A 112303-nucleotide genomic window follows, 5' to 3' on the forward strand; every position below is an offset into this window, starting at 1 on the left:
AAGATGAGATTTCCCAGTATGTAAGACCCCTTGTAGACGACGAGGTAGATAGGTTGGAGGTGGAAGTGCAGCAATGCATGGAGCTGACCAATACTAATCGGTCGAGGGCTTATCCAAAATGACCCACCAAAGTGAAGAACAGCGCTGAAGCTGATTCCGAGTACTTTGGCGGGGACCCGATAATTCTTAGAGCGCAGATTCGTTTCGTATCTAGTTTTCAGGTGATCAAAACACTTGAATTAAATATTGTTCCCTGATAGCTCAGTTGGTAGAGCACTCGACTGTTAATCGAGTTGTCACAGGTTCGAGTCCTGTTCGGGGAGCCATTATGGAGAGGTGTCCGAGTTGGCCGAAGGAGCACGATTGGAAATCGTGTAGGCGCCAAAAGCGTCTCGAGGGTTCGAATCCCTCTCTCTCCGCCATTATAGTTTGGCCCGTTGGTCAAGGGGTTAAGACACCTCCCTTTCACGGAGGTAACATGGGTTCGAATCCCATACGGGTCACTTTCTTATCATTTAAGAAATAGTGCTTGATTTTTAAGTGGTTTTTCTGCTAAGATATTGAAAGTGTTTCTTATGGAGGCTTAGCTCAGCTGGGAGAGCATCTGCCTTACAAGCAGAGGGTCGGGGGTTCGATCCCCTCAGCCTCCACCATGATTTTCAAAAGAAAATAAATGATTTTTTAATGACGCGGGGTGGAGCAGTCCGGTAGCTCGTCGGGCTCATAACCCGAAGGTCGCAGGTTCAAATCCTGCCCCCGCAATTTATCTCCTTTCATACGGAGATACATAATTGGCCGTGGAACCGTGGTGTAGAGGCCTAACATGCCTGCCTGTCACGCAGGAGATCGCGGGTTCGAATCCCGTCGGTTCCGCCATTTATTTTCTTGAGAGATCGCAGCTTATTGCAATGATACTCTTAGTAGAAACAAAATTAGGCTCGGTAGCTCAGTCGGTAGAGCAGAGGACTGAAAATCCTCGTGTCGGCGGTTCGATTCCGTCCCGAGCCACCATGAATTATAACAAAGTCATAAAAGCCGGTGTAGCTCAATTGGTAGAGCAACTGACTTGTAATCAGTAGGTTGGGGGTTCAAGTCCTCTCGCCGGCACCATATGGAGGCTTAGCGAAGTGGCCAAACGCAGCAGACTGTAAATCTGTTCTCGTACGAGTTCGGTGGTTCGAATCCATCAGCCTCCACCAGTTTTATTATAGGGGCATAGTTTAAAGGTAGAACAGCGGTCTCCAAAACCGTTAGTGTGGGTTCAATTCCTGCTGCCCCTGCCAATCGAAGTACAGTTTCATATGAAGGCTTTGAATTATGGCGGTCGTGGCGAAGGGGTTAACGCACCGGATTGTGGCTCCGGCATTCGTGGGTTCAAGTCCCATCGATCGCCCCATAATTACAATGACAATCTTGTTGGGGATTAGCCAAGCGGTAAGGCAACGGACTTTGACTCCGTCATGCATAGGTTCGAATCCTATATCCCCAGCCAGTTTAAGCGGACGTGGCTCAGCGGTAGAGCATCGCCTTGCCAAGGCGAGGGTCGCGGGTTCGATTCCCGTCGTCCGCTCCATTTTATTTCGGCGCCATAGCCAAGTGGTAAGGCACAGCTCTGCAAAAGCTTTATCCCCAGTTCGAATCTGGGTGGCGCCTCCATCAACTTCATATGCGCCCTTAGCTCAGCTGGATAGAGCGTTTGACTACGAATCAAAAGGTCAGGAGTTCGAATCTCTTAGGGCGCGCCATTTTTTTAAAAAAACTGAATATGCCGGTGTGGCGGAATTGGCAGACGCGCGCGACTCAAAATCGTGAGGGAAACCGTGGGGGTTCGAGTCCCTTCACCGGCATCAGAGGAAAAAGCCTTGGAATGATATCCAAGGCTTTTTCTTGTATAAGATTAGATTGTAGCCCAACCAGTTGTTAACCCCGTTATCCACTATAATGCGCTTTTCCATCCAATCAGCCCTTTCCACTAGTAAGCCGTTCCATTAGCTTAATATTCTCTCCGCATGGTGGTACACAACGGCGTTGCAGAAGATCTTCTGATCGGTACTCCGTCTTTTTCTTCTATTACTCCATTTAAGGCTTCATTTAAATATTTTCCATCCCTTATTTTAAAGACACAATGTGATCCAGGGAGGCAGGATCGCTGTAAAGTACATATACAGATGACGTTTTTACCAGCTCCCGCCTTGGGCCCTCAAATGATTCCTAGCCCACAGAAATGCTTGGGAGAGCAAGCTTCTTATCTCAGTTTCCGTATCGTGTCGTCCTTGTGCTTTAAGCACGCTATTTAAGCTGCTTGTGAAAGAAGCACCTGTCGCGGCACATGCGGGAAGAAGCCTGATTCGTCTAAGGTCCGAGCCCTCCCCCGACTTAGGTCTAGGATCAAAAACCGTCTTCGGTCCGTTTTGGAAAACCCGGATTGAACCTAAAATAGAGTCATAAGGTTGATACAAACGAAAGGCGGTGACAATGCATGAGAACAAATAAAACTTCTGGTTGGGCGATCGTATTGATCGCAATCGGAGCTTTGATGCTCCTGGGCGTATTCGCTCCATTATTCGGCAAGCTGATCGGATTGATCTTCCCGATCCTGATGATCGTGCTCGGCTATTATGGAATTCGCAGAGGTAAGGTGGTCATCGGTACGATTATTCTCGCGTTCGGTGTCATGGGGCTTCTGGCGAAGCTGTCCTGGATCATCGGGCCGCTGCTGGGAATTGCCCTGGTAGTGTTCGGGATTATGCTGCTGAAAGGTAAGAATAAGACGTCGAAATGGATGTAAAGGTGACAAGGATTTACCTTCATTAAATACAGTCAAAACGAATAGGCGATCACAGCTAATAAGGAGGGAGCAAAACAGATGAGCGTATTTCGCAGGGTACGGGATATCACCGTAGCGACATTAAACGAACGTTTGGAACAAAGTCAGGACCCGGTACGGTTGATCGATCAGTTTTTGGCATCAACGCGTGACGATATTATGGAAGCCGAGAAGCTCGTTCAGCAGTATTCCGCTCACACGAGACAGCTGAAACAGCAAGTAGATCAGGCATCCAATATGAAAGAAAAGCGTGAGGAGCAGGCGCTGCTAGCTCTCAAGGCCGGCGAGGATCATCTAGCCAAGCTCGCGCTTCAGGAAAAAATCATTTATGAAGAAAAGCTCGAGCAATACGGCGGTCTGCTGGATACAACTCGCCAGTCGCTCACCGAGCTCGAAAATCAGCTGAACGATCTGAAATTGGAGTACCAAACCGTGTACAGCAAACGTCAATACTACGCGGCACGGATGGAAACCCTCAGACTTCAGCAGCGCATGAACCAGCGTATGGAAGGTTTTGGCGGCCAGGATGTTCCCAAGATGTTCAACCGTCTGGAAGACCGCATTTCGGACTGGGAGTTTGAAGCACGCAGCCTGCGCGACCTGCGCCGCGGCGGCCAGGAACTGTTTGAGCAGGCCAGCGGGACCGTATCGAGCGTGCTGGAAAGGGAGCTGGCCCGCCTGAAGGAAAAGCTGAACAACAGCGGAAAGGAGTAACGTCATGAGCAAGCTATACCGATCAACTCGCGATAAGATGGTTACCGGTTTATGCGGCGGTCTGTCCGATACACTGGGCATTGATTCCACGCTGCTGCGGATCCTGTTTTTGATCAGTATCCCGTTTACCGGCGGAACGACATTGTTCATCTACTTTATCGCGGCATTGGTCATCCCTAAAGAACCAACGACACCTTTTAATCCATATGGACCGGGTCCGGGGGTAGCTGGGGGCGGATACTACGGCAATAGTATGGGGTCCGGCAGCTACTACGGCAACGGTCAGCAAGGCAACGGTGCTTATGGTGCCCAATCCTTTGATCCAAGAGCCAAATACAACGGTGGTGGAGGCAGACCGGGCGGATACAGCTCGTCCGCATCCGACCTGGACGCCATGATGGAAGATATCGAGAAGAAAGCCATGAAGAAAGAGCTTGAAGAATTGAAAAAAAAATTATCTAAGTACGAGAAGGGAGAAGTGTAAAACATGGGAGTATTTAAAAGAATTAAGGATATGACAAAGGCGTCGGTGAACGAGGTATTGGATAAAGTTGAAGATCCGGTTGTGATGCTGAATCAGTATCTGCGCGATATGGAGGCAGAAATCCATGACGCGGAAGTCACGGTAGCCAAACAAATGGCCAACGAACGCCGCATGAAGCAGCGTGTGGAAGAAGCGGTGAAGATGGCCGGCCAACGCGAGGCTCAAGCCGAGCTGGCTCTCCGTAACGGTCAAGAGGAAGTAGCGCGCAAGCTGCTCGAGGAAAAGATTTATTTTGACCAAAAACTGACCGAGTACCAAGAACTGCACGCTCAATCCGAAGCGCAAGCCAAAGAACTGGTGCAGCAGCTCCATGACATGAAAGACGAGTTCTACAAAATGCGCAACAAGCGTAATGAACTCGTAGCCCGTGCACAAATGGCGAAGGCCAAAAAGCAAATGTCTCAAATCAGCAGCCTGCATACGATCGAAAGCGGCAGCGCATCCCTCGGATTCCACCGCATGGAAGAGAAAATCATGCAACTGGAAGCTGAAGCTGATGTGATGCGTGCCCCTTACCGTCCCGAAGCAGCCGCTTTCACCAGCCCGGTCGATGCGGAGAAGCAGCTGAAGGTGGAAGAACAGCTCAGTGCGCTGAAAAGCAAATTGAACCCGCCGGCTGCCGCTCCTACCAAATCGAATAAAGAATAAGTATTCAATTCTTCGGACAATATGATATGCTAGGAAGAATGGAATAAGGGCGCGAGACCTCATTCACATCTTCCTGGAACCCGGTGAAGCCATAAGGAGTGTGCCCGTCACAACCCTATGGCTTTTCCGATCTTACTTTTCCGATAAATCTAGACATCATAAGGAGGTGCGGCATGGAAAAAAGAAATCGCATCATTGCGCTGATTCTCATCGGAATCGGTCTCCTCATGCTCTTCGGCAGGTGGGTCGGCTTTTTCACCATCGTCGCCCTCTTATTCATTTTTATGGGAATTTATACGATTCGCGGCGGAAAAGTGAAGAGAGGATACCGGCTCGTAGCGGTGGGCGCCATCCTGCTGTTGATCGATCATTTGCTGATCGTGCTGGGCATTGCGCTGATCTCCCTGGGATGGTTTTTTGTGAAAGCAAGAAAGGTACAGAACAGGGACGGATACTTGCAGAAGCAGGGATTTTCAGGCCATTACAATTGGGACCAGGCCCCCTGGGTCATGAGAAGCCAAAGCGTCTGGCATGTCATCAATGAAGCCGATCTGGATTTGTCGCTCGCAATCCCCGAAGAACACCGTACGGTCATGATGTTTCAAGGGATCATGGGGGATACGGACATCAAAATTCCGGAGTACTACGGGGTGGAGCTTGAAGTTTTCGTCCTGTTCGGATCGATCGATTTCAGAGGGCACCGGGATAACGGCTTGATGAACCGCCTAAACTGGAAGTCACCCAATTATGAGACCAGCGAGTACAAAGTTAAATTCCATATTTCTTACCTGGTAGGAGATGTTGATATTGATCTGTCATAGGAGGAGGGTTCCCTGATGAAAACCAGAAAACCGGCTAATATGGTCTCCCGGAGCATGGGCGAGGGGGCCCTTCTTTCTTTTATTATGCTTCTGATCATTTTTTACGTGTTGTATACATATGGTTATTTGGCCCCTTTTGATTCGTGGCAAAAAACGCTGCAGGCCGGTGCCACGCTTATCCTCGTGCCGATCGGTCTGGGAGCTATCTTTGGGTTCTATCAAAGCTACCGGGTTAAAATGAAGCTGGAGAGGCTCCGGGAAACGCTTCTCTCCTGGGAAAAGGGGAACGTCGCCCGCTCCGTGCCGGAGCTTGGGAGCGACGAGGTGGGGCGTCTTGGCGAGCAGCTTGGGCGTATCAGCAAAAAGTGGGAGGAGCAGGTGAACTCCCTTCAGCGCTTGTCCACGAACAACGCCCAGCTGGCCGAGCAGGCGCGGATCTCGGCGATCGTGGAGGAGCGGCAGCGGCTGGCGCGAGAGCTGCATGATGCGGTATCTCAGCAGCTGTTTGCGATATCGATGACAGCCACGGCCGTAGGGAGGACGCTCGAAAAGGATTTTGACAAGGCCCAGCGCCAGGTGGCGCTCATCGAAGAAATGGCCGCCGTGGCCCAGTCGGAAATGAGAGCGCTGCTGCTGCATCTCCGGCCGGTCTATTTGGAAGGCAAGCCGCTGGAGCAAGGCCTCGGCGAGCTGGTCAAAGAGCTTAAAGTGAAGGTCCCCATGGAAATCGTGTTTGAAATGGACAAAGGCATCCACCTCGTGAAAGGAATCGAAAATCATCTGTTCCGCATTATCCAAGAAGCGATGTCCAACACGCTCCGGCATGCCAAGGCGGATAAGATGGAAATCCGGATTCACCAAAAGAAAGACATGGTGTGGGTTATGCTGCGTGACGACGGCCAAGGATTTGAATTAAACGAGACAAAACAGGCCTCTTACGGCCTTTCCAATATGCAGGAACGCGTCAACGAAATCGGTGGATCGATCCAGTTTATTACGGCGCCCGGCAAAGGAACGCGAATCGAAATCACGGTGCCGATTGTATCCGAAGACAAAGCAGGGAGTGAGGATCTTGGAAATGGAAACACCCATGATTAAAGTGCTGCTCGTCGATGACCACGAGATGGTACGGATCGGCCTGGCGGCCGTGCTGGGGACCGAGGACGGCATAGAAGTCGTCGGCGAGGCAGGCAGCGGGGAGGAAGGTATCCGGCTTGCCCGGGAATACAAACCCGACGTCGTCCTGATGGACCTGGTGATGGAAGGCATGGACGGGATCGAGGCGACGCGGGAGCTGCTGAAGCTGTACCCGGACTGCAAGGTGATCGTGCTGACGAGCTATTTGGACGACGAGAAAATGTACCCGGTCATAGAGGCCGGTGCGTTCAGCTATCTGCTGAAGACGTCGCGCGCTAGCGAGATTGCCGACGCCATCCGCGCCGCGGCGCGCGGCCAGTCGGTGCTGGAATCGCAGGTCGCCTCCAAGATGATGAACCGGTTCCGCCATCCGGAGGTGGATGCCCCGGCGCACAAGGAGCTAACCGACCGCGAAATGGATGTACTCCGCCTATTGGCGCAGGGCAAGTCCAACCAGGAAATCGCCGATGACCTCATCATCGGAATCAAGACGGTCAAGTTCCATGTGACGAACATCCTGGCGAAGCTGGGCGTAGACGACCGCACGCAAGCGGCGATCTACGCCTATAAGAACGGTCTGGCGGAATAGTCAACATTATAGAGAAGCCCCTTAGGAAGCCATTGGCGAACAAGGGGCTTCTTTTTTTGTAAAGAGCGTAGCGGGTTATTTTGCACTCTAAGAGCCATATCGACTTCAGGCCGTTCTATGAGGAACCTCTGCTAGATCAAAAACAGCAGTCCCAGGGTAGCCAAACCCAGCGCCAAGCCGGCGCCGTAACCGAAGCCATATCCGTAAGGATAGAAGGCGCGGATACTGGCTTTTTGCGGGGCTTTGGCCACCGGACCCTTTACGCGATTTTTATGGCGACCCTTTACTTTGGCGCCGTGCAGTGTGGTGTTTTCAGGCCCGTTCAGAATAATATGGCCGTCTTTGCACTCGGTCAGCTTGCCGGTAAATACTCTGCCGTCATACATGCAGGCGGCGACCATTTTGCCGCAGTGCTGCCGAATATTTTCCTCCGTTAATGGGTAAATAGGGATCATGGAAGTGTGCGAACCTCCCTTGTCATTTTTATTAACCAGTGTATTCACGGCCTATGGACGCGGCTATGGTCATTCACCCAATTTCACCTATTCTCTTTTAAGAACGGGGTATAAATGCCACTGAAACGGACATCCTTTTAGTAGATTGATAGATTTCCTGGTGAAGGGATGTATGAGGGATGATGGCAGTCCGGAGATGGGCAGGTTTGGGTTTGGCGGTATGCATAGCGGCTTTGGTATGGATGGGGTATTTGTGGTACAGCGCGAATCTGACGTCGGCGCCGTCCCATCAGAATCCGGAAGAACTGCGCACCCTCTTGCAGCTGGGAAATGAAGTGGTGGACGTCCCGCAGCGTCTGGTTGTGAAGTGGCAGGGTGCCTGGGAAACCAAGGGCAATCAGGATCCTTATGAGGCGGCCGAGGAGCTGTCCCAATCACTGAATCTTCCGGGAGTGCAGCGGCTGACCGAAGGCGGCCACCTGACGTACCGGGTCGTGGATACGAAAAATGGCGTTAATGTGCGGTTCAACTGGCAGGAAATATCGGAGGACCGCAGTTATATTATTATTCAGCTAGAGGCGGCTGGTGACGAGCAGCTGAATGCTTTGAGCGAACTCCAGTCGGAATACGGGCAGGCGATGCGCAAAAACGGGATTGATGCTGAATGGAATGCGTCTTTGCAGGGAACGGTTAAAGGGGAGCAAAATGCCGGATCGACCATGAAAGCGGTAGAGGGTGGCATTTTCAGAAATCTGGACGCGACGAAGGCGGAATCCTATGAGGATGCGACCACGGTCAGCAACGCTTATGAGGTGCCGTCATTGCGATCCGGTATCCAAAGCGGCGGGAAGATTCTGAACATGCAGGTGGCAGTCCATGAGGATCAATCGACCGGCAGCAGCCGGGTGACGATCGGGCTTCCGGTCATTACAATTGAGTATTAAACCGGCCCAGAGCATCGACAAAAATTTTTGATTTGCCACAAAGTTAAACGGATAGCATCATGCTGATGAATATGCTAAAATGACATCAATCATTTTATGCCACATAGATTGAACTAAAGTTTTGCATTGAACTTCCTGTTATAACGGCCCAATAGTGGCCGCCTATAACATCATTTCTTTAGTTCATTCTATACAGCCAAATTATGGTGTAAAATCGGGATTTTGTAGAGACCAAAATACGACATAGAAAGAATGAGGAGCCATGACTGAAAATCAAAATCTTGAAGCACTCAAAACACCTGGTGCTGTATTTTTTATTTTCGGGGCAACCGGGGATTTGGCCAAACGCAAACTGTTTCCTGCCATTTATAGTTTGTATCGTGAAGGTAAATTAGCCGAGGATTTTGCGGTCATCGGCGTCGCGCGGCGTCCGCGTACCCAAGAGGAGTTCCGTGAGGACATATTCCAGTCGATTCAGGAATTTTGCCGTTACAAGACGGAGGACAACGATAATTGGAAGACGTTTGCGCAGCATTTTGAATATAAATCCCTCGATATCAACAACGTCGACGGATTCCGTGAATTAAACGAACAGACGGTGAAGCTTGAGAAGCAGTTCGGCATTCCGGGCAACCGCCTGTTCTACCTTGCTTTGGCACCCGAGCTGTTCGGGAGTGTATCGTTCAACCTGCAAAAGGGCGGCATGCTGGACGCCGAAGGCTGGAACCGCCTTGTCATTGAGAAGCCGTTCGGTTACGATCTGAAATCAGCCGAAGAACTGAACGAGCAAATTCGCCAGGTCTTTAAGGAAGAAGAAGTTTTCCGGATCGACCACTACCTGGGTAAGGAAATGGTGCAGAATATCGAAGTGATCCGCTTCGCCAACGCATTTTTCGAGCCGCTGTGGAACAACAAGCATATCTCCAATGTGCAGATTACGCTGAGCGAAACCGTCGGCGTTGAAGAGCGGGGGGGCTACTACGACCATGCCGGTGCGCTGCGCGATATGGGACAAAACCATATGCTGCAGATGCTGACGATGATCGCGATGGAGCCGCCAAGCCGCCTGCTGCCGGAGGACATCCGCGACGAGAAGGTAAAGGTGCTACGTTCGCTCCGCCCGTACGAATCAGTGGAAGAAGTGAAAAAGAACGTGATCCGCGGCCAATACATCAAGGGCTCTGCCCGCGGCAAAGACCTGCCGGCCTACCGGGAGGAGGACAAGGTCGATCCGAATTCCAATACGGAAACGTACTTTGCGGCGCGGCTGTTCGTGGATAACTTCCGTTGGGCGGGCGTACCGTTCTATATCCGGACCGGCAAACGCCTTCCGGTCAAAACGACGGAAATCGTCGTGGAATTCAAGAGCATGCCGAACAACGTTTATTTGGGCAAAAAATACAAGCTCGAACCGAACCTGCTGGTCATCCGGGTTAACCCGATGGAAGGCATCTATGTGAAGATCAATGCGAAAAAGCCGGGCTCCGAATCGGAGATCGAGCCGCTCGCCATGGACTTCTGCCAGAGCTGCATGGTCGGCATCAACTCGCCTGAAGCGTATGAGCGCCTGCTGCATGATGCAGCCCGCGGCGAATCGACGTACTTCACCCGCTGGGATGAAGTGGCTTCGGCCTGGTCCTTCGTCGATAAAATCGCCGAGGCCTGGGCGGAAAATCAGGGCGACATCGCCTATTATCCTGCCGGGTCTTGGGGGCCGAAGGAAACGGACGAACTGTTGGAAGCGGACGGCTTCCACTGGTGGCCGGTGAACGGTCAGGAAGAGGACAACGTCGTGTGGCAGATTGGCAAATAAAACCGATGGACCGGCACTTGGCCGTATGTTTCACTAAAGACATAGCCTGAAATGAATTCATCCTCATGCAGCCTCTGCATGGGGGTGATTTGCGTAGAGAATGTGATACAATAATAGACATGACTTTAGTGATGAAGGGAATAGTGAAATGAGCAAAGCGATAGATGATACGCTGCAGCAGGAAGTGGATAAGCGCCGGACGTTTGCGATTATCTCCCACCCGGACGCAGGGAAAACGACATTAACGGAGAAGCTGCTCCTGTTTGGCGGCGCGATCCGGCTCGCCGGTACGGTCAAAGCGCGCAAAGCAAGCAAGCACGCGACCAGTGACTGGATGGAAATCGAGAAGCAGCGGGGGATCTCGGTTACTTCGTCGGTGATGCAGTTCGATTATAACGGGCATCGGATCAACATTTTGGACACCCCAGGTCACCAGGACTTCAGTGAAGATACGTACCGTACGCTGACTGCCGCTGATGCCGCGGTCATGCTGATCGACGTGGCCAAAGGGGTCGAGGCCCAAACGATCAAGCTGTTCCAGGTGTGCGCGAAGCGGGGCATTCCGATATTTACGTTTATCAACAAGCTCGACCGGGAAGGCCGGAGCCCGTTCGACCTGATGGAGGAGCTGGAGCAGGTGCTGGGCATCCGCTCCGTGCCGATGAACTGGCCGATCGGGACCGGGCGCGAACTGTGCGGCGTCTACGACCGCATGAAGAACCAGGTCGAGCTGTTCCAGGGGAACGACCACTCGACGATCCAGGTACAGAAGGTGGAGGACTATAACGACCCGATGATCCGCGAGATGGCGGGGGATTACCTGCACGATCAGCTGTGCCAGGACCTGGAGCTGCTGGACGTTGCGGGCGACCCTTTTGACTTGGAAAAGGTACAGAAGGGCGAACTGACGCCGCTGTTCTTCGGCAGTGCGATCAACAACTTCGGGGTGCAAACGTTCCTGGAGAACTTCCTGCAGCTTGCTCCGAAGCCGGAGCCGCGCCGCAGCACGGCCGGACTGATCGAGCCGACGAACGAGAAGTTCTCGGGTTACATTTTCAAAATCCAGGCGAACATGAACCCGGCGCACCGGGACCGCATCGCCTTCATGCGGATCGTGTCCGGCAAGTTTCAGCGCGGTATGAGCGTTAAGCATGTGCGGGCAGGCAAGGAAATTAAGCTGTCGCAGCCGCAGCAGTTCCTGGCGCAGGACCGCGACATCGTCGATGAGGCGTATCCGGGCGATATTATCGGGCTGTTTGATCCGGGGATTTTCCGGATCGGCGACTCCCTGAGCCAGGGCAGCGAAATCGTCTTTGACGAGCTGCCGACGTTCTCGCCGGAGATTTTCGCCAAGGTGACGGTCAAGAACGCCCTGAAACACAAGCAGTACCAGAAAGGTATCGACCAACTGACGGAGGAAGGGACCATTCAGGTGTTCCATACGGTCAGCTTCGACGATACGATTCTGGGCGTTGTCGGCCAGCTGCAGTTCGAAGTATTCGAATACCGGATGAAAGGCGAGTACGGCGTGGATGTGCAGCTGCAACGGATGCCGTACCAGTTCGCCCGCTGGATCGTGGACGATCAGATCGATCCGAGCAAATTCCGCATCAACTCGACGCTGGTGAAGGATAAGAAGGGCAACTACGTCGTGCTGTTCGAGAACGAATACGCGATGCGTACCGCGATGGAAAAAAATCCGACCGCGAAGTTTTTGGAGACCGCTCCGTAAGTCTGCTGAAGCTTCTGTAATATAGAAAATACCCCTCAGCTAATCAGCAGAGGGGTATTTTCATTGCCGTAAATGCACCGGTGCCTTTTTTCTAAGTCAGTGGACCCGGAGTAATTGTCTTCAAGTGCTCATGGGCGACATGGACGAGCTCATTCTGCTGCTTCGTGTCGATATTTTTCCACATCATTTCGAAGATCGCTCCCAAGCCGGGAAGCGCCTGCTCCGGGCCGTCGACGGAACCTTCGATCATTTCACGAAGCTCGGATTCATTGCTGTCATGGACCTTATGGACAATGGCTTGGCGCAGATCGAGAAGAACTGACATTATCTTTTTCCCTCCAGGTAAACAGATTGAACCCTCACATCGAGCCGGTCCGCTTCCGCATGCCAATGTGCAAGACGTTCCGCTCTCTGGGCTCAGTCTGATTGTAATGATATTCATTAATAATGTGCCCCGGGGCAGGGGGCAAAATTCAAGTTTTTCACCCGCTGTGATATAATAATCAGGATAGACTTCTTACAGTCCGGGAGGTTAACAAATGGCGAAAAAGCAGTATGCCGTCATCGGTATGGGACGCTTTGGCTCCAGTGTCGCGAACACGCTGAGCGAAATGGGATTTGATGTGCTTGCCATCGATTCGGATGAACAGCGCACCCAGGCAGTATCGAATATCGTAACGCATGCCGTATCAGCGGATTCAACGGATGAAGAGGCGCTCCGTGCCCTGGGCATCCGAAACTTTGACGTGGTGGTTGTCGCCATCGGAGAAGACATCCAATCCAGCATTTTGACGACGCTCATTCTGAAAGACCTGGGCGTGGGGACGATCATCGTCAAGGCGCAAAATGAACTGCACGGCAAGGTTTTGGAAAAAATCGGCGCAGATAAAGTGATTTTTCCGGAGCGGGATATGGGCATGCGGGTCGCCCACCATCTCACCTCCCCGAATATATTGGATTACATCGAGATTTCCGAAGATTACAGCATTTTGGAATTAAAGGCTTCGCAGGACATGGTCGGCAAAAACTTGAGGGAGCTCGACATTCGCGCCCGTTTTGGCTGCAACGTCATGGCGATCAAGCACGGCACGAAGATGGATATTTCGCCGTATGCCGATGCTCCGCTGAGTGAAGACGATGTGCTTGTTATCGTCGGCGAGAAAAGCGATTTGACCAAGCTGGAGCTCGCTTATCCGAAGTGATCCGAGCTGGAGCGGAGAGAATTTCTATAGCTGAGGCATTTGAATAATAAGAAGGACGGTTAAGGATGGACATCATTTCACCGCAAAATTCCCGGGTCAAGGAATGGGCGCAGCTGCTCGAGAAGAAACACCGGGACAAGCAGCAAAAATATATCGTCGAGGGTATACACCTCGTACAGGAGGCGCTTACGGCCGAGGCAGACCTGGAATGCCTCGCTTTCGACCTGGAGCAGGGGATTCCGCCCGAGCTTGCTCACCTGGCCGGCGGGGAATCCGCGGAGTGGATCGGCGTATCGCCTGCGGTGATCGCGAAGTGTACGGATACCAAAACCCCGCAGCCGGTTTTTGCCGTTGCCCGGAAGGCCAAGACCGCGGCAGGGCTTGACGCCCTGATGAGCCGGGAGGGCAGCCTGGTCATCGTGCTGGACGGCGTGCAGGACCCCGGCAATGTCGGAACGATCATCCGTAGTGCCGATGCAGCCGGGGCGGACGGGGTCATTCTGGGGCGCGGGTCGGCCGACCTGTACAACCCGAAGACGATCCGCTCGACCATGGGGTCGCTGTTTCATTTGCCCGTGGTGGAGGGGGATTTGATGGAAATTCTGCCGGAGGCAAAGCAGCGCGGCGCGCGGGTGATCAGCACCAGCCTGCAGGCGCAGAACACGTGCTACAGCTACGATTTCCGGCAGGGCTCCTGCTGGCTGCTCGTCGGCAACGAAGCTAAAGGGGTGTCGGAGCAGGCGCAGCAGCTGGTCGATGATGCGCTCATCATTCCGATGCAGGGGCAGGCTGAGTCGCTGAACGTGGCGATGGCTTCGACGCTGATGCTGTTCGAGGCGATGCGGCAGCGGCATTTTGCTTGAACCTGCCAGTGGATCCATAATAAAAGGCAATTCCGATCGGTGTGCGATGCGGAACTGCCTTTTTTGCGTTTTGCCGGGCGGAGTGCTTCACGAGAGATGCCGCCCTGCCCTTGGAAAAAGCATTATACGTTTGTTATACGCCCGAATAGGCCATAAATCCGCCATCAACAGGCACCACCGTGCCGGTAATAAAGCCCGAGGTGGTGTCGTCCACCAGCCAGAGCAGGGTACCCAGCAGGTCCTCGGGAACGCCGAACCGGCGCATTGGCGTGTGGCTGATAATTTTATGGGAACGTTCGGTCAGGGAGCCGTCCTCGTTCGTCAGCAGATTCCGGTTCTGTTCCGTCAGGAAAAAGCCGGGAGCGATGGCGTTGACGCGAATGCCCGATTCGGCCAGGTGGACCGCCAGCCACTGGGTAAAGTTATTAATCGCCGCTTTGGCCGCGCTGTACGCGGGCACCTTCGTCATTGGGCTGGGGGCGCTCATGGAAGAGATGTTCAGCACGACCGCGCCTGGGCGTCCGATCATTTGCTCGGCAAAGACCTGGGTTGGAATGAGGGTGCCGATCATATTGAGGCCGAGAACGTTCTGGAAGCCCTGAATGCTCAGATCAAAAAACGTCGTGAAGCCCGGTTGTCCAAGATGCTCCGGCTTATAGATTTCTTCCGTCGTGTTGGCGCTGGGATGGTTTCCGCCCGCGCCGTTAAGCAGAATGTCGCACGGGCCGAAGGCATCGCGTACCTGGCGCTCCGCCGCCTGGACGCTGCTTGGATCCATCACGTCGCAGGACACGGCAAGCGCTTGGCCGCCGGCCTCGCGAATTTGGCGGGCAACGGCTTCGCCTTTCTCCACCGTCCGGTTCAAAACCGCGACCTTCACCCCTTGGCGTCCGAGCTCCAGCGCCATTGCGCTGCAGAGGACCCCGGAGCCGCCGGTAACAACCGCTGTTTTTCCCTGCAGGGCAGGATGGTTAGGCAATGCTTTCATGCGTATCCCTCTTTTCTGCGGTAGGTTGAAGCTTCTGATAGGCGTCCCACAGTCCCCAGAGGTACATAATGCCCATGGCACGGTCGTATAGGCCATATCCCGGTCGGCACTGCTCGCCCCATAGATGTCTGCCGTGGTCCGGGCGGGCGTAACCGGTAAATCCGGTGTCATGATAGGCCTTGACGATGCCCGCGATATCAACGGTGCCGTCCTGCGTCCGGTGCGAAGTCTCGATAAAGTCGCCGTTCTCATACACGCGCACATTGCGGATATGGGCAAAAGGAATCCGGTCTGCAAACTCATGGATCATGGCGATAATGTCGTTGTCCGGATTGGCTCCCAGGGAGCCGCTGCACAGCGTAATGCCGTTAGACGGACTATCTACCAGGGAGAGCAGCCGCCGCAAGCTGTCCTGGCCGGTCATGATGCGCGGCAGCCCGAAAATCGGCCATGGCGGATCGTCCGGGTGAATGGCCATCGTAATTCCGCAGCGTTCCGCTGTCGGAATAATCGCCTCCAGGAAATAGGCGAGATGAGCCCATAAATCCTCAGACGTCACATTCCGATAAGCCTCAAACAGGGAGGTCAGATGCGCAAGACGTTCGGGTTCCCAGCCCGGCATCGTCAGGGAACTGTTCTGGTTGATCGTCTGCACAAGGTCAAACGGGTCAATGCCGTGTATTTTGGATTTTTCAAAAAAGAGTGCCGTCGAGCCGTCCTCCAGCTGTTTGTAGAGTTCCGTCCGCGCCCAGTCGAACACCGGCATAAAATTGTAGCAAATGACTTTAACGCCGACCTTCGCCAGCTTTTCGATCGTTTTGACGTAATTGTCGATATACTTGTCACGGGTCGGCAGCCCGAGCTTAATATCCTCGTGGACGTTAACGCTTTCCACCACTTCAAGATGAAGGCCGTGTGCTGCAGCCTGATCCCGGACAGCGATCATTTTCTCCATCGGCCATTCGTCTCCGGCCGGGACGTCATGAAGCGCCCACACGATACCTTCGACACCGGGAATTTGTTTGATATGATCCAGCGATACCGTATCATTGCCTTCGCCGAACCAACGGAATACCATACGCAATCCCATACACCGCCTTGTCATTGTGTTGTTTTGCAAAAAGAAGCTGCTGCCATCTTAACGGCACCATTGTCCGGTTCCGTTGTGGCGTACTTTGGCGGCCTTTAGAGGCCAACATGACTTACTTGAAATATTCCGGGTAGCGCTGCTTCAGGACCGGGAGGTTCGAAATGCTGAGGGTTAAATGCTCCTTCATGATCCGCTCGGCCAGTACCGCATTCCGGCTGCGGATGGCTTGGATCATTTCCCGGTGCTGCTCAAACAGATGCCCCCAGTGAGGATCCAACGACAGCCATAACACGCGGGTGCGGTTCAGATGCGCGTTCATCTGCTGGATGACGTTCCATGTGCCCATTTTCCGGACCCCTTCGAACAGGATCCGATGAAAATCCTCGTCGAGCTCAAACATGCGCTTGCCGTCATGCCGCTCTATGCTCGCCTGCTGCAGCACGAGATTGTTCTCCATTTCCTGCAGCTTGTCTGCGGGAAAGGACTCGCAGGCGAGACGGATGACGGCCTTCTCCAGCTGCTCACGCATAAACCGCGCTTCTTCCACCATGTCCAGATCGATCAGCGAGACACGGGTCCCCCTTTGCGGCAGCACCAGCAGCAGGCCCTCCTGGGCCAGGCGTACGAAGCTCTCCCGAACCGGCGTCCGACTGACGTGGAAGGTCAGGGACATTTCTTTCTCGGACAGGGCCGTCCCCGGCGGAAGCTCCAGGCTGACAATTTGCTGCTTGAGCTGTTGGTACACGATATTTCCGGCTGAACCGGTTTGGAGCATCGTTTCATCCATATCATGGATACCTCCTGACACTTCCATACTACCATACAAGTATGGTAGACGGAACGAAAATTTGCAGCGACTCGGACTAAAATATCCAAAATTAAGGAGGCAAGAAATTTACAAGCTCCAGAATCTCTAACTCTCTGTAAAGGAAAAGGGGATGGCAGGTGATCTGACAACCTTGTCACGAATAGCAAAAAAGCCGGCGGACTAAGTCCGTCGGCTTTTTTGGCATGATCAAGTTTACGCTCAAGCATCCAACTTCATGATGCATCGCGATATTTTATACCGGCTGCGTTATGATCCGGTCCACGATGCCGTATTCCAGCGCCTCTTCGGCAGACAGGAAGAAGTCGCGGTTCGTGTCCTTCTCAATGCGCTCGAGCGGCTGCCCGGTTTTCTCCGCGATAAAATCGTTGATCTTGCTTCTCAGCTTCAAAATCCGCCGCGCCGAAATATCGATGTCGGCGGCGGGGCCTTGGGCTCCGCCGAGCGGCTGATGCAGCATAAACTCGCTATTCGGGAGGGCATAACGCATGCCCTTTTCACCGGCAAGGAAGAGCACCGCACCCATGGAGGCGGCAAAGCCCATGCAGATTGTGCTGACCTTCGGCTTGATGTAGTCCATCGTGTCCAGAATGGCATAACCTGCCGAGGTCGAGCCCCCCGGGCTGTTGATATACAGGGATATATCCTTCTCCGGATCGTCGGCGGCCAGGAACAGCAGCTGTGCGATAATGCTGTTGGCCACCACGTCATTCACTTCGGAACCGAGAAAAATAATCCGGTCCTTCAAAAGACGTGAATAAATATCATAGGAACGCTCGCCGAGCCGGCTTTGTTCCACTACGTAAGGAATCGTGTTCATCGTTCATGGCCTCCTTTATATGGGAAGGCACAAGGCTACGCCGCACAGCGCAGGGACATACCCGCTCCGGAGGACATCCGCGGCCGGGCGAAACCGACCACAGGGGCTTGCTCCATCGCTGGCTGCAGGGCTTTCATTAGCCGCTGGAGCATTTCAGGCTTCTCCTGCCGGATGGCGGTCAGCAGGGTATGGCGAAACGCTTCCTGCTCCACGTCTTTCCAGTACGGATCGGGTGCAGCCGCTTCGCCGATGTCTCCGCTGAGGTTGCGGCGCGCCCTGTGCAGCAGCGATTTGACCGTCGTTTCATTCAGTTCCAGCATGCTCGCAATATCCGATACCCGGCTCTCAAACACATCCTTTAGCACGAACACGAGCAGCTGCTTCGGCGTCAGCTTCTCCATCAAGGTGTCCAGCCCGGAAAGGAGCATATCGATTGGGTGATCCTGGGATTGCGATTCAACCATCGGTTCGGCCGACTCGCGCGACCTTTTGCGGATGAGATCGATCCAATGGTTGCGGGCAATCGTCATCATGAGCGGCAGGCTGGGCTGCCGCTGCTCTGACGGGTCTTTCAGGCAGAAACGCAGCGTTTTATCGATCGTGTCATGTGCCAGATCTTCGGCATCCCAGTGGTTGCGGGTGACGCTCAGGCAGTATTTTTTCAGACTCGGGTACAGCTCCGAAATATCCTCGCGATGATATTCGGTTTCATGGAATTGACGGATTAACATGTTAATCACACTCCTATAGAGGCCTCTATACAAATAACGTTTGAACAGGGGGAAAAGGATACGGGATGCTCATTTTTTTAGAAATGTGACGATGTAAAGGAGATAACGAGTTATTTCAATGATGATACCAGTATAGCAAAACACGGAAGAGGCTGCTTCCCGGCAGGGGGCTTGCTCTTCTTTTTTGCCAAGCCCGGGCATATGCTGTTAAGGTAACCTACGGCTTCGAAGGAGGGGTTCCGGCATGAAAAGAAGGGCCAGATGGCGCAGCAGAGGGGCGAGCAGGCCCCGGAGCCGGCGGAAGGTATGGCTGATCGGTGCATTGGTTTTACTCATTCTTATGCTCCAGTCCTTTGCCTATGTCGAAAATCATCTGAAGCCGCCCATCATGTACCTGGCCAAAATCCGTATGAAGCAGATTGCGACCGACGCCATAAACGAAGCGGTGGCCGCGCAGGTGGCGGAAGGTGAAAACGCGGATGATCTGATCGATTGGAAAATGGATACGGCCGGCAAGGTGTCCGGCTTTATGCTGAATTACGCGGAGCATATGAAAATTACCTCGAGCACCTTCAAGGTGGTTCAGTCCACGCTGGAGGACAAACATAAGCTGGCCGAGAGAATTCCGCTGGGTCAGGCGCTCGGCAGTCCGATTATTGCTTCCTTCGGCCCCAATATCCCGATTCGCGTGGAACCTCAAGGTGCGGTCAAGGTGGACTTGAAAACGAGGGAAAAAGATGCGGGGATCAATATGGTGCTCGTGGAGATCTACATTCATGTGACGGTCGAGGTTGGAGTCGTCGTGCCGTTCGATATGGAGCCGGAAATCATCGATACGGAAATTCCAGTCTCTTACCTGATGGTCGTTGGCAACGTGCCGATGTATTATTACGACAGCAAGGGCTCGCCGGTAGGGGACAACGGAGCCGCGGCTCCAAGCATTGCACTGCCCGGAGCTGGTGCGCAAAGCGAACCAAACGGAAGCCAGGCGGGAGGAGCTCCGTCCAGCTCCAAACCTGGAGGAGGAAGCCCCGAAACGGATTCGAAAGACGGGGTGATGGGGGAAGCCGGGAAGCACTGAACGATTCCGGTCCATCCATAATAAAAGGGACCTCCCGAACACGCGGTTCAGGAGGATCCCTTTTTCTTTTTCAGCTCTTTGCGCTCTTCCGTTTCCCAATGCCGGAGGGACGGATAAGGGTCGAACGACCATTCGACCAAGCCGCTGTCGCGGTAGATGCCGTAGTGCAGGTGCGGAGGAAACTTGCCTTGCGTGCCCGGTTTGCCGTAACCCGAGCTGCCGACCCAGCCGATGGTTTGGCCTGGCGTGACGATGTCCCCCTGTTTAACGGACTTTTCAAACCCTTGAAGATGGGCGTAGTAATGGTAGTGGTTGTCCAGATCGCGAATGCCGATGCGCCAGCCTCCAAACGGGTTCCACCCTTTAAGTTCCACAACCCCGTAGCAGGTGCTCCGAACCGGAATGCCGTAGTTCGCGAAGATGTCCGTGCCCTCATGAATCCGGTAACCACCCCAGCTCCGTCCGCTTCCCCAGGTGCTCCGGTACGAGTAGCTGTTGCTGATGGGAAGCGGGAAGGCATGCCCTGACAAATCCAGGGTACCGAATTTTTCGTACAGTTTGGCGAACTGCTCGATCCGCTGAACCGAGCGGCTGTTATGGTAATATTCCCACATCGCGATATTGAAATCTTCCTGCGACTTGCCGTGCCGCTGCAAATAATCCGCCATGCTGTACAGCACATCGAGATCGTTGTTGGGATCCGCCCGGCCGTCGCCGGAGCCGTCCCGGCCGTACCCGTCGAAGATGGAAATGGACCGCGGGTTCAGATCGTTCGTTTCCGGATTGAACACCCCCGACCAGGCCGGTTCCGTGATGAGGATGCCGGTAAGCCGCTCGGGGTGCTTACGGTCCTTCGGGTGGGCTTTGGTCAGAGTCCGTTCGTACTGGTCGATTGCGGCAATCCGGTACCAAGGAATGTTCGTGGCTTTGCTAATTTTTGCATAGAGCGTCTTTCTGGACTCCAGAATTTCGGTCCGGCTCAGCTGGTCCAGCGATTTCGCGGTTTGATCAGGCTCCGGAGCCGCCGGCTCCGCGTCCGCCTTACCGGGAAGGTGGAAGCAGCCCAGCAGCAGCGCCGATGCGACAAAACCTGTCAGCGAACGTTTAAGCCACCGTGTTCGCGGAACAATATATTTCATCTGTTCTCTACCTCCTGCCAGTTTGATGCAGTCCTCGCTCAATATTCGGACTGGACCGACATAGCCTTAGAGTGAATCAAGAACCTCGAATTTATCCGTGCTTGAAATGGAAGTATTTTGGCTGATTTCATGATATAATATGGAACATGCAGCAGCTAACCATGATAGCGAAAGAAGGTCAGAACATTGCCTACGAATACCATCAAGGAGCCAAAGCCGGATTGGATTCGCATCAAACTGACAACCGGTGACAATTACCAGGAAATCAAGAGCATGATGCGCTCAAAGACACTTCACACGGTATGTGAAGAAGCACGTTGTCCTAACATATATGAGTGCTGGGCTAATCGTACCGCCACATTTATGATCCTCGGCGATATTTGTACGCGGGCCTGCCGTTTTTGTGCAGTAAATACGGGAAAACCGACGGAGCTGGACCTCCAGGAGCCCGAACGTGTCGCTGAGGCGGCGGAGAACATGGGTCTGCGCCACTGCGTCATCACGAGTGTGGCTCGGGACGATCTGTCCGACGGAGGGGCGTCCATTTTTGCCGAGTCGATTAAGGCTGTCCGCAAGCGTCTGCCGCTGTGCAGCGTGGAGGTGCTGATTCCGGACTTTATGGGCAATTGGGATGCTCTGAAGATCGTAATGGACGCCAAGCCGGATATTTTGAACCATAACATTGAAACGGTGGAGCGCATGTCGAACCGGGTGCGTGCAAAAGCGAAGTATGACCGCTCCCTGGAGTTGCTGCGCAGAGCGAAGGAAATGCAGCCGAACATTCCGACGAAATCCAGCATCATGCTGGGTGTCGGCGAAGAGTGGGATGAAATTTTGCAGGCGATGGACGACCTGCGCGCCGTGAATTGCAACATTATGACGATCGGTCAATATTTACAGCCTTCTCCACAGCATTTAAATGTGGTTAAATATTATCATCCGGATGAGTTTGCCGCTTTGAAGGAAGAAGGCATGAAACGGGGATTCAGCCACGTGGAATCCGGACCGCTTGTGCGGAGTTCTTACCATGCCCATGAGCAGGTACAATCTGCTGCGCAGCATAACTAGGCGCCATTATACGATAACCTCAGGCAGAAAGGCAGGGCGAGTTCATTGATTCTGATCGGCGGAAAAAATTATGAGGTGCTTAAAGATCATAAAGACGGTTGGAACCTTGAAGCCTTTCGTGAACGATACAGTGAAGTGCTGGACCGCTACGACTATATTGTCGGCGATTGGGGCTACAGTCAGCTCCGGCTTAAAGGGTTTTACCGGGATAAGCATCCCAAAGCAACCAAAGACACTGCCATTTCCGGCATGCTGGATTACATTAACGAATACTGCAACTTCGGCTGCGCGTACTTTGTACTGCAGAAGAGCCGGGAGTCGCAGCCCAAAGAGAAAGCAAAAAGCGGTTCCGTATAGGAACCGCTTTTTTATGTCTTTTTTTCTATCCCAGAAAGGCTTCCCGCACCCGGTTCCAGAAAGGGAACGGGCGGTATCTTGCAAAACTGACCTTCTCCTTGGCGACCTGGCAGCGAACCGAGATGAGGTCGTCCACCTGCAGATTGACATGATCGATGTAGAGCAGGAGCCGCTGCTCCTTGCGGGAGAAAATGTCACAGTGATGATGTTTGGGCAGCAGAAGGGGCGAGCCCATCGTCCGAAAGACGCGGTTGTTGATCGACGCGATCTCCGCGATCTGCAGCGCTTCGATGGTCGGGTGCACCATGGCGCCTCCAAGACTCTTGTTATATGCCGTGCTTCCGGATGGCGTGGAAACGCAGATTCCGTCGCCGCGGAACATTTCAAAGGTTTGGTCGTTGATGTCTACCTGAGCCACAACCGTCCCGTCGACACCCTTCAGGGTAAACTCGTTCAGGGCGATATAAGACGCATTGCCTGATTTTCTATGAATTTCAAGTTCCAGCAGCGGATATTTGACGATTCGCGGGCGAATGGAGCCGGAATTGGCCGCAGAGCTCATCAGTTCGATCAGCTGAGGCAGCTCGTCCGCTTTCCAGTCTGCGTAGAATCCCAAATGTCCGGTATGAACCCCTACGAAGGCGATGTCAGGAATATGGTCGATAAACGTATGAAAGGCATGAAGCATGGTGCCGTCCCCGCCGATGGAAATGACAATTTCCGGTGATTCGGCATCCAATTGAAATCCCCGTTGCGCCGCAAGCTTATGGAACTGCTCGCTTAAATCCACGGATAACTGATCCCCGCGATCCAGAACATAGTATCTCAAGGGTGTAAGCTCCTTTGTAATGGGTTTATAAGAATCATAAACAATATCGGAGGATAACACAACGTCCATTTCAGGTTCATTTCCAGGAGGTCCTGCGAACTCCGCGCCAGAGGGATTGAATCCAACTGATGAGCAGGGAGAGAACGGTCATCCCGGCCAGCAGAATGCACAGGAGAACGAGGCAGTCCCGGATGCCTTGGGCAGAGGTCAGGAAGCTGAAGTTTTGGCCGGCGAAGGCAGGCGCATCCGTATAACGGCCCATCACCGGTTCCCACAAAAACAAGACAAGGAAAGCAGCCACAAAGCCATGGATCAGGCGGGCCATCATGAACGGCAAATAGCGCAGATTGGTGGCGTGCAGAATGCTCGCGATCTGGGCGTGCACGGAGAGCCCACCCCAGGACAGGATGAAGGCTGCGGCAGCCGCCTTGAAGGGCAGCGGAACGGAGGAGGCGGCTTCTCCCGCCGAACGGGCGCCCAAGGTAACCTCAAACAAGCCCCCAACCAGCGCTTCCGAAAGGGATGGAGGGAACTGAAGGGCTGTCAGGCCGTTTTCCAGCAGACGATAAAAAAACGCCATCACTCCTGCTTCGGTAAGTATCTCTAAAAATACGGAGAAGAATACAACCAGGCCACCCACGACAATAATAAGCTTCAGCGAAGATTCGACCGCCTGCCGGAGCAGCTCGCCTACGCTTCGGCCGTCGTCCATTCTGGCTTCGTGCATGGCGCTGAACGCCCGCCGCAGCCGACTGCCGCGAGCCGGGGCTCCGGAAGCGGGAATCTCGGTCACCGAGCTCCGTTTGCCATGGAAGCGCATGAGGAGGCCGATTAGAAATCCGCCGCCGTAATGGGAAAGCGCCAGAATAGTCGCGATTTTGGGATAATGGAAAAAACCGACCGACACGGCGCCGATCAGAAAAATCGGGTCCGACGAGGTGGTGAAGGCCACCAGCCGCTCGCCTTCCTCCCGGTTGAGCATTTTCTGCTCCCACAGCTTGGCCGTCAGCTTGGCCCCGATGGGATAACCCGATACATACCCCATCGCCGCTACGAATCCACCGCTTCCCGGAATGCGGAACAGCGGCTTCATCAGCGGATCAAGCAGGGTCCCGAACAAGTGAACGATGCCGAACCCGAGCATCATTTCAGAAATGATAAAGAAGGGAAATAAAGACGGGAACAGGACGTCCCACCAAATGGCCAAGCCGCGCAGGGCGGATTCCAGATAAGGGCCGGGGTAACAGAGCATCAGCAGAAGCAATCCGGCCATAGACGCAATCATGAGCGGTAATCCCAGCCTTTTTACGGACAAATTCGCAGCCTCCCTCCCAAATATGGGACATGAGAATCATACCTATTTTCCTAGATTTTATGAATGTCATCGGACAAACAGTACAAAAAAGTTGGGAAAGCGTTTACAATAAATGCTGTATTTTTGGCCGACATATGGTAAAATATACAGTACAACAACTAACTTCATTTCAACTTTAAAATATATGGATGGAGTGATGGGAACATGAGTATTGTCGCCGGTCTACTTGTCTGCGCCTTCGTGTATGTCATTCGCGCCTCACTGGTCCATCCCGGCGAAGAGGATTGGAGCAGTTACTGAATATGTCTAAGGTGCTAAACTCACATTTAGCGCCTTTTTTTGTTGTTAAGGGCTTGTCCTTTACGCAGCCCCTGCTGAGGTTCTGATACGTTAACGAGGCGAGAGCCCCACTTTGTGGGGTTATTTTGTTTTTGTTTTTTGATATAATGGAAATAATATGTACTTTGCATTTTAATGATTCATCAGAGCAAGCAGCGGCTGAAGGCCCGGAAGAGACAAACATCTATGAGGATACAGGGCATGAAAGGAATGTATGGATGTGGCATTGGAACCTCTTTACTCCATCAAAGTAGTATGCTGTAATTGCGAGCATCAATTCTCCACTTCGCGGGTGCGTCCGAGCTTTAAGAAAGCCGTACGTTCGGATGCGGATTTTTGTGCTTATTATAACAACGAAAATCCCGACTATTATGTGGTCAGAGTGTGCCCCAAGTGCGGTTTTGCGTCTACGGAGCATTCAACGGAACGGCTGAGCGACATACAGATGAAGCAGTTTGCTGAAAAAATCGGCAAACGCTGGATCGAGCGAGATTATAGCGGACACCGGGATTGGGAGAACGCGCTTGAGACTTACAAGCTCGCCTTGCTGTGCGCCCAAACGATCGGGGAGAAGGAGCGGATTATTGCAAGCCTTCTGCACCATATTGCCTGGCTCTACCGGTATAAGGGGGACGAGGAGCAGGAGCAGCGTTTTCTGAAATACTGCCTGGACTCCTATATCCGGGTGTACGAGCTGGAAGGCGTGGGGGCGAACAACGCCCGCTTGCTCTATTTGATCGGGGAACTGAACCGCCGAACAGGCGATTTTCATCAGGCGGTAATGTGGTTCTCCAGAGTCATCAACGATAAACATATCGTGGATTCCGCCATGATCCACGCTTCACGCGAGCAGTGGGGCGTGCTGCGGCAGCAAATGCTGGATCATCGCATGGAGCTGCCGGGCGAGATGAATCCCGCCTGAACGTAAAAACACGCCAAGGAGACCGTGTCCATCACGGCATTCCTTCGCGTGTTTTCTTTCCGGAGCTGATCAGCCCGGCTTCCGTCAGCGGACATCCTGGTCGAACAGCAAATAATCGTTGTCCGTGTCAATGATGTGGAGCCGGTTGTTGCAGCAAGGAAAGACGAGCAGCTTTTTCTTTCCTTCATGAATGCTCCGAAGCTCAGCCGGCTTCAGGGGCAGTCGCACATTGTTCGCTCCGCAGAACGGACATTCATGTACATAGATGTCGCCCATCACTTTGTCATAAGGCCAGGTTCTGGAGAACGGAATCATGACTTGGTTCCTTCGTCACTGTCGGGTTTGCCGGCTTCTTCTTTAGCGAGCTCCGCCAGCTTCTGCAGCAGGATATGCTGTGGCATGTGCATCAAGTGTTCCAGGGGAACCCCCAGCTTCTCGGATAGTTTCACGGCGGTCTCCGGTGAAATTTGCAATGGTCTCATGGTGAGTATCCCTCCTCTGTATAAATAAGCCCGGTTTGCCCGAGCAGAAACATGATGGTTTCGTCTTTATAGTTATACACCTTACCATGAGGCCAATCAAATAAAATAAAATTTATAATGAGAAAGGTGATTCGAACATGAACAAAGACCTGAAATTAACTTGGAATCTTGAATCCGTATTTCCGGGCGGCTCCGCTTCCGCTGAGTTCGATACCTTCCTTCAATCCCTGGAAAAAGATCTGAATAGCCTTCAGGGAGAAATCAAGGCTGCCAAAGCCCCGGCGAGCCTCAAAGAGACCGAGTCGTTTGACGGGTTTATTGAAGCGTTGCAGGGTGCCATTGCCCGCATCTCCGAATCCAGCGCATTTGTCAGCTGTCTGCAGGCCCAAAACCAGCAGGATAAGAAGGCCCTTCAGCTGGGCGGCCGCCTGGCTAACCTTCGGGCGCTCATCAATGGAATCATGACCGACTTTGACCATATTCTCCGCTCGACCGATGATGAGACATTTGCGCAGTGGATCAGCCGGGATCAGGTGCGGCAGCTGGCCTTCGTCCTCAGCGAAAGCCGCGACCAAGCCCGCGAAATGCTTAGTCCGGAAATGGAGAGCCTCGCGCTCGATTTGGCCATCGACGGTTATCATGGCTGGAGCAGCATGTACGATACGATCGTCAGCCACATCCAAATTCCGTTTGAAGAAAACGGCGAAACGGTGTCGCTGTCGGCCGGGCAGGCGGCCAACAAACTGGACAGTCCGGACAAGGAGACCCGCGAGTCGATGTTCGTGAAGTGGGAACAGGCTTGGTCGGACAAAGCCGACTTCTGCGGGGATACGCTGAATCACCTTGGGGGATTCCGCCTGAAGCTGTACGGCCGCCGCGGCTGGGACGAAGTGCTGAAGGAGCCGCTCGAAATCAACCGGATGTCGCGTGAAACGCTGGACGCCATGTGGAACGTCATTCAGGACAATAAGCAGATGCTGCTGCAGTATATGGAGCGCAAAGCCAAACTGCTCGGCCAGGATCGTCTGAGCTGGGTGGATGTGGAAGCGCCGATCAGCAAGTCCTCGGGCACGATTTCTTACCAGGAAGCGGCTGAAACGATCGTGGAGCAGTTCCGCAAGTTCAGCCCGCGCATGGCCAACTTTGCCGAAATGGCCTTCGACAAGTCCTGGATCGAAGCAGAAGACCGTCCAGGCAAGCGTCCGGGCGGATTCTGCACCTCGCTGAAACTCAGCAAGGAGACGCGGATCTTCATGACGTTCAGCGGTACGGCTTCGAACGTGTCGACGCTGGCGCATGAGCTCGGTCACGGCTACCACCAGCATCTGATGAACGATCTGCCGATCTTGAATCAGCGGTACGCGATGAACGTAGCGGAGACGGCTTCTACCTTCGCGGAGATGATCGTATCGGACGCCATGGTGAAATCGGCTGCCGATGAGCAGGAGCAGCTGGCGTTACTGGAAGACAAAATCCAGCGGAGCGTTGCATTCTACATGAATATTCATGCCCGCTTCCTGTTCGAAACCCGTTTCTATGAGAAACGGAAGAGCAGTCTGGTCAGCGTGCAGGAGCTGAACGCGCTGATGGAAGAAGCGCAGAAGGAAGCGTATTGCGAGGCCCTGTCATCTTACCATCCGCATTTCTGGGCGTCGAAGCTGCATTTTTACATTACGGGCGTGCCGTTCTACAACTTCCCGTATACCTTCGGCTATATGTTCAGCACCGGCATCTATGCGCGCGCGCTGCAGGAAGGCGCGGACTTTGCCGATAAATACGATGCCCTGCTGCGCGATACCGGCGTCATGACTGTGGAGGAGCTGGCGAAGAAGCACCTGAACGCCGATCTGACCGGGCGTGATTTCTGGCAGAGCGCGGCGGATCTGACTGCAGAGGATGTAAAGCAGTTCCTGGCTATGACCGACCATTTGGTGTAAATCCAGCCGGACGGTTCGGAAGAGAGCAAGAGATCAAATAACACAAGAAGAAGCAGTTCCTTGAGGATCCAAACTCCCCAAGGGACTGTTTTTTTTGATGATATAAGAAAGTATCAGCTCCGGAGACCCGGCTCCCTTATGGCGCTCTACGGAAGCTATATGATGGAGCTGATGCACCGCGAGCTGGCCGAGGAAACGCAGAAGCCGGTCGGAACCGTTTCAAGGAGATGAGAGCGATTCTGAAGGCTGTGCCGAGCTGCCGGAGGATAAGCTGGTCGATTACGCGATGATTCGGTTATGGATCATCAAAAATGGTTTTGCGGGAGCGTCAGCAGGCGCTAATTCGAGGTTTTCCGCAACGATTCTAGGAATGACAGAAGAGAGATCAGATTTTGTCAAAATAAACAGAAATATAGCGATTTGTTGCTGGAAATTAAATTGATTTAACGAAAATAATAGGAATAATTACCCAATTATGTTTGATGTTGTTGTATGATACTACATGCTGTCTTATAATGAGTCATAAGCCCTATGAGTTTTGGCGAATTTTGGAGAGGGGGAAAAAGATGATCAAAACCGAGCAGTTATCTTTGGCAAGGCAATTGGATTTGGTATTTAAAGAACTGGAAGAAGAGCTGTCAGGACTATCATCCGGCACTGTGTTTGTGCAAATACGAAATAATGTCATTGGTAAATTTGGTATCCGGCATCATCCGCTGGAAGGACGGAACGGGGAAATTCATTCCCAGGATTCCGGACTGACTCCAGTACAGTACTCGTCTTTTCGTCTCATGGCTTTGGAAAGTCTGAAATACAAGCGCCACTGGACTCATGGCGAAATCAGCTACGAATTTACGGTCCGGCAGGGGCTCATTGCGGTGGATGCCACCCTGGAATCCAACTATAACATGGCCAACCTGATGATCCGGTATCCGAGACATACATACCCTGAAACAGTAACGGAATTGTTGTAGTTTGTAGAATGACCTTATTGATGAATATCCGAATAGTTTGATTAGACAGATCTAAAGAAAAACGTCTATCGACGAACATTCACAGACAACAGACCGCGCTTAGCGGAAGTTTTTCTTGCGATTATCGAATGGTTCAGCTCCGCTGAAAATATATACATTCTATAATCATAAAAAGGCAGCCTTTGGATTATCCAGAGGCTGCCTTTTGTAGGCGGGGGACGGCTCGCGCCGGGCCCGGTTCATCATGATATCAACGTATACAAATGCAGATTATTGGCCGGAACGACCCGATAATTGCTGCTCTGCCAGTTGTACCAGACGTTTCGTGATGTAACCTCCCAAAGAACCAGTCTCACGGGAAGTGTAGTTGCCCATGTATCCGTCTTGTGGCATTTGAACGCCAAGCTCTTGAGCAGCTTCCATCTTCAGTTGTTGGAGAGCAGCGTTAGCTTGTGGAACCACCAGATTGTTAGAACGGCTTCCGCGTCCTTGGTTTTGGCCTTGACCTTGACTCATACCCATGTTTGTCACCTCCTTTGAACTTTATGGTGTTATTATGTTGCGAAAGATTTGAAAACATGCAGCAAGAAGGGGAATATAAATTGGTAAATAGAGGATATCGCAAAAAGGGCCGCACGCTTCAATAAGCGTGCAGCCCTGTTATTTTGTAAATTTGAAAATCCGTGTTTCTTATGCCTTGAGGAATCGGCCTAATTTTCTTCGGTAGGATAGATCATGTCCAGCGTCAGGTCCATCTCGATCGATGCCTTCGGTTCGATCCGGATCAGTCCCGTAAGGTCCGGTCCGGCGGCAAGGTTGGGCGCATCCGGCAGCCAGGTATAGGGCTCGATGCACAAAAACTCTTCCGCTTCGCCTTTCGTATAGAGAACCCAATGCTTGTAGTATTTCGGATCCGCCGAGTACTTCAGTCCGTATCCGTCACTGCGCATCAGCAGGGCTTCCGCAGGTTGTCCTTCCCCGATCCGGAGCGGAGTGTCGAAGTTGGTCCCGGCCAGATTGAGTCCGCGATTGAGCTGATCGAGCGGTCCAAGCGGAAGGAGCTCGCCAGTCGTAATTAAATCCTTATCGAGTGCGTATTCCGCGCTTACAGGCAGGGTGAGCGTCCATTCTCCCGGCTGCCCGTCAAGCAAAAACCATGTATGAAAACCGATTCCAAAAGGTATCGGATGGTCCCCCAGGTGGGTAACCTTTAAGTGTTGGGTCAGTTTGGACCCCTGAAGGCGAAGCGTCATTTCCAGCTTTAGCGGTGCGGGAAACTGCTCCATCCAGTGTGGATCGTCCGAGGTCAGGAACTCCGAGGTCACTGCACAGCCTTCTTCGTCTTCTTCAATATCGCTGACTCTCCAGGACTGCGTACGATGGAGCCCGTGGATATGGTTGTCTCCGGCGGTATTTCGGTCGAATTGATACGATCTGCCCTCGAAATCAAAGTGGCCACCGCGGATCCGTCCCGGCGGTATCAGCATCGGCATGCCAAAATGATAAGGTTTTTGCAGGTAGAATGCCAGATCGTTGTCATCAGGTCTCCGAACGACCTGCCGATTCTGAGTATGGTCCAAAATGGAGATTACATTGTTTCCAAGCGATGGCAGCAGTGTGACTTCAAGCTCACGGCTATGCAGGATATATGTATCGTATCCGTTCCATTGCCCTTTGGTCACTTGTTTCATATCGTTGCTCCTTTTTCCTCTATATTCATTTAGCCTTCAAATATCTAACCCATATCATAACAGATTTGATGGCGTTTCGTAAAAAAGGGGTTTGACAATTCGACGAGCTGAGCTTTATCATAGGCATTGCAAAAGGCTTTCAATGATTATGTGAACACGATGACAGGGACAAGTAAGCAAAGACGGCGTAACCTTCAGAAAGCCGGTGGTTGATGCGAACCGGTGGAGCCGATTTTGCCGAATGGACCCTTGAGTGCCGCGTTGAACGGAAGGAGTCATGACTTCCTGCGTAGACCGGCCGGCGATTCCACGTTACGGATGCAGAAAGGCTGACAGCATCGTTCGATTTTGAACGGCTTGCAGCAAATAAGGGTGGCACCACGGTCTCACGTCCCTTGCGGGCGTGGGGCCTTTTTGTTTTTTTACCATATTTAAAGTTGGAGGGATTCTTGATGAAAACCGTACTGTCCGGCATTCAACCCAGCGGCAAGCTGACGCTCGGCAACTATATCGGAGCCATGAAAAATTTTGTGAAGCTGCAGAACGACTATCAGTGCAACTTTATGGTCGTCGATCTGCATGCGATTACGGTTCCCCAGGAGCCCGAGGCGCTCCGCGAGCAGTCCGAGGCGGTAGCTGCCTTATTTATCGCGGCAGGCATTGATCCGAATAAGGCGAATGTGTATATGCAATCGCATGTTCCGCCGCATGCCGAGCTGGGATGGCTGCTGACGACGCTCACATCGATGGGCGAGCTCGAGCGTATGACCCAGTTCAAAGACAAATCGGCCGGCAAGGACTCCGTGGGCGCCGGGTTGTTTGTCTACCCCGCCCTGATGGCCGCGGATATTCTGGTGTACAATGCGGACTTGGTTCCTGTAGGCGAAGACCAGAAGCAGCACTTAGAGCTCGCTCGCGACTTGGCAGGACGCTTTAATCACCGCTTCGGCGACTATTTTACCGTTCCGGACCCGTACATCCCTGAAGTGGGTGCGCGAATTATGTCGCTGGATGACGCTTCGAAAAAAATGAGTAAAAGCAATCCGAACCCTGGAAGCTATATCGCCCTTCTGGATCCGCCGGATGTCATCCGCAAAAAGATCAGCAGGGCCACTACCGATTCGGGCAGAGAAATCCGCTACATCCCGGATGAAAAACCGGAAATCAGCAATTTGATGAGCATATACTCCCAGTGCTCCGGCCTGTCGCTGCAGGAGATTCAAGATAAATACGAAGGACAAATGTACGGCGGATTTAAAAAGGACCTGGGAGAAGTCATCGTGGCGACTCTAGAGCCGTTGCAACAAAGATATGACGATATCCGCAAGTCCGGTCAAATTCATGATATATTGGCGCAGGGTGCAGAGAAAGCCATGGAGAAGGCATCCCGCACCGTTGCCGAGGTCAAAGAAAGAATGGGATTCCTTCCGGCCAAAAAATAATCTGCCCGGGCGCAGCCATGTCCCGTTGTTCTACTGGTGATCGGGCTGCTGAAGCCGGTTCTTGCGGGCTTTGACAATGAAGCCCCATCCGATATTCAGAATCGCGAGAATGCCGAGCAGCACGGCAGCCCAACCGTTATAGCTGATGGAGACGGCGCATGCCATCAGAATCAGGATCGACGAGGTAGCGAACCATAAAGACAAGCCTTTACTCATTGGCAAAAACCTCCAATTAATATATAGAAACTTTCTTGTATAACTGTGTCGCCGCGAGCCATACTAAGCTTGCAAGCTTGCATTTCAATAAGACGCAGAATTGAAGGGAGACTCATATTATGGCTAGATCTCGTTCCAACAATCTGGTGGTACCTCAAGCAAATGCTGCTCTGCAGCAATTGAAAATGGAAGCAGCTCAGGAACTGGGCGTTCAAATGCCGCAAGACGGATACATGGGCAACTACACTTCCCGTGAAACCGGTTCTCTCGGGGGATACATTACGAAACGTCTGGTCCAATTGGCTGAGCAGCAACTTTCCGGCCAAGGAAAATAGTTCCATTCAGGAAAGTATTTTAGGTCCGGAGCGCCATAGGTGCTTCGGATTTTGTCATGCAACTACCGTGATTCTCTCTTATCCAGCAGCATCCGTCAAGAGGCAGGTCGTTTCCACACGGCTGGGCAGCTGAAAAAACTTGCGGTAAAAGGATAAATGGCGTCACGGTAAAAAAAGGGGAGCTGCGGAATCGTTCTGCAGCTCCCCTTTTCATGTCTTGTCTCTCACGGCGCTCAGCCTGAATTGATGGAGAGCCGTTTATTCATTTTTTTGGAGCTCAGCCAGCCAACGTAGGTATTGATCGGCTGATAGTTTTTATCCATGACGAGTACGGCGACAAACGGATATTGCCTGCGATGCCTGTAGCGCACATCCGCCCAGCGGACGACGTAGCCCCAGGGCAGGGGTTCGACTTCGGCTACCGCGAAGGAGGAGAAGTACAGGAAGGCTTCCACGTCGGGATGCTTCCTCGAATGCTCGACGGCCGGATGGGAATCGGTGACGGCATGCTTTCTCCATTCGAGGGTATGCCCGTTCAGTACGCCGATTTGATAGCTGCCGTCAGGATGGGACTTGACGACATGCCATTTATTATAGGAAATGGTCGGAATGACGAAGTAACGCTCTTCCGGCTTCCGGCTGTCATCCATCCGCATCACTTCCCGGGTGCGCATCGAATGAACGCCGGTCCGCCATATATAATAAAACGCGGTCAAAATATATACGACAGTGAATAGCGGCGCCGGATGCACCGCTCCCGTACTCCAGAGCAGAACAGCCAGGGCATGCAACGCAAAAATAAACGGGTCGAAAATATGAATAATGTTCCACGAAATCCACTTTTCCGTCACGGGCCTGAACGCCTGGGTTCCATACGTGTTGAACAGATCACTGAACACGTGCAGACAGACAGCGATGCCGGTCCAGAGCACGATATGTCCGGATGGCACACCGCTGAACAGAAGGGACAGGACTCCGCTGATCAGAGCGGTCCAGATGACGAGAAACGGCAGGGAATGGGTGATTCCCCGGTGATTTTTAACATAGAGGGCATTGCTCTTGAACCGCAGCAGGCCGTCGAAATCCGGTGCCTGCGAACCGATGACGGTGCCCAGGAGCACCGCGGCGGCAAGCGTGGGGCTCGCGGCAACCGCCGGATCGACGTAGGCGAGACCGGCCAGGCTGAGTCCAATCACAAAATGTGTGGCAGTATCCATTACCATGTCTCCTTCTTGTTGTTCTTTATTATTATTGTAACAAACCCGGAAGCTGATTTCCTTTCCGGCAGATTTCATCAATATAGTTACTACCCAATATTGGATGAACTTATTAGTGTTTGACCATAATAATACGTGTCACTAAATTGTCAAAATGGTGAATGATTTTGGAGAGGATTGTCAAACACTTTTACCTTTTGATATGATAAACTTTATAGCGGAGGGCAAGTTCCTCCATAATGACAGAACTAAGGAGGATCTTAAGGCGTGGATAATCACTTGACTTACCAAGCTCCTTCGGATTCCGCAGCGCTTTCCATCAATCAAACGCCACCCAATCCATCGGCAACTTGGAAAGATTTTATCACATTAACAAAACCCGGTATTCTCCGGTCTAACTTAATTGCTGCTTTTGCAGGTTTCTGGGTCGCATCCCAATGGGATATTCATATAGGAAAGATGATTCTGACTCTACTGGGAACCATGCTGGTCATGGCTTCCGCCTGTGTCTATAACAATTATTATGATCGTGAACTGGATATGAAGATGGAACGGACCCGTAAACGTACGCTTCCGGCCGGCCGCATAAAGCCAGCAGTTGTACTCTGGTATGCCTTTATACTAGGCGTGCTGGGACTAGCTGACCTTTTTATTTTTTCGGGGGTAATGGCCGGGATATTCGGGGTTATCGGCATGTTCGTTTATGGGATCGTTTATACGATGTGGCTGAAACGGACGTCCACCTGGAGTACTTCCGTCGGCGCGATCTCCGGGGCGATGCCGCCGGTTATCGGTTATGTCGCCGTAACCGGCAAGGTCGATATGGGAGCGGTTCTGCTGTTTGCGATGCTGTTCTTGTGGCAGCCGCCTCACTTCTGGGCTCTTGCCATCCGCCGTGTCGAAGAATACAGAGCGGCGGGATTCCCGCTGCTGCCGGTCGTTAAAGGCGTGATGCGGACCAAGATTCAGTGCATTCCTTATCTGGTACTGCTGGTTCCGGTTCCGGTATTAATGTATGCATACGGCTATGTGGGCATTTACTTCATGATCATTTCGCTTCTGCTGTCCCTGATCTGGCTGTATTACGGCATGAAGGGATTTACCGCCAAAGACGATGAAGCATGGGCTAAGAAAACGTTCTTCTTCTCGATAAACTACTTGACCTTGAGCTTGATCGCAATGATTTTGAACACTACACACTAAGTTTTTTACCCAGAATCCCATGGAATCATGGGATTCTTTTAAAAAGAAAATGAAAGCCTGTTCATCGGGCACAAGCGGGGCATCCGGCCGAAAGGCGGTTGGTTCCGCATCCGTTTTACATAATAAACTACTGCCTGTAGTCCTGGGGAGGCGGGGCGGCATAGGGATGTTCGCTCGGCGTTAGGGATGGCAGGAATCGTTATTAGGGAGAGGGGAACAAATTCGATGTTGAAGCGCTACAAATGGACTTGGATTTTGCTGGTGGTGATCGTGATCGGAGCAGGGTACCTGGTATATAACGCCATGGGATTCGGCAAAGAGAAGCTGCCGGTCATCAGCCAGGTCGGAAATTTCTCGTTTGAAAATGTGGATGGCAAAACGGTGAGCCTAGACGATACCAAAGGCAAGGTTAGATTGTTCTACTTCTTCTACACCAGCTGCCCGGACGTATGTCCAGTAACGACCTTCATGCTGTCGCAGACGCAAAAGCAGCTCGTCAAGGACGGCACCTTCGGCAAGGATGCCGAATTCGTTTCGATTTCCTTTGATCCGAAGGTAGATACCCGGGAGAAGATCAAAGAGTTCGGGGACAAGTTCAATGTCGATTATAATGGATGGTATTTCCTGAGAGGCGAGGATCAGCAGATCCGTGATCTGGCCGAAAAATCGTTCAAAATCGCCATCATGGGAGACAATAAGGACAACTTCTCCCATGCCAACATTATCGCTCTTGTCGACCGGAACAACCAGGTCCGCAAGCTGTATAACGCAAACAATACGGATGAAGTTACGGCTGAATCCCTTGCCAAAGACGTTGAGAATTTGGCCAAGGAATAATCAAACAGGAAGGCGCCACGATCCCCGGCATGCTCCGGAAGGGTAGGGCGCCTTTTTTTATGGATTATAGAATTTGTAAGTTTTCAGCGGAGCTGAACCATTCTATAACCGCAAGAAAAATTACCGCTTGATTTGGTCCGTCTTCAGTAATGTATATCGATAGATGTTTTTCTTGGTGCCTTAATCTTTGGACCACACGGTGTAGGTATCGGGATAAATGATAAATTCTTCGAGCCCCGCCTTTTCCAGCTGGGAAATGATGTATTCATCCGGCGTGCCCTCGACACCCCGGTATCCCCGCCTGGTATAGATATGTCCGGCATCGGGGAAGGCGTCTCGGAGAACGCCGCGAATCCTTTTACCGGAACTATCGTTGTCCATGAACAGATAGACCTCGCTGTCCTTGATCTCTTTGCGCAGAGATTCGAGCTTCGTCGTGTTTAACGTCCCAAACGTGCATACAATTTCAATGTCGGGGTTCAGCAGGCGGCGGACCTTGCTGCGGTCGTTTTTTCCCTCGACAATAATATAAATCGGCATGATGGCTCACCTCGGACTAAAGAGAAGGATGTTTATCTCGAAATTCCCCGGGAAATGTTGAAGCTTAGGTCCGGGTAGTTATAGTGTAGCTTGTTTTCGGCGAGCCATGCAAAAAAAAGTAAAACGATCTGTCCAGCAGGGTAGACAGACCGTTTAATATGGGAAGATCGCCGTTCTAGCACCAGAATGCACGCAAAATGATGACAAGCAGAATAAACAGTACCAGTACGATACCTACATTACTGTAAGGCACACACGGAGCTGCTGCCACGGGAGCTACCTTGGTCGCAGGTGCAGCCACCGGAGCTGCTACTGGACCACAGCCGCAGTGAGAATACAGACCCATCGAGATCACCCCTCTTTCTTGCCTGGTCGGTTAACACAATCCATCTTATGTGGGTGAGTGCTGGAATTATTGTGCAGGGGCCTATCTCTCCATTTTTAGGCTTTTGTCTACACTGGATTTTCGTTTATATGGGGATGAAGCGCAGATCCCTTGCGATAGATTGGAATAATCATAAGTCCCGCCATCAGGAGGACAAAAGCAATATAGTATGGAGACACGGCTCCTCTAAGCTGGCCGGCCGCAATCGGACCGATGAAGGAGCCGATGGACATGGCGATGGATTGGAGCGAAAAGATTCTCCCAAGCTTGCTGCCGCCGCTGAGCTGGATGAACATGGAGGCAAGTCCAGGAAAGATAATGCCTTTCGCTGAGCCGAGAATAAAAAGAATGACGACCAGCGGTATCTGGGGCAGCGCGGCCATGCCAAAGAAGCAAATAGCCATCAACAGAACGCCCGCGATGACCCTTTTATAGGGAGAATAACGGTTGATAAACAGCATGCTCAGCGTCACCAGGGCGCCGATGCTCAGTATGGAAAACAGGATGCCGGTCGATTTAATGCCTTCAACCCCGGTATCTCGCAGCGGCAGCTCAAAGAACAGAATCCCTTGGGAACAGGAAACGACAAGGGGGAGGATAAAATAACGCCACGAAACGCTGGGAGCAGGCGCCGTCTGTGCGGCTTCGTCGCTTCCGCCGGGGGCATTCGTCAGTGCCTTGACCGGTTTCGGGACGCTGAAGACCGCCATCACACCGGTCGCGATCAGCAGCCACCCGAGTCCCTGGAACGTCGTCGAATAACCGGCATGGGCCACAATAAAGGCTCCCGCAGCGGGCGATACGACCGAGGCCAGGGTATGCACAACGCCATGACCGGACATATATTTGCCCTGGGTCACCTCATTTTTGGACAGGGAAGCAAGCAATGCAAGGCAGGCCGGGGACAAGAAGGCCAGCACAAAGCCGCTGATCGACCGTAGGACCAGCAGCTGCCAGGGGTACTGCACATGCGCCTGCAGCAGGAGGACGATGCCGGCCGATACGAGGCTGAAAATAATATAGCGCCGGCTCCCGTGCTTGTCGATGACCGTGCCTGCAATCAAATTGCCGGGCAAATGGGTGAGCGCGTAAATGCCCATCATCCAACCGATAAAGACCGGCGCTGCTCCCAAGGAGACCGCGAACGGAGTGAGTATAGGGTACTGGGCGTGAAGGTCGAAGAAGGCGAGAAACAAAAACATGTACAGCCAAATGGCAGTTTTCACGTGAGCAGCTCCTTTCGGCAGATTCATCATCTGTACGTTCGGTGTGGAACGGGTTGACCAGCGGATAAGACAACCATTCGTTCATCAATCTACTTGTACGTTTCTACTTGGCGGCTTATACCCTCTTTTTTGGGACGGGCAAATCGATAGCTTTGCGGGTTGCGCAGGACGGGCTGCCGCTTGCCCTGGCAAGTACCGGATTTCTTGATATTGGAGGCGCCTACGCCCCGGGAACGACAGAAAGCCCCGTCTAAGGGCTGGCTGACAGCCGATGTCCGGATCATGTATAATCGAATGGAAGTTTCTAAATCACTTGATAGGGCGGCTTAAGCCCTTCAGGTCGATGGGAGTGTGTTTTTGAAATGGATATGCAGGTATGGTCCGATTTTCTGCAGCAAAACTGGCTGGTGATCGTGATCGCTCTTGTCGTGCTGTTTATCGTCCTGAATCTGGTCAAAACGATGGTCAAATGGGCGCTCGTGATCATCATTGTGCTGGCGCTTGTCGTATACAGCGGCATTTCGCTGGAGCAGATCAACCAGGTCGTAACGACCGTGAAGGACGAGACCGTAGATACGCTGAAGAGCGAAGCCATGAACGTCATGATGAAAGAAGCCAAGGATGCGAAGTATGCAGACCACGGGGACGGAACGTTTACGATCACGACGCCGAACCTGGAAATGAAGGGAACCTCGGGAAGCGACAAAGTGGATGTCACGTTCCGCGGCGTATCTCTCGGGCAATGGAAGATCAACGATACGGTCAAATCGTTTATCTCCGAATCCCAAAGCCAGGCGGGCGGTTCAAATGGAAAATAAAGGGCTTAATCCATGCACCTACGTGGAGGGGGTCATCTTATGCTGCAATCATGGATAGAAAGTCTTAAGGAATTTAACATCATCAGCATTCTGCTGCTGATAATCCTGCTGGTGTCCCTGCTTCAGGGATGGGGCCGGGGTGCATCCCGCTCTGCGGGAAGGCTGCTGTCCCTGCTGAGGGAAAGCGTCTTTATTTTGCTGGGGCTGGTGCTCGCGGTACCGTTTACCTTGTGGGTATCGCCCAGAGTTCAGGAATGGCTCGCCAATTATGCCAGCCAGCTCCCGAACCGGGATTTGAAAATGTGGGAGCAGATTTACTATACGTTCATTACGTCAATGGCCGATTTCCCGCTGATGCGGTTCGCCGTCATTTTTATCGTGAGCTACAGTATGATCCGCTTGCTGATCCGCTGGTTGACGGTGCTGATCTTCGGCGGGAGCAGCGCGCTCTTTAACCCGGGCGGGAAGTCTTCCGCTTCGCTGCTGAGCCGTCTTGCCGGTGCGTGCATCGGCCTCTTGATCGGGGCGGGGCGGTGTATCGTCGTCGTCGCGCTGCTGTTCGTTTACGTATCGCTGTATCCGCACACCTCGTTTACCCAATACGTGGAGGCATCGCCGATCTATAAAGAAGGGGCGCAGCGGGTCATCGAGCCGTTGTCCGGCCATTTGGTGAAAGAGAAGCTTCCGGTATTTACGAAAGCTGTCGAAAAAGAGCTGAACGGCATCATGCAGCGTAAATACGAGGTGATTGACCACGCGATTCCTTCGGATATCGAGGCGGCCGCCGCCGAGATCGTCAAAGGCGCGGAAACCGACGAGGAAAAGGCGCGGAAATTGTACGACTGGGTCGGCACCCGGGTGCAGTACGATTACGGCAAGGTCGATGATTACGAGCAGCGGGGAGTCTGGCATGAACAGACGCCGCAGGATACGTTCAACACGAAGAAGGGCGTCTGCATCGATTATGCCAGACTGTATGCGGTGATGGCCCGGTCTCAGGGTCTGCAGGTGAAGGTGGTTACCGGCCAAGGCTATGATGGCCAAGGCGGATATGGACCGCATGCCTGGAACGAAGTGTATTTGTCTCAAAAGAACAAGTGGGTGCCGCTGGATCCGACATGGGCGCAGAGCGGCGACTGGTTCAATCCTCCAAAATTTGCGGAGACGCATATTAAGGAGCAGATGCTGTAATACAAAGCTGGTAGGTTTTTTTGGAATGGGACCATTGAAAAATCCCCTTGCCCGTTATAGGCAAGGGGATTTTATGTTGTTTAAACGGACGTTTTTCTTAACAAGGGCAGGATAGGGCCCTGCATAACTTCGATCCCCGTTTGGCTTAGATGTGATAGCTGCTGACCGGATTATGCGGGCAGCTTGATCTGCTGACCGGGATAAATCCGGTTGGCGTTCTTGATATGATTCAGGTCGCGCAGCGTCTGCCAGGTCGTATGGTATTTCAGCGAGATGCTGTACAGCGTATCGCCTTTCTTCACGACATACACCTCTGCAGCCGATGGAGCAGGGACCGGTTTGACCTCAGGCTGCGGCTTAGCCGGAGCTGGATTTGATGGTGTCGTCGGTTCCGGTGCTGGTTTCGCCGGCGTTGGCGCAGGCGCGGTAGTTTCCGCAGGGGCAGGGCCTTCGGTGATGCGTCCGGCCGGTCCTTCCGGAATCGGCTTGCCCTGCTGGATATAGTTGATCAGAGCCTCATCCAGGGCACCGTACATACCGGCTTGCGGGTATTTGGTGAACATGGTATATTCGTCGCCGCCTACGGCCATAAAATCATTGGTCGCGAGCGTATACGTAGCGTCCGGATCAAGCGCTTTATCGCCGATTTTCACGGAGTGAACGCGGCTTCCTTTGGGCTTCGTGGTATCGATCTTAAACGTGACCCCGGAAACTTGGGAGAAACCTCCTTTGGACTCTGGATAATCGGATATGCCGTTCTCAAGGGCTGCCTTGATGTCAGAACCCTTTACCTTCAGCTGCACGATTTGGTTGCCGAACGGCAGAACCGTCACGACGTCACCTTTGGTAATCGTTCCGGCTTCGATCGATGCGCGGATGCCGCCCCCGTTCGTGATGGCTACATCCGATTGGCTCACATCGCGCATCGCATCGGCCAGCAAGTCACCGAGGTTGGTCTCTCCGGTGCGTGCCTTCTCGCGGGAGCCTTCCAGCAGCACAGGCGTTTCGCCGACTTTTTCCTTGAGGATCGGCTCCTGCTCCTTCTGGATCGAAGCGACCAGATCGGCGACCTTCTGGTCCGGCTTGATATCGGCAGCTTCCTTCTCATCGATCAGGGTGGCTTCTTTCTTCATGACTTTGTGGTTGTCGACCCACAGATCGACGACACCCACATATTTCGTGTATTCGCCGGCACTGGCGATCAGCGTGTTATTGCCGGCCATCAGGCCGTTTTCCAGGACGGTATGGCTGTGTCCGTCGATGAAAATGTCGATGCCGGGCACTTCCTTGACGACCTTAAGGCTGGTATCGACACTTGATTTGTCCTGACCAAGGTGGCCGAGAACGACAACGACATCGACCTGCCCGCGGATTTCGTTCACCCATTTCTTCGCTTCTACCGAAGGATCGGCGAACTTCAGGCCGGTGACGTTCGTCGGGTTCGTTTTATATGCGGTCTCCGGCGTGCTGAGGCCGATGATGCCGAACTTAACGCCGTCGACTTCCTTGATTATGTAAGGCTTAAAGAGGGTTGTTCCGTCGTCCTGGATCACGTTCGCGCTCAGCATCGGGAATTTCAATTCCTTGGTGAGCTCTACGAGATGCTTCCAGCCATAGTTGAATTCATGATTGCCCGGTACCGTGGCGTCATATCCCATTTCGTTCATGACCTTTACGATGCTCTCGCCTTGAACGAGCGTGGCAAACGGCGTACCGTGTACGGCATCGCCCACATCAAGAACGAGCGTATCCGGGTTCTGGCTGCGGTATTGGTTAAAGATTCCTGTGACCTTGGCAAATCCCATTTCAGGGGATGCTTCTACCGCACGGCCATGCATATCGTTCGTGTGCAGAATCGTAATATGCTTGCCGGACGGGGCGGATGGCTCCGGGGTGCTCCCGGTCGTACCCTCTGCCGCCGCGGCCGCCTGGGCCGAACCGACCAACAGCACCGCGCTGAACAGAAGGGAGGTGAACCATTTCCTTATGATCATGAATCTCATAACCTCCTAAATCGTATTAGATAAATTTTCCTTCCCCTTTATTCTAATAAACTATCAGGACGGTGAAATAAGACTTATGAATCATTTATTGGCCTAAGGTTGAATATAAATGTGCATTTCCGGCGGGATGCCGACACGCTTGCAGTAGGTTTCTACCGTCTCGTCTTGCAGCATCGCAGTTCCCGACGAGAGAAGGCCGACGGCAAACCGGTTTGCCTGCCGCTCCAGCTTGCCGGGGGCAAAGTAGGAATGCTCTTCCAGGAAAAAGCGGTTGATCCCTTTATGGAGCCGGTCATGGCCGAGCTCATGCGCGCAGACGAACCGCTGCCACTCGGGCGACAGCTCACTGTGAATCACGATAAACCGCCGTCTCAGTTTCCGGTAATAGAGTCCCTTGGTGGATTTGCCGAGATCCAAGTAGCGGATATGAATGCCAAGGGACCGGGAAAGTTCGAAAGGGCAGCTGGTCTTATATTTTCGGATTAACTTTCGAATCATCTCATCCATAGGATTCACCTGCAAGTTGTGGATTGTTCGTCCCACCTCACGAAGAAGAGGAGCTGTCCGGGGGACCTAGTTCCTTCTTCTTCCGCTTATTCATCTGCTTCGCTTCCCAGAACAGCCCCGTGAGGACATCCTTGATGCGCTGCTTGTCCTCAGCGTCCAGCGGAATCCCGTCGAACATCAGCTCTCCGTCTTCCTCCAGCATTTTCTTGAAATCCCGCTTATCCTTATAGGTTGCCCATGCAGGGGCTTCCTCCCGCAAGCCTTCGGGAGCCCCGTCAGCATACCAGTAACCTGCGGTGCTCATCAGTTCACCGTAAGGAATTTCCAGCGCTTCCGCGAGCTTCCGGATGGTTGGCGGTTTCGGAATGCCCCGGACCCCGTTCTCCATGCGGGAGATTTGCGAATTGCTGATGCCTGATGCTTCGGCCAGCTGGTTGATCGTCATGCCGTTCTGCTCGCGCAGCCGTTTGAGCACGGCTCCGAATTCTTTTTCCACGGTATAGCCACTCCTTTTATGTCGATGATCTGTTTCTATCCGTTACTATAATTCAATGTTGCCAAAAGGTAAAGAAAAGAATGGTATTAATACCAAATGGCATGAATGAATAAGAAATCCGGAGCAAGACGGTGGTTAGGACGAGAATTTCAGATTTTACGTGATACCCAAAAAGTGGTATGTTAACATCATTATACGAACAAAAATGCGAACAATCCATAGTTTTTTTAGGTGAACATCCATGAAGGAGCGTGTTTGAATATGGATCAAATGCTGCCGCAGCTGGACCGCCGCAAGACACAAGCCGCCGTTGAAGCGATTTTGGAGAAATACCGGATCTATAAAACGATTACGTTTGAAGTCAGGGAAGCGGGCATCACCGCCTCCTATACCGAACGGTTTCATGGACCGACCAATGTGACCTCGGACCAGACGGCGCAGGTCGCCGTCTACAATGTGGACGCGCCTGCGGCCCGCCAGGCATACTGCCGGATGATCGAGTCGATCGTGGAACGGCTGGGCGAACGGGAACAGACGCTGATCCGAGCGAGGTACATGAAGGAGGACGACGTTTTCGACTATAAAGTCTACAACTATGTGCTCGACCCGCCGGTCAGCAAGGACACGTACACGAAAATACGAACACGTGCCTTCTATAAAATGGCGCTGGCGTTTGCGGACCGTGGGCTGCTGACATTGTCCGAGCTTCACAAAGCCAAAACCCGCAATTCCAAATGAAACCCGTTCATAAACGGGACAAGCCGGGGACCGGAGAGGTCTTCGGCTTTTTTTCTTATCTAAAGGGGAACGGGAGATTCGGGGGATGAATTGGCCGTAGAAGTGCGGATCCTAACCATTCCCATTTGGAACAAAAAGGATATTAAAATACGAACATATATTCGTACTATTTTCCGCCGATAACCGTCCGAACCGCCGTCAGCGTTTTCGAAACTTGGATGTAAGATTATATCATCGGGAATGAAGCAAAGGACGCACCGAACATTGAGCCGGCCGGATGGGCCGGTTTTTTGCGGACGTGTGAGTTTTATCCCGATGGCTTTGATAAGAGAGAAAGGAGGGGGCCGAGTTGATACAGATTCAGCGGACACAAAAGAATGGAAGGGGCTGTGACGCAAAAGGAACGGTTCGGCGGGCAGTGTGATGAGGGAAGCCGTTAAACAGACAGTCGCTGCCTTGATTCCCGAACTGGAAGGCCGGATCTACGATGTGCAGCCGCCGGCCGGAGGGGACGACGGGCCATACGCCGTTCTCACCCTTGGCGAGGAGATTTGGAAGTCGGCTTGGGCGGGTTACCGGCAGGTGGTGCGCGTGAAGCTGTACGGCGGCAGTGCCGTGATATCCAGGCTGGATGACTGGGCACAGCAGCTGATCCGAGGGCTGCAGCGCAAAAGAATAGCAGGTCCGGATCCCAGAGCGATCCTGCTGCATTACTTGGGCGTTCCGGAAGCGGACGCGCTTGATCCGGCCTCTGGCGGCATCATCCGGTGCCTCAGGTTCGGGGCGTACCTGCCGGAGGCTTCGGGAGCCGAAGCGCCTGCTCAGTCGGATGCATGGCTCAGCACCCTGGCGGAATGGACACGGGGCAAGCTGGATGACATGTGGCAGGTCTACGAAACGTCCTGGCCCGCGGACCGGGAGGAGCATGCCGTATTGTGGCGCCTGGCCGGCTGCGAGACGAAGATGGCGGGAGCTTCGATGTACGAGGTCCGCAAAACGTTTGCCGGGCATTTGGCGGCACCGTTCTCGGAGACCGAGCACCATGCCTCGGTCACGTTAGTGGAGCAGCTGGGGGCGCAGACCCAGCTGCCGCTGGGTGACGGGGAACGCCGCTACTTGTCGGTGGCGGAAGTTTCCGCGAATTTGCAGGTCGACGCCATACTGGAAGGACAGCTTAAGCTGACCCTGGTTCAGCGGCGAATGCGTCCTGCGGAGGATGCGGCGCTGATCCGCCGCGTTGCCGTTCAACCCATTATGAAATGAGGTGGCCCCGATATGGGCGTAAAGAAAAATTCGAAAACCCCGGAAGCCGGAGGCGGCATGCCGAGGTATGAGCTGAAGGAATTGAAGGCGCAGGCCAAGGAGCTGTTCGGAGTCCGGGCAGAAGTCGTGGCAGGTGCCATGCACAATACGGATGGTCGGTATTTTACGATCGCCGAGGTACAAGGCAAGATCCAACAATTCATGAAAGCGAAGGTGGTCTAACTTATGGCAGGTGGAACTTGGGATATCACAAATCAACCGGTGCTGCCGGGATTGTACATGAACTTTAAAGCGGCGGCTGCGTCGGCCATTCAAGGCGGCAGCCGCGGAACGGTTGTGGTGCCAGTCAAAGCCAATTGGGGACCGGTTCGCGAGTTCGTGGAAATCGGCAGCGAGCGGGCGATTTCCGCGATTTATTCTGCGGACGGCGAGTATGGGGCGACCGCGTACTCCGCACTCTATTTGGCCCTGCTCGGCGGTCCAAAAAAGCTGCTGGCCTACCGCCTGGCGGACGATACGGCCCAGGCGGCGGCCGTGACGCTGCAGAGCGGCGAAGCTACGCCGTCCGCCGTCCTGAATCTGACGTCGAAGTACCCCGGCAGCCGCGGCAACGGCTTCACCGTGACGGTGCAGCCTGCGCTCGGCAATTCGGCCGTAAAGGAGCTGCGCCTGTATGAAGGCGCCAAACTGCTCGGCACCTTCACCGGCGCCGACGGCACGGCCGCTTCTTTGGCCGCGAGCATCAATGGCGGCAATGATTGGATCACCGCCGAGGTCATGGATGGCGGTGGCGTGCCCTCCGATGTCAGCGGACTGGCGCTCTCCGGCGGGGCGAGCGGCATCGCCGGCCTGACGAACGCTGATTACATCGCCATGCAGGAGGCCGCCGAGGGCCAGGACTTCGACCTGCTGGCGCTCGACTATGCCGCCGACATGGCGCTGCTGCAGAGCTTTGCCGCCTGGATCAAGCGGCTGCGCGGCGAAGGCCGTGGCGTCATGGCCGTCTTCGGGGGCAGCGCCGCCGATGACGTGTCCAAGGATGCGGCCGATCTGGCGGCGGCCCGCTCCCTGGCCTTGAACCACGAGGGCATCGTCAACGTGGGCACTGGTGTCCGTCTGTCCGGGACGGACTACAGCTCCGCACAGACGGCTGCCTATGTGGCCGGCCTGATTGCGGGCCAGCGCTTGAACCAGTCCGCGACGTACGCGGTCACGCCGTTCGAGGACGTCACCCGGCGCTGGACGCGCTCCGAGCAGGAGCAAGCCGTGAAGAGCGGCGTGTTCCTGCTGTTCTTCGACGGCCGCCAGGTGAAGGCGCTGCGCGGCATCAACACGCTGGCGACGCCGGCCGAGGGCCAGAGCAGCGCCTGGAAGAAGATCCGCTCCATCCGCGTCATGGACGCCATCAACGCGGATCTGCAGCGGGCGGCGGAGCAGACGTACATCGGCCGTGTGAACAACACGGAAGAAGGCCGTCTCGCCCTGATCGGCGCAGTCATGGAGTACCTCGGCCAGCTGTCGCTGAGCAGCGTCATCGAGCCGGACGGCTATGACGTCATCCTCGATCCGGCCTACTACGGCGATTCCGCGGTGAAGCAGCCGGAGCCGGATCAGGTGTTCCTGCAGTGGAATGTGAAGCTGACGGACGTGATGGAGCAGTTGTTCGGCACCTTTTACGTGCAGTGATGGAAGAGCCGCGGTCTTTTTTAACCCATGCAAGCTATGAAAAAAACTATGAATAACTCTGAGGAGGAACCCCTATGTTGGATGCTTCAAAAGTCATTCTCGGCACGTACGGCCAGGCCTATATCGACGGTGTATGGCAGACGCACATTAACAAGCTCGAAGCCAGCGTCGAAATCGAAAAGCGCGAGCTCAAGCTGGTGGGCAGCGACTGGACGGTCCACAAAAGCGGCAGCAAAAAAGGAACCGGCACGATGAGCGGCTACAAAGTGACCTCGGATATGATCAACCGCGGCTTCACGAAGTTTGAAATCATCTCTAAGCTGGACGATCCCGAGTCCTACGGACACGAGCGCGTCCGTCTGATCCGCTGCATGCCGGACAAAATCCAGCTGGCCAACTGGACCGCCGGCGAGGAAGTGCAGGAGGAAACGACGTTTACCTTTGAAGGGTACGAGCTGCTGGACCCGATCACGGGGGACTAAGGACTCCGGATAAATAGCTGCAATAGTGGACTTCATTCGGCTGAAATCACCATTTTAGAGGTAATAAAAGCAAAAGTGCATTTATTTCTGGTGAAAATCTGCGAAAGGGTGGGTTTACCGGGAAAATAGATGCACTTTTGCGCTTATTGGTGTTCTCTTGGTGTTCTCTCTCGTGAGACGCGCCAGATAAATCACTTGCGGCTATCGTGCCATTCGCAAGACGTGAGAATTAGTGGCATTTGTGGTTACTGTGAGCAAATTACTTTTACCATTAAGCATTAACTTTAGCCAATACAGGGCCGCCACACTTTAACTATTCCATGGTCTGGCTGGATCGCCGAAAGAAATTCGAAGGGCACTCTTTTTAGAAAATAAAACTCTTAAAACCACCCTATTAGGGACATAAAACATTCAACGAATGAAGGAGAGGAACACGCATGAGCTTACAGGACAACTGGAGTGAGGAACAAATTTTGGATAGCCTGTTTGAGGCGGCGGAAAAGCTGCCGGAGGAGACGGTGCGCATCAAGCGCCTCGATATGCAGATCGTACTGCACGGCCTGACCTCGAGCAAGGTGGACAGCATCCGCGAGCGGTGCACGGTCCGCCGGACGGTGAAGGGAGCGGTGGACGAAAAGGTCGATACCGAAACGTTCAACGCACTGCTTATCTCCGAGGCCACCGGCAAGCTGGAAGTGAAGGGCCTCACGCTGAACGGCTGGGGCGATCCGCGGATCACGAGCCGCTTGAAGCTGTCGGGCGGGGAGCAGGCGGTGCGTCGCATGCTGCTGGCTGGGGAGTTGGATGCCGTCGGCGACAAGGTGCTGGAGCTCTCCGGTTTCGGGGTCGAGATCGCTGACCTAAAAAACTGATCGGCTCCGGGGGAATGACGACGATGCTGTACCATCTGTGGGCCCGGCATCACCTTCGTCCCGGAGAGTTTTGGAGGCTCCCGCGCGGGGAGCGGCTGCTGCTGCTCGCTTTTTCCCAGGAAGAAATCGAGCATATGGCAGCAATGAATCCAAGTTAAGGAGGTGAACGATTCATGGCAGAAACTTTAAATTACCGAATGAATCTCGTCATCGATCTCAAAAACGTAATCAAGGCGAACCGTGAGCTGCGGGCGATGGAGCGGTATTTTGAACGGATTCAGGGACGCGTGCTGAAGATCGGGAGAACTCGCATGGTGCCTGAAATTGCTTTGAAGGACAGCGCCTCGAAGGGACTGGACAGCCTGCTGGAAAAAATCAACCGCGTGAAGTCCCAGGTTATCCGGGCGACGGCGACTGTAGATGTTGCAGCAGGTGGGGGAGCGTTAGGCGGGAAGATTGACTTTTCCACTCTCGTTACAGCACTTCAGGATAACTCGGCCGCCGTCAAAAAGCTCACGGAAACGATTGGGGAGCTGAAGATTGGAGGGGAGAAGAAGGATGGGCCAAAGTCTACACCTGACAAAATCAAGGATGTATTTTCTGCGCTAAAAAGCTTTGGCGGAGGGTTAAAAAGCGCGGGGGAGATCCCGGATAAAGGCAAAGCCATCGGAAAGGCATGGAGAGGCGAGGACAAAGATAAGGCGAAGAAGGACCTGGCGGACGACCCTGCTGCTGCCAAAAGGGAAACCCCTCTAAGGACTGAAACTTATAAGCGGAAAAAGACCTTGGGCCGAGCGTGGAAAACGATGGGTGCAACGGGTGATCTGATTGGTACCATTGGTTCAGCTGGTGAAGGCGTTATTGGCGGAATACAGGGTTTGTGGAAAAGTGGAAAGGAATTCTTCGGTGGCAGTAAAAACAGTGCAATCGCCAATTCAGCCACAAAAGCTGCCCAGAGCAGCGGGATCGCTGCTTCTACTGTAAAAGCCATCGGAAGCAGTGGAATTATGACTTCAGCCGCCAAGGGCATAGGCAAAAATCTGCCGGGAGTCCTTGGATTCGCAGCCGATGCCATATCCATTATGACCGCAAAGACAGGGAAAGAGCGGGCTCAAGCGATTGGGTCTTCCGTCGGGGGCGGCGTCGGAACGGTTTTGGGAGGCTTTTTAGGATCGGTTATTCCTGGTGGAGGAACGGCGGTCGGAGCAATGCTGGGTGGTGCAGCCGGAGGTTATATAGGAGACAAGGTCGGCGGCTGGGTCTCGGATCTGTTTTCGAAAAAGAAGAAAAAGGACAAGCCGGCTTTCGTAAAACCTGAATCCAGCATAGGATCTGCACCGACTGTGTCAACAGGATTGCCGTATGGACAATACGCTCCACCCGCATGGACAGCCCAAAAAGGGTTACCGGGAATGATCTACCCGAATAAGTATGTTCCGCCAACCTCCCCCCTCCCACCATCCAGCAAAGCCTACGGTCCCTACCTGCCCAGAGCTCAAGGTCCGGCCGCTCCTATGGGAACAGGCCCACGGCTGCAGGCTGCGAGCGGAGGCGTTAAGCCGGGAATCGGGGGCAACGGAGGCGGAAAGACGACGCCGCAGCTCGTGCAGATCAGTCCGGAGCAGATGTCGGCGTTGTCGGGGTTCCTGAAGGATTTTAAAACGGAAACCAACTACAATCTCCCGGCCGGTGCAGTCCAGGTGACTGTACATGAAGAGACGCCCATAGATGTGGAGGGCCTGATCCTTCAGATCGGGCAGCGCCTTCGCTCCGAATTCGCCAAAGCCGCGCAGAACCGTAAGCCGGGGGCGAAAGCGTATGTGTAAAGACGTTTCCAGAGAGGAGGAACCGCTTTGGATTTGGTGTTAATGACAGGGAAGGGCGAGAGGTTCACGTTTCCGGTCAATCCGGAGGAAGTGATCATTTCCAGGCAAAAGGGCTATGATACCGCCAACATTCTCTCGTCCGGGGAGTTCGATTTTCCGCAGGGGGACCGGATTAAGGAAATCTCGTTTTCCTCCTTTTTTCCGAAAGTGTACGATGAGTCCTTCTGCAAAGGGGGAGAGGGCGAGCTGCCTGATCCGCAGGTGGCGATGAACAAACTGAACGATTTTTTGGTGATGAAAACCCCGCTCCGGTTCATCATCAGCGAAGCCGGGATCAATGTGCCCGTGTTCGTGGCCTCCCATCAAACGACGTTCCGGGGCGGGGAGCCTGGGGACGTATACTTCGACATCACGCTCCGCACGTGGAGGGAGCTTAAGATGGCGAAGACGGCTGGCAGCGGCACTGGTGGCGGGACGGCGGTCAACAAAAAGCAGCGTACCGACATGAAGGAGAAAAACAAAACCTACACGGTCAAGGCGGGTGACTCCCTTTCCAAAATCGCCAAACTGGAGCTCGGCGACAGCTCGAAATGGAACCAGATCTACAAGCTGAACCAGAAGGTGATCGGCAAGGACCCGAATGCCATTAAGCCGGGGCAGAAGTTGGTGCTGTCATGAGTTACAAAGTAATTTTGCAGGACAAATACGATTTGACTCCCTTGGTGGAGGCAATCAACCTGCGCGATTCGCTGGAGCAGATCGCTTACCAGGGCACGGTCAACTTGGTGGTGACGCCGGATTTGCCCCCGATCTCGCCGGGCATGGCGATCCGCATCAGCGGCATTCCTTACGGGAAAAAGGATTACATCACCCTGTTGCATCCTGCGGTGGTGTGGGAGGTCGAGACAGCGAATAACGGCATGAAGCGGATGACTATAACACTGTACGACCGGACCGTTTATTTGGACAAATCGGAGGACGAGTATTTGTTCCCGGCGAAGCAGACGGCGACGCAGCGTTTTAAAAAGTATGCCGCCGACTGGAATTTGAAAATCGCCAAGCTGCCGGATACTGGCAAGGAGCTGGGCCGGGCTGTGTACCGGACGCAGTCGCTGTATGCGAGCATGTTTGCTGATTTGCGGGCTACCGCCAAAGCTGGCGGCAAGCTGTATCATCCCCGGATGATCGCCTCCGGCCTGGAGCTGTACGAGCTGGGTACGAACCCGGACGTCTACGTTCTTGAGGCGGTAACTGATACGATGCAGACGCACACGCTGGAAGGGGCGGCGACGAAGGTGAAGGTGCTGGCTACCGAGGCGAGCGAGACGGGCAAAGAGGTTCCGTCCAAAGTCCTCGCCATTGAAGAAAAGGACATGGCCAAGTACGGCCAGCTCCAGGCAATTATCCAGGACGACGAGGTGAAAAACGGAGCTGCCGCCCGCGAGCTCGCCCGCAGCAAGCTGCGCGGCATCCAGGAGACGATCACCGTCAACGCGCCGGATATCAATACGATTCGGGCGGGGGATGCGGTTAAGTTGGGCCAAGTGCAGCTGATCGTCATCTCGGTCAGCCGCGAGCTGGGCAACCCGGGAAGCATGTCGCTGGAGCTCGGAACCTACGACGACGTCAAAAGGAGGTTTTACATTGAATAAAGACCCGTATGGACAGCTTGCATCCTCTTTGTACGCTTCGGTCGGCAAGCACACGCACCAGGCGCTCGGCGGCGTCGGGGCGGTGCTGGGGACGATCACGTCGACGGGGCTGAAGCTGGACGATTTTAAGCATGAAATACAGGACTACATGGTGGCCGAGCTGCCGGGGCTGCTTGCGCTGCCGCGTTATATGGCGGTCGGAGCTTCTGGGACGCGGACGGATACCCCGAACTGGGGGAGCGTGGCGATGGATACGTCGTTTTATTTTGACGAGACCGAAGTCCAGGATGCTGCGCTGAAGCTGGGTGCCGGGCTTAAGCCGGGGGACCGGGTGCTGGCCGTCCGTGTGAACGGTGGAGATGACGTGGTCGTCGTCTGCAGGGTGGTGAGCGGCCGTGGCTAATTTGTTTCCGGAGACGGAGGACATGGTCTGGACCGAGGATGCGGAGACGGAACTCCTGGAGGGGAGCGGGGCAGTGTTTGGGAAGAGCTGGCGGTTCGATTTTGATGCCGGGGAATTCGTCATGTCCCCCACCCGTAAAATCGCCGTCGCGGACGAAAGGCAAGCTTGGGTAACCTGGTGCGAAAAAGCCATCCGTACCCCGCGCTATCGCCATCTCATCTATTCGAGAGATTACGGCAGCGAGCTGGAGGATCTGATCGGAAGCGGCTACGATCATGCTCTGCTCGAGAGTGAAATTCGGCGCATGGTTTCCGAGGCGCTCCTAGCGGACGCGCGGACGGAGAGCGTGGATCAGTTCGCGTTTGCGTGGGAAGGCGTGGCCTGCCGCTTCAGCTGTCGTATCCAGAGTGTCCGGGACGAGATTGAAATCATAGAAAGCGTGGTGATCTGATGGCGGACTTGCCGCTTTTTTTGCAGGATCAGACGGAAGAGAACATTATGAACCGCATGCTGGCCAAGGTGCCTTCGGAGATCGACAAGTCCGAGGGCTCTTTTATCTGGGACGCGCAGGCACCGGTGGCGTTCATGCTGTCCGAGGCAGCGCTGTGGGCGCAGGAGGTGCTGAGGCGGGGGTTCGCGAGTACGGCCTTTGGAGAGTACCTGACCTTAAGAACGGCGGAACGGGGGGTCAACCGTAGATCAGCGGTGCCTGCGACCGGGACCGTGAAGTTTATGGGGCAGCCTGGGAAAAAACTGGCGAAGGGAACTTTGATTGCCACACCGGCCGACGAAATTACGGGCGAATCCAGCATCGAGTACCAAACAACCGCCGACGTGACGCTGAATAGCAGCGGCGAGGGACTGGCGCCTATCACTGCTTTAGTGGCGGGCAGCCAGGGGAATGTGCCGGCAGGCGTCATTGAGGTCATGCTGGTTCCAACCAGCGGCATCATTTCGGTAACCAATCCGGCAGCAGTAACTGGCGGCGCCGATGAGGAGTCGGATGAGTCGTTGTTGGAACGGTACTATGCGGAAATCCGAAACCAGGGCACCAGCGGCAACAAAGCTCAATATATCCAGTGGGCCAATGAGGTTCCCGGCGTGGGAGGAGTGCAGGTCGCTCCGTTATGGCAAGGTCCAGGGACGGTAGGCATTTATTTGGTCGATATGGACAAGCGCGCAGCCAGTTCGGCGATCGTTGAAGCTGTTCAGGTGTATATTGATCCAACCATGGACGGTCAGGGGGAAGGAAAAGCTCCAGCGGGACCGGTTGTAACGGTAATGCCTGCAAAAGAAGTGCCGATCGATATCTCGGTCCAGCTCACTTTGGCTGATGGAGCTACTTTAGAGGTGGTCAAGGAACAGATGATCGGGGGTATTACCGCTTATCTGAAACAGCTGGCTTTTGCCGATCCGCTTGTCCGCTATACCAGAATTGCTGCCATTCTGCTGGATATCCCGCCGATTATTGATTATTCCAATCTGACGGTCAACGGCGCCGTGGATACGAATATCCAAATCAGCCCTGGGGAAGTGGCTGTACTGGGGGCGGTGGACGTTCATGAGTGACGCTACATTTACAAGCTCTCGTGGTGCCGAACTGTTCTCCTATCTGCCAGCTTACTACGAATTCAGCCGGGTCATTCGAGCTGATGTGGATGCCAAGGGCGCGGAGATGGATGCTCTTTATTCAGCTCTGAATGAGACGTTGGAGCAGTTTTTTGTGAAGACGGCGACGTGGGGGTTGGAACGGTGGGAGGCGGAGCTGGGGATACCTACGGATAAGAATAAGCCGATTGATCAAAGACGCTCTTATGTTGAATCCAAGCTGAGAGGCAGCGGCAAGGTTTCGGGTTCGATGATTAAAAACGTGGCACAGGCCTACGACGGCGGGGAAGTTAGTGTATTGATCTCGCCGGGTGAGTATAAAATTACCGTTACTTTTATTGGTACGCGAGGTATTCCCGCGAATTTGGAAGACTTGAAGGCAGTCATGGAAGAAATAAAGCCGGCTCATATGTCGTTAGAGTATAAATTCACTTATTTAACGTGGGACGAGCTGGACAAAGCGAAGAAGTCTTGGGATCAAACAGATGCGCTCAATCTTACTTGGGATGAATGGGAGAAATATAGACCGTAAAGGAGGGGATAAGGCATGGCTAATACTTTACCGAGCGGTATCCAGCGACCAGAGGGCTCTGATAATAACAATCTGGCCGCATACAATGCAAACTTGGATATTATTGATTTTCTGGGCCGGCCATACCAGGAGAAGGTGGATACATCGTCTTGGGACGCAGACGCGCAGGTCTACACAAAGGTTCAATACCTTCGGCCAGAAGACGGCAGCTTAGCAATCAGCTGTCAGTTGTCGAACAAGAACAGCAGCGGCAAGTACACGACGGACACCTGGACTCTAGGTATGCCTGGGGGCACTAAGATTCGAACCTGGACGCTCACCTATGACGCGGCTGGTAACGTCGTGAATAAGACCTATGCAGACAGCTAAGGAAGGAGGAGAGAGGCATGCCAAGCATTACAGACGCGCTGAGGGCGCGGGGAATCGGCAGCGGAGGCGCTGGGATCAAGCAGGAGGACCTGACGGCTCTTATCGACATTACGAACACAGCCGAAGCGAACAACGACGCAATCAAGCTGGATGTCGTAAATAAGCTGAACGCTATGAACCCAGCGCTCAACCTAACGACCGCGTCGTCCTGGTCGACAATCCGCGCAGCAATCGGCAGCATGCAGTACCGTGGGGCGCAAACGGTCACCCCAGGGCCTTCGGACATTCCTATTCCCGCTGGCTACCACAACGGTGCTGGGAAGGTTTCGGCGGTAACGGTACCTGTAGCCAGCGTCCTGGCAGGGACCACGATCGCCGGGCAGACAGGCACTATGCCGAACAGGGGAGCGGTTACGATTACGCCTACAGCTGTGGACCAGGTAATTGCTGCGGGCTACCATAACGGAGCTGGAGTCGTGAAAGGGGTGTCTGTACCTGCAGCTTACCTTGTTGAGGGGTACAGCGTAGCGGGGCAGGCGGGGAAGGTTTCAAACTACTCGCGGGAGCAGCTCACAAATTTAGGCGGGGAAGAGAAGTATATTAACCCGTCATCGTATAAAGGTGATGGATTAGGAAACATCATGATTGCACCCCAAACTGGGTACTACACCGGAACGCAAACCAGCAAGGGTTTCGGATCGATCACAGTCAGTGACAATAACCTAATCCCCGCGAACATCCTAGCCGGGAGATCTATTTTCGGGGTCATAGGTACAGCGAGCACCTGGAAAATAGCGAATGGGTACCAGAACCCCTCTCCGTCGGCAGCTTCGCAGTACTATCCAGACAGGGACGGACAAAACATCCTTTTGTTCCCTTTTGAAGTGAAGCAAAACTTCGGCTTTACTCCAAGAATCGTTATAGCCTGGAGAAACGATAGAGAAGGGCAAGAATCTATATTTGTAGACGCGTCTGTCCGGGGGCTAAGCACTAGTTATATGAAATCGGGGCTCAGCGCTATAGACTGGGAGACATCCAAATCACGGAACCTTGTATATGCCAACTCTGGAGGGTTCAGTATCCCTACGTACTATGGGACATCGACCTATTACCACTGGGTTGTAATCGGATAAGAAAGGAGGCTAACATATGCCATTACCAAGTAACGCAAAACTAAGCGCCGTTATCGCTAAGCTGCAGGCTTTAACGGGGATTAACCAAATCCCCGACCTCAAAGAAGCGCTGCAGGCGAAGGGGATCACGCTTACGGGCAACGAGACTATGGTCGACCTGGTGGAGATCGTGAAGGCGAACAACATGCTCATATACACAGCAGATGCCACGGCTGCAGCTGCAGACATCTATCCCGGTAAGACGGCCTATATCTCGGGCCAGAAGGTCACCGGGGCCATGCCTATGATGGGTGAGGAGATGGGAACTGGGGAATGGGTGAACCTCTTGGGGGATACAGAACTCAGAGTTTCTAAACTGCTGCGGGGCGGGTACTATCCTCCAGGTACAAAGGTCACAGGAATAATCGAAGAGGTAAACCTGAAACCAGAGAACATCCTGAGTGGTCAAACTATTTTCGGGATCTCAGGATCAGCTCAGAAAAAGACCCCGGCTACTTTCGGGGGAGGAACATCAGATATCAAAATTAGCACCAATACGACATACAACCCTACTAACGGGGGGGTGATCCTTACTAAGGTCAAAAATTACACAGTCGACGCTGGGGTAACGGTGACGGCATCAGGTCCCTGCCTGGGACTCATTATCTACGCTGAGGGCGATATCACGATTAACGGAACCATTGATATGTCAAAGATGGCTGGAGACGTCGCGGACCCCATAAATGCGACTGTGTTGTCTTGGCCGCTCTTTGTTGCAGCGGATATGCCACCAAACGCACTAGTCACAGACCAAAGTATCGTTAACCGCGCCTTTTTATACGGCGGCAGGGGCGGAGACGGCGGTAAAGGCGCGGACGGCTTAATCTGGAGCAGCGTTAATGGATGGATAGCAACCAGCGGAGTTGTGGGCGTCGGCAGTATTGGCGGTAAGGGGTCTGTACTTCCTATGCAGGGCGGTATCGGTGGCGGAGGCGGAGGCGGAGGCGCCGGGTATCAAAATGGCTCTGGAGGTTCAGGAGGTAACGGAAATATCGGCAGAGGCATCACGCCCAACCCAGCTATACTATTGTCGCCTTCGAGCGTAAACGGTGCCTCTGGAAATAACGGTTCTGGGGGTGTCGGGCAAAATGTAAGTGTAACATCAGGGGCTAGGTCTGGTACGCCGGGGATCGCATACGGCGGAGGTACAGGAGGTACAGGAGCGACTTCAAACACATATAATACAAGTTCCAACGGTTACTCCCTCAGCTCTGACGGTTCAGAGCGTGCGGGCGGCCTTATTGTGCTGATCGCTCGCGGAAACATCACAGTAGGCTCTACAGGTAAAATACTCGCAAACGGTGGAAAAGGAACTGCTGGAACAGCAGGCGGTAACCTAAGTTCCATCTACGCAAACTACTGCAACGGTGGCGGCGGTGGTGGCGGTGGAGCTGGAGGCGGCTGTATCTTTATCCGGTACGGCGGGACATACACAAATAACGGAACAGTCACAGCGCTGGGAGGCGCCGGGAGCGCTGGCGGTTCGGCTGGAGCCGCGTATCAAGGCAGCAGCAGCGGGCCTGTGGTGTATCCGAGCAATGGTTCCGGCTCGCCAGGTCAGGCAGGCGCAAACGGCACGGTAAGTGCTATAAAGATCGACACACAATAAACTACAGCATTCCAAGGGGATGAAGAATATGAAGGCAATTATTATATATAACAGCCAGAACACACCCGAAGTACGGCAGCTGGATACGGCAATCAACTCTATGCTGGGGGCCTCTGTGCAAGGCGCGCGGGTCCTGGACGGATTGCAGGTCATTGATTACATGGAAGTTCGTGCACAGTACCCGGTAAGCAATACCCCGGCACTAATCTGCATCCGGGAAGACCTGCAAGGCCCGAGCATGCTGGATGAAGACGACGAGAAACACCAGCGCATTTATCTGGAGATGCTGAAAGAGTACGACAAAGAGCTCCAGTTTAAAGGAAACCCAGGGGCAACCCTATTCACGGAGCTGCAGGCAAATGTGGCGCCGTATCGTGCCCGCGCAGTTTACGGTGAGTGGAACGAAATCCGCATGCGGTTGCTGGCGAAGAAACAGGGCGTCGAGCTCGGGCTGCCTGCAGAACCTGCTGGCCTCACGGAGTTCGAATTCTGGAACCAGCGCTACAATCCGCAGGACCCGTTTTTCGCTCCGGAGAACATCCGCCGGACCGCAACGCTAGAAGACCTGCAGAAGGCGGTCTGCTACGAGTGGATCACAGCCGAAGAGTACCAGACAATCACAGGCGAAGAATTTCCCACACCTGAATCATCAGAAGCACCAGAAGAAAATACGACAGCCCCAAAACAGGGTTAACTGGAAGCGCCGCAAAGGCGTATTTTTTATGCCCTCGGAACACTCCCGGGGGCATCTCATTTTATCAATTCAAAGGAGGGGAACGCCGTGCCACACGAAAGGGTGAGTGACGTGGAGGAAGCGACCAAAGCTTTGGTGGAGATTCAAATTCAACTCGCACGTATTGAAAAAACCTTGGAGCAAGTGCCGACGCTGGCCGCCACGATTGAGACAACCAAGGAACTCGCCCGGGAAGCCATGCAGTCGGTTAAGTCAGCACATCAAAGGCTGGACCGGATCGAGGACGGCCAAAAATGGCTGTGGCGGACGGTCAGCGGTGCGGCCATCACGATCGTGATGGGTGCCATCGCGGCCGCCGTTCAGCTTGCAGGACATTAACTATTACCAGAAAGGTGGATGAAACATGGATTGGGATATGATTTGGCAGTTGATCGACCCGAAGCTATTGATTGTGGTAGCTGTGTGCTGGGTTTTGGGATATGTCATGAAACAGACGCCGTCGGTGCCGGATTGGAGCATTGTGTACATGGTGGTCATCGCCGCTGTGTTACTTACGGTTTGGATGCATGGCTGGAACGCGGAGACGTTCATCCAGGGGATTTTGGCAGGAGCCTTTGCAGTATTCGGCCACCAGGTTGTGAAGCAGACGAAGAAAGTAGGGGACTCGGATTGAATCCAACCGAATTCATCGCCACCCTCGCCCCCTGCGCCATCGCTGACATGCAGGCCACTGGCGTACCAGCTTCCTTAACCATCGCCCAGGCGATTCTGGAATCCAACTGGGGGACAAGCGGGCTCGCCCGGCAGGCAAACAATTTGTTCGGCATCAAAGGCAAGGGCACAGCGGGTAGCGTAGAAATGCCCACCACAGAGTATGTCAACGGCAAGGCGGTGAAGGTGGCGGCATCTTTTCGCAAATACCACTCCTGGACGGAGTCCATTGCAGACCATTCCAAGCTTTTGCTGAACGGCACGAAGGACAAGCCGACGCGGTATCATGGCGTGCTGCGCGTAGATTACCGGCAAGCGGCCGAGGCAGTTTGGAAAGGCGGCTACGCGACCGATCCGAAGTACCCGTCCAAGCTGATCGCGATTATGGAGCAGTATGGACTGCCTCGATATGACATATGGAAAGGAGATCACACCGAAATGAGTGTTAACATTACTGAGCTGGCACAGCAGCTGGAAGACTTGAAGAAAAAAGCGGGACGCCTGACCCAACTTGAGGTCCTTCTGCAAAAGGTGGAGCAGCGGATCTCCGCGCTGGAGGCGCGGCAGCAGATGGAGGTACCGGCCTGGGCGGAATCTGCGGTAAACGCGGCGGTTGAGGCGAAGATCATCAGCACCCCGGTGAACGGAAGCTATGATCTGTACAGGGTGCTGACGATTTTACAGCGGCTGAAGGTGCTCTAACGAGAACGCTAGTACCAACCATAGATAGAGACAAGTCAGGCAGGAGGGAAATCATAATTTTTTCATACTAAAAGGGAGGCATCCGCTTATGCTGATTTATGAATACCAGCCGACTATCCAGACGTTTTCGCTGCTGGAGCCGCTGCTGCCGGGCTGCGTGCGGGAACGCATCAAGGCGATTATGGACGCTGCCCCGGAAGCGATGTTTTTTTGCAAAATCGAGGACCTGAACCCGAGCATCCGCGTGTATCTCCTGGAACATGATCCGGTGGACGACTATACAGAGTGCCATCTACTGTCATGCGACCGGATTGGTCAGGACTATGAATACCTGAGTCTTTCCGTGGAACAAGCCCGTTCCGTGGAAAGGTTCGCAGCCCAGATCCCCGTTATTTCCCGGAGTTAGCGGAAGCTTGCTCGCGTTTGACCCGCTCGTATTCTTCCTCGATCGTTTTGGACAGCAGCTCCGTGGCGGTCATGTTCAGCTTTTTGGCCGCTTCGGCAAGCTGCTTTTTGATGTAGGCAGGCACGTCGTAATGAAATTTAACCTTGTTGCCGTATGGCATAACCCCAACCCCCTTTACCCCATAACTTCCTGGTATTTACGCTCGATAATCCGGATTAGCAGCTGGGTAGCGGACATATCTTGCAGCGCAGCCGCTTCGATCAGCTTCTCTTTGATTTCCGGCTGGAACTCGTAAGGCAGCTTGAGCTTCGGCTCGGACATGTGGCCCTCCATCGTTTTCTCCGCATCTATCGCGAATTTCACCAGCTCGTCCAACGTTGAAGTCTGAGACGCTTCGCGGCCGTATTTTGGCAGCACCCGGATCAAATACTGCTTCAGCGACTTCTGGTCTTCCTCAGCGATGTCCAGCTGCAGCCGGTCTTCTTCGACGTTCAGCTTGCAGTCCACGTGATAGCCGAACAGGTTAATCGAATAGTTCATGCAAAAGCCCCTCCTTGGATATTTGTTGTTTATTATATAGTGTATCGATACGCATTACAATATAATAATTTTAATCCGTATGACATAGTCCTCACTCCTACATTTGTCTTCACAATGTCCTTACTACGTCATCGTCATATCCCACAATGCCTCCACTTCGTCATCGTCAAGTCCTCGCCACGTCCCCACAATGTCTCCGCTTCGTCATCGCCAAGCCCTCACAATGTCCTCGCAATGTCCCCACTATGTCGTTACTACGCCTCACCCTGTTTTAAATTCCTCTTTTACCACTCCCTTTCTCGCCCTTCAATTCTCCCCAATAAACTCACCAGTCCCATCATCTGCTTTGCTCCATTTCCTCCGCCAATCTTCGATTTTGTTAACCCGAACCCGCTACAAATATAGTATGATGTCACTAAGGAAAGCCATGTAAACGTCACCAAGCGACATGGTTTGTCTTTCTTACCGGATATACATCCAGCAACATCCCGAATGTGCACAACCACAACGAGCGCATCGTTCGCTGACGGAAGCAGGGAGGGTTCTATGGAAAAATACATTTTATCACTGGACCAGGGGACGACGAGTTCCCGGGCCATCTTGTTTAATGAAAAAGGAGAAGCCGTACATACGGCCCAGCGGGAGATTACGCAGTATTTTCCCCATCCGGGCTGGGTGGAGCATAGCGCCAACGAGATTTGGGGTTCGGTCCTGTCGGTGATCGCGTCCGTGCTGTCGGAATCGGGCGTGAAGCCCGAGCAGATCGCGGCGATCGGCATCACGAACCAGCGGGAGACCGCCGTGGTGTGGGATAAGGAAACAGGTGATCCCGTGTACAACGCGGTTGTGTGGCAGTCGCGGCAGACGAGCGGCATTTGCGAAGAGTTAAAAGCCCAAGGCCTCGACGATACCATCCGGGCCAAAACAGGGCTTTTGATCGATCCGTATTTTTCCGGTACGAAGGTCAAGTGGATTTTGGACGAAGTCGAAGACGCCCGGGAAAGAGCGGAGCAGGGCGAGCTGCTGTTCGGCACGATCGATACGTGGCTCATTTGGAAATTTACCGGCGGCCGCGCGCATGTGACCGACTATTCGAACGCATCGCGCACGCTGATGTATAACATTTACGAGTTAAAATGGGACGACGAGCTGCTGGAGATTTTGGGGGTTCCGGCCTCCATGCTGCCGCAGGTGCGCCCATCCTCGGAGGTGTATGGACAGACGGTGCCGCACCACTTCTTCGGCTCGGAGGTACCGATTGCGGGCGTTGCGGGAGACCAGCAGGCGGCCCTGTTCGGGCAGGCGTGCTACAGCAAGGGTATGGCCAAAAACACCTACGGCACCGGCTGCTTTATGCTGATGAATACCGGCGAAACGGCGGTCCGTTCGGAGCATGGCCTCCTGACGACGCTCGCTTGGGGCATCAATGGCAAAGTGGAGTATGCGCTGGAAGGCAGCATTTTCGTGGCGGGCTCGGCCATTCAATGGCTGCGCGACGGGCTGCGGATGCTGAAGGACTCGAAGGAGAGCGAGACGTACGCATCGCGCGTGGCTTCGACGGACGGCGTGTATGTCGTCCCGGCCTTCGTCGGGCTCGGCACCCCGTACTGGGACAGCGACGTGCGCGGAGCGGTGTTCGGCCTGACGCGCGGCACGTCCAAGGAGCATTTTATCCGGGCGACGCTGGAATCGCTGGCCTACCAGACAAAGGATGTGCTGTCCGCGATGGAGGCCGACTCGGGCCTTGAACTCACTACGCTGCGCGTCGATGGCGGCGCCGTGCACAACGATTTTCTGATGCAGTTCCAGAGCGACGTGCTCGGCGTCTCGGTCGAACGGCCGGTCATTAACGAGACGACGGCGCTGGGCGCTGCGTATTTGGCGGGACTCGCCGTCGGCTACTGGAAGAGCCAGGAGGACATTTCCGGACAGTGGGCGATCGAGCGCGAGTTCCAGCCGGTGATGGAAGAGAAGGAGCGAACCGGGCTGTACGAAGGCTGGAAGAAGGCCGTGCATGCCGCCATGGCTTTTAAATAAACACAGAAACATATCTTGGGGGGTCTCTTTTTCGATCTGGAGGGAGATAAGCACAGATGATATGGTCCAATACGAATCGCGAACAAATCAAAAACAGCTTGAAGCAGGAAAAGTTTGATGTCCTGATCATCGGCGGAGGCATTACCGGGGCCGGCATCGCTCTGGACGCGACGACCCGCGGAATGAAGACGGCGCTGGTGGAAATGCAGGACTTTGCCGCAGGCACGTCCAGCCGCTCGACCAAACTGGTGCACGGCGGACTCCGCTACCTGAAGCAGTTTGAGGTCAAAATGGTTGCCGAGGTCGGCAAGGAACGGGCGGTCGTGTACGAAAACGGCCCGCATGTCACTACGCCGGAATGGATGCTGCTGCCGATCCACAAGGGCGGCACGTTCGGCAAATTCAGCACGTCCTTTGGACTGCGGGTATACGATTATTTGGCCGGCGTGAAAAAAGCGGAGCGCCGCATGATGCTCTCCCCGCAGCAGACGCTGGCGAAAGAGCCGCTCATCAAGAAGGAGGGACTCAAGGGCGGCGGGTACTACGTGGAATACCGCACCGACGATGCCCGCCTGACGATCGAAGTGATGAAAGCGGCCGTCGCGCATGGGGCTTCTGCGCTTAATTACAGCAAGGTCGAGGAGCTGCTGTACGACGCCCGGAACAACGTGTCCGGCGCCGTGGTTCACGACCAGCTGACCGGGGACACCTACGAAGTGCACGCCGCCAAGGTCATTAACGCTGCAGGGCCGTGGGTCGACCGTATCCGCGAGAAGGACGCGTCGATGGAAGGCAAGACGCTGCGCCTCACCAAAGGCGTCCACCTGGTCATCGACCAGTCCCGCTTCCCGCTGGAGCAGGCGGTGTACTTCGACACGCCGGATAAAAGAATGGTGTTCGCCATCCCCCGCGACGGCAAGGCGTATGTGGGGACGACGGATACTTTTTTTGACCGGGATACGGCGCATCCCCGGATGACTTCTCAAGACCGGGACTATATTATTAACGCGATCAATTATATGTTTCCTGAGCTGCAAATCACGGCGGAAGACGTGGAGTCCAGCTGGGCCGGGGTCCGTCCGCTGATTCTTGAAGCGGGCAAGGATCCGTCGGAAATATCCCGGAAGGACGAAATTTGGGAGTCCGGCTCGGGGCTGCTGACGATCGCCGGGGGTAAGCTGACGGGCTACCGAAAGATGGCCGAGACGATTGTGGACGTGCTGTCCCGGGAGCTGGGCCAGGAAACGGGACGCGTGTTTAAAGGATGTCAAACGAAGCATCTGCCGATTTCGGGCGGGGACTTCGGCGGCTCCGCGCAGTATGAGCCATTCGTTCGGAAGACCGCCCAGGCCGGGATCGAGGTGGGGCTTGCCCCGGATGAAGCGCTCGCGATTGCCGGCAAATACGGCACGAATGCATCCGGCGTATTCCGCCTGATCCAGAGCAAGCACGCGGAGGCGGAAGCATACGGGCTGCCGCTGATGATGTTCGGCCAGCTGGCCTATGCGCTGGAAGCGGAGATGACGGCGACGCCGGTGGACTTTTTTACCCGCCGGCTCGGCGCGACGCTGTTCGACATTCAGCTCGTACGCACCTGGAAGGCGCCGGTCATCGAGTATATGGGCAGCATGCTGAACTGGAGCCCAGCGGCGAAGGAGGCGTATGCGGCCGATCTCGACCGCGCGCTGCTGGAGGCGGTGGAACCCGCGGAGTCCGGTTGAGCCGATTCGCACGGTGGATGCCCGTCATGCGAATAAGGAGTAGTGCCGGTGGTCAGCGAATGGTATACAACTCGGGATATGTATCCCATGGTACACAGTCGATTTGATACATCCGATTATACGCATTTCGATAGCATGGCGAGCGGAAGATGCTAATGCGGTCGTATGATAAGCAGTCAACCTCATAGTGGACAGTCGAATGCAGCATTTCCAATAGGAACCTTTCATCCCCAGGATGAAGGGTTCCTTTTTGGTGTGGGATGAACCCGGGACAGTGCCCCGGCAGAACATTCAATGGGTGAACATAGGAAAGCCGCTCCACAGAACTTCCAGGGGAGCTGCACCTAAGACGCGGTTTGGATGAACCATTCTCGGATGACCATTCTAAGGGGAGTATTACACCAAAGGTCGGGGTCCCTAAGCTTCGGTAGTGGCAGGGAACTGAGGAAAACCGGTGCCGTTTTGTCAATCCGCTGTCAGTCATCTTGACACCGATTGTCCGGATATTTGCGATCTGTGCTGCATTTTTATGGAAAATGGGCGCTCGCCCACGTCCCATGTTAGTACACCTCCGGTAAAATCGCTTATAATAGAAAAACCATACTGTCGTGAGAGGAGTGCTGTACATGAACATTAAAGTAAAGAGAGAGCATCGGCAGTACCCCGAACAAGTGAAATCCGACGCGTCCCGCGCGCCATACGAGCGGGATTATTCGCGGCTGATCCATTCGCCGACGTTTCGGAGGCTGCAGGGCAAATCCCAGGTGTTCGGCGCGGGCACGGGGGACTATTACCGGACGCGGCTGACCCACTCCCTCGAGGTGGCGCAGATCGCCAGAGAAGCAGCGCGCAGCCTGCTGCGGGCGCATCCCGAGGTCAGCGACGAGCAGGCGGACAATCCGGGGCTTGTCATCGATCCGGAGGTGGTGGAGTGCGCGGCGATCGCGCATGACTTCGGCCATCCTCCTTTTGGACATAAAGGGGAAGAGGTGCTGGACGGCATTCTGGATCAGCTGATCCAGGACCGGACGAAAGAAGCCGTGAAGGGGCTGCATCTGTCCCGTGATGAGGTGAGCGACGTCCGCACAAGGCTGCGGAAGAAATACGAGCATTTCGAAGGGAACGCGCACAACTTCCGGCTGATCATGTTTTTGGAGAAGCGGGAAAACGTGGACGGCCTGAATCTGTCTGACGCGATCCTGCTCGGCATCAATAAATATCCATATCCCGGGACCCTGCTCAAAAAGGGGCTGTACCAGCATGAATGGAGTTATATTTCGCAGATCCGCCAGGACTGGGGCATTCCCGCAGGCAAAAAGACGCTGGAAGCGCAGCTGATGGACTTGTGCGACGATATCGCCTATTCGGCCCATGACCTGGAGGACGGCATCAAGGCCGGGAAGATCGAGGTGCACGAGCATTTTTTGAAAGATCCGCATATTTTGCGCCTGATCGTCGAGAAAATCATGACGCTGGAGGACGCGTTCTGGGACAACTGCCCGGAGGAGCATATCCGCTACAAGGTGGAAGAGGTGCTGACGTCCTTTTTGAAAGTGTGGAATGATAAGATTCCGTACTGCGAGTTTGACTACTCCCGCACCCGGCGCGAGGTCAAGGCTTATTGGGTAAGCCTGTTCGTCAGCAGTCTCGGCGTCATTGACGACGGGGACTGGAAGAAGGTGACCTTCGTCAAGGAAGGCCAGGAGGACCAGGATATGCTCCGGACCGTCAGCGTGCTGAAAAGCTTCGCCTGGGTCACGATGATCCGCGACTTGCGGGTGCAGCGGCTGCAAAAGCGCAGCGAGTGGATGATCAAGCGGCTGTGGGACGCTTTTCTCGATCCGGTCGCATCCAAATCGATCATTCCCTCCGACTGGCTGCAGCGGTTCGAGAAGGATCAAGCCGGGCCGAATCCGATCTGGACGTGGGAGCATATGGTAATCGACTATATAGCGGGAATGACGGACGCGTTTGCTGAAAAAATCTACAATGAGCTGTACGGATTAAAGGTAGGTTCCATTTACGACCTGGATTAGGCAGCTATAGAAAGGAAGGAAAGACCGGATGGGCGCTCTTAAACTTAGCGTGCTGGATCTTGTACCGAAAATAGGAGAGTCATCCTTTGAAGAAGCACTGCATGAAGCGGCCGTACTGGCCCGCCATGCAGAACAATGGGGTTACACCAGGTACTGGGCGGCGGAGCATCACGACCTGGTGAACCTGTCCTGCGCCGCGCCCGAAGTGCTGCTGGCGCATATTGGGGCACGGACCGAGCGGATCCGCATCGGATCGGGGGCGGTCCTGCTGCCGCATTACAGCCCGCTGAAGGTCGCGGAGAACTTCCGCATGCTGGCTGCGCTTTATCCCGGCCGCGTCGACCTCGGCATCGGCCGTGCGCCCGGCGGCTCGGCGCATGCCTCGATGGCGCTGAGCGGCAATTACTTGCAGCATGTGGCCGAAATGCCGGTCCGCGTCCGCGCGCTGATCGAGCTGCTGGAAGACCGCTACGCATACGAGGACGTCCCGGTCGCGGCCAAGCCCGTCCCGCGGATCCAGCCGGAGCTGTGGATGCTCGGGACGAACAACAAGAGCGCCGGCTTCGCGGCGGAGAACGGAACCGGCTATGTGTTCGGCCAGTTCATGAGCGACCGCGACGGCGCCGAGGTGCTGGCGGCCTACCGGGACGGATTCAAGCCGTCCGCCCTGCTGGAGCGGCCGAGAAGCATGACGGCCATCGGCGTCATTTGCGCCGCAACCGAGCAGGAGGCGCTGGCGCTGTCCCGCCGGTCGGCCCTGCAGGAAGTCGAGCGGCCGGGGGCCGAAGCCGGCGAGCCGCAGCCGCAGGGAAGCCGGCTGATCACCGGGTCGCCCAAGCAGGTGAAGTCGCAGCTGCTGGAGCTGGTGGCTTCCTTCGGGTGCGACGAGTTCCTGGTCAACACGCCGGTGATGAATTATGCCGAGCGGCTGGAATCTTATCGGCTGCTGGCATCGGCGTGCTTGTGAAAGACAAAGATGGGGTGAACGGAGGAACTATGGAAGTAAGATCCGAACCATTGGAGTTTATTTATACGTACGCCAGCCACGAGTCGGAGACGGAGCTGTGCCGGATGGAGCTGGACGCTCTGCTCGGGCAGGCGAAACCTTTGAAAGGTAGAGGTCCCATGCTGCTCAGCTCCCGGGAGCTTGATCCGGGCCGCAGTCCGTATGTATCCATGCGTCTCGATGTGCTGATGAAAGGCGCCTCGGCGGAGGATATCGCCCTGCAGGCTTCGGAGCTGGAGCTTGGGGACGGCACGTTCAAAGTGACGTACGTGAAATCCGGCGATCCCTGCTCCTATGAGGACCAGCGGCTGCTTGAGCGCCTCGTCGGCAGCAGGATACGGGGGAAGGCGGAGATGAAGCATCCGGATGTGCAGCTCGGCCTCCTGTCAGCTGAGGGACAATGGATGCTCGGATTGTGCCGGCATCCCGAACGCGCATGGCGGCTGCACAAGGACAAGCCGCACAATTATTCGACCGGGCTCAGCGTCACGACCGCCCGGTCGCTCGTGAACATCCTTGTGCCGGAGCCTCCAGGTATTCGGGCTGTCGACCCCTGCTGCGGCATGGGGAACGTGCTGATCGAAGCCCTGTCGATGGGCATCGACATCCGGGGCTGGGACATCAACCCGCTGGCCATCCAGGGCGCCCGGGCCAATCTGAAGCACTTCGGCTATCCGGAGTTGGTGACGCTCGGGGACATGACGCAGGTGGCGGAACGCTTCGATGTGGCCGTGCTGGACATGCCGTACAACCTGTGCTCGGTGCTCAGCACGGATCAGCGGCTGGGCATGCTGCAGAGCCTGCGCCGCATGGCGAAACGGGCCGTCATCGTATCGACGGAGGAAGCGGATGAATCCATCCTTCAGGCGGGCTTTACCATACTGGACAGCGCCCGGGTGTGGAAGGGCAGCTTTGTCCGGAATGTCTGGCTTTGTGGGTAACGAGAAGCTGGGTCCATCCATCATGCGATCACTTTCTTCTATATAATAGTAGAAATAATAGTAGAAATTTATCATCACCATAATAATAGTAGAAGTTTATCATCACAGTAGCGTTTAACATCAAGCAAAAAGGCTGCCTCACGATCCGGTCTGCAATCGACCGGTGACGCGGGACAGCCTTTTTCGTTTACCTCCGATATCGGGGCTTACAAATCATCCAGTCAGGATTGAAGCAAAAGCTCCGCTTGATGGAGGATGTCGACTTAGTAAGCACGCTCGTAATTGACGAGATTACGCGGAAGCTCTTTTCCCTGTACGTAGGCCTTCAGGTTTTCGACAAAAATATCGATGACCCGCTCGGTATACCGGTCCGTGCTTCCGGAAACATGCGGCGTAATGATGACCTGCTCCATATCCCACAGCGGATGATCCTCAGGGAGCGGCTCTTTCTCAAACACGTCGAGGCCGGCGCAGCTGATCTGCCCGCTGCGGAGCGCATCCAGCAGGGATGCCGTATCGACCGTCGGTCCACGGCCCGCATTGATGAAGCAGGCTCCCGGCTTGGCAGCCGCCCAGGCATCGGCATTCAACAGGTGGTGCGTCTCATCGGTAAGCGGCAGCACGCTGATGATGTAATCGCCTTGGCTCAGCGCCTTGTGGAGTCCGTCCATGGTTAACATCTCGTCCACATGGGGATCGGCTTTGCCGGAACGGCGGACGCCGACGGTACGCATGCCGAACGCTTTGGCCAGGCGCGCCGTCTCGCTGCCGATTTCGCCGACGCCGACGATGACGGCCGTTCTGCCGTGCAGCTCGGACAAGGTGCTCAGCCCCGGCGCGGCCAGATTCGTCTCCCAACTGTGCTTAAGCTGGTTGCGGACCGAAACGTGCAGCTGACGCGAGAACGAGAGCATCATGCCGAGGATCGTCTCCGAGATCGGAATCGCATGGACTCCGCTGGAATTCGTCAGCAGCACGCCTTTCTGTTCCAGCCGTTCCAACGGCAGAGTGTCCACGCCGGCGGACCACGTCTGCAGCCATTTCAGCCGGCTGTCTTGAGTCAGCACCTGATCGGCAATTTGTCTGGACCAGCCGACCAGAATTTCCGCTTCGTTCACGAGCGCCGGATCCACTTCGGTGCTTTTGACGACCGTCAGCTTATAATCGGGAGCCGCTTGTTCAATCAAAGCGGCCTGCTCCGGAGTCAGGGAATGCAGACAAATAATTTGCTTCATACAGTTCAGCCTCCTCCACGTATGTACCCTTGATGTGATGTTTTGCTACTCTATATAGAATGAACTAAAGAAATGAATGTCACAGGCCGTGTTGGGCCGCTATAATAGGAAGTTCAATGCAAAACTTTAGTTCAATCTATGTATCATGAATATATTTAGGATAACAGATTTGAACGGATATACAACAGGGGCCGGAGGGCGATAAGAATGAAAGGGAATCAGCGGTTTGAAAGCGGCCCGAAAATGGCCTGCTTTTGCGTAACTCTGCTGCATGACGATAGGCCCGAAAGGTGAAACTATATTAATGAAGGAATTCATACGAAAAGTACCTTCGGTACCAATTTTTACAGGACGGTTGTATGCGACGCAAAGGGAAAGAAAGGGGATGTATTTGCATGGAAATGAAAGAAGAACAATTTCAGGATAAGCCGTTAAGGCTATTTGTTGCGGTCCGGATTCCCGAATCGATCCAATTGTTGCTTGAAGCGTGGAGGCTCCGGAACGAAGATCAGCTCGCTTTTAAAAAATGGACGCACCTGGAGGATTATCATATTACCGTCCAGTTTTTGGGAGACGCCGAGGCCGGAAGAGTACCAGAAATCACAGATGCCTTAAAAAGGGCCTCTTTGAAAATAAACCCATTCGACCTGGAATTTGGATCGTTCGGAACCTTCGGGACTGCGGAGGCTCCCCGGGTGTTATGGGCTGGAGTAATTGACCAATCGGGAGGCCTGGACAAGATCTATGAAGCGGTCACTTCCGAGATGGGGGAACTGGGGTTCGCCAAAGAGGCGAGGCCTTACCGTCCCCATGTCACGATAGCCCGTAAATATGCGGGAAAATCACCTTTTCCGGGCCAGAATTTACCGCTTTTGACAGAGAAAAATTCCGGTTCTGGGGGGACTGCGGAACCTCTGATTTGGGAGGTCAATGAATTTGTACTTTTTTCCACGCATTTGCACGAAAAGCCAATGTATGAGATACTAGAGGCCGTTCAAATGAAAGATTCGTAGATTGGAAATGACTAGCAATAGAAATCGAATATATTTTTCCGCGCATGATCGAATATAGAGTTCCCTTTGTTGCCGTATCCTGTGAAGTAAATTTGTGCCGTTCCTAAGCTACGCTTGTTGTAAAGACTGTCCTGCTTGTCAGTTATTGTACGCTCTCGGATACAGCAATGGACTGAAAATGTTTCCAAAGGTTATTCAAAACCTGTATTTTTGGTTACTTAAAGAGGGAATGTGCCGGAAATATAGGAGGAGAAACATGTACACATTACGTCAAAACCGCTGGATGGCACTATTAATCGGTGTACTTCTGGTGTGTTTCTCTGCAATTTGCATGCTACTGCAAAACGAGCAGATGCACAAAATGCAGTATAACGACAGCACGAATCAACTGGGGGCCGTAACATACAGCAAGAACGTTGAGGCAGGCGCACGCCCGCAGCATTTATCTATACAGGGGGCTAACCACCCGTTAACTACGGAAAACTCCGTACAGCTTTTGAATGTAAATTTATTGAAAAAATGGAATGTTAAGCATCATCCCCTTTTTGTTGAAGGGATTTCAGCAAATACACCGGCTGCCGCCAAAAAGGCCCAAGCGACACAAGCCAAGCCTGAGGTGAAGAAAGCTGTAGCTGTTGCAGCAAAGCCAAAGCTGGACCCAAAATTGAATCCCCCCACCACGTTATTCTTCAGCCGGACCAAACTGCTCAGTCCTTCCCAGAAGTCGGAAGCGACCAAACAGTACAAGGTAACCGCTGAGGACGTGCTTCTGCTCCGAAGAATCGTGATGGCAGAAGCCGAAGGCGAACCGTACAAAGGCAAAGTGGCTGTGGCCAATGTTGTCTTGAACCGGCTGCGGTCAGCCAATTTTCCCGATACGATTAGAAAAGTCATTTATCAGAGATATCAGTTCAGTCCTGTGGCGAACGGCCGTTTTGACCGTGTGAAGCCGAACGAGGATTCAATTCATGCCGTCAACGAGGCGCTTAACGGACGCAAAGAAGTCACGGACGACACGTATTATTTTCTGTCGCTGAAGCTGGCTGACGACCTGACGGTTCATCATACGCGGACACTGGCGAAGACGATCGGCAACCACTCCTTTTACAAATAAAACCTGTAAGTTTAAAATGTTTATGGGTAAAGGATAATGAGGAGGTGGCGTTCATATGAAAATTACGTATTATGGTCATTCCTGTGTTGTGGTGGAGGAAGGCGGCCGGAGCGTGATCATCGATCCGTTTCTATCGGGAAATCCGGCATCGGGCATTGCGCCTGGGGATATCCGCGTGGACGCGGTGCTGCTGACCCATGGGCACTCCGACCATTTCGGCGATGCGCTGGAGATCGCCAAAGCAAATGATTGTCCGATTGTCGCCGTGTTCGAGCTGGCGGAGTTCTGCCGCAAGAAGGGCGCGAAAACCTTTGCCATGAACATCGGGGGGCAGCAGCAGTTCGACGGGTTTAAGGTCAAATACACGCTGGCTTTCCACAGCTCCGCGGTACAGGACGGCGATGCGCTGATCTACGCCGGAGAACCGGCGGGCATCCTGCTCACCATGGGCGGCAAAACGTTCTTCCATGCGGGAGATACGGCTCTGTTCGGCGACATGCGACTCATCGGTGAAATGAATCAAATCGATGCCGCCGCGCTGCCGATCGGCGACGCGCTGACGATGGGACCGGACGATGCGCTGCTGGCGGCCAAATGGCTGCGGGCGGACCGCGTCATTCCGGTGCATTACAACACCTTCCCCGCCATTGAACAGAACGGCGCGCTGTTCTGCGACCGTCTTCATCAGGAAGGTATTGAAGGGCATGCGCTTAAGCCGGGAGAGAGCATTGAAATTTAACCGCTGATCGAAGCGGCTGCTTCGACAGATGACACCCCCCGCCGCATACGGGCATACAGTATCGTAACATTAGCCTATCGGAAAGGCGGGGGTCGATTGTTTTACCGAATGAGTGAACACAGCGGAGATCTGCCGGCCGGCGAGCTGCAGAAAGCCGTGCAGGGCGAGTACGAGGCGATCCGCAAGGGACGGCGGCTACAAGAGCTGGCGCCACCGGACCACCGGATCTATTTCAGCCGCGTAGTCGAAGAGGAACGCCAGGGCCGCCTTGCCGAGCTGACCCGGCTCTATTATGAGCATACCGGCTGCTACCCGGTCTTTAACAAGGTGGAAACGCCCAAGGCGTATGTAAACGGACTGAAAGCGACCGTCGATGACGCGCTTGAAGCCGCCTGGAATTATTCGGACCTGATGCTTACGGCTGCGGATCCTAAGGTGCAGAAGCTGATGCTCCGCGCGATGAACAGCGAAATGCGCTGGGTTAGCCGGCTTCAGTTTTTGTACAGCAATTATTTCCACGAGAACGGCGACATGAAGCATAAGGGCACCATCGGCATCGCCGACAAACAGCTTCCCTCTTGAGATGGGGGAGGCTGTTTTTTATCTTTTGGCAGCATGCGGAAATTTCTGCATGGTTTTTTGCTGTAAATTGGAAAAACACTTGCCGAAATGAATAATTATGCATTTTCCAGAATAATTACAATACGCCGCTTTAATGCTTCACTGCAAAACATTTCTTATCACATTCATAAAAAGTTTAAATTGCGCAGAGGTTTAGTGGGTGATAAAATAATATAACCAATTCATTTTGAATAATTATCGACGTTTTATAACAAAAAGAAAACCATTCCCCTAAGCAACGAGGATTTCCGCCGTTGTCGCATACCCCATTCCCCTAGTGAGCACGAAGTAATATTCTTGTAGCCAATGTCGTCATCGTACTGGTTTATTTTGATGTATCTGGATTTACATGCATTTATTTTATTCTGAAGATAGAAAGGTTGCTTTCCATGAGACATACGGTACTTCCCCCTAAGCAGGGACTTTATGATCCGCAGTTTGAAAAAGACGCCTGCGGCATGGGCTTCGTCGCTCATATCAAAGGCCGGGCTTCCCATGAGATCGTAGGCCAGGCTCTGACGATGCTCGAGAATATGGAGCACCGCGGCGGGCAGGGCAGCGAGCCCAATTCCGGTGACGGGGCCGGGATTATGCTGCAAATTCCTCACCGTTTCTTTGCAGAAGAAGCGGCCCGGATCGGTTTCGAACTGCCTGAACCGGGACAATACGGCGTAGGCATGCTGTTCCTTTCCCACGACGAAGCCGTTCGGGAGGCTCATGAGAGCCGGCTCGTCGAAATCATCCGGGAAGAAGGACAGCAGTTCCTGGGCTTCCGCGACGTTCCGACATATGACGAGATGCTGGGCAAATCCGCGAAGGAAGCCAAGCCGTACGTACGGCAGATTTTTATCGGACGCAGCATCGACGTGAAGGACGAAATGGACTTCGAGCGCAAGCTGTACGTCATCCGCAGACGCGCCGAGCTGGCCATCCGTTATGGCGACGCTCCGCAGGCGGACTCCTTCTACATTTCCAGCCTTTCGTGCCGGAAGATCGTGTACAAAGGAATGCTCACTACCAATCAGGTAGGGCAGTTCTATTTGGACCTGAGAAACGAACGGGTAGAGACGGCGATCGCCCTCGTCCACTCTCGTTTCAGCACGAACACCTTCCCAAGCTGGGAACGCGCGCACCCGTACCGCTTCATGATTCACAACGGGGAAATCAACACGCTCCGCGGCAACGTAAACTGGATGCATGCGCGCCAGTCGCTGTTCAAAAGCGATATTTTCGGAGACGACCTGAATAAGGTCAAGCCGGTCATCAATCCGGACGGTTCGGATACCGCCATGTTCGATAACACGTTTGAGTTCTTGTATCTGAGCGGACGTTCTCTGCCTCATGTCGCCATGATGATGGTGCCGGAGCCTTGGAACAACCATGAAAGCATGGACGAAACGAAAAAAGCGTTTTACGAGTACCACAGCACGCTGATGGAACCGTGGGACGGACCGGCGGCCATGGCGTTCACCGACGGCGTACAGATCGGTGCCATCCTTGACCGGAACGGACTACGTCCATCCCGTTACTATGTGACAAAGGACGACCTGATTGTTCTTTCCTCGGAAGCGGGCGTACTCGACATTCCGGCTGAGAACGTCCTGTACAAGGACCGTCTCCGTCCAGGCAGAATGCTGCTCGTGGACACGAAGGAAGGACGGATCATTTCCGACGAGGAAGTCAAAGCCCAGATCGCTGCCGAGCAGCCGTACCGCGAGTGGCTCGACGAGCATCTGGTCAATCTGGATGAGCTTCCGGATGCGCCGGAGTTGCCGAATCCGAAGCATGACAACGTGCAGCAGCTGCAGCTCTCCTTCGGCTATACGTTCGAGGATCTGCGCAAGGTGCTGGAGCCGATGGCTTCGACCGGCCAGGAAGCGATCGCCTCGATGGGCTACGACGCGCCTCTTGCGGTGTTGTCCGACAAGCCGCAACGCCTGTACAACTACTTTAAACAAATGTTTGCTCAGGTGACCAACCCGCCGATCGACGCGATCCGCGAGGAGATCATCACCGCGACCGGGACGACGATCGGACCGGAGCGGAACCTGCTGCATCCGGAGCCCGAGAGCTGCCGCCAGATCCGTTTGGATACGCCGGTCCTCTCGAACGAGGACTTCGCGAAGATCCGCCATGTGCACCGTCCCGGCTTCAAGTCAATGACGATTCCGATCTTCTTTTTGGCAGCCGAGGGTGCGGAAGGCCTCCGCAAGGCGCTCGACGGATTGTGCGAAGCAGCCGATCGCGTCATCAAGAAAGGCCACAACATCCTGATTCTGTCCGACCGCGGCGTGGACAAAGAGAATGCGGCGATTCCGGCACTTCTTGCCGTATCCTGCCTGCATCATCATTTGATCCGCCAAGGTACACGGACCAAAGTCAGCATTCTGCTCGAATCCGGCGAACCTCGTGAAGTGCATCACTACGCGCTGCTGCTCGGTTACGGCGTGAGCGCCGTCAACCCGTACCTTGCGTTCGAAACGCTGGACGACATGATCCAACAGGGGCTGCTGCGCGGCGTATCGCACGAGAAAGCCGTTAAAAACTATATCAAGGCCGCGACGAAGAGCGTGGTGAAAATTTTGTCCAAAATGGGCATCTCGACGATCCAGTCCTACCGCGGCGCGCAAATCTTTGAAGCTGTCGGCCTGAAAGAGGAGTTTGTCGAGAAGTACTTTACCCGTACGCCGTCCCGCATCGGCGGCATCGGTCTCGAAGAAGTGGCGGCCGAAGCGCTGGCCCATCATGACCGTGCCTTTACCGACAAAGACGGAAACGACAAGGTACTCGATTCCGGTGGCGACTACCAATGGCGTAAAGACGGGGAAGAGCATCTGTTCAATCCGCAGACGATTCACCTGCTCCAGCAGGCTGTGCGTACTGGCGATTACCAGGTGTACAAAAAGTACGCGAAGCTCGTTCAGGGCGAAAACGAGAAGCAACTGACGATCCGCTCGCTGCTGAAGCTGAAATCGGTAGGAGCTCCGCTTCCAATCGAGGAAGTCGAGCCGATCGAGTCCATTATGAGACGCTTCAAGACCGGTGCCATGTCCTTCGGCTCCATCAGCAAAGAAGCGCATGAAAGCCTCGCGATCGCGATGAACCGCATCGGCGGCAAGAGTAACACAGGTGAGGGCGGCGAAGATCCGGCGCGCTACATTCCGGATGCGAACGGCGATTCCCGCCGCAGCGCGATCAAGCAGGTGGCTTCCGGCCGGTTTGGCGTGACGTCGAACTACCTGGTGAACGCCGACGAAATTCAAATCAAGATGGCGCAGGGAGCGAAGCCGGGTGAAGGCGGACAGCTTCCGGGCCGTAAAGTTTATCCATGGGTTGCCGAAGTGCGCGGTTCTACGCCGGGCGTGGGCTTGATTTCTCCGCCTCCGCACCATGACATTTACTCCATCGAGGATTTGGCGGAGCTGATTTATGACCTGAAGAACTCCAATCCGCGCGCCAACATCAACGTGAAGCTCGTGTCCGAGGTTGGCGTCGGAACGATCGCGGCCGGGGTGGCCAAAGGCCGTGCCGACATTATCCTCGTCAGCGGTTATGACGGCGGTACCGGCGCATCGCCGCAGGGCTCCATCCGCCATGCGGGCCTACCTTGGGAGCTGGGTGTTGCGGAAACGCACCAGACGCTCATCCTGAACAACCTGCGTGACCGCGTCGTTCTGGAAACGGACGGCAAAATGCTGAACGGACGCGACCTGGCTGTCGCAGCGCTGCTGGGTGCCGAAGAGTACGGCTTCTCCACGGCACCGCTCGTAGCCCTTGGCTGTATCATGATGCGCGTCTGCCAGATGGATACTTGTCCGGTTGGGGTAGCTACCCAGAATCCGGAACTGCGCAAGAACTTCATGGGCGATCCGGCACATGTCGTCAACTTCATGAGATTCGTGGCCGAAGATATGCGTGAAATTATGGCAGAGCTCGGCTTCCGTACCATCGAAGAGATGATCGGACGCACGGATTGCCTGGATGCCGAAGAGGCGAACAGTCACTGGAAGAAGAAAGGCATCGATCTGTCTGTTCTGCTGCACACACCGGAGCTTCCGGAAGGAAGCACGCGCTACCGCACGAAGACCCAGAACCACGGTCTCGAGGAGACGTTGGATATGCGCGAGCTGCTTAAGCTGGCGGCACCGGCGCTGGAAGACGGAACGCCTGTTACCGGCGAGCTTTCGATTACAAACGTGGACCGCGCCGTAGGCACGATCCTCGGCAGCGAAGTGACGCGGAAGTACGGGGCAGCCGGCCTGCCGGAAGATACGATTTCGTTGACCTTTACGGGAACAGCCGGCCAGAGCTTGGGCGCCTTCGTTCCGAAGGGCATCACGCTGACCGTGGTCGGCGACGCGAACGACTACACCGGTAAAGGGCTGTCCGGCGGGAAGCTGATCGTGAAGCCGTCGCCGAAGTCGACGTTCAAGGCTGAAGAGAACATCATTATCGGCAACACCGCCTTCTACGGGGCGACAAACGGCGAGGCGTACATCCGCGGCATCGCGGGCGAACGCTTTGCGGTCCGCAACTCCGGCGTAAATGTCGTCGTTGAAGGCGTTGGCGATCACGGGTGTGAATACATGACAGGTGGCCGCGTCGTAGTCCTTGGGGAAACGGGGCGCAACTTCGGCGCCGGCATGTCGGGCGGCATCGCTTACGTCTATGATCCGCAGGGCACGTTCATCGACCACTGCAACCTGGAGATGATTCTTCTGGAGCGTGTGGAGGAAGCGGAGGAAGCTGAAGAACTGAAGAGCCTGATCGAGAAGCACGTCAACTACACGGAAAGTTCCGTCGGCGAGCGCGTGCTGGAAGATTGGGAGAACAGCCTCGGCCATTTCGTCCGCGTCATTCCGAAGGATTACAAGCGGATGACACAGCAAATCCGCAAGGTTCAGGAGAATGGCCTGAGCGGCGAAGCCGCGCTGCTGGCAGCCTTTGAAGCCAACATGCGCGAGCTTGCGAGAGCAGGAAGCAACTAAACTTCAGCAACGGTTTATTTAAATAGAGAATTCCTATCAACCAAGGTAGAGATTTTCATATTTACGCAATATTTGCTGGAAAGGGCATACGAAATGTTTTCAATTGGAGACATGAATCGTATGCCCATTTTTTTCGACAAAAATAGAACCTGCTTCAAAAAGCTATTGTCCCATTAGACGACAACATCCAGAAGAGGCTTGGGATATAATAAAAAAGACCTAGTCACTTGGCTGATTCTTGACATTCATAAATTGGAACAGACGTTGCAGTATGAACAAGAGAGTAGCCGTCGAAATCATTTTGGATAATATGTTGAGTGGAGCGAGGGTATCTTCGATGAGAGATGAGAGAAAGTTCGGTGCCGAGGCCCGGTCAAACCAAGAACTTCCGGAGCAAACCCAATTGGACATCTTGAAAGTGTTGGAGCAATGCGGGATTCACCCTGATAACTGGAAGCGCTTTGTTCAAAAGATGGAGAAGGGGACCGACTAACGGCCGTTCCGTTTTCCCTTTTTGCGAGGGGGTAGCATGAAACGACAAGGAGGGACAGACAACGTTTTTATCATTCAATTTTAGACAGGAAGGCGTTACAGCAGCAGCAGTCTTCCTTATGCTCCGAGAGGGGATCCAGTCGAATTACGGTAACCGAACCCAAAAAACCTCAGCCGTCCTTGACCAAGGAAAGCTGAGGTTTTGTTTAAGGTTTTCCGCTAATCGCGGTCTGGCTTCTATGAATGAACGTCGATAGACATTTTGTCGTGAGCAAGCCGTTGGGCCGTTCTGCTTATTTCATGGACCGTTCCATCCGTACAAAAGCGATAAAACGTTTGGCTTCGTCCTCAGACAAGCGGCGGCCGTCAATCGTTAAATTGAATTTCTCCAGCAAGTCCTCGTCCGAAAGCTCCAGTTGATCCACAAAATCCCTGACCTCCGGATCCATAACGATCTTCGGCTGGTTCGTTCGGCCGATCAGATAATCGATGGAAACGTCAAACTTGTCGGCCAGCTTGGTCAGAATCTCAAAATCAGGTTTACGGCGGTTCTTTTCATAGTGGGAGAGTGCGGCTCGAGTGATGCCTATGGATTGGGCCAATTCCTCCTGGGTCCAGCCGCGTTGGTCCCGCAGTTCTGCGATGCGATTACCGTGATTCATGAATTAACCTCCTCCGAATACCTGAAAAAAATGCATTGAGTTGGAAACAAATTGTCGCAAATACAGATTCATATAGGAAAAAAGTATTGACTAGTTACAAAATGTATCGTAAAGTGAAAATTGGAAATGATACCATTTGTATCAATTGTTGAGACGGATCGTATCTTTTAGCAGTATAAGGCGTTTTCCCGATTTTCATACCATGAGGCAGGAATAATCCGATGAATATGTTAACAGCACATGGCATACATCTTCAAACGTATATGTATATCCATCAGGTCGGGGACCAGACGGTTTTTCTGCATCGGACCCGTCCTGTCATCTTGTGGGAATACGAGCCCAGCCGTATGGTGATCATCTGCGACTTGGATCTTCCCGTCGTGCCCGAGCTCAGGCTTGGGTTTATCATTCACGCTCCTAACGCCCCGGCCCGCCAGGTGTATGGCCGCGTAGCTTGGAAAGAAAGCAGTATCTCCTTTAAGGCCCACCAGTACGGCATTCTCATCGAATCCCCGCAGCAGGAGCCGGCACAGCGCATGACAAAACACCACAACCGCCCGCAGCGAGGCGGCCGAGCGGCCTCCACACCGTATGAAAGTCCCTGTGACCACGACAATTTCCCCGGCCCAGGACACCATTTAGATATCAAAGCATAAAATCTTACGTTTTTTCGTAATGGGATACAGACATTTTACACTATTTATCAAAGGGCTGCATAGTGCTTTTGCTTTAAAAAGGCTGAAGTATAAGCCTGTCATTTGATCGTCCGGTTGGACTTATATTGAGAGCGGAGGATGGATCAGTCATGGGACGTATGTTGACCTTGGATTTCCGGATGCAGGTGCTTCAAAGGGACGAGGATATTCACTCATGAGCAGCATGAATCCGCTGAACAAAACTGTGGACGTCGGCAAGCCCATCCCGATAACCCCCCGGAGAGACAAGATTTTGTACCTTTGGGCCAAACGCGCCCTGGATATTTGTTTATCGTTTCTAGGGCTGATTTTTTTGTCTCCGGTATTTCTCGCCATCGGCTTGCTCATCAAGCTGGAAGACCCTAAGGGCGCGGTGTTTTTCTCCCAGACCCGTGTCGGCCGCGGAGGCAAAACGTTTAAGATGTACAAATTCCGGTCGATGGTCAGCGGAGCCGAGCTGATGCTCGGCAATTTGATCCAGCAAAATGATGTGGCGGGCGCAATGTTCAAAATGAAAAACGATCCGCGGGTCACCCGTGTCGGCCGGTTCATACGCAAAACGAGCATTGATGAGCTGCCCCAGCTTGTGAATGTGCTGAAAGGAAATATGAGCCTGGTCGGGCCAAGACCGCCTTTGCCGCGGGAGGTCAGCGACTATACCTCCTACGATATGCAGAGGCTGCTCGTTGTTCCGGGCTGTACAGGTTTGTGGCAGGTCAGCGGAAGAAACCACGTGGGGTTTCAGGAAATGGTTGAGCTGGACCTCAAATACATAAATGAGCAGTCGATATGGATGGATATGATCATCATTTGTAAAACGGTCAAGGTGCTGTTCGGCGCGGATAATGCGTACTAATCGCTGAGTGTCCAAATGGGCGGGGCGCAGTCGTGTCAATTAGGAAGGTGGCAGATACATCATGAAAAAATGGGTCGTTTCGACCATCGCCGTCGTTTCGGTGCTCGTGGTTGGCGTCGCAGGATACGGATTGTATATTTATCATTCGGTAAAAGCGACAGCTAACGAAATATATGAAAAGCGGGAGCCGTCCGTTGTACCGGTAACCGTCAGCTCGGATGGCAAGACAGGCGGCCAGGCGGATACGTCCAAGAGCAGCGAGAATCCGCCGGCGGTTCAACTGGATGAAAGAGAACCGTTTACCGTGCTGGTTCTGGGCGTGGATCAGCGCGAGAACGATCCGGGACGCTCGGACTCAATGATTCTGCTGACGGTAAACCCGGCCAAGCACAGCATTCTGATGTTCAATATTCCGCGTGACACGCGGACCGAAATCGTCGGTCACGGAACGACAGACAAGATCAACCATGCTTACGCTTTTGGCGGCGTGAACATGTCGGTTGCGACGGTAGAGCATTTCCTCGGTTATCCAGTCAACTATTACATCAAGGTCAATATGGAGGGCTTTGCCAAGATGATCGATTTGCTCGGCGGGGTGGAAGTGAACAATCCGTTTGCCTTCCAATATGAGGGGCATGATTTCAAGCAGGGAGATTTGAAGCTGGACGGCTCGGAAGCGCTGGCCTTCTCCCGGATGCGGTATGACGATCCCCGCGGGGACTTGGGACGAAATGCAAGGCAGCGGGAAATTTTGGAGCAGGTGATCAATAACGCCCTCAAAATCTCCAATGTGGTAAAAGTCGAATCCCTCCTTAACCAGGTGGGCGACAGTGTTAGAACCGACATCACTTTCGACAATATGAAGACATTCGTGACCGATTACCGCTCCGACCTGAAGAGTATTGAACAGGTCGAAATCAAGGGCCAGGGAAAGATGATCAACGGGATTTGGTACTACATGGTCAGCGATGAGGAGCGGCAGCGAATCCATAATGTGATCAAAGAGCATTTACAATAAGAGGCAGGCGTGGCTTGATGTCACGCCTGTTTTTTCATTTCCGGGGTACGTACCAAAGCCTCAAAACCGGAATTGATGCAAAAGCCCCACGTGGTGGGGTTATTTTTCGACGAAAACGGTCAGTTTCCTTGACAAAGGATGCAGATTCATGTAGATTTCTTGATGTGTATGTTACAAAATGTATCTATGATAAGTCGTTGGGCATGATTTAAAACGCAAAGACACACTTCATGGAAGGGAAGTCGATTCTCTTGAACAGTCAGCTATCCGTATTCTGCTTGCGCTGTGAGCAGATCATCCCTGTGGCGGACACGGCACTTGTGTTCCGGACGGGATTTTACCGCACAGTAATTCCCCTGGGCTGCTGTACCCCATGCTATTCGCAGACACAAATAGAGGCTAATTTCCCATATGATGGGCATCTGCAAGACGGATATGCTACAATGGGGCGAGACTTGGGTAGAAGGGGTGATGTAAATGCAGCAGGAACCGGTGGTTCGGCTGGAAGGTGTCACGAAGAAAGTCTCATCCAAAACATTGGTTGAGGATGTCACGCTTGACATCCCTCCCGGGCAGGTCTTTGGTTTTCTGGGTCCGAACGGGGCCGGGAAAACGACTACCATCCGCATGATGGTTGGGCTGACCAAGATCACCAAGGGAGATATTAAAATTTGCGGTTACAGCATCAAGGAGCATTTCGAGCAGGCCATCGTCCATGTGGGGGCGATCGTGGAAAACCCGGAGATGTATAAGTTTTTGACAGGATATGAAAACCTGCGGCACTTTGCCCGGATGATGTCAGGGATTACCGAGGAGCGCATTCAGGAAGTGGTTCAGCTCGTAGGGCTGAGCAACCGGATCCAAGACCCGGTGCGGACGTATTCGCTGGGCATGCGGCAGCGTCTGGGTGTAGCTCAGGCGATCTTGCATCGTCCCAAGCTGCTGATCCTGGACGAGCCTACCAACGGCCTGGACCCGCAAGGGATCCGTGAGCTGCGGGACTACCTCCGCCGGCTGTGCAAGGAAGAGGGGACGACGGTGTTCGTCTCAAGCCACCTGCTGTCCGAGATGGAGCTGATGTGCGACGCTGTGGCGATCATCCAGAACGGACGGTTGATAGACGTCCGCACTCTGGCCGGCGTTGATGGAGCGCAGGAGACGGCCGTGGAAACGGCGTTTGCGCTGGACCGGCCGGAGCAGGCGCAGGATCTGCTTGGGGTCGGCACGGTGCGTGACGGGCTGCTCATCGTCCGGCTCGACCGGGACGGCATTGCCGACGCCAATGCCCGGCTCGTCCAAAGCGGGTTCAAGGTGTACGGCATTCAGAAGGTGACCCGGTCGCTGGAGGACCAATTCTTGGAAATGACGGGAAGTGATCAGATTGGGTAGCTTTATCCATCTCGTGCAGAACGAAAACATGAAGATTTACCGGAGGGCCCGGACGTGGATCATGCTGTCGATCCTTGCCATCGTCAACATTCTGATGCCGCTTTTGTTTCACTTGGCGGATGGCGGGGGGAATATCAGCCTGTGGGAAAGCGTGCTCCAGACCGGGGCGTTTACGTTTTTCCTGTGCACCATATTTTCGGTCATCGTGGCTTCGGATTCCGTTGCAGGCGAATTCTCCTGGGGAACCATCAAGCTGCTGCTGATCCGTCCGTGGAGCCGATCGAAGATTCTGCTCTCCAAATATATTGCCGTTGTGCTGTTCAGTCTGCTGTGCACGGTGCTGCTGATCATCGTGTCATATGGGGTCTCCGCGATCTTCTTCTCGGGAGGAGCGGGCGGTTCCATCATGGGAGAGCGTATAGGTCCTCGTTATTATTTTCTGATCATGCTCTGCGATTATGTAGACCTGTTCATGACCGTGGCGCTGGCCTTCATGCTCTCGGCCGTATTCCGGGCAAGCGGGCTCGCCATCGGGCTGTCCCTGTTCATCATGTTCGCGAAGGGGATCTTTAATATGCTGTTCAATCCCGAAAGATACAGCTGGGCTAAGTTTTTGCCGTTTATGCACATGGACCTGTCGCAGTATCTGGCCTCTCCGGCGGGTCCGGGAGGCGTGACGCTCGGCTTCTCGATTCTGATTCTGGCGATCTACTATGTCTTGTTTCTGGTCATCGCTTGGACCGTGTTCGGTAAAAGGGACGTTGCAGCCTGACCTTCCGTTGTAAAAAAGCCAAAAAACGCAGTGCATGTGGACGTGATCCGTTCACTTGCGACTGCGTTTTTTTTTGGTGTAAGCAAGAGCCGCTGTATCAGCCGGCTTCCGATTCCAAATATCGCGGAGTGTTGTCGGTCTCCTGCTCCATTTCCTCCGGGGCGTCCTTCAGCTCCATTTTGCTGGCTCCGTGAAGGATGCCGCCCTCGGTAATGACAAGCGACGTCGCCCCCAGCACGTCCCCGAACATCTGCCCGGTCGCCGTGATGGTCAGCCGGCCGAGCGTCGTCACGTCGCCGTAGACTTTACCGGCAATGATGACCTCTCTGGCATGAATATGCGATCTGGCCACCGCGTGCTCCCCGACAACCACGCTGCCTTTGCTCTCAATGACGCCGTTGAATTTGCCTTCGATACGCAGGTTGGCCTCGCAGGCCAGCGTTCCTTCGATTTCCGTCCCTTTGCCGATCAAAGTGTCCGTTGCGGCCTGGTGCCGGCTCGCTTTGGATCTGCTCATGATTTACAAACCTCCTTTATTCGATCAAACCCTACTACTGAATATAGGGCAGCGGGTTAACGGGTTTATCCTTCTTCACGACCTGAAAATGAAGATGAGGGCCGGTACTTCGCCCGGTCGAGCCGAGCTCAGCGATCTGTTCCCCTTTATCGACGGTTTGGCCGACATCGGCCTGGATTTTGCTCAAGTGCATATACCAGGTTTGCAGGCCGTTCGGGTGCTCAATGACGATATACCGTCCGCGTGCTCCGCCGCTGTCCTCGGCTGTCACGATCTTACCCGCCCCGGCTGCATATACGGGACTTCCGTTATCTCCGGCAATGTCAATCCCCGCATGGAAGGAAGCCCTGCCGGTAAAAGGGTCCGTCCGGTAGCCGAAGCTGGAGGTCGTCACTCTGGATACGGTCGGCCACAGGTCGGGCTGCCCGGAGATCCGGTCCTGCGTTTCCTCTGCTTTTTTCAAGGTAGAAGGGATATGGTTCTCCATGGACTTCAGCAGCGTCTGCATCTCCTGAAAGTCGTCTTTCGTCTCCTGGGCCAGGTCCAGCATATCGTTCTCATGCACGGCGATATATTCGCCACCGACATGCTGCGAGGCATCCCAGGACAGGGAAGACGCTTTGGCCCCGGAAGCAGGATCGGCCATACTGGTGGTCCCGTGCTTGTCAATGAACTGCTGCAGCTGGTTCTCGAGCTCATCCACGCGATCCATCTTTTGCTTCATATCTTTGGCTTGGCTCGACAGGTTGACGATTTCGTTCTGCAGGCGCTCGATGGACTGCTCCCGGCTGTTTATGTTCCGCTGCATCTGAACGTTCTTCAGGCTCTCGGCGGTGACCTTCTGCTCCAGCTGGGAGATGACCTGGGACGAATGGGCCTGCAGCGCAAGAACGAGTCCGGACAGCGACAGAACGGCCGCCGCGGGGACGGCCAACATCAAGGGCTTGGAGAGATGCAACTGCTTGACGGAATGCTGTGCGTCTCGCATGACCAGGAGCGTCATCCGTCCGCTCGCTTTGGCATTTTTCATGGCAGCTCCTTTCCTAAGCTTGATTGTACTTGTCTTATCTTCTATGTATTCTCTGATCTCTTAAAACATGTCAAAAATGTGATCTTTGCCGGCACTGCGTCTGCGTCTGGCCGATCCGGGTAATGACTGAATAAAGCAGGCTGAAAGTGGTCAATGCTGAACATACAGATTGCTTTATACCCGCAAGGAGGCTGACGTATGCTGTGGCTGCTTATCGCACTACTTGTGTTTATTTTTCAAGCGGCAACGATCCTGCTTCTGGAATTCCGCAATCCTTACAAGACGGTAGCCTGGCTGTTTATTTTGTTTTGCTGCCCGCTGATCGGCTTTGTGGTCTATTATTTTGTGGCCCAGGACTATAAGGCGAGGAAGAAGGTCCGTACGCAGGGTTCGCGCCTCTTTCAAGAGATCCGCCCCTTTTTGTGGAATCAGGCTGCCTTGGTGAAGCATGCCGGGGAGATGCACAGCAAGGATTTTCAGCATCAGGAGCGCCTGTTTAACTTGTTGTCCCATCTGTCCGAGAGTCCGATTACGGGCTGCAACAGGAGCAGGGTGCTGACCGATGGGGAGGCTACCTTTGGTGCGATGCTCGCGGCCATGGAAGAAGCAAGAGAGCATTTACATGTTCAATTTTACATATTTCGGGACGACGAGATCGGAAACCGTTTCAAGGAAGTCATGGTTCGGAAGGCGAGAGCCGGGGTGAAGGTGAGGCTGGTCTGTGACGGCTTCGGAAGCCACCGGCTGGGCCGCAGGCGCAGGTTCATTCAGGAGCTGAGGGAAGCGGGCGTGGAGCTTCATTTCTTCCTGCCGCCGCTTCTGGCGATGATCGACCGACGGATCAACTACCGCAACCACCGCAAAATTGTTGTCGTAGACGGAACCAAAGGCTTTGTCGGCGGGCTGAATGTCGGCGATGACTACTTGGGGAAATATCAGAAAATGGGGTACTGGCGCGACACGCACCTGGAGATCGAGGGGGATGCCGTTTATTTTTTGCAAAACGTGTTTTTGAGCGATTGGCAGCTTGCTTCAGGCGAGCGGTTATCGGACCCTGCCCTGTTTCCCAGGCATCAATGCGAATCCGATGAACAGATTCAAATCGTCAGCAGCGGCCCGGATCAGGATTGGAACGCCATTCAGGAGATGTGCTTTGGCGCGATTACGGTTGCGAATAATAGAATCTGGATCACCTCGCCCTATTTTATTCCCGATCAGGGCATCTATGAAGGACTCAAAACCGCCGCGGTCAGCGGGGTGGACGTGCGGATCATCATTCCGTGGAAAGCAGACTCCAGGCTGGTGCATCTGGCTTCGCTTTCCTATATTGAGGACCTGCTGCTGGCCGGAGTGAAGTTCTATCAATATCAGAAAGGCTTCATTCATGCCAAGGTCATGATCGTCGACGATCTGATGGCCTCGGTAGGTACTGCCAATATGGACATGAGGAGCTTTTTCTGTAATTTCGAGCTGACGGCAGCGCTGTTCGAACAATCCGCGATCGACCGGCTGGTAAAAGATTTTAAGGATGACATGCGTGAGAGCCATCAAATCGTTACCGAAGAGTTTCAGGCCCGGCCGTTCCTGCACAAGCTGATGGAAATTCTGTGCCGGATGCTGTCCCCGCTGCTGTGACCGCGTGGATCTCTGAGGGTATAGACTAGTGCCGGGGAGCCCATAAAATGACAGATACGCCGGCCATGCACAGAGCCGCTCCGATCCAGTCGTAGACGTCGGGCGTGTTTTTGTCGATCCACCAGCCCCAGAGCAGGGCCAGGACGATAAAGATGCCCCCGTATGCGGCGTAAACGCGGCCGAAGGAAGGATAGTTCTGCAGGGTGGGAATGATCCCGTACAGGATGAGGATCAGGCTCCCCGCTACGCCGAACCACCAGGGCTTCGCATCCTTGATCCACAGCCATACCAGGTAACCGCCGCCGATTTCGGCCAGCCCGGCCGCAATGAACAATAATAAGGATTTCATGACAGAAAAACTCCCATCCTGATTAATATACAGCTAAAAACTATGATATAATAAAGTAAGGGAATAATCACGGAAGTCCAGATTTCTTAGGCTGTATACGATGCACCCGGGCGTTCATGTCCCTTAATGCTACAACAATCTATAGAATCGGGGGGATTCGATGGCTGTACCTTCAAACCCACAATCCACGGACAGGCCAAATCTGCCGCAGGATCTGCAGCCGCTCAAGGCACCGACATCCAAAGCCAGAGTGTTCATGCGCACCCTGGTCATGCTGATCGGAGCCGGATTGGTCGCTGTTGCACTGGAAGTATTCCTCGTAAACAATAACATCATTGACGGCGGGATTACCGGCATTTCCATTATGCTGTCCCACCTCTTTCATTTGCCGCTCGGTATTTTTCTTACGGTTCTCAATATTCCTTTTCTGTTTTTGGGTTACAAACAAATCGGCAAGACGTTTGCCTTCTCTACGCTGGCGGCCGTTCTGGTGATGTCGATCGGCACCGCGCTGCTGGAACCCGTTAAGCCCATTACGTTCGATCCGCTGCTGGCGGCCATCTTCGGAGGCGTCATCCTCGGTGCGGGCGTCGGCCTGGTGATCCGGGCAGGTGGTTCCACAGACGGCAGCGAAATCGTCGCGATTCTGATCAACAAAAAGACGCCGTTCTCCGTCGGTGAAATCATCATGTTCATCAACTTCTTTATCCTGACGAGCGCCGGCTTCGTATTCGGTTGGAATAACGCGATGTATTCGCTGATCGCCTACTTTATCGCCTTTAAAGTGATTGATATCACCAACGAAGGGATCGACCAGTCCAAATCGGTATGGATCATCAGTGATAAATACAAGGACATCGGCGATGCCCTCACCCAGCGCCTGGGACGCGGCGTCACGTATTTGGAAGGGGAGGGAGCTTACTCCGGCGACAGCAAGAAGGTGATTTTCGTGGTCATCACCCGTCTGGAGGAGGCCAAGCTGAAGTCGATCGTCGGCGATTGGGATCCCGATGCCTTCCTCGCGGTTGGTAATATCCATGACGTTAAGGGCGGCCGTTTCAAGAAAAAAGATATCCATTAGCGGGAGCAGCGGCAAGTTAGTCTGACCCGTGAAATGCAGCAAAGCCCGGAAGGTTACCTTCCGGGCTTTGCTGCGCTTAAATGGCGGATGACCTGCTCGATCGGCTGCGGGGCAAGCGCGGCGATCAGGTCCCCGTGGCGGGCGAGCCGCTCCTCGATGTTCAGCAGGTGAAAATCGGTCGGCGAGACGTTGCTGTCCACTTCCTCCCAGTGAAGCGGGGTCGACACCGTTGCGCCCGGTCGTGCCCGGGGGGTATAAGGAGCGGCGAGTGTTTTCCCTTGGTAGTGCTGGAGGTAATCGAAGTAGATTTTATCGCCGCGGTTTTTTTTGAGCCGCTCCAGGGTGAACAGCTCGGGGTGCTTCTCCGTCACGAACATGCCGACGAAATGCCCGACGGTGCGCAGCTCGTCGAACGTGATGCCTTCATTGATCGGCACGATGATCTGAACGCCCGTCGCCCCCGACGTCTTCGGCACGGACTGCAGCCCGAGCGAGCTCAGCACCTTGCCGACGATGGACGCGGCTTCCATAATCCGCGGTTCGACTTCCCGTGATGGGTCGAGGTCAATCATCCATTCGCAGGGAAGCGTGCTTCCCACGTAATGGAGGGACGGGTGGAATTCCAGCGCGGCCAGGTTGCCCAGCCACAGCAGTTCGGGCAGGCCGTTCAGCAATATGTAGTTAATGCCGTCCTGCTCAGCCGTTTGCACGAAGGGAGGGAGGGGTTCCGGCGCATTTTTTTGGTAAAAAAATTCGCCAGGCACCCCGTGCGGATACCGGATCGTGGTGAGCAGACGGTTCCGGCAGTATTTCAGCAAATAAGGGGCGAGCGCCGCGAGCTTTTGCAAATAGATGGCCTTGGTAATGCCCATTTCCGGCCAAAGCGGCTTGTCGGGATTGGTGATGGGAATGTCTTGTCCCTCGATCGAAATCGTGCCTTTCACGGTTCGCGGCATACGGATACCTCCAATGTTTTTAGACAGGATGCCATTTCTGGGCTGCATTGTGGAATGTCACCGGGAAACCGTTTCCCACAGCGATCCCCTGGCATATTACGGATTCAGCCGGCAGTCCCCGGGAGGAACATCCACAAAAGCCTGGATGCTCGGCTGACGCAGGGTACCGCCGGGCGTCCATTCCAGGAAATTCACCTTGACCACCCATTCGGGACGGATCCAGACCGCCCCTTTCTGCCGCTCCGGCTGATTCGCAAAAGGGCGCTCCTTCACCGCCATGTCCGCGGCCCGCTCGGTGATGCTCCGCCAGTCGGCTACCTTCAGCTTGCCCGTTCCGGCATGGCCGATGTAGACCAGCCTCCCGTCCTCAGTGTACAAGCCGAGCAGCAGCGCATTGACGATGCCGTCCCGGAACGTCACCCCGCCGACCACAGCGTTCACATCCTGAATGTTCTTTCGCTTCTGCCAGCGCTTATCCTTACCGCCCAGGGCATAGACGCTGTTGATGTCTTTGACGACGATGCCCTCAAGCCGGTGCTGGACCGACACGTCATACAGCAGCGGAACGTCCGTATAGCTGGGCACGAGTTGGACGTGTCCCGTAGGGATCACAGCTTCCTCCAGGAGCTGCTGACGCTCACGGAGCGGCCGTCCATTCACCCATTCGCCGTTGTAGTACAGGATGTCGAAGATCATATAGACGATCGGCACCTGCTGAACGCGTGCTTTAATCTGCTGTTCTACGCGGAGGCTGTCCCGTTTCATGACCTGATGAAAGGAAGGTACCCCGTTCACCAGCGCGATGATTTCGCCATCCAGGATGACCGAGTCGGCACGGCAATACGAAGCGATGTCCAGCAGCTCGGGATACTGGCGCGTCCGGTTGTTTCCCTTGCGGTTCACGAGCTGAACGTCCTCGCCGTCGTAATAGGTGATCATCCGGACGCCGTCCCATTTGATTTGGGCGATCCACTGCTCACCGGAAGGGAGGGCATCCGTCATGATGGGTTCGAAAGGGGCGATCGGGGTAAACGGCATCGATGTTCCTCCGATCTAACCGCTACGAGACGGTTTCGTTTTTCTTGGTTGTCTTGCGGCGTTTCGGCTTGGGACCTTCGCCTGCAGCGGCTGCGGGTTCCGCCGGCTTGGCCTTGGCTTTGCCCCTGGCGGTCTTCTTGGCCGTACCCGGGTCGGTCGCGACGGGCTTGGCCGCTTCGATGCTGGCCTGCAGCGCGGCCATCAAATCGATGACATTCGTCTCCTGCTTCGCCGGAGCGATCTTGATCTCTTCGCCGGCCACCTTGTGCTCAATCAGATCCAGCAGCCGTTCGCGATAGTCGTCCCCGTATTTTTTCGGCTCAAACGGTGTGGAGAGCTGCTCGATCAGCATTTGCGCCATGCCGAGCTCCTTATCGTTGACCTGGATATTTTCCGGCAGGTTCGGCACCTGGGAGACCGGGCGGATTTCGTCCGGGTAGAACATCGTTTCGATGGCAAGGCATTCATCCAGTACGCGGATCGCCGCGAGGCTGCTCTTGGAGCGGATGGAGATTTTGGCGATTCCGATCTTGCCGCTCTGCTGCATCGCCTCTTTCAGCAGCTGGTAAGCGTTGCCCCCAGCCTGATCCGGAGCGAGGTAATACGTCTTCTGGAAGTAGATCGGATCGATTTCGGACAGATCAACAAAGTCGAGGATCGCAATCGCCTTGTTAGCCTGCTCGGTAATCTGCTCCAGCTCTTCCTTTTCAAACAGGACGAATTTCCCCTTCTCGTATTCATACCCCTTCGCGATTTCCTCCCAGCCTACTTCCTCGTCGCAGACCGGGCATTTGCGGACATAGGAGAGGGGGCTGCCGCACTCCTTATGGACGTACCTCATGGAAATATCTTTGTCCTCCGTGGCGGAGAACATTTTCACCGGGACGTGGACCAGGCCGAAGCTGATCGCTCCCTTCCAGACGGTATGCATTGTTATCGCTCCTTTAACGCTTTTTTCTACTAGTATGGGGAAAATATCCCGTTTCTATAAGGCCAACCACCGATTTGGCCCAGGGAAAAAATGAATGGTTTCAACGACTGCAGGGCATATTGAACCCATGACAACATGCATATTGGAGCGAGGAGGGAGCAAGTGTGAAAGACAGACGACAGGACCCGGATGACGACAAGGAGCTGACACTGGAAGCCCTTGAAAATTACGAGGGGGCCAGAGACACGATCGAATCCGCAGATTACATCGATGCGGACGCCGTCAACTGGCATAACGTAACTTCGCCGGATGAGGATATTTCGCTGGATACCCATATGCTCGATATCGACCGGATGGTCAACGAGGGATTGGGCGGCGGCAACATCACGGCCGATAACGGCTATATCGGGGCGAGCACGACCGACACGATGGTCGTTGAACCTGGTGCTATCGGTCCCGCCACAGAGGGAGATCCCGAAGAGGGCTGAAAAGCCTGAGCATGCAAGCAAAGTGAAAGTATAGAAGGTTTTCAGAGCAGAGAGAGTTTTAGGTGAGAGCTATCTCTCTAGCAAAGAATGATAGATTTTGCGCACAAAGATAGCTTGCGATTCTATGACACAGGAGGCTGCAACCAACATGGATGCTCAGCGTGCATTGGATATTTATCAAGCAAAAGACACCATTCCCGTAAACCTGGAAGGGGTGCCGGTATGGATCGAAAAGGTGGATGTGGACAACGGGGTGGCCACGGTTCAGGTCGGGACCCGGCCTACCGACACCCAAACGGTGAATGTGGAACGTTTGAAAGAAGGATAAATCTGATTTTTCGTCACCCTTATACGATGAGGTGAGGGAGAAGATGGACGTAAGCAAGCCGCTTCGGCTGCGGGGAGTACACCGCCGCCTGGCGGCTTTTTTGTGATCGCTGCTGACGGAGCACGAATCCCGGCGTACCGCAAAAATCCCCGTATTCATCTCCGCTGGGGATGAGGTACAATGAAACAGCAAGCCGCACATGCTTATCGGTTCGGAAAAGGGAGCGGGCGGCAGAGAGGAGCTGTGTACATATGGGGGGAAGTCCGGTGGTCGCTGCCGGCAGAACGGCGGAGGTGCTTGCCTATCAACCTGGCCAGGTGCTGAAGCTATACCGGGAAGGGATGCCGCGCGGCATGGCGGAAGAGGAATATCAAATCAGCTTGAAGGTCTATAACACGGGAGTGACGACACCGCGTCCAATTCGGATCGTGGAGCACGGCACCCGCTTCGGCGTAGTCTATGAGCAGGCATCCGGCATGACCATGCTCCAGGCCATCTCCGTCAATCCGGACATGCTGCACGAAGAAGCAGCCCGGATGGCCAGGCTTCATCAGGAGCTGCACGCCCGGGACATATACGGTCTGCCGGAGCAGAAAGCGGTTCTGAAAAACCGCATTCAGCATTCGCCTTTCCTGGCGGAAGTGGAGAAGGAGCGGATTATTGCTTATCTGTTGCAGCTTCCGGAAGGATCCAAGTTGTGCCATGGGGATTTTCATCCGGACAACATCATCCTCGGAGAGCAGGAGTGGGTCATTGACTGGATGACCGGCACGCGCGGCAATCCGGCCGGAGACGTCGCACGAACCGTGGTGCTGATTCAAATGGGCACCATGCCAGAAGGCACGCCGGAAGAGATCGTGAAGCAGTTTGCCCGGATGCGGGAGGAGATCGTCAAGGAGTACGCGCGGCACTACATTGGCAGCGGGAGCCTCAGCCAAGAAGAAGTGGATGCCTGGAGGCTGCCGATTGCGGCGGCCCGGCTGACGGAATGGATTCCCGACGCCGAGAAGGCGGGCTTGCTCGCTTTGGTTCGTGAGGCACTGGACGGATCTGTGGCGTGACCGATTGGATAGAACGGCATACAGCAGCAAGGGCGGTTCCGGTTTCATCCGGACCGCCTTTTCGTCATTTCTATGGAAGCTTGGAAGTGAAGGGGGCTACACCGCGTTCTGGAGCAGCAGGGAACCGGGGACGTCGATCCGGTAACCTTTGACCAGCGTCTCCCCATTGGCCGTATCGGTCTCATAGTGCCGCTGGAATCCGAGCTTCTCATACAGCTTCACGGCCGAGGCCATCATGTCGGAGGTATGAAGGTTCAGTGTTGTCGCTCCAAGCTCCAGCGTTCGGCGTGCCGCTTCCCGGATGAGAGCGGTGGCCACCCCGCGTCCCCTCGCGGAAGGATGAACGGCAAGGAGGCGGATGATCGGCGAGTGAATCCCCATCTCCGGATTGCCGTAGGCGGCTTCCGAGGAGAGGAACATCAGGACGCTGCCGATGATCCGGCCGTCGATTTCGGCAACGATTCGGGCATACGGAACATCCCCGTAGACGGAATTCCGGATGGAATCCCGGTACTGCTCCCACCGGTCTTGGGGCATATCAAAGGCATACTGCTGGTAGGATTCCAGCATGACTTCGGCAATCAATTCGCGTTCGGAATCCTTGGCGTCCCGGAGGATCAATTCTTCTGGATTCATCGCTTTCACTCCTTTTGGAAGGGATTCAGGTGATTTGGTGTGAGCTAAGTATAGCAGGTAATACCTACTATTCGCATCGGAAAATAAAATAATTAATTTGCAAATCAAAAAAATCTATAAGGCGGTCAGGCACTCTCAAGCCGCAGGGGACGCAGCCAATATTACCGAAAAAGGGCGGTGCTCTACCCTTTTTTTGAGTTTCCCGGGCTCAACATAATCCAAATTAACGATTGACAATAATTTGCCAACTGCCTAAGATAAGGATAATTTATACCCTTTTTCAGGTTTAAAAACCACCTAAATTCATTGGAATAGTGAGTGATAAAACTTCGGGGGTGTTACCTTGAACATCGAAAACATTGAGGCTTTTGTGTACATCAATCATTACGGCAGCTTCAACAAGGCGGCGGATGTGCTGTTCCTGTCCCAGCCCACGGTCACCGCGCGTATTCAGTCGCTCGAACGCGAGCTCGATTGCCGGCTGTTCGACCGTCTGGGCAAACAGATCCACCTGACGGAAAAAGGCAAGCAGTTCCTCCCCTATGCCCAGCAAATTCTCCAGACCTACCAGAAGGGCAAGCATCACCTCCAATCCAAGCGGGCCATGCCCAACGAACTGCGGATCGGCAGCACGGTCTCCGTATCCAATTATTTAATGCCCCATCTGCTGATGGGACTGACCCGGCGTTTTCCAGACATCAAATTTAAGCTCACCACGGCACCGACCGACGAGCTGACCGCCAAGCTGTCTAACGGGGAGCTCGATCTGGCCTTCGTACGCAAAATGATGAATCCGGCGTTCCAGTCCTATCCTTTTTACGAAGATCCCATTCGCCTGTATGTATACCCCGATCATCGTCTCGCCACAGCCGGCCGGGCGTCCATCCGGGAAATCCGTCACGAGACGCTCGTGTTCTTCGAGTGCGGTTCCCTTGACTGGCTGCGGATTCACCGGGTGTTCGAAAGCCTGGACCAGCCGCCGAACATCGTATATCAGGTGGATAATTCCGAGACGGCCAAGAAACTGGTTCTGGAGCGGGCGGGTATCTGCTTTCTCCCTGGTCTCTGCGCAAGACAGGAGGAGGAGAAGGGTATCCTCGTTCCCGTGGACATCACCGAAACGGCGGGCGTCTCCCTGCAGACCAACCTGATTTCGCTCACCGGCGAAAACACGGATATCCTTGAGTTTCTGCTGGATTTGAAGCAGTCGTCCGTCCCATTAATGAATTACATGATCGGATAGAAAAACTCTATTAGACGCGTTATGCAAATCGCGGTAAAGTTAGTGACAACATAATTCTTACTAAGTCTATAGGAATTATCAATCAAGGGAAAAATGGGAGCCATTCGAAAGGGGATGAGGTCGTGAGAAAAACATTAGCAGTCGTTGCAGGGATCATGCTGGCAGGGGTGATTGCCGGGTGCGGATCCGGATCGAAGGGCGGGGAAACGTCCACGGATACGGCGGCGAACGCCGCAGGAGGAGCCGTCAAAAAAATCGTCGTAGGCACAGGCACGGCCTTTCCGAAAATTTGCTTTATCGATGAGAACGGAAAGTTGACCGGCTTCGACGTAGAACTGGTGCGCGAGATCGACAAGCGCTTGCCGGACTACGAGTTCGATATACAGACGCAGGAATTTTCCAATCTGCTGCTCAGCCTGGAGACGAAAAAGATCGATTTCGTGGCCCATGAAATGGAGAAAAACCCGGAGCGGACGGAAAAGTACCTTTTTAACAAAGAACCGTACGCCCACTGGAGAAATAAAATCATCGTCGCCAAGGACAACGATTCGATCCATTCGCTGGACGACCTGAAAGGCAAAAAGGTATTGACCGGCGCAACAAGCGCGGAAGCTCAAATCCTTGAGAACTACAACAAGGAACATAACAATGCGATCCAGATCGTCTATCAAAACGGCGCCGCCAACGATACCGTGAATCAAATTACGACCGGCCGGGTGGACGCGACGATCGGAGCGGACTTCTCACTGCCGCTGATCGACCCGCAGGGCAAGCTGAAAGTGACCGGCGACGACCTGTCCGAGCATGACATTCTGTTTGTCTTCCGCAAGGACGATCCGGAAGAGCAGAAGCTGGCCGATGCGGTTGACGGGGCGATTAAGGAGCTGAAGCAGGACGGAACGCTTGGCAAGCTGAGCAAGGAATGGCTAGGCAGCGACTTTACGGCGGATAAATAGTCCGGACTAAACCAGGAAGGGGGCAGGTTGTAACATGGGTGCACCGTTCGATTTCTCATTTGTGCTCAGTTTTTTTCCGAAGCTGGCATCGACGCTGGGCATCACCTTGCTGATCGTCGCAGGTTCGCTGCTGGTGGGGATGCTTGTCGGTTTTCTGATCGCCCTTCCCCGGCTTTACCGGATACCGGCGCTGCGGACGTTCTCCCAGGTGTACGTCTCGTTCTTTCGGGGAACGCCGATTCTGATCCAGCTGTTCCTGTTCTACTACGGACTGCCGGAAATCCTGAAGCTCATCGGCATCGACATGTCGAAAGCTCCGGTGCTTGTGTTTGTCATCCTGACGTACGGCCTTCACACCGGGGCTTTCATGTCGGAGATGATCCGGGCATCGGTCATGGCGGTGGACCGGGGACAGCTCGAGGCGGCTTATGCAGTGGGGATGAAAGGCGGTCAGGCTTTTACCCGGATCGTTCTGCCCCAGGCGCTGGCGATCGCCGTCCCGGTGTTCTCGAACCTGGTGATCGCCCTGCTGAAGGATACGTCGCTGGCCTTTACGCTCGGGGTGATGGAGATGACGGGAAAAGCGCAGACGCTCGGTTCGGTCACCCAGCATTTTATTGAGTCCTACATCGCTTTGGCACTCATTTACCTGGTCGTCAGCTTTACGCTGGAGAAGCTGCTCAAGGCCCTGGAGGTCCGCCTCTTGCGGCATGAGCTTCCGGATACGCCGGCACGTACCGGCTTCCGGATTCAGAAGAAAGGGTCCTACCGGCGCGTGGTCGCAGGAATCGGAACGGAAAAAGGAGGCGCTGAGCTGTGAAAATCGACGTTTCGTTTATTTGGACCGCCTTTGTCCACTTGCTGTCCGCCATACCTACCACCCTTCTCATTACCGCCGTCTCCGTGACGGCCGGTTTTATCATCGGACTGATTGGAGCCGTGGTGCGGATCTATAAAGTGCCGGTGCTCAGCCAAATCGCCACGGCCTATGTGACCTTTATCCGCGGCACGCCGATGCTTACGCACCTGCTGCTCATTTATTTCGGGCTGCCGGTCATCGTTGATGCGGTATCCGCCGGTCTCGGCCTGGGCTTCAAATCCTCATCCATTCCAATGATCGGCTTTGCCTACATTTCCTTCTCCATCACAGCGGGAGCCTATATGTCCGAGGTGATCCGCTCCGGCCTGCTCGCCGTGAACCGCGGTCAGCTCGAAGCCGCCTATTCCATCGGCATGACGACGCCGCAGGCGCTGCGCCGCATCGTTCTGCCGCAGGCGCTGGCCGTCAGCCTGCCGAACCTGTCGAACTCGGTAATCGGGATGCTGCATGGTTCAACGCTCGCTTTTACCGTATCGGTCGTGGACATTAACGCCAAGGCGCAAATCGTGGCGTCGACCAACTGGAAGTTCTTCGAGGCCTACTTGGCCGCCGCAGCTATTTTCTGGGGGCTGACGCTCCTGATCGAAAGGCTGACGGCGCTGCTGGAGAAACGCATCAATCTGTACAATCGGGGTGGAGTGGCATGATCAAGCTGACGAATATATCCAAGTCTTTCGGCCGGAACCCGGTGCTGAAATCGATTGATTTGACGGTAAATAAAGGGGAGGTCGTCGTGATTTTGGGGCCGAGCGGCTCCGGCAAAACGACGCTGCTGCGGTGCGTGAACTATCTGGAGAAGCCGAGCGGCGGGGAGATCGCCATCGGCGACTTCCGGCTAAACACGGAGCATGCGGTGAAGAAGGACATTCACGCGCTCCGGCAAAAAACGGCGATGGTGTTCCAGCAGTATAATCTGTTCAAGCATAAGACGGCGATCGAGAACGTGATGGAGGGCCTCGTCATCGTCAAAAAAATTCCGAAAGACGAAGCGCGCAAACGCAGCGCGGCGCTCCTGGAGAAGGTGGGACTGGCGAGTAAGCTGGACGCCTATCCGAGCCAACTGTCGGGCGGGCAGCAGCAGCGGGTCGGCATCGCCCGGGCGCTGGCCCTGGAACCGGAGGTCATCCTGTTCGACGAGCCGACATCGGCGCTTGATCCGGAGCTCGTGGGCGAGGTGCTCGAGGTCATCCGCAAAATCGCCAAAGAGGGCATCACGATGATCGTCGTGACGCACGAAATGGGCTTCGCCCGGGATGTGGCGAATCACGTCGTGTTCATGGACGGGGGAGTCATCGTGGAGGAGGGGCCGCCAGCCCAGCTGTTTAACCATCCCCGCGAGGAACGGACCAAGCAGTTCCTGAAGCGGATCACGCCGGAACTGAACTACAGCATTTAGGAGGAGAGCCATATGAGCATTACAATTAGCGTTTTGGATCAAAGCCCGATGTATCCCGGAGAGACTTCCGCGGAGGCGTTTGAGCATACGATACGGCTGGCCCAAAAATCTGAAGCGCTCGGGTTCCGGCGATTCTGGGTGTCGGAGCATCACGACTCCGACCACGTGGCGGGCTCTTCGCCGGAGGTGCTGATTTCCTACCTGTTGGCCAAGACCCAGACGATCCGTATCGGATCGGGAGGCGTCATGCTGCAGCATTACAGCCCGTATAAAGTGGCGGAGAACTTCAACGTGCTGGCCTCCCTGGCGCCGGGTCGGGTCGACCTCGGCATCGGCCGTGCGCCCGGAGGGCTGCCGCGGAGCACACAGGCGCTGCAGCGCGGAGCCGGGGATTCCGCTTCCCTGACGGATAAAATTGTGGAGCTCGGCAAGCATCTCCATAACCGTCTGGAAACGGATCATCCGCTGCACGGGCTGCGCGCCACTCCGCTGCCGGAGACAGCCCCGGAGCTGTATGTGCTGGGTGCCAGCGTAGGCAGCGCCGAAATCGCCGCCGGCCTGGGGCTGCCCTACGTATTCTCGCTGTTCATCAACGGGGATGAAGCGACCGCGCTGGCGGCCATCCGTGCCTATCGGGACGCGTTTGACGATTTGCACGGAACCCGGCCGCAGGTCATCGTGGCGCTGTCCGTCGTCGTAGCGGACAGCGAGGAAGAAGCGGCCGAGCTTGCCGGGTCCCACAAGCTGGTGAAGATTCACCTTGCCAGCGGCCGTACGCTGACGGTCGGTACGCTGGAGCAGGCCGAGGAATTCGGCCGTCAGGCCAATGAGCCGTACACGGTCGAGGAGCACGAGCCGTCGGTGCTGAAGGGAACGAAGGAAACCGTCCGCGAAAAGCTGCTTGAGCTTCATCGGGCGTCGGGAATCGACGAGATCGTTGTGACGACCAACATCCAGCCTTTTGAAAAGAGGCTCCGTTCGTTTGAGCTGTTGGCGGAGGCGCTGGCCGAGGTACCGGCAGAGGCTTGAGGACGTGAACGGGACCGGGGCAGAAGGCGAACCCGCCTGAGTGCCCCTAGACACAGGTAAAGGAGGATGGCGACATGACGAACGATGCTGTGCGGTCTCCCGCCACCGTGGGGGTGGACCGCTTGACCGAAATCCGCCGGGAGCTGCACCGCTTCCCGGAACTGTCCGGCGAGGAGTTCGAGACGACGCGCCGGATCCGGGGCTGGCTGAGCGAAGCGGGCATCCGGATCCTGGACCTTCCGCTGGCCACCGGCGTAGTGGCCGAGGTCGGCGGTTTGCAGCCGGGGCCGGTCATCGCGCTGCGCGCGGACATCGACGCGCTTCCGATCCAGGAAGAGACGGGGCTCCCGTTCGCGTCGGAAATTGAAGGCAGGATGCATGCCTGCGGGCATGATTTTCATACCGCCGCCCTGATCGGGACGGCGTACGCGCTGAAAACCCGTGAAGATGGGCTGAAAGGCACGGTCCGGCTGATCTTCCAGCCGGCCGAAGAGAAGGCGAAGGGCGCGAAGCAGGTCATCGACAGCGGCGCGCTGAAGGGCGTGCAGGCTATCTTCGGCATGCACAACAAGCCCGATCTTCCCGTCGGGACGATCGGTATCAAGGAAGGGCCGCTGATGGCCGCGGCCGACGGTTTCGTCGTCGAAGTCGCCGGTAAGGGCTCGCACGCGGCCGTTCCGGAGGCTGGGCTGGACCCCATCGTGACGGCTTCGCATATCATTACGGCGCTGCAGTCGGTGGTGAGCCGAAACATCAGCTCCCTGAGCAGCGCGGTGATCAGCGTCACGAAGCTGCACAGCGGGACGACGTGGAACGTCATTCCGGAGCAGGCGCTCCTGGAAGGCACGATCCGCACGTTTGATCAGCAGGTGCGGGAGCAGGTGCTGGCGCGGTTCGAACAGGTCGTCCGGGGCGTAGCGGAAGCCTTCGGCACCACGGCCACGGTCCGCTGGATCGAAGGGCCGCCGCCGGTGGACAACGATCCGGCTCTGGCCGAGCTTGGCGCAGCCGCAGCCGAAGTGGCGGGATATCGGGCCATTGTACCGGTTCCTTCCCCCGCCGGTGAGGATTTTGCCGTCTATCAGCGGGAAATTCCCGGGCTGTTCGTCTTCATGGGGACGAACGGCAAGCAGGAATGGCATCACCCGGCTTTTGACCTGGATGAGCGGGCGATCCCGGTCAGCGTCGCCTTTTTCACGCAGCTGGCCGAAGACGCCTTGGCATGCTTCGGGGACGGGGGTGCGTCGCAATAGCCACTAGCAAGCTGTATGACGTCATTGTCGTCGGAGCGGGCTCAATCGGCATGAGCGCCGGGTATTACCTGGCCCGCCGCGGAGTGAAGACGCTGCTGATCGATGCGTTTGACCCGCCGCACCAGGAGGGGAGCCACCACGGGGAACCGCGCCTGATCCGGCATGCTTACGGCGGAGTACCGGTTTATACGGAGATGGCGATCCGCGCGCATCGCCTCTGGAACGAAGTCGAGGACCTGACCGAGACGAAGCTGCTGGTTCAGTCCGGCGTGTTGAATCTCGCCGACAGCGGCCTGTACTCCTACAAGGAACGGATTGAGCTGGCCAAGCGGTACGGGATTCACCCCGAACGGCTGAACGCGGCGGAGATCCGCAGACGCTGGCCCGAGCTGCGCGTACCGGATTCGTTCGAGGCGATGTATGAGCCGGCCGCAGGCTATCTGCACAGCGAACGCTGCGTCGGGGCTTACCGCAAGCTGGCCCTTTCCAAAGGCGCGGAGCTGCTGACCTACGCGAAGGTCCGGGGCGTCGAGGCACATCCCGACGGGGTCACCGTGACGACAAAGGAAGGCGCCTACCATGCCTCATTCGCGGTCCTGAGCGCCGGCGCCTGGTTCGGCACGCTGTCCCCATTCGTGAACCTTCCGGTTCGAGCCGTCCGCAAAGCGGTGGGGTGGTTCGAGACGAACACCCCCGCCTTCGATAACGGACGGTTTCCCGGCTTCACGCTGGATGCGCCGGAAGGCTCTTATTACGGCTTCCCGAGCATCGGTGGGGCCGGTCTCAAAATCGGCCGGCACGACGCCGGGAATGCCTGGCAGCCTGGTGAGGCGCTTGCGCCCTTCGGCTCAATCCCCGAAGATGAAGGCGATTTGAGGCGCGCCCTGGAAGCCTACATGCCCGGAGCCTCGGGACGGCTGAAGCGGGGCGAGGTGTGCAAATACGAAATGTCGCCCGACGAGGGCTTTATCATCGACCGGCATCCGGATTATCCGCATGTGTGGGCAGCGGGCGGATTTTCGGGACACGGCTTTAAATTTTCGAGCGCGGTCGGCAGCCTGCTGGCAGACTTGATCGTGGACGGCCGAAGCCCGCACGATATCGCGCCGTTCTCCCTGTCCCGGTTTCATCCCTTGCCTGCCGCTGAGCAAAAATCACCCGTTACCTAATCCAGGTTGGAAGGAGCGTTCATATGAGTGAGGTACAAATTGACAAATTCAACGGCACGTACGGTCAGCTGCTCGCGGCCATCGAAGGTCTGACTGAGGAACAGCTGACCTGGAAACGGGCGCCGGAAGTATGGAGCGTGCAGGAGGTCCTCTCGCACCTGACCGATCACAGCATCGTGACCTCGTTTCGCATCCGCGATATTCTCGCGGGCTCGACGGCGCAGCTGCCGGCGTTCGAACAGGACGCCTGGGTCCGCGGCCAGCATGCCAATCAGGGCAGCACGCCGGACATCCTCGATGCTTTCCACGCGCTGCTTACGTACAACACGCAGCTGCTCCGGCGGCTTACGCCCGAAGATCTGGCGAAGACCGGCGTGAACCCCAGAGGTCAGACCGTCAGCGTCGCCGATCTCATCAGCGGATTTATCCGGCATGTGGAGAACCACCTGGGGCAAATCGAGCGCATTAAGCAGGCGGCCGCCCTGGTCTAAGCCCATTTCCAGGAAGGTTGCTGGAAAGACTGATGAGGCAAAAGAGGCCGGAGCGCATACCATTTGAAGCCGCAGAACTAAGTCGAAAAGCCAACCGTTTGAAGCCATCGAAGTCAAAGTCGAAGCGCATCAACTTTGAAACTACAGAGGATGGCAGGCCTGATGCGGCACTTGGTAACGCTTGGATGATTTCAAATTCAAATGGCGCAGGTTACGTGAAATTTTTATCCATAATAGAATCGCTTTTTAACTAAGGAGGATGGAAGAGATGGCCAAGAAAAGACAGCTGAAACTCGGCGCGCTGCTGCACGGTGTGGGAGGGGGAACCTCCATGTGGCGCCATCCGGATGCCCAGCCCGACGCCAGCGTCAATTTTGAAATTTACAAACGTTGGGTCCAAAAAGCCGAGGAAGGAAAGATGGACCTCGTCTTTATCGCAGACGGCTTGTATATTAACGAAAAATCGATCCCGCATTTTCTGAACCGCTTTGAGCCGATCACGATCCTGAGTGCGCTGGCGTCCGTCAGCAAGAACATCGGGCTCGTCGGTACGCTATCCACCTCCTACAGCGAGCCCTTTACCGTATCCCGCCAGTTTGCCTCGCTCGACATGATCAGCGGCGGGCGCGCCGGCTGGAACATCGTGACGTCCCCGCTGGAAGGCTCGGCACTGAACTATAGCAAGAAGGAGCATCCAGAGCACGACAAGCGCTACCGGATCGCGACCGAATACCTGGAAGTGGCCCGGGGGTTGTGGGATTCGTGGGAGGACGACGCGTTTGTGCGGAACAAGGAAACCGGCGTCTTCTTCGATCCGGAGAAAATGCACACCTTGAACCATGAAGGCGAGTTCTTCTCGGTAAAAGGGCCGCTGAACATCGCCCGCTCCAAGCAGGGGCAGCCGGTCATCTTTCAGGCGGGCTCGTCCGAGGTCGGCAAAAACTACGCTTCGAAGGAAGCGGACGCCGTCTTTACGGGGCACGAAACGCTGGCGGATGCGAAAGCCTTTTACCAGGACGTCAAATCCCGCGCCGCCTCGTTCGGCCGCAACCCGGACGACGTGCTGATCTTCCCGGGCATCAGCCCGATCATCGGCAGCACGCCGGAGGAAGCCGAGCGGAAATATGAAGAGGTCGCCAGCCTGGTGACGATCGAAAACGCGCTGAATTACCTCGGCCGGTTTTTCGAGCATCATGACTTCTCCCAATATCCGCTCGATGAGCCGTTCCCGGATCTTGGCGATCTCGGCAAGAACAGCTTCCAGAGCGGTACGGACAAAATCAAAAAGGACGCCAGGGAAAAAGGACTGACGCTCCGGCAGGTGGCGCTGCAGTCGGCTACGCCGCGCGGCAATTTCATCGGAACGGCTGAGCAGGTTGCGGACCGCATTCAGGAATGGTACGAGGAAGGAGCGGCCGACGGCTTCATGATTACGGCCGCCGTGCCGAAAGGGCTTGAGGAATTTGTGGAACAGGTGGTGCCGATCCTGCAGGAACGCGGTATTTACCGGACCGAATACGAGAGCGATACGCTGCGCGGCAATCTCGGGCTGGCAGTGCCGGAGAACCGGTACGCCGGAGCCAAGACCGCAGCCGGGCGTTCTTAAAGGAGCGGCCCATGATCGGGCTGACGCAAACGGATGAACTGATGGAATACGCCGGAGGGCTCCGGGAGGAACTCGTCCGGATTCGGCGGGACCTGCATCGCCACCCCGAGCTGCTGTACGATGTGGTCCGCACCTCGGGCATCGTGGCCGGACTGCTGGAATCCTGGGGGATCGAAGTGAGGCGCGGCGTCGGCAAGCACTTTGGCATGGGGGTCGTCGGAACGCTGCACGGTACCGGCGGCAGCGGCCCGACCCTGCTGCTTCGCGCCGACATGGACGCTCTTCCGATCCGGGAGGAGAATGACGCCGAGTACCGCTCGATCCATGAAGGCGTCATGCATGCCTGCGGCCATGACGCCCACACGGCGATGCTGCTCGGCGCGGCCCGGACGCTGGCTGCGCACCTCCACCGGATCCGTGGTACGATCCGGTTCGTGTTTCAGCCGGCGGAGGAAGGCGCACGGCCGAGCCCGCTGGACGGGCGGCTGCTGTCGGGCGGCCGCGACATGATCGAGGACGGCGTGCTGGACGGCGTCAACCAGTGCTTCGCGCTCCATGTCATGCCGGAGCTGCCCGTCGGCACGCTGGGCGTCCATCCGCGCGAAGCGATGGCGGCTTCCAGCCATTTTACCGTCCGGTTTCAGGGCACGTCCGGGCATCACAGCGCCCCGCACCAGGCGGTGGACGCCCTGCAGATGGCGGCACGGTTCGTCACCGAGGTGAACAGTCTGATGGCGAACCGGGTCAATCCTGCGGAGGCGGCCGTTCTCGCCTTCGGCACGCTGCATGCCGGGTCGGCCGTTAACGTCATTGCAGCAAACAGCGAGCTGAAGGGGACTTTCCGGGCCTTCCGGAAGGAAACCGTTGCGGCGATCACGGAAGGGCTTCGTCGTCTGGCCGCTACGATCGCGGAAGCGGCCGGCGGAAGCTATGCCATGGAGCTGCGCGAAGGCATCGCCGTCGTCAATGACGAGAGCGCCGCCCGGCGGATCATGGCGGCCGCACGGCAGGTGCTCGGTGAGGAGCAGGTGAGCTTCCTGGATCCGCCCAGCCTAGCCGGCGAGGATTTCGGCTGGTACCTAGACCAGGTTCCTGGCGCCTTTGCCTTTATTGGCTGCGGGAATAAGGAAGCGGGAATCGTGCATGCGATCCACCAGCCCCGGTTTGACCTGGACGAGGACGTCCTGGTGCACGGGGTCCGGATTTTGGTGAAACTAGCAGTCTCAAACCCATCCCTTGAGGAGGAATGACGATGACTAAAATAGCATTGATCGTGGGGAGCCCAACGCATGGGTCCCGCCTGTTCGCTTTGACGCAGTTTTTCGAGGACCGGCTGGCGCTGGCCGGATACGGGATCGATTTCATCTCGGCGGCGGATTTGCCGGCAGAGGATCTGCTCCGCGCGGATTTCAACAGCCCGGTGATCCGGCAGATCATCGCGGCCGTGGAAGAAGCGGATGCCGTCATTATTGCGAGCCCGGTATATAAAGCTTCTTACTCCGGGGCACTGAAGACGATTCTGGACGTCATCCCGCAGAAAGGCTTGCAGGGCAAGCTGGTGCTGCCGCTGTTTATCGGAGGCACGATCGCCCATCTTCTGGCCGTGGATTATGCGCTGAAGCCGGTGGTAGCCGCACTGGGAGGGACGCATATCCTTGGCGGCGTATTCGCCGTGGACGGATGGATTACGCGCCTGGAGAATGGAGGGTTCGAGATCAAGGAAGAACTGAGGGAGCGCCTGGAATCTGCGTTAACCGAACTCCGCAGCGAGCTTACCCGTTACACAGCATTAACGCCGGTTGAAGAGCCGGTCGTCTGAACCTCTAATTCATACCCCCTGTACTCCACATACAATGCAGTCCGAAACAAACCTGAAAACCGCGGTCCGCCAAGCACGGATCGGGGTTTTTCATATACCCGGAAAAGCCCGCAGAGTGATGCCTTATAGAGAATGGAAAAGCCTGAATAGAAGATTTTAATACGATATTGTGGCCGGAAAGGCATAGATGGTACAGTAACAGCAATAATCCCGACTATACGCATTGGAAAAATAATAATGGAATCGTCGAAGGTCATCTTTTTTCAGAGAACCGGGCTTTTTAAGAAGTCGGTGCTTAATGCATCCGTGCTTAATGCATCAGCGCTTATGAAAAGAACGGCGTGGATTTCAAGTTTCAACCCAAATTTAAAAAAGATGGAGTGAGTGAACTATGGGCAAAAACAGACAGCTTCGACTGGGGGCCACCATACACGGCGTGGGGAGCAGCCACACCGCATGGAGGCATCCGCAAATTCCTTCGGATGCGAGTGTAAATATTTCGTTCTACACGCAGCAGGCGCAGAAGGCGGAAGAGGGCAAGTTCGATTTTGTTTTCATCGCTGACGGCCTGTATATCAACGAGAAATCGATCCCGCACTTCCTGAACCGTTTTGAACCGGTTACGATTCTGTCCGCGCTCGGCGCGGCGACCTCCCGGATCGGGCTTGTCGGCACGCTGTCGACCTCCTACAGCGAGCCGTTTACGGTCGCCAGGCAGTTCGCCTCCATCGACCATATCAGCGGCGGGCGCGCCGGGTGGAACGTGGTAACTTCACCGCTGGAAGGAACCGCGCTCAATTTCGGCGGCCGGCCGCATCCGGCCCATTCGGAGCGGTACCGGATCGCGGAAGAGTATCTCGAGGTGGTCAAGGGGCTGTGGGACTCTTGGGAAGACGACGCGTTTGTGCGGGATAAGGAGAGCGGGGTGTTCTTCGATCCGGACAAATTACACCGGCTGAACCATGAAGGGGACTTCTTCTCCGTGCAGGGGCCGCTGAACATCGCGCGCTCCCGGCAAGGCCAGCCGGTCGTATTCCAGGCCGGGTCTTCGGACAGCGGCCGGAACCTGGCGGCGAAGACGGCGGACGCCGTGTTTACCGGCCCGGAGACGATCGAAGAGGCCAAGGCTTTTTACCGGGACGTGAAGCAGCGGGCAGTCGCGCTCGGGCGGGCACCGGAAGAGATTCTGATCTTTCCGGGCATCGGACCGATCGTGGGCCGCACGGAGGAGGAAGCCGAGCGCAAATATCAGGAAATCGCCGGGCTGGTTACGATCGAGAAGGCTTTGGAATACCTCGGGCGATACTTCGAGCACCATGACTTTTCCCAATATCCGCTGGATGAGCCGTTTCCCGACCTGGGCGATTTCGGTTCGAACAGTTTCCGGAGTACGACCGACCGTATCAAGAAACGCGCCAAAGAAGAGAATCTGACGCTGCGCGAAGTAGCGCTGCAGGAAGCGACGCCGCGGACGGTGTTTATCGGGACGCCAGAGAAGGTGGCGGATCTGGTGCAGCAATGGTTCGAGGAAGAGGCCGCCGACGGATTCATTATCGGATCGGGCGTGCCGGGCGGGTTGGACGACTTCGTGGACCTGGTGGTACCGATTCTGCGCGAGCGGGGATTATTCCGCACGGAATACGAGGGAGATACGCTGCGGGGAAATCTGGGCCTGCCGGTACCGGAGAACCGCTATACGAAGCAAAAGGCTCTGTCCTAAACGGGACGGGGCCCAGCCAAGTTCCTGCGCCATGCATGCAAACGATATTTGGATATGAAGGGAGTCTAAGAGAGATGAAAGTATATCTGAAAAACAGGCGCAAATCGATAGCGGCCGCTCTGCTGGTCATGGTTCTGCTGCTGTCCGCGTGCGGAGGCAAGCAGACGGCTTCCCAGGGGCAGACAGATAACGGAGCGGCACCCGCCGTACAGGGAGCATCCGCCCAAGGCGGGGAGCTCACCTACGCTCTGGCGACGTCGCCTGATACATTGGACCCGCACCGCAGCGGTCTGGCCGTCGCGGTCCGCGTCATCCGCACGATCTACGACAGCCTGGTCGTTCAGCTGCCGGACAATTCGATCAAGCCGTGGCTGGCGACGGAATGGACCATTTCGGACGACGGGCTGAGCTACACGTTTAAGCTGCGGAAGGACGTCAAGTTCCAGGACGGAACGCCTTTTAACGCGGAGGCGGTCAAGTTCAATTTCGACCGGATCCTGGATCCCGCCACCAAGGCGGCGAATGCGGCCGCCCTGCTTCAGCCCTACAAGTCCTCCGAGGTCATCGACGATTACACGGTCAAGCTGAATTTGTCGACGCCCTCACGTGCTTTTCTGGGCAATCTGAGCCAGGCGCTGCTCGGCATCGTGTCGCCGACCGCGGCCCAAAAATACGGGGACCAGTTGGGGCAGCATCCGGTCGGCACGGGGCCGTTCACATTCGTCAAATGGGATGAGAATGCCGACATCAAGGTCGAGCGCAATCCGGACTACGCATGGGCGCCGGAGATCGTGACCAATACGGGGGCGCCTTACCTCGACAGTATTGATTTTAAAATCGTACCGGAAGAGGCCACCCGGATCGGCAGCGTGCAGAGCAAGCAGGTGCTGGCTGCGGAAACGGTCCCGCCGCAGAATATCCTGGCCCTGAAAAAGGATCCGAATTTTCAGCTGCTGCAGGCAAATACGCTTGGACTGCCGTACACGCTGTTCTTCAACCAGGAGCGCGCGCCATGGAACGAGCTGAAGGCAAGGCAGGCGGTGCAGCTGGCCGTGGACGTGAACGCCATCGTCCAAACGTTGTACCTGGGCACGTACGAACGGTCTTGGTCCCCGCTGACCCCGGGCACCTTCGGTTATGACCCGTCGCTGGAAAACTCGGTCAAACCGGATATCGCCAAAGCCAATCAGCTGCTAGACGAGCTGGGATGGGTCAAGGGAGCGGACGGCGTCCGGACCAAGGACGGGAAGAAATTGACCTTGCATTACGTCGACGGTACGCCAAACCGGGAGAAACGCAACGACATCGCGGTCATGGTACAGCAGCAGCTGAAGCAGATCGGCGTGGAGGTCGAAGTCGAGATTACGAAGGATGTTCGCACCGTGGTCTACACCAACGGAAACTACGATTTGTACGGCAACAGCCAGGTCAACTCCGATCCGAACGCGCTGTACGCCTTCTACCACTCCTATGATCCGAAGAGCCGGCCGACGCTGCCGAGACTCGCCAGTCCGGAAGTCGACAAGTGGCTGGAAGAGGGGCGGGTTGAGAAGGACGATACCAAACGCGAGGAGCTGTACAAGAAAATTCAGCATTATATCATCGACAATGCGGTCATTCTGCCGATTTACGTATTCCCGTATACGGTGGCCGCTTCCAAATCGGTACAGGGGCTTACCTTTGATTCCCTGGGATACCCGCTGTTCAACGACGTATCTTTGCAAAAATAGAAAGGAGGCTTGAGGCGGCATGCTGTGGATGGTAACCCGGCGCCTGTTTACGTCGCTCCTCGTCATTGTCGGCTCGCTCGTTTTGGTGTTCACCATCCTTTACGTTCTTCCCGGGGATCCGACCGACAACATGGTCGACCCCTCGATGGCGACGCCGGAGGTCATTGCGAACCTAAGGCATCAGCTGGGCGTGGACCAGCCGTTTCACATCCAGCTTCTCCATTATTTCGGAAGCATTCTGCAGGGGGATTTCGGCAAATCCCTGCTGAATTCCGATCCGGTGCTGCCCAAAATCGCCGAGAGCTTCCCCGCCACACTGGCCCTGACCGGGGCCAGCGTGCTGGTATCCGTAACCGTGGGCCTGCTGCTGGGCGTCCTGTCGGCCATTCACCGGAACGGGGCGATTGACATTATCGCCCGTGTCATCGGGTTGTTCGGCATCTCCATGCCGACCTTCTGGTCGGGCATCCTGCTCATTCTGATTTTCTCCATTACGCTGGGCTGGTTTCCGGCGATGGGATCGGACGGCTGGCGCACGCTGGTTCTGCCGGCGCTGGCGCTCGGTACGGTCGGAAGCGGCTTTATTATCCGGATGGTCCGCAACAGCATGCTGGAGGTCATCAGCGAGCAGTTCATCGTGACGCTGCGCTCCAAGGGCCTGGCGGAGCGGGCGGTCATGTATCGTCACGCGCTGCGCAACGCGCTGATCCCGGCTGTCACCATGATGGGCATGCTCATCGGCGACATGCTGGCGGGCACGGTTGTCGTCGAGACGGTGTTTTCCCGCCAAGGCATCGGCCGGATCATTTCGGACGCGATCATGGCCAAGGACCTGCCGGTGGTCCAGGGCGTCATTTTGTTCTCAGCCATCATCTATACGGTGGTTAACCTGCTGGTGGATCTGTCCTATACGCTGATCGATCCGCGCGTGAGACGTTCAACATAAATCGTGGGAGGGAGCAGTTATGAGGGAGGCGGTATCCGCCAAGACGGTCTGGCGCGAGCGGAAGCTCGCGGCCGCGGCCGCACCGAAAACCCGTAAGTTTACGGCAAGCGACCTGTTCCTGGTGGCGGCCGGATTAATCATTTTGTTTGTGGCGGCCTGTGCCATCATGCCGCAGTGGATTGCGCCCTATGTCCCAACGGAAATGCGGACGGACAGCATCATGCAGGCGCCAAGCGGACTGCATCTGTTCGGCACCGACTACTTCGGCCGGGATATTTTTAGCGTGGTCGTGTACGGGAGCCGGGACTCGCTATTTATCGGCTTTGCTTCCGTCCTCGTCGGCGGCCTGATCGGGGGAACGGTCGGGGCGCTGTCCGGTTACGCAGGGGGCTGGATCGACGCGATGATCATGCGGCTTAACGACGTGCTGATGACTATTCCGGGTATCCTGCTGGCGCTGGCCATCGCCGGTGCGCTCGGTCCGAGCTTATTCAACATCGTGCTTGCAGTGGCCGTGTCGTCCGTGCCGGGTTATGCCCGGGTGATGCGGGCGCAGGTGCTGAGCATCAAGAGCCGGACGTTCGTCAAAGCGTCCGCGTCCATCGGATCTTCGCCGCTGCGCGTATTCTGGAAGCATGTGCTGCCGAACAGCTTGTCCCCGCTGCTGGTCATGGCGGCCATCGGCATCGGCACGTCCATTCTGACGGGATCGGGCCTAAGCTTCCTGGGCCTTGGGGTCCTTCGCGAGGTGCCGGACTGGGGGACGCTGCTCTCCCAAGGCAGAGGCTATCTGACCGCGGCCTGGTGGATCTGTACCTTCCCGGGACTGGCCATCACTGCCTTTGTCCTGTCGGTTAACATTATTGGTGACCGGCTCCGGGACCATTTCGATCCGAAGAAAATCACGCAGCGTTAAAGGATGAGGAGGAACTTCAATGAGCACATTGCTTGATATCCGGGAGCTGTCCGTCGATTTTACGACCCGGAAAGGGACGCTGCAGGCGATTCGGGACGTGACGTTGTCGATCGAAACCGGGGAAACCGTCTGCCTCGTCGGGGAATCGGGCAGCGGCAAGACGGTGGCCTCCAAAGCGATCATGCGTCTGATCGACCATGAGAACGGGCGCATCACCGGAGGAAGTCTCCTATTGGACGGCACGGATCTGGCAGGTCTGCCAGAGGCCGAACTGCGCCGGATTCGCGGCAAACGGATGGCGATGGTGTTCCAAGAGCCGATGGCGGCCTTCGATCCGGTGTTTACGATCGGGCAGCAGATTCAGGAGACGATTCTGCAGCACGAGAAAGTCTCCAAGCGGGACGCCCGGGAGCGCGCCGCTCGGCTGCTGGAGCGGGTGGGCATTCCGGAGCCGGAACTGCGGCTGAAGCAGTATCCGGGCGAACTGTCCGGCGGGATGCTGCAGCGGGCCATGATCGCGATGGCGCTGTCCGGCGGGCCGGACCTGCTCATCGCAGATGAGCCGACCACCGCGCTGGACGTCACGATCCAGGCGCAAATTTTGCGCCTGCTGAAAGAGCTGCAGGCCGAGCTCGGCATGTCGATCCTGCTGATCACCCATGATCTCGGGATCGCCGCCGAAATTGCCGACCGGGTCGTCGTCATGTATGCCGGCGAAATCGTCGAGGAGGCGCCGGCTTCCGAGCTGTTCCGCCTTCCACGCCACCCGTATACGCGGGGCTTGCTCCGTTCCGTCGCGACGCTGGACACGATCCGCGGCACGAAGCTGCATTCCATCGAAGGGTCGATTCCCAGCCTGGCCGCTCTTCCGCAGGGCTGCCGCTTTCATCCGCGATGCCCTTTCGCCACGGAGCGCTGCACGCAGGAAGCGCCGGCCTTAACCGGGTCCGGCGAGCGCCGGAGCGCCTGCTGGCATGCGGAGGAGCTGGTGCAAGCGGAGGGGTGGATGGCATCCGTCGCGCCGGCGGGTTCCGGGACAACGGCGGCTTCCGGCGAGAAGGTGATTTTAAGTGCTGCACCGGAAGGCGGCGTAGAAGAGAGCCTTTGGGGACGCGGCGAAACCGAAGAAGCCGGGGCAGCTGAACCTGGCGCACTGTTTACCGTGGAGCACCTGAAAAAGTATTACCCGGTGCACGGCGGAGGCA

Annotated in this window: 117 protein-coding genes, 16 tRNA genes and 1 rRNA gene (1 of these 134 cut by a window edge); 101 read left to right on the forward strand and 33 right to left on the reverse strand. The window is 55.0% G+C overall.

The features are described 5' to 3' along the window. The 24 genes from CJP46_RS07975 to CJP46_RS08090 form a co-directional block, all read left to right on the forward strand. A 23S ribosomal RNA gene (locus tag CJP46_RS07975) occupies window positions 1-117 on the forward strand; the annotation flags it as partial. A gap of 133 nt (window positions 118-250) precedes the next feature. Next, a tRNA-Asn gene (locus tag CJP46_RS07980) sits at window positions 251-326 on the forward strand. A gap of 4 nt (window positions 327-330) precedes the next feature. After that, window positions 331-422: transfer RNA gene (locus CJP46_RS07985), tRNA-Ser, on the forward strand. Between the two features lie 9 nt (window positions 423-431). Further along, window positions 432-503 (forward strand) — tRNA-Glu (locus tag CJP46_RS07990). Window positions 504-577: 74 nt separating this feature from the next. Further along, window positions 578-653, forward strand: a tRNA-Val gene (locus tag CJP46_RS07995). A gap of 35 nt (window positions 654-688) precedes the next feature. Continuing rightward, a tRNA-Met gene (locus tag CJP46_RS08000) sits at window positions 689-762 on the forward strand. A gap of 37 nt (window positions 763-799) precedes the next feature. Continuing rightward, window positions 800-876 (forward strand) — tRNA-Asp (locus tag CJP46_RS08005). 59 nt (window positions 877-935) lie between these two features. Further along, window positions 936-1011, forward strand: a tRNA-Phe gene (locus tag CJP46_RS08010). 23 nt (window positions 1012-1034) lie between these two features. Beyond that, window positions 1035-1110, forward strand: a tRNA-Thr gene (locus CJP46_RS08015). Window positions 1111-1113: 3 nt separating this feature from the next. Beyond that, window positions 1114-1199 (forward strand) — tRNA-Tyr (locus tag CJP46_RS08020). Window positions 1200-1209: 10 nt separating this feature from the next. Continuing rightward, window positions 1210-1283, forward strand: a tRNA-Trp gene (locus tag CJP46_RS08025). Between the two features lie 37 nt (window positions 1284-1320). After that, a tRNA-His gene (locus tag CJP46_RS08030) sits at window positions 1321-1396 on the forward strand. Between the two features lie 21 nt (window positions 1397-1417). Beyond that, window positions 1418-1492 (forward strand) — tRNA-Gln (locus CJP46_RS08035). Between the two features lie 6 nt (window positions 1493-1498). Continuing rightward, window positions 1499-1573: transfer RNA gene (locus tag CJP46_RS08040), tRNA-Gly, on the forward strand. A 9-nt stretch (window positions 1574-1582) separates the two neighbouring features. Continuing rightward, window positions 1583-1656: transfer RNA gene (locus CJP46_RS08045), tRNA-Cys, on the forward strand. A gap of 12 nt (window positions 1657-1668) precedes the next feature. Continuing rightward, window positions 1669-1745 (forward strand) — tRNA-Arg (locus tag CJP46_RS08050). 22 nt (window positions 1746-1767) lie between these two features. Next, a tRNA-Leu gene (locus tag CJP46_RS08055) sits at window positions 1768-1847 on the forward strand. A gap of 632 nt (window positions 1848-2479) precedes the next feature. After that, window positions 2480-2788 carry a LiaF transmembrane domain-containing protein gene (locus CJP46_RS08060; RefSeq protein WP_094595124.1) on the forward strand — a complete coding sequence of 103 codons (309 nt, stop codon included), beginning with the start codon at window positions 2480-2482 and terminating at the stop codon, window positions 2786-2788. A gap of 78 nt (window positions 2789-2866) precedes the next feature. Next, window positions 2867-3541 carry a PspA/IM30 family protein gene (locus CJP46_RS08065; RefSeq protein ID WP_094595125.1) on the forward strand — a complete coding sequence of 225 codons (675 nt, stop codon included), beginning with the start codon at window positions 2867-2869 and terminating at the stop codon, window positions 3539-3541. Window positions 3542-3545: 4 nt separating this feature from the next. After that, window positions 3546-4025, forward strand: a complete 480-nt coding sequence (locus CJP46_RS08070) for a PspC domain-containing protein (RefSeq protein ID WP_094595126.1) — start codon at window positions 3546-3548, stop codon at window positions 4023-4025. A 3-nt stretch (window positions 4026-4028) separates the two neighbouring features. Next, on the forward strand, window positions 4029-4733 hold the full coding sequence (locus CJP46_RS08075) for a PspA/IM30 family protein (protein WP_094595127.1): 705 nt from the start codon (window positions 4029-4031) through the stop codon (window positions 4731-4733). Between the two features lie 173 nt (window positions 4734-4906). Continuing rightward, window positions 4907-5554 (forward strand): cell wall-active antibiotics response protein LiaF, encoded by a 648-nt coding sequence (liaF, locus tag CJP46_RS08080; RefSeq protein WP_094595128.1) that lies wholly within the window; start codon window positions 4907-4909, stop codon window positions 5552-5554. A gap of 15 nt (window positions 5555-5569) precedes the next feature. Then, on the forward strand, window positions 5570-6652 hold the full coding sequence (locus CJP46_RS08085) for a sensor histidine kinase (protein ID WP_094595129.1): 1083 nt from the start codon (window positions 5570-5572) through the stop codon (window positions 6650-6652). Beyond that, entirely contained in the window at window positions 6633-7280 is a 648-nt protein-coding gene (locus CJP46_RS08090) for a response regulator transcription factor (protein ID WP_094596096.1), read from the forward strand. The genes CJP46_RS08085 and CJP46_RS08090 overlap by 20 nt, the downstream gene beginning before the upstream one ends. A gap of 131 nt (window positions 7281-7411) precedes the next feature. On the opposite strand, the gene CJP46_RS08095 is transcribed toward CJP46_RS08090, so the two are convergent. Further along, window positions 7412-7735, reverse strand: coding sequence for a hypothetical protein (locus CJP46_RS08095; protein WP_094595130.1), 324 nt, complete (start codon window positions 7733-7735; stop codon window positions 7412-7414). Window positions 7736-7914: 179 nt separating this feature from the next. On the opposite strand from CJP46_RS08095, the gene CJP46_RS08100 reads away from it, so the two are divergent. The 3 genes from CJP46_RS08100 (at window position 7915) to CJP46_RS08110 (ending at window position 12224) form a co-directional block, all read left to right on the forward strand. Continuing rightward, window positions 7915-8679 carry a YwmB family TATA-box binding protein gene (locus tag CJP46_RS08100; RefSeq protein WP_094595131.1) on the forward strand — a complete coding sequence of 255 codons (765 nt, stop codon included), beginning with the start codon at window positions 7915-7917 and terminating at the stop codon, window positions 8677-8679. A 262-nt stretch (window positions 8680-8941) separates the two neighbouring features. Next, on the forward strand, window positions 8942-10492 hold the full coding sequence (gene zwf, locus CJP46_RS08105; protein WP_094595132.1) for a glucose-6-phosphate dehydrogenase: 1551 nt from the start codon (window positions 8942-8944) through the stop codon (window positions 10490-10492). Between the two features lie 148 nt (window positions 10493-10640). Next, entirely contained in the window at window positions 10641-12224 is a 1584-nt protein-coding gene (locus tag CJP46_RS08110) for a peptide chain release factor 3 (RefSeq protein WP_094595133.1), read from the forward strand. 91 nt (window positions 12225-12315) lie between these two features. On the opposite strand, the gene CJP46_RS08115 is transcribed toward CJP46_RS08110, so the two are convergent. Continuing rightward, window positions 12316-12549, reverse strand: a complete 234-nt coding sequence (locus CJP46_RS08115) for a small acid-soluble spore protein SspI (protein WP_094595134.1) — start codon at window positions 12547-12549, stop codon at window positions 12316-12318. A 214-nt stretch (window positions 12550-12763) separates the two neighbouring features. Here CJP46_RS08115 and CJP46_RS08120 point away from each other — a divergent pair, with 214 nt between their 5' ends. After that, on the forward strand, window positions 12764-13426 hold the full coding sequence (locus CJP46_RS08120) for a potassium channel family protein (protein WP_094595135.1): 663 nt from the start codon (window positions 12764-12766) through the stop codon (window positions 13424-13426). 65 nt (window positions 13427-13491) lie between these two features. Next, complete coding sequence (locus CJP46_RS08125) at window positions 13492-14289, forward strand: TrmH family RNA methyltransferase (RefSeq protein ID WP_094595136.1); 798 nt, start codon at window positions 13492-13494, stop codon at window positions 14287-14289. Window positions 14290-14422: 133 nt separating this feature from the next. Here the strand turns inward: CJP46_RS08125 and CJP46_RS08130 are convergent, their stop codons facing one another. The 5 genes from CJP46_RS08130 to CJP46_RS08150 all read right to left on the reverse strand — a co-directional run bounded on the left by CJP46_RS08130 (window position 14423) and on the right by CJP46_RS08150 (window position 18744). Continuing rightward, window positions 14423-15277: an SDR family oxidoreductase gene (locus CJP46_RS08130; RefSeq protein ID WP_094595137.1), complete on the reverse strand. Its 855-nt coding sequence runs from the start codon at window positions 15275-15277 to the stop codon at window positions 14423-14425. After that, window positions 15261-16361, reverse strand: a complete 1101-nt coding sequence (gene uxuA, locus CJP46_RS08135; protein ID WP_094595138.1) for a mannonate dehydratase — start codon at window positions 16359-16361, stop codon at window positions 15261-15263. The genes CJP46_RS08130 and uxuA overlap by 17 nt, the downstream gene beginning before the upstream one ends. A gap of 118 nt (window positions 16362-16479) precedes the next feature. Continuing rightward, entirely contained in the window at window positions 16480-17154 is a 675-nt protein-coding gene (locus tag CJP46_RS08140) for a GntR family transcriptional regulator (RefSeq protein ID WP_094595139.1), read from the reverse strand. Window positions 17155-17428: 274 nt separating this feature from the next. Further along, the gene (gene clpP, locus CJP46_RS08145) at window positions 17429-18013 is read right to left on the reverse strand and encodes an ATP-dependent Clp endopeptidase proteolytic subunit ClpP (RefSeq protein ID WP_094595140.1); all 585 of its coding nucleotides are present in this window, start codon (window positions 18011-18013) and stop codon (window positions 17429-17431) included. Window positions 18014-18048: 35 nt separating this feature from the next. After that, window positions 18049-18744 carry a sigma-70 family RNA polymerase sigma factor gene (locus tag CJP46_RS08150; protein WP_094595141.1) on the reverse strand — a complete coding sequence of 232 codons (696 nt, stop codon included), beginning with the start codon at window positions 18742-18744 and terminating at the stop codon, window positions 18049-18051. Window positions 18745-18988: 244 nt separating this feature from the next. Here CJP46_RS08150 and yunB point away from each other — a divergent pair, with 244 nt between their 5' ends. Further along, the gene (gene yunB, locus CJP46_RS08155) at window positions 18989-19825 is read left to right on the forward strand and encodes a sporulation protein YunB (protein WP_094595142.1); all 837 of its coding nucleotides are present in this window, start codon (window positions 18989-18991) and stop codon (window positions 19823-19825) included. Between the two features lie 47 nt (window positions 19826-19872). Here the strand turns inward: yunB and CJP46_RS08160 are convergent, their stop codons facing one another. Further along, window positions 19873-20964 carry a M23 family metallopeptidase gene (locus tag CJP46_RS08160; protein WP_094595143.1) on the reverse strand — a complete coding sequence of 364 codons (1092 nt, stop codon included), beginning with the start codon at window positions 20962-20964 and terminating at the stop codon, window positions 19873-19875. Between the two features lie 186 nt (window positions 20965-21150). Between CJP46_RS08160 and lipA the strand changes: the two genes are divergently transcribed. Then, window positions 21151-22032, forward strand: coding sequence for a lipoyl synthase (gene lipA / locus CJP46_RS08165; protein WP_256992263.1), 882 nt, complete (start codon window positions 21151-21153; stop codon window positions 22030-22032). A 45-nt stretch (window positions 22033-22077) separates the two neighbouring features. Then, window positions 22078-22389: a YutD family protein gene (locus tag CJP46_RS08170; protein WP_094595144.1), complete on the forward strand. Its 312-nt coding sequence runs from the start codon at window positions 22078-22080 to the stop codon at window positions 22387-22389. A 25-nt stretch (window positions 22390-22414) separates the two neighbouring features. On the opposite strand, the gene CJP46_RS08175 is transcribed toward CJP46_RS08170, so the two are convergent. Both CJP46_RS08175 and ylbJ read right to left on the reverse strand, forming a co-directional pair. After that, a complete protein-coding gene (locus tag CJP46_RS08175; protein ID WP_076175238.1) occupies window positions 22415-23218 on the reverse strand; it encodes an NAD kinase in 804 nt (267 codons plus the stop codon). A gap of 76 nt (window positions 23219-23294) precedes the next feature. Further along, window positions 23295-24533, reverse strand: coding sequence for a sporulation integral membrane protein YlbJ (ylbJ, locus tag CJP46_RS08180; protein WP_094595145.1), 1239 nt, complete (start codon window positions 24531-24533; stop codon window positions 23295-23297). Window positions 24534-25092: 559 nt separating this feature from the next. Between ylbJ and CJP46_RS08185 the strand changes: the two genes are divergently transcribed. Further along, complete coding sequence (locus CJP46_RS08185; RefSeq protein WP_179281097.1) at window positions 25093-25794, forward strand: DUF2225 domain-containing protein; 702 nt, start codon at window positions 25093-25095, stop codon at window positions 25792-25794. A gap of 84 nt (window positions 25795-25878) precedes the next feature. Here CJP46_RS08185 and CJP46_RS08190 read toward each other — a convergent pair whose 3' ends face one another. Together CJP46_RS08190 and CJP46_RS08195 are read right to left on the reverse strand one after the other, a co-directional pair. Beyond that, window positions 25879-26109, reverse strand: a complete 231-nt coding sequence (locus tag CJP46_RS08190) for a hypothetical protein (protein WP_094595147.1) — start codon at window positions 26107-26109, stop codon at window positions 25879-25881. Continuing rightward, the gene (locus CJP46_RS08195; protein ID WP_094595148.1) at window positions 26106-26276 is read right to left on the reverse strand and encodes a YycC family protein; all 171 of its coding nucleotides are present in this window, start codon (window positions 26274-26276) and stop codon (window positions 26106-26108) included. Before CJP46_RS08195 ends, CJP46_RS08190 begins: the two co-directional genes overlap by 4 nt. 137 nt (window positions 26277-26413) lie before the next feature. Between CJP46_RS08195 and CJP46_RS08200 the strand changes: the two genes are divergently transcribed. Beyond that, window positions 26414-28213, forward strand: coding sequence for a M3 family oligoendopeptidase (locus CJP46_RS08200; protein ID WP_094595149.1), 1800 nt, complete (start codon window positions 26414-26416; stop codon window positions 28211-28213). A 566-nt stretch (window positions 28214-28779) separates the two neighbouring features. Beyond that, the gene (locus tag CJP46_RS08205) at window positions 28780-29187 is read left to right on the forward strand and encodes an O-methyltransferase (RefSeq protein ID WP_094595150.1); all 408 of its coding nucleotides are present in this window, start codon (window positions 28780-28782) and stop codon (window positions 29185-29187) included. A gap of 270 nt (window positions 29188-29457) precedes the next feature. Here CJP46_RS08205 and CJP46_RS08210 read toward each other — a convergent pair whose 3' ends face one another. Both CJP46_RS08210 and CJP46_RS08215 read right to left on the reverse strand, forming a co-directional pair. Beyond that, complete coding sequence (locus tag CJP46_RS08210) at window positions 29458-29703, reverse strand: alpha/beta-type small acid-soluble spore protein (RefSeq protein WP_094596098.1); 246 nt, start codon at window positions 29701-29703, stop codon at window positions 29458-29460. Window positions 29704-29897: 194 nt separating this feature from the next. After that, the gene (locus CJP46_RS08215; RefSeq protein ID WP_094595151.1) at window positions 29898-30878 is read right to left on the reverse strand and encodes an aldose 1-epimerase; all 981 of its coding nucleotides are present in this window, start codon (window positions 30876-30878) and stop codon (window positions 29898-29900) included. Window positions 30879-31330: 452 nt separating this feature from the next. Here CJP46_RS08215 and trpS point away from each other — a divergent pair, with 452 nt between their 5' ends. Continuing rightward, on the forward strand, window positions 31331-32320 hold the full coding sequence (gene trpS, locus CJP46_RS08220) for a tryptophan--tRNA ligase (RefSeq protein ID WP_094595152.1): 990 nt from the start codon (window positions 31331-31333) through the stop codon (window positions 32318-32320). 30 nt (window positions 32321-32350) lie between these two features. Here the strand turns inward: trpS and CJP46_RS08225 are convergent, their stop codons facing one another. Next, window positions 32351-32536, reverse strand: coding sequence for a hypothetical protein (locus tag CJP46_RS08225; protein WP_094595153.1), 186 nt, complete (start codon window positions 32534-32536; stop codon window positions 32351-32353). 119 nt (window positions 32537-32655) lie between these two features. Between CJP46_RS08225 and CJP46_RS08230 the strand changes: the two genes are divergently transcribed. Beyond that, entirely contained in the window at window positions 32656-32871 is a 216-nt protein-coding gene (locus tag CJP46_RS08230; protein ID WP_094595154.1) for an alpha/beta-type small acid-soluble spore protein, read from the forward strand. Window positions 32872-33104: 233 nt separating this feature from the next. Here the strand turns inward: CJP46_RS08230 and CJP46_RS08235 are convergent, their stop codons facing one another. Further along, window positions 33105-34088, reverse strand: coding sequence for a metal-dependent hydrolase (locus CJP46_RS08235; RefSeq protein WP_094595155.1), 984 nt, complete (start codon window positions 34086-34088; stop codon window positions 33105-33107). A 267-nt stretch (window positions 34089-34355) separates the two neighbouring features. On the opposite strand from CJP46_RS08235, the gene cyoE reads away from it, so the two are divergent. After that, window positions 34356-35291 (forward strand): heme o synthase, encoded by a 936-nt coding sequence (cyoE, locus tag CJP46_RS08240; RefSeq protein ID WP_094595156.1) that lies wholly within the window; start codon window positions 34356-34358, stop codon window positions 35289-35291. A 225-nt stretch (window positions 35292-35516) separates the two neighbouring features. After that, window positions 35517-36128, forward strand: a complete 612-nt coding sequence (locus CJP46_RS08245) for an SCO family protein (RefSeq protein ID WP_094595157.1) — start codon at window positions 35517-35519, stop codon at window positions 36126-36128. A 180-nt stretch (window positions 36129-36308) separates the two neighbouring features. Here the strand turns inward: CJP46_RS08245 and CJP46_RS08250 are convergent, their stop codons facing one another. The 3 genes from CJP46_RS08250 to CJP46_RS08255 form a co-directional block, all read right to left on the reverse strand. After that, window positions 36309-36668, reverse strand: a complete 360-nt coding sequence (locus CJP46_RS08250) for a toprim domain-containing protein (protein WP_094595158.1) — start codon at window positions 36666-36668, stop codon at window positions 36309-36311. A gap of 175 nt (window positions 36669-36843) precedes the next feature. Further along, a complete protein-coding gene (locus CJP46_RS36475; protein WP_179281096.1) occupies window positions 36844-37014 on the reverse strand; it encodes a hypothetical protein in 171 nt (56 codons plus the stop codon). Between the two features lie 107 nt (window positions 37015-37121). Next, window positions 37122-38279, reverse strand: coding sequence for an MFS transporter (locus CJP46_RS08255; protein WP_094595159.1), 1158 nt, complete (start codon window positions 38277-38279; stop codon window positions 37122-37124). Window positions 38280-38641: 362 nt separating this feature from the next. Here CJP46_RS08255 and CJP46_RS08260 point away from each other — a divergent pair, with 362 nt between their 5' ends. Both CJP46_RS08260 and CJP46_RS08265 read left to right on the forward strand, forming a co-directional pair. Further along, complete coding sequence (locus CJP46_RS08260) at window positions 38642-39097, forward strand: hypothetical protein (protein ID WP_094595160.1); 456 nt, start codon at window positions 38642-38644, stop codon at window positions 39095-39097. 39 nt (window positions 39098-39136) lie between these two features. Beyond that, window positions 39137-40288, forward strand: coding sequence for a transglutaminase domain-containing protein (locus tag CJP46_RS08265; RefSeq protein ID WP_094595161.1), 1152 nt, complete (start codon window positions 39137-39139; stop codon window positions 40286-40288). Between the two features lie 170 nt (window positions 40289-40458). On the opposite strand, the gene CJP46_RS08270 is transcribed toward CJP46_RS08265, so the two are convergent. The 3 genes from CJP46_RS08270 to CJP46_RS08280 all read right to left on the reverse strand — a co-directional run bounded on the left by CJP46_RS08270 (window position 40459) and on the right by CJP46_RS08280 (window position 43294). Then, on the reverse strand, window positions 40459-42276 hold the full coding sequence (locus CJP46_RS08270) for a 5'-nucleotidase C-terminal domain-containing protein (protein WP_373557984.1): 1818 nt from the start codon (window positions 42274-42276) through the stop codon (window positions 40459-40461). Window positions 42277-42384: 108 nt separating this feature from the next. Further along, the gene (locus tag CJP46_RS08275; protein WP_094595163.1) at window positions 42385-42798 is read right to left on the reverse strand and encodes an ImmA/IrrE family metallo-endopeptidase; all 414 of its coding nucleotides are present in this window, start codon (window positions 42796-42798) and stop codon (window positions 42385-42387) included. A gap of 37 nt (window positions 42799-42835) precedes the next feature. Next, window positions 42836-43294 (reverse strand): helix-turn-helix domain-containing protein, encoded by a 459-nt coding sequence (locus CJP46_RS08280; protein ID WP_094595164.1) that lies wholly within the window; start codon window positions 43292-43294, stop codon window positions 42836-42838. A gap of 261 nt (window positions 43295-43555) precedes the next feature. On the opposite strand from CJP46_RS08280, the gene CJP46_RS08285 reads away from it, so the two are divergent. From CJP46_RS08285 to CJP46_RS08385, 22 genes are all read left to right on the forward strand, one after another. After that, window positions 43556-44032, forward strand: coding sequence for an ArpU family phage packaging/lysis transcriptional regulator (locus tag CJP46_RS08285; RefSeq protein WP_094595165.1), 477 nt, complete (start codon window positions 43556-43558; stop codon window positions 44030-44032). Window positions 44033-44455: 423 nt separating this feature from the next. Beyond that, window positions 44456-45295, forward strand: coding sequence for a hypothetical protein (locus tag CJP46_RS08290; protein WP_094595166.1), 840 nt, complete (start codon window positions 44456-44458; stop codon window positions 45293-45295). A gap of 12 nt (window positions 45296-45307) precedes the next feature. Beyond that, window positions 45308-45517 carry a YqzN/YkzM domain-containing protein gene (locus CJP46_RS08295; protein WP_094595167.1) on the forward strand — a complete coding sequence of 70 codons (210 nt, stop codon included), beginning with the start codon at window positions 45308-45310 and terminating at the stop codon, window positions 45515-45517. A 3-nt stretch (window positions 45518-45520) separates the two neighbouring features. Next, complete coding sequence (locus CJP46_RS08300) at window positions 45521-46981, forward strand: phage tail sheath family protein (RefSeq protein ID WP_094595168.1); 1461 nt, start codon at window positions 45521-45523, stop codon at window positions 46979-46981. A gap of 74 nt (window positions 46982-47055) precedes the next feature. After that, window positions 47056-47463, forward strand: a complete 408-nt coding sequence (locus CJP46_RS08305) for a phage tail tube protein (RefSeq protein WP_094595169.1) — start codon at window positions 47056-47058, stop codon at window positions 47461-47463. Between the two features lie 437 nt (window positions 47464-47900). Next, window positions 47901-48335, forward strand: coding sequence for a phage tail assembly chaperone (locus CJP46_RS08310; RefSeq protein WP_076175084.1), 435 nt, complete (start codon window positions 47901-47903; stop codon window positions 48333-48335). 23 nt (window positions 48336-48358) lie between these two features. After that, a complete protein-coding gene (locus CJP46_RS37000) occupies window positions 48359-48493 on the forward strand; it encodes a hypothetical protein (RefSeq protein ID WP_256992264.1) in 135 nt (44 codons plus the stop codon). Window positions 48494-48508: 15 nt separating this feature from the next. Beyond that, window positions 48509-50161, forward strand: a complete 1653-nt coding sequence (locus CJP46_RS08315) for a hypothetical protein (RefSeq protein WP_094595170.1) — start codon at window positions 48509-48511, stop codon at window positions 50159-50161. A gap of 42 nt (window positions 50162-50203) precedes the next feature. Beyond that, window positions 50204-50839 carry a LysM peptidoglycan-binding domain-containing protein gene (locus tag CJP46_RS08320; protein WP_179281155.1) on the forward strand — a complete coding sequence of 212 codons (636 nt, stop codon included), beginning with the start codon at window positions 50204-50206 and terminating at the stop codon, window positions 50837-50839. After that, window positions 50836-51813: an XkdQ/YqbQ family protein gene (locus CJP46_RS08325; protein WP_094595172.1), complete on the forward strand. Its 978-nt coding sequence runs from the start codon at window positions 50836-50838 to the stop codon at window positions 51811-51813. Before CJP46_RS08320 ends, CJP46_RS08325 begins: the two co-directional genes overlap by 4 nt. Further along, window positions 51806-52216, forward strand: coding sequence for a hypothetical protein (locus CJP46_RS08330; RefSeq protein ID WP_094595173.1), 411 nt, complete (start codon window positions 51806-51808; stop codon window positions 52214-52216). The genes CJP46_RS08325 and CJP46_RS08330 overlap by 8 nt, the downstream gene beginning before the upstream one ends. After that, on the forward strand, window positions 52209-52667 hold the full coding sequence (locus CJP46_RS08335; RefSeq protein ID WP_094595174.1) for a DUF2634 domain-containing protein: 459 nt from the start codon (window positions 52209-52211) through the stop codon (window positions 52665-52667). Before CJP46_RS08330 ends, CJP46_RS08335 begins: the two co-directional genes overlap by 8 nt. Then, window positions 52667-53785 (forward strand): baseplate J/gp47 family protein, encoded by a 1119-nt coding sequence (locus CJP46_RS08340; RefSeq protein ID WP_094595175.1) that lies wholly within the window; start codon window positions 52667-52669, stop codon window positions 53783-53785. Before CJP46_RS08335 ends, CJP46_RS08340 begins: the two co-directional genes overlap by 1 nt. Continuing rightward, window positions 53778-54356, forward strand: a complete 579-nt coding sequence (locus CJP46_RS08345) for a YmfQ family protein (RefSeq protein WP_094595176.1) — start codon at window positions 53778-53780, stop codon at window positions 54354-54356. Before CJP46_RS08340 ends, CJP46_RS08345 begins: the two co-directional genes overlap by 8 nt. Before the next feature lie 15 nt (window positions 54357-54371). Further along, window positions 54372-54725: a hypothetical protein gene (locus CJP46_RS08350; RefSeq protein WP_094595177.1), complete on the forward strand. Its 354-nt coding sequence runs from the start codon at window positions 54372-54374 to the stop codon at window positions 54723-54725. A gap of 17 nt (window positions 54726-54742) precedes the next feature. Beyond that, entirely contained in the window at window positions 54743-55858 is a 1116-nt protein-coding gene (locus CJP46_RS08355; RefSeq protein WP_094595178.1) for a hypothetical protein, read from the forward strand. A 16-nt stretch (window positions 55859-55874) separates the two neighbouring features. Next, on the forward strand, window positions 55875-57506 hold the full coding sequence (locus tag CJP46_RS08360; protein WP_094595179.1) for a hypothetical protein: 1632 nt from the start codon (window positions 55875-55877) through the stop codon (window positions 57504-57506). A 28-nt stretch (window positions 57507-57534) separates the two neighbouring features. Continuing rightward, on the forward strand, window positions 57535-58200 hold the full coding sequence (locus CJP46_RS37005) for an XkdX family protein (RefSeq protein WP_256992265.1): 666 nt from the start codon (window positions 57535-57537) through the stop codon (window positions 58198-58200). Window positions 58201-58287: 87 nt separating this feature from the next. Further along, the gene (locus CJP46_RS08370; protein ID WP_251672798.1) at window positions 58288-58578 is read left to right on the forward strand and encodes a hemolysin XhlA family protein; all 291 of its coding nucleotides are present in this window, start codon (window positions 58288-58290) and stop codon (window positions 58576-58578) included. Window positions 58579-58603: 25 nt separating this feature from the next. Next, window positions 58604-58873, forward strand: a complete 270-nt coding sequence (locus CJP46_RS08375) for a phage holin family protein (protein WP_094595181.1) — start codon at window positions 58604-58606, stop codon at window positions 58871-58873. Next, a complete protein-coding gene (locus CJP46_RS08380; protein ID WP_094595182.1) occupies window positions 58870-59613 on the forward strand; it encodes a glycoside hydrolase family 73 protein in 744 nt (247 codons plus the stop codon). The genes CJP46_RS08375 and CJP46_RS08380 overlap by 4 nt, the downstream gene beginning before the upstream one ends. A gap of 88 nt (window positions 59614-59701) precedes the next feature. Continuing rightward, a complete protein-coding gene (locus tag CJP46_RS08385) occupies window positions 59702-60019 on the forward strand; it encodes a hypothetical protein (protein WP_094595183.1) in 318 nt (105 codons plus the stop codon). Here CJP46_RS08385 and CJP46_RS36480 read toward each other — a convergent pair. Both CJP46_RS36480 and CJP46_RS08390 read right to left on the reverse strand, forming a co-directional pair. Next, entirely contained in the window at window positions 60003-60179 is a 177-nt protein-coding gene (locus CJP46_RS36480) for a hypothetical protein (RefSeq protein ID WP_163882478.1), read from the reverse strand. The genes CJP46_RS08385 and CJP46_RS36480 overlap by 17 nt on opposite strands. Window positions 60180-60193: 14 nt before the next feature. Beyond that, window positions 60194-60559 carry a hypothetical protein gene (locus CJP46_RS08390; protein WP_094595184.1) on the reverse strand — a complete coding sequence of 122 codons (366 nt, stop codon included), beginning with the start codon at window positions 60557-60559 and terminating at the stop codon, window positions 60194-60196. A 546-nt stretch (window positions 60560-61105) separates the two neighbouring features. Here CJP46_RS08390 and glpK point away from each other — a divergent pair. The 5 genes from glpK (at window position 61106) to CJP46_RS08415 (ending at window position 68300) form a co-directional block, all read left to right on the forward strand. Continuing rightward, window positions 61106-62596 (forward strand): glycerol kinase GlpK, encoded by a 1491-nt coding sequence (gene glpK / locus CJP46_RS08395; RefSeq protein WP_094595185.1) that lies wholly within the window; start codon window positions 61106-61108, stop codon window positions 62594-62596. Window positions 62597-62652: 56 nt separating this feature from the next. Then, window positions 62653-64317, forward strand: a complete 1665-nt coding sequence (locus CJP46_RS08400) for a glycerol-3-phosphate dehydrogenase/oxidase (RefSeq protein ID WP_094595186.1) — start codon at window positions 62653-62655, stop codon at window positions 64315-64317. Between the two features lie 626 nt (window positions 64318-64943). Then, window positions 64944-66353, forward strand: coding sequence for a deoxyguanosinetriphosphate triphosphohydrolase family protein (locus CJP46_RS08405; RefSeq protein WP_094595187.1), 1410 nt, complete (start codon window positions 64944-64946; stop codon window positions 66351-66353). Window positions 66354-66381: 28 nt separating this feature from the next. Then, window positions 66382-67320 (forward strand): MsnO8 family LLM class oxidoreductase, encoded by a 939-nt coding sequence (locus CJP46_RS08410; protein ID WP_094595188.1) that lies wholly within the window; start codon window positions 66382-66384, stop codon window positions 67318-67320. 29 nt (window positions 67321-67349) lie between these two features. Beyond that, window positions 67350-68300: a TRM11 family SAM-dependent methyltransferase gene (locus CJP46_RS08415; RefSeq protein WP_094595189.1), complete on the forward strand. Its 951-nt coding sequence runs from the start codon at window positions 67350-67352 to the stop codon at window positions 68298-68300. A gap of 263 nt (window positions 68301-68563) precedes the next feature. Here CJP46_RS08415 and CJP46_RS08420 read toward each other — a convergent pair whose 3' ends face one another. Continuing rightward, complete coding sequence (locus CJP46_RS08420; RefSeq protein WP_094595190.1) at window positions 68564-69535, reverse strand: D-2-hydroxyacid dehydrogenase; 972 nt, start codon at window positions 69533-69535, stop codon at window positions 68564-68566. A 395-nt stretch (window positions 69536-69930) separates the two neighbouring features. Here CJP46_RS08420 and thpR point away from each other — a divergent pair, with 395 nt between their 5' ends. From thpR to CJP46_RS08455, 6 genes are all read left to right on the forward strand, one after another. Continuing rightward, complete coding sequence (gene thpR, locus CJP46_RS08425; protein WP_179281098.1) at window positions 69931-70548, forward strand: RNA 2',3'-cyclic phosphodiesterase; 618 nt, start codon at window positions 69931-69933, stop codon at window positions 70546-70548. Between the two features lie 256 nt (window positions 70549-70804). After that, complete coding sequence (locus CJP46_RS08430; RefSeq protein ID WP_094595192.1) at window positions 70805-71662, forward strand: cell wall hydrolase; 858 nt, start codon at window positions 70805-70807, stop codon at window positions 71660-71662. Window positions 71663-71717: 55 nt separating this feature from the next. Then, a complete protein-coding gene (locus CJP46_RS08435) occupies window positions 71718-72401 on the forward strand; it encodes a metal-dependent hydrolase (RefSeq protein ID WP_094595193.1) in 684 nt (227 codons plus the stop codon). Window positions 72402-72497: 96 nt separating this feature from the next. Continuing rightward, window positions 72498-72983: a ferritin-like domain-containing protein gene (locus tag CJP46_RS08440; RefSeq protein ID WP_094595194.1), complete on the forward strand. Its 486-nt coding sequence runs from the start codon at window positions 72498-72500 to the stop codon at window positions 72981-72983. 428 nt (window positions 72984-73411) lie between these two features. Beyond that, window positions 73412-78010, forward strand: coding sequence for a glutamate synthase large subunit (gene gltB, locus CJP46_RS08450; RefSeq protein ID WP_094595196.1), 4599 nt, complete (start codon window positions 73412-73414; stop codon window positions 78008-78010). Between the two features lie 337 nt (window positions 78011-78347). Beyond that, window positions 78348-78503: a hypothetical protein gene (locus CJP46_RS08455; protein WP_179281099.1), complete on the forward strand. Its 156-nt coding sequence runs from the start codon at window positions 78348-78350 to the stop codon at window positions 78501-78503. Window positions 78504-78795: 292 nt separating this feature from the next. On the opposite strand, the gene CJP46_RS08460 is transcribed toward CJP46_RS08455, so the two are convergent. After that, complete coding sequence (locus tag CJP46_RS08460; RefSeq protein ID WP_094595198.1) at window positions 78796-79164, reverse strand: helix-turn-helix domain-containing protein; 369 nt, start codon at window positions 79162-79164, stop codon at window positions 78796-78798. A gap of 221 nt (window positions 79165-79385) precedes the next feature. Here CJP46_RS08460 and CJP46_RS08465 point away from each other — a divergent pair, with 221 nt between their 5' ends. The 5 genes from CJP46_RS08465 (at window position 79386) to CJP46_RS08485 (ending at window position 83894) form a co-directional block, all read left to right on the forward strand. Continuing rightward, window positions 79386-79820, forward strand: coding sequence for a hypothetical protein (locus CJP46_RS08465; protein WP_094595199.1), 435 nt, complete (start codon window positions 79386-79388; stop codon window positions 79818-79820). A 223-nt stretch (window positions 79821-80043) separates the two neighbouring features. Beyond that, window positions 80044-80715 (forward strand): sugar transferase, encoded by a 672-nt coding sequence (locus CJP46_RS08470; protein WP_179281156.1) that lies wholly within the window; start codon window positions 80044-80046, stop codon window positions 80713-80715. Window positions 80716-80776: 61 nt separating this feature from the next. Continuing rightward, entirely contained in the window at window positions 80777-81733 is a 957-nt protein-coding gene (locus tag CJP46_RS08475) for an LCP family glycopolymer transferase (RefSeq protein WP_094595201.1), read from the forward strand. A gap of 477 nt (window positions 81734-82210) precedes the next feature. Continuing rightward, complete coding sequence (locus tag CJP46_RS08480) at window positions 82211-83122, forward strand: ABC transporter ATP-binding protein (protein WP_094595202.1); 912 nt, start codon at window positions 82211-82213, stop codon at window positions 83120-83122. Next, a complete protein-coding gene (locus CJP46_RS08485) occupies window positions 83115-83894 on the forward strand; it encodes an ABC transporter permease (protein WP_094595203.1) in 780 nt (259 codons plus the stop codon). Before CJP46_RS08480 ends, CJP46_RS08485 begins: the two co-directional genes overlap by 8 nt. Window positions 83895-83991: 97 nt before the next feature. Here CJP46_RS08485 and CJP46_RS08490 read toward each other — a convergent pair whose 3' ends face one another. After that, window positions 83992-84411, reverse strand: coding sequence for a bactofilin family protein (locus tag CJP46_RS08490; protein WP_094595204.1), 420 nt, complete (start codon window positions 84409-84411; stop codon window positions 83992-83994). 34 nt (window positions 84412-84445) lie between these two features. Next, entirely contained in the window at window positions 84446-85441 is a 996-nt protein-coding gene (locus CJP46_RS08495; protein ID WP_094595205.1) for a M23 family metallopeptidase, read from the reverse strand. A gap of 198 nt (window positions 85442-85639) precedes the next feature. Here CJP46_RS08495 and cls point away from each other — a divergent pair, with 198 nt between their 5' ends. Further along, window positions 85640-87076: a cardiolipin synthase gene (gene cls, locus CJP46_RS08500; RefSeq protein ID WP_094595206.1), complete on the forward strand. Its 1437-nt coding sequence runs from the start codon at window positions 85640-85642 to the stop codon at window positions 87074-87076. Between the two features lie 25 nt (window positions 87077-87101). On the opposite strand, the gene CJP46_RS08505 is transcribed toward cls, so the two are convergent. Further along, window positions 87102-87425 carry a YnfA family protein gene (locus CJP46_RS08505; RefSeq protein ID WP_094595207.1) on the reverse strand — a complete coding sequence of 108 codons (324 nt, stop codon included), beginning with the start codon at window positions 87423-87425 and terminating at the stop codon, window positions 87102-87104. Between the two features lie 256 nt (window positions 87426-87681). Between CJP46_RS08505 and CJP46_RS08510 the strand changes: the two genes are divergently transcribed. Continuing rightward, the gene (locus CJP46_RS08510) at window positions 87682-88506 is read left to right on the forward strand and encodes a YitT family protein (RefSeq protein ID WP_256992321.1); all 825 of its coding nucleotides are present in this window, start codon (window positions 87682-87684) and stop codon (window positions 88504-88506) included. Between the two features lie 53 nt (window positions 88507-88559). On the opposite strand, the gene ligD is transcribed toward CJP46_RS08510, so the two are convergent. The 3 genes from ligD to ku all read right to left on the reverse strand — a co-directional run bounded on the left by ligD (window position 88560) and on the right by ku (window position 91431). Continuing rightward, complete coding sequence (gene ligD / locus CJP46_RS08515; RefSeq protein WP_094595209.1) at window positions 88560-89462, reverse strand: non-homologous end-joining DNA ligase; 903 nt, start codon at window positions 89460-89462, stop codon at window positions 88560-88562. A gap of 96 nt (window positions 89463-89558) precedes the next feature. Next, entirely contained in the window at window positions 89559-90500 is a 942-nt protein-coding gene (locus CJP46_RS08520) for an ATP-dependent DNA ligase (protein WP_094595210.1), read from the reverse strand. 22 nt (window positions 90501-90522) lie between these two features. After that, window positions 90523-91431 carry a non-homologous end joining protein Ku gene (ku, locus tag CJP46_RS08525; RefSeq protein ID WP_094595211.1) on the reverse strand — a complete coding sequence of 303 codons (909 nt, stop codon included), beginning with the start codon at window positions 91429-91431 and terminating at the stop codon, window positions 90523-90525. Between the two features lie 164 nt (window positions 91432-91595). On the opposite strand from ku, the gene CJP46_RS08530 reads away from it, so the two are divergent. The 3 genes from CJP46_RS08530 to CJP46_RS08540 all read left to right on the forward strand — a co-directional run bounded on the left by CJP46_RS08530 (window position 91596) and on the right by CJP46_RS08540 (window position 93308). Then, window positions 91596-91919: a hypothetical protein gene (locus CJP46_RS08530; protein WP_094595212.1), complete on the forward strand. Its 324-nt coding sequence runs from the start codon at window positions 91596-91598 to the stop codon at window positions 91917-91919. A gap of 148 nt (window positions 91920-92067) precedes the next feature. Then, window positions 92068-92247: an H-type small acid-soluble spore protein gene (locus CJP46_RS08535; protein WP_094595213.1), complete on the forward strand. Its 180-nt coding sequence runs from the start codon at window positions 92068-92070 to the stop codon at window positions 92245-92247. Window positions 92248-92498: 251 nt separating this feature from the next. Continuing rightward, window positions 92499-93308, forward strand: a complete 810-nt coding sequence (locus tag CJP46_RS08540; RefSeq protein ID WP_179281100.1) for a phosphotransferase family protein — start codon at window positions 92499-92501, stop codon at window positions 93306-93308. Between the two features lie 96 nt (window positions 93309-93404). Here the strand turns inward: CJP46_RS08540 and CJP46_RS08545 are convergent, their stop codons facing one another. Beyond that, window positions 93405-93944 carry a GNAT family N-acetyltransferase gene (locus CJP46_RS08545; protein WP_094595215.1) on the reverse strand — a complete coding sequence of 180 codons (540 nt, stop codon included), beginning with the start codon at window positions 93942-93944 and terminating at the stop codon, window positions 93405-93407. Window positions 93945-94287: 343 nt separating this feature from the next. On the opposite strand from CJP46_RS08545, the gene CJP46_RS08550 reads away from it, so the two are divergent. The 17 genes from CJP46_RS08550 to CJP46_RS08635 all read left to right on the forward strand — a co-directional run. Beyond that, on the forward strand, window positions 94288-95187 hold the full coding sequence (locus CJP46_RS08550) for a LysR family transcriptional regulator (protein WP_094595216.1): 900 nt from the start codon (window positions 94288-94290) through the stop codon (window positions 95185-95187). Window positions 95188-95342: 155 nt separating this feature from the next. After that, window positions 95343-96143: a transporter substrate-binding domain-containing protein gene (locus CJP46_RS08555; RefSeq protein ID WP_373557985.1), complete on the forward strand. Its 801-nt coding sequence runs from the start codon at window positions 95343-95345 to the stop codon at window positions 96141-96143. A 34-nt stretch (window positions 96144-96177) separates the two neighbouring features. Beyond that, window positions 96178-96963: an amino acid ABC transporter permease gene (locus CJP46_RS08560; protein ID WP_094595218.1), complete on the forward strand. Its 786-nt coding sequence runs from the start codon at window positions 96178-96180 to the stop codon at window positions 96961-96963. Beyond that, a complete protein-coding gene (locus CJP46_RS08565; RefSeq protein ID WP_094595219.1) occupies window positions 96960-97670 on the forward strand; it encodes an amino acid ABC transporter permease in 711 nt (236 codons plus the stop codon). The genes CJP46_RS08560 and CJP46_RS08565 overlap by 4 nt, the downstream gene beginning before the upstream one ends. Further along, the gene (locus CJP46_RS08570; RefSeq protein WP_094595220.1) at window positions 97667-98419 is read left to right on the forward strand and encodes an amino acid ABC transporter ATP-binding protein; all 753 of its coding nucleotides are present in this window, start codon (window positions 97667-97669) and stop codon (window positions 98417-98419) included. Before CJP46_RS08565 ends, CJP46_RS08570 begins: the two co-directional genes overlap by 4 nt. Before the next feature lie 12 nt (window positions 98420-98431). Beyond that, entirely contained in the window at window positions 98432-99448 is a 1017-nt protein-coding gene (locus CJP46_RS08575) for an LLM class flavin-dependent oxidoreductase (RefSeq protein ID WP_094595221.1), read from the forward strand. 74 nt (window positions 99449-99522) lie between these two features. Then, a complete protein-coding gene (locus CJP46_RS08580) occupies window positions 99523-100701 on the forward strand; it encodes a M20 peptidase aminoacylase family protein (RefSeq protein ID WP_094595222.1) in 1179 nt (392 codons plus the stop codon). Beyond that, window positions 100671-101870, forward strand: coding sequence for an N-methyl-L-tryptophan oxidase (gene solA / locus CJP46_RS08585; RefSeq protein ID WP_094595223.1), 1200 nt, complete (start codon window positions 100671-100673; stop codon window positions 101868-101870). Before CJP46_RS08580 ends, solA begins: the two co-directional genes overlap by 31 nt. 23 nt (window positions 101871-101893) lie before the next feature. Beyond that, on the forward strand, window positions 101894-102361 hold the full coding sequence (locus CJP46_RS08590; RefSeq protein ID WP_094595224.1) for a DinB family protein: 468 nt from the start codon (window positions 101894-101896) through the stop codon (window positions 102359-102361). A 268-nt stretch (window positions 102362-102629) separates the two neighbouring features. Further along, entirely contained in the window at window positions 102630-103967 is a 1338-nt protein-coding gene (locus tag CJP46_RS08600; protein WP_094595226.1) for an LLM class flavin-dependent oxidoreductase, read from the forward strand. Window positions 103968-103978: 11 nt separating this feature from the next. Further along, window positions 103979-105217 (forward strand): M20 metallopeptidase family protein, encoded by a 1239-nt coding sequence (locus CJP46_RS08605; RefSeq protein ID WP_094595227.1) that lies wholly within the window; start codon window positions 103979-103981, stop codon window positions 105215-105217. Window positions 105218-105219: 2 nt separating this feature from the next. Continuing rightward, the gene (ssuE, locus tag CJP46_RS08610; protein ID WP_094595228.1) at window positions 105220-105786 is read left to right on the forward strand and encodes an NADPH-dependent FMN reductase; all 567 of its coding nucleotides are present in this window, start codon (window positions 105220-105222) and stop codon (window positions 105784-105786) included. A gap of 391 nt (window positions 105787-106177) precedes the next feature. Beyond that, the gene (locus CJP46_RS08615; protein ID WP_094595229.1) at window positions 106178-107506 is read left to right on the forward strand and encodes an LLM class flavin-dependent oxidoreductase; all 1329 of its coding nucleotides are present in this window, start codon (window positions 106178-106180) and stop codon (window positions 107504-107506) included. A 74-nt stretch (window positions 107507-107580) separates the two neighbouring features. Next, the gene (locus tag CJP46_RS08620) at window positions 107581-109236 is read left to right on the forward strand and encodes an ABC transporter substrate-binding protein (protein ID WP_094595230.1); all 1656 of its coding nucleotides are present in this window, start codon (window positions 107581-107583) and stop codon (window positions 109234-109236) included. A 19-nt stretch (window positions 109237-109255) separates the two neighbouring features. Then, window positions 109256-110182, forward strand: coding sequence for an ABC transporter permease (locus CJP46_RS08625; protein ID WP_094595231.1), 927 nt, complete (start codon window positions 109256-109258; stop codon window positions 110180-110182). 19 nt (window positions 110183-110201) lie between these two features. Continuing rightward, window positions 110202-111098: an ABC transporter permease gene (locus CJP46_RS08630; RefSeq protein WP_094595232.1), complete on the forward strand. Its 897-nt coding sequence runs from the start codon at window positions 110202-110204 to the stop codon at window positions 111096-111098. A gap of 19 nt (window positions 111099-111117) precedes the next feature. After that, on the forward strand, window positions 111118-112303 hold the 5' portion of the coding sequence (locus CJP46_RS08635) for a dipeptide ABC transporter ATP-binding protein (RefSeq protein ID WP_094595233.1). The gene runs 911 nt beyond the window's last position; the window shows 1186 of its 2097 coding nt (coding positions 1-1186); its start codon is at window positions 111118-111120; the stop codon falls past the right edge of the window.

Source organism: Paenibacillus sp. XY044, assembly GCF_002257645.1.
Lineage (GTDB): Bacteria > Bacillota > Bacilli > Paenibacillales > Paenibacillaceae > Paenibacillus_AQ.

Bases quoted from the DNA above. Each gene is read 5' to 3' on its own strand.
- CJP46_RS08195 (WP_094595148.1), bottom strand. From the start codon at position 26,276: ATGAGACCATTGCAAATTTCACCGGAGACCGCCGTGAAACTATCCGAG.
- CJP46_RS08625 (WP_094595231.1), top strand. From the start codon at position 109,256: ATGCTGTGGATGGTAACCCGGCGCCTGTTTACGTCGCTCCTCGTCATT.
- CJP46_RS37000 (WP_256992264.1), top strand. From the start codon at position 48,359: ATGCTGTACCATCTGTGGGCCCGGCATCACCTTCGTCCCGGAGAGTTT.
- CJP46_RS08345 (WP_094595176.1), top strand. From the start codon at position 53,778: ATGAGTGACGCTACATTTACAAGCTCTCGTGGTGCCGAACTGTTCTCC.
- CJP46_RS36480 (WP_163882478.1), bottom strand. From the start codon at position 60,179: ATGCCATACGGCAACAAGGTTAAATTTCATTACGACGTGCCTGCCTAC.
- CJP46_RS08275 (WP_094595163.1), bottom strand. From the start codon at position 42,798: ATGGATGAGATGATTCGAAAGTTAATCCGAAAATATAAGACCAGCTGC.
- yunB (WP_094595142.1), top strand. From the start codon at position 18,989: ATGAAAAGAAGGGCCAGATGGCGCAGCAGAGGGGCGAGCAGGCCCCGG.
- CJP46_RS08260 (WP_094595160.1), top strand. From the start codon at position 38,642: ATGGATATGCAGGTATGGTCCGATTTTCTGCAGCAAAACTGGCTGGTG.
- CJP46_RS08410 (WP_094595188.1), top strand. From the start codon at position 66,382: ATGGGCGCTCTTAAACTTAGCGTGCTGGATCTTGTACCGAAAATAGGA.
- gltB (WP_094595196.1), top strand. From the start codon at position 73,412: ATGAGACATACGGTACTTCCCCCTAAGCAGGGACTTTATGATCCGCAG.
- CJP46_RS08580 (WP_094595222.1), top strand. From the start codon at position 99,523: ATGACGAACGATGCTGTGCGGTCTCCCGCCACCGTGGGGGTGGACCGC.
- CJP46_RS08375 (WP_094595181.1), top strand. From the start codon at position 58,604: ATGGATTGGGATATGATTTGGCAGTTGATCGACCCGAAGCTATTGATT.
- CJP46_RS08435 (WP_094595193.1), top strand. From the start codon at position 71,718: ATGAAAATTACGTATTATGGTCATTCCTGTGTTGTGGTGGAGGAAGGC.
- CJP46_RS08615 (WP_094595229.1), top strand. From the start codon at position 106,178: ATGGGCAAAAACAGACAGCTTCGACTGGGGGCCACCATACACGGCGTG.
- CJP46_RS08065 (WP_094595125.1), top strand. From the start codon at position 2,867: ATGAGCGTATTTCGCAGGGTACGGGATATCACCGTAGCGACATTAAAC.
- CJP46_RS08290 (WP_094595166.1), top strand. From the start codon at position 44,456: ATGAGGGAAGCCGTTAAACAGACAGTCGCTGCCTTGATTCCCGAACTG.
- CJP46_RS08415 (WP_094595189.1), top strand. From the start codon at position 67,350: ATGGAAGTAAGATCCGAACCATTGGAGTTTATTTATACGTACGCCAGC.
- CJP46_RS08420 (WP_094595190.1), bottom strand. From the start codon at position 69,535: ATGAAGCAAATTATTTGTCTGCATTCCCTGACTCCGGAGCAGGCCGCT.
- thpR (WP_179281098.1), top strand. From the start codon at position 69,931: ATGGAAATGAAAGAAGAACAATTTCAGGATAAGCCGTTAAGGCTATTT.
- CJP46_RS08300 (WP_094595168.1), top strand. From the start codon at position 45,521: ATGGCAGGTGGAACTTGGGATATCACAAATCAACCGGTGCTGCCGGGA.
- CJP46_RS08405 (WP_094595187.1), top strand. From the start codon at position 64,944: ATGAACATTAAAGTAAAGAGAGAGCATCGGCAGTACCCCGAACAAGTG.
- CJP46_RS08460 (WP_094595198.1), bottom strand. From the start codon at position 79,164: ATGAATCACGGTAATCGCATCGCAGAACTGCGGGACCAACGCGGCTGG.
- CJP46_RS08265 (WP_094595161.1), top strand. From the start codon at position 39,137: ATGCTGCAATCATGGATAGAAAGTCTTAAGGAATTTAACATCATCAGC.
- CJP46_RS08315 (WP_094595170.1), top strand. From the start codon at position 48,509: ATGGCAGAAACTTTAAATTACCGAATGAATCTCGTCATCGATCTCAAA.
- CJP46_RS08210 (WP_094596098.1), bottom strand. From the start codon at position 29,703: ATGAGTCAAGGTCAAGGCCAAAACCAAGGACGCGGAAGCCGTTCTAAC.
- CJP46_RS08385 (WP_094595183.1), top strand. From the start codon at position 59,702: ATGCTGATTTATGAATACCAGCCGACTATCCAGACGTTTTCGCTGCTG.
- CJP46_RS08590 (WP_094595224.1), top strand. From the start codon at position 101,894: ATGAGTGAGGTACAAATTGACAAATTCAACGGCACGTACGGTCAGCTG.
- CJP46_RS08355 (WP_094595178.1), top strand. From the start codon at position 54,743: ATGCCAAGCATTACAGACGCGCTGAGGGCGCGGGGAATCGGCAGCGGA.
- CJP46_RS08320 (WP_179281155.1), top strand. From the start codon at position 50,204: ATGACAGGGAAGGGCGAGAGGTTCACGTTTCCGGTCAATCCGGAGGAA.
- CJP46_RS08090 (WP_094596096.1), top strand. From the start codon at position 6,633: ATGGAAACACCCATGATTAAAGTGCTGCTCGTCGATGACCACGAGATG.
- CJP46_RS08250 (WP_094595158.1), bottom strand. From the start codon at position 36,668: ATGCCGATTTATATTATTGTCGAGGGAAAAAACGACCGCAGCAAGGTC.
- CJP46_RS08470 (WP_179281156.1), top strand. From the start codon at position 80,044: ATGAATCCGCTGAACAAAACTGTGGACGTCGGCAAGCCCATCCCGATA.
- CJP46_RS08130 (WP_094595137.1), bottom strand. From the start codon at position 15,277: ATGAAAGCATTGCCTAACCATCCTGCCCTGCAGGGAAAAACAGCGGTT.
- CJP46_RS08070 (WP_094595126.1), top strand. From the start codon at position 3,546: ATGAGCAAGCTATACCGATCAACTCGCGATAAGATGGTTACCGGTTTA.
- CJP46_RS08430 (WP_094595192.1), top strand. From the start codon at position 70,805: ATGTACACATTACGTCAAAACCGCTGGATGGCACTATTAATCGGTGTA.
- CJP46_RS08075 (WP_094595127.1), top strand. From the start codon at position 4,029: ATGGGAGTATTTAAAAGAATTAAGGATATGACAAAGGCGTCGGTGAAC.
- ligD (WP_094595209.1), bottom strand. From the start codon at position 89,462: ATGCCGCGAACCGTGAAAGGCACGATTTCGATCGAGGGACAAGACATT.
- CJP46_RS08605 (WP_094595227.1), top strand. From the start codon at position 103,979: ATGATCGGGCTGACGCAAACGGATGAACTGATGGAATACGCCGGAGGG.
- CJP46_RS08100 (WP_094595131.1), top strand. From the start codon at position 7,915: ATGATGGCAGTCCGGAGATGGGCAGGTTTGGGTTTGGCGGTATGCATA.
- CJP46_RS08630 (WP_094595232.1), top strand. From the start codon at position 110,202: ATGAGGGAGGCGGTATCCGCCAAGACGGTCTGGCGCGAGCGGAAGCTC.
- CJP46_RS08575 (WP_094595221.1), top strand. From the start codon at position 98,432: ATGAGCATTACAATTAGCGTTTTGGATCAAAGCCCGATGTATCCCGGA.
- CJP46_RS08310 (WP_076175084.1), top strand. From the start codon at position 47,901: ATGAGCTTACAGGACAACTGGAGTGAGGAACAAATTTTGGATAGCCTG.
- CJP46_RS08505 (WP_094595207.1), bottom strand. From the start codon at position 87,425: ATGAAATCCTTATTATTGTTCATTGCGGCCGGGCTGGCCGAAATCGGC.
- CJP46_RS08455 (WP_179281099.1), top strand. From the start codon at position 78,348: ATGAGAGATGAGAGAAAGTTCGGTGCCGAGGCCCGGTCAAACCAAGAA.
- clpP (WP_094595140.1), bottom strand. From the start codon at position 18,013: ATGAACACGATTCCTTACGTAGTGGAACAAAGCCGGCTCGGCGAGCGT.
- CJP46_RS08475 (WP_094595201.1), top strand. From the start codon at position 80,777: ATGAAAAAATGGGTCGTTTCGACCATCGCCGTCGTTTCGGTGCTCGTG.
- CJP46_RS08520 (WP_094595210.1), bottom strand. From the start codon at position 90,500: ATGCCGTTTACCCCGATCGCCCCTTTCGAACCCATCATGACGGATGCC.
- CJP46_RS08305 (WP_094595169.1), top strand. From the start codon at position 47,056: ATGTTGGATGCTTCAAAAGTCATTCTCGGCACGTACGGCCAGGCCTAT.
- zwf (WP_094595132.1), top strand. From the start codon at position 8,942: ATGACTGAAAATCAAAATCTTGAAGCACTCAAAACACCTGGTGCTGTA.
- ssuE (WP_094595228.1), top strand. From the start codon at position 105,220: ATGACTAAAATAGCATTGATCGTGGGGAGCCCAACGCATGGGTCCCGC.
- cls (WP_094595206.1), top strand. From the start codon at position 85,640: ATGCTGTGGCTGCTTATCGCACTACTTGTGTTTATTTTTCAAGCGGCA.
- CJP46_RS08160 (WP_094595143.1), bottom strand. From the start codon at position 20,964: ATGAAATATATTGTTCCGCGAACACGGTGGCTTAAACGTTCGCTGACA.
- CJP46_RS08295 (WP_094595167.1), top strand. From the start codon at position 45,308: ATGGGCGTAAAGAAAAATTCGAAAACCCCGGAAGCCGGAGGCGGCATG.
- CJP46_RS08215 (WP_094595151.1), bottom strand. From the start codon at position 30,878: ATGAAACAAGTGACCAAAGGGCAATGGAACGGATACGATACATATATC.
- CJP46_RS08545 (WP_094595215.1), bottom strand. From the start codon at position 93,944: ATGAATCCAGAAGAATTGATCCTCCGGGACGCCAAGGATTCCGAACGC.
- CJP46_RS08535 (WP_094595213.1), top strand. From the start codon at position 92,068: ATGGATGCTCAGCGTGCATTGGATATTTATCAAGCAAAAGACACCATT.
- CJP46_RS08540 (WP_179281100.1), top strand. From the start codon at position 92,499: ATGGGGGGAAGTCCGGTGGTCGCTGCCGGCAGAACGGCGGAGGTGCTT.
- glpK (WP_094595185.1), top strand. From the start codon at position 61,106: ATGGAAAAATACATTTTATCACTGGACCAGGGGACGACGAGTTCCCGG.
- CJP46_RS08115 (WP_094595134.1), bottom strand. From the start codon at position 12,549: ATGTCAGTTCTTCTCGATCTGCGCCAAGCCATTGTCCATAAGGTCCAT.
- CJP46_RS08340 (WP_094595175.1), top strand. From the start codon at position 52,667: ATGGCGGACTTGCCGCTTTTTTTGCAGGATCAGACGGAAGAGAACATT.
- CJP46_RS08510 (WP_256992321.1), top strand. From the start codon at position 87,682: ATGCGCACCCTGGTCATGCTGATCGGAGCCGGATTGGTCGCTGTTGCA.
- CJP46_RS08200 (WP_094595149.1), top strand. From the start codon at position 26,414: ATGAACAAAGACCTGAAATTAACTTGGAATCTTGAATCCGTATTTCCG.
- CJP46_RS08230 (WP_094595154.1), top strand. From the start codon at position 32,656: ATGGCTAGATCTCGTTCCAACAATCTGGTGGTACCTCAAGCAAATGCT.
- CJP46_RS08325 (WP_094595172.1), top strand. From the start codon at position 50,836: ATGAGTTACAAAGTAATTTTGCAGGACAAATACGATTTGACTCCCTTG.
- CJP46_RS08490 (WP_094595204.1), bottom strand. From the start codon at position 84,411: ATGAGCAGATCCAAAGCGAGCCGGCACCAGGCCGCAACGGACACTTTG.
- CJP46_RS08555 (WP_373557985.1), top strand. From the start codon at position 95,343: ATGCTGGCAGGGGTGATTGCCGGGTGCGGATCCGGATCGAAGGGCGGG.
- solA (WP_094595223.1), top strand. From the start codon at position 100,671: ATGCTTCGGGGACGGGGGTGCGTCGCAATAGCCACTAGCAAGCTGTAT.
- trpS (WP_094595152.1), top strand. From the start codon at position 31,331: ATGAAAACCGTACTGTCCGGCATTCAACCCAGCGGCAAGCTGACGCTC.
- CJP46_RS37005 (WP_256992265.1), top strand. From the start codon at position 57,535: ATGAAGGCAATTATTATATATAACAGCCAGAACACACCCGAAGTACGG.
- CJP46_RS08495 (WP_094595205.1), bottom strand. From the start codon at position 85,441: ATGAAAAATGCCAAAGCGAGCGGACGGATGACGCTCCTGGTCATGCGA.
- CJP46_RS08560 (WP_094595218.1), top strand. From the start codon at position 96,178: ATGGGTGCACCGTTCGATTTCTCATTTGTGCTCAGTTTTTTTCCGAAG.
- CJP46_RS08480 (WP_094595202.1), top strand. From the start codon at position 82,211: ATGCAGCAGGAACCGGTGGTTCGGCTGGAAGGTGTCACGAAGAAAGTC.
- CJP46_RS08190 (WP_094595147.1), bottom strand. From the start codon at position 26,109: ATGATTCCGTTCTCCAGAACCTGGCCTTATGACAAAGTGATGGGCGAC.
- CJP46_RS08125 (WP_094595136.1), top strand. From the start codon at position 13,492: ATGGACATCATTTCACCGCAAAATTCCCGGGTCAAGGAATGGGCGCAG.
- CJP46_RS08085 (WP_094595129.1), top strand. From the start codon at position 5,570: ATGAAAACCAGAAAACCGGCTAATATGGTCTCCCGGAGCATGGGCGAG.
- CJP46_RS08360 (WP_094595179.1), top strand. From the start codon at position 55,875: ATGCCATTACCAAGTAACGCAAAACTAAGCGCCGTTATCGCTAAGCTG.
- CJP46_RS08140 (WP_094595139.1), bottom strand. From the start codon at position 17,154: ATGGATGAAACGATGCTCCAAACCGGTTCAGCCGGAAATATCGTGTAC.
- CJP46_RS08400 (WP_094595186.1), top strand. From the start codon at position 62,653: ATGATATGGTCCAATACGAATCGCGAACAAATCAAAAACAGCTTGAAG.
- CJP46_RS08095 (WP_094595130.1), bottom strand. From the start codon at position 7,735: ATGATCCCTATTTACCCATTAACGGAGGAAAATATTCGGCAGCACTGC.
- CJP46_RS08350 (WP_094595177.1), top strand. From the start codon at position 54,372: ATGGCTAATACTTTACCGAGCGGTATCCAGCGACCAGAGGGCTCTGAT.
- CJP46_RS08390 (WP_094595184.1), bottom strand. From the start codon at position 60,559: ATGAACTATTCGATTAACCTGTTCGGCTATCACGTGGACTGCAAGCTG.
- CJP46_RS08570 (WP_094595220.1), top strand. From the start codon at position 97,667: ATGATCAAGCTGACGAATATATCCAAGTCTTTCGGCCGGAACCCGGTG.
- ku (WP_094595211.1), bottom strand. From the start codon at position 91,431: ATGCATACCGTCTGGAAGGGAGCGATCAGCTTCGGCCTGGTCCACGTC.
- CJP46_RS08205 (WP_094595150.1), top strand. From the start codon at position 28,780: ATGATCAAAACCGAGCAGTTATCTTTGGCAAGGCAATTGGATTTGGTA.
- CJP46_RS08285 (WP_094595165.1), top strand. From the start codon at position 43,556: ATGGATCAAATGCTGCCGCAGCTGGACCGCCGCAAGACACAAGCCGCC.
- CJP46_RS08150 (WP_094595141.1), bottom strand. From the start codon at position 18,744: ATGTTAATCCGTCAATTCCATGAAACCGAATATCATCGCGAGGATATT.
- CJP46_RS08235 (WP_094595155.1), bottom strand. From the start codon at position 34,088: ATGGATACTGCCACACATTTTGTGATTGGACTCAGCCTGGCCGGTCTC.
- CJP46_RS36475 (WP_179281096.1), bottom strand. From the start codon at position 37,014: ATGGGTCTGTATTCTCACTGCGGCTGTGGTCCAGTAGCAGCTCCGGTG.
- CJP46_RS08060 (WP_094595124.1), top strand. From the start codon at position 2,480: ATGAGAACAAATAAAACTTCTGGTTGGGCGATCGTATTGATCGCAATC.
- CJP46_RS08120 (WP_094595135.1), top strand. From the start codon at position 12,764: ATGGCGAAAAAGCAGTATGCCGTCATCGGTATGGGACGCTTTGGCTCC.
- CJP46_RS08245 (WP_094595157.1), top strand. From the start codon at position 35,517: ATGTTGAAGCGCTACAAATGGACTTGGATTTTGCTGGTGGTGATCGTG.
- liaF (WP_094595128.1), top strand. From the start codon at position 4,907: ATGGAAAAAAGAAATCGCATCATTGCGCTGATTCTCATCGGAATCGGT.
- CJP46_RS08600 (WP_094595226.1), top strand. From the start codon at position 102,630: ATGGCCAAGAAAAGACAGCTGAAACTCGGCGCGCTGCTGCACGGTGTG.
- CJP46_RS08620 (WP_094595230.1), top strand. From the start codon at position 107,581: ATGAAAGTATATCTGAAAAACAGGCGCAAATCGATAGCGGCCGCTCTG.
- CJP46_RS08110 (WP_094595133.1), top strand. From the start codon at position 10,641: ATGAGCAAAGCGATAGATGATACGCTGCAGCAGGAAGTGGATAAGCGC.
- CJP46_RS08225 (WP_094595153.1), bottom strand. From the start codon at position 32,536: ATGAGTAAAGGCTTGTCTTTATGGTTCGCTACCTCGTCGATCCTGATT.
- CJP46_RS08465 (WP_094595199.1), top strand. From the start codon at position 79,386: ATGAATATGTTAACAGCACATGGCATACATCTTCAAACGTATATGTAT.